Origin of the sequence: Gottfriedia acidiceleris (genome assembly GCF_004138285.1) — a bacterium.
Lineage (GTDB): Bacteria > Bacillota > Bacilli > Bacillales > Bacillaceae_G > Gottfriedia > Gottfriedia acidiceleris_A.
Window position 1 is genome coordinate 115,343 of record NZ_SCFN01000007.1, and the last position, 115,343, is coordinate 230,685.

Consider the following 115,343-nt stretch of genomic DNA (forward strand, 5'->3'; position numbering starts at 1 on the left):
AGTATTGGATGTTTTCCATTTGAAAGGATCAACTACAGTCCATTTTTTAGTGTGTAATAACTTAACTGGTATGAGTAATCTTTTATCTTATTTAAAGATTTGTTATTTTTATTTGCAGATTAGACTTTATCTGCACGATCAGTTTTTAAAAGATTAGTATTACAACATTATTTCCCCTATTAAAAAAGAGAGATTACCCAAAAGGGCTCTCTCCTCGATACCAAGATTATTGTCTAACTGAATCTTTCAATGCTCTTCTAAGTATTTTACCAGTTGCATTTTTTGGTAGCTCAGGTATGAACTCTATTGATCTTGGTACTTTATATTTTGCTAAGTGTGCCTTGCAATATTCTGCCAAGGTCTCCACGCTTAATGAAGGGTTTTTTGAAACTACATAAGCTTTTACACTTTCTCCAAAATTATCGTCTGGTAATCCGATCACCGCACATTCAACAACATCTGGATGATTATATATTACCTCTTCGACCTCACGAGGGTATACATTATAGCCGCCAACAAGAATCAATTCTTTTTTACGATCGACAATATAGAAATAACCATCTTCATCTTTTCTTGCTAGGTCACCTGTATATAACCAACCATCTCGAATCGTCATTGCTGTTTCTTCTGGCATATTATAATAGCCTTTCATAATATTAGGTCCGCGGGCGATTAATTCACCAACTTCACCTACTGGAACTTCTTCACCAAGTTCATTAACAACTTTATTTTCAACATTGCTAATATTTGTCCCAATTGATCCTGCTTTTCTCGGACGGTCTAATGGATTAAATGTTGTAACAGGTGAAGCTTCTGACAATCCATAACCTTCTGAAATAATTACATTAAATTTCTTCTCAAAATTCTCTAAAAGTGAAACAGGCAAAGATGATCCACCTGAAATGCATAGTCGAATTGACTCAAAGTCTTCAGTCTTTCCTTCAGGGAATTGATATAAGAAATTATACATTGTTGGAACACCTGCAAATACAGTTGCTTTGTATGTACGAATAATATCAAATATTTCTTTTGGACTAAATTTAGGCACTAAAATAACAGTAGCTCCATACATTAAAGGCGCGTTTAAAGCTACAGTTAAACAAAATACATGGAAAGCAGGTAAAGTTGCAATTACCTTTTCTGTATTTGAAAAGCTTAAGAAATGTCCAGCATCCATAGCATTCGAATAAAGGTTTTTATGCGTTAACATAGCTCCTTTTGGTTTTCCTGTTGTACCAGAAGTATATAAAATGACTGCTAAATCATCATCATGTAATTCAGGTCCTTTGAAATCTATATCTCCAAGTCCAACTACATTTGTAAACGATTTCAATTTATTGTTCTTAAATTCATAAGGATTTTCTTGCTTTGTTTCACAAATAATGAAGTGATCGATATTAGGAAGAATCGGTGAAGCTTTTTCTACTAGTGGAAGAAATAAGTCTAAGGTGATAACTGCTTTTGCGTCGCCGTTTGTTAATATGTATACTAATTCATCTGGTGCATAAAGAGGATTTACCGGTATTACAGCCGCTCCAACCTTTAACGCACCATATAGCGCTATAATAAAATGAGGAGAATTACCAACAACTAGAGCTACTTTATCTCCTTTTTCAATCCCTAATTTTGAGAGGCCACTCGCAAATTTCGTAATATAGGTCTCTAGTGTTGAGTATGAAAATGTCTGCCCTTCAAAAATAATAGCAGAATGTTCAGGATGCCTCAAAGCTGATTGTGACAGTGTTTCAACTAAATTCAAGAAAAACTACCCCCTTTAAATATAAAAATTTAAAATATTCTAAATATATTATATTGCTAGAAAACAATTCTGACAAGTGAGAAAACTAGCACTTTTTAGACTTCTAATTATTTAACAAACAAAAAAAGAGTAGTTTCCTACTCTTTTTTTAAAATAATAAACTCATAAATTCTTCTTTCGTTACATTACCAAAATAATGGGTAAAATTAACTTCATTTAGCTTATTTTCAATCTCTTGTTGATCAAATTTACTGCCAATCAGAAGCTGTTCTATATCAGATACATCCCCTACTCCAAAGAAGTCACCATAAATTTTAACATTCTCAATGATTCCTTTGTTTACATCTAAACGAAGATCAATCGAACCTGCTGTAAATCTTTTACTTTGTTGAATATTGCATTTAGGAGATTTTCCGAAATTCCAATCCCAATTACGGTACCTACTCTCAGCAAGCTCTTTAATATTTTTTATGTCCTCATCTGTCCATTCGTATCGTTCTATTTTCCCATGTTCTTTAAAAATAGATTGTAAAATTAAATCTTTAAATTCTAGGATTGTTAAATCGTCTTTTAAAAATTCCTTAATGTTTGCAACTCTACTTCGGACTGATTTAATTCCTTTAGATTGAATTTTTTCTAGCTTTACATTTAATGCATTTACAACTTCATCTATATCACTATCAAACAACAATGTACCGTGGCTAAACATTCTACCTTTAGTAGAAAATTGTGCATTTCCTGAGATTTTTCTACCTTCTGCTAATATATCATTTCTTCCACTAAGTTCAGCATTCACACCGAGTTCTTTTAATGCTTCGATCACTGGCTCAGTAAACTTTCTAAAATTATGAAAGCTGTCACCATCATCTTTTGTAATAAAACTAAAATTAAGATTCCCTAAATCATGATATACAGCTCCACCGCCAGATAATCTTCGGACTACATGGATATTATGATCATTTACATATGAAGCATTAATCTCCTCGGCAGTATTTTGATTTTTACCAATAATGATTGATGGTTCATTAATATAAAATAAAAAATATGTATTTTCAGGATCTAGATTTTTTAGCGCATATTCTTCCATCGCTAAATTTAATGTTGGATCCGTTATTCCCCTATTATCTAAAAATAGCATGTGTATCCTCCTATAATTTTGATTTCCATTCAAATCCTGTATAAGCTAAATGAACAAGTCCATTATAATACTTTTGGGCTTCACTTATTAAATCTTTTGTATCTCCACTATGAGGGAGATGTGATAATAATAATTCTTTTACATTTGCTTCACTTGCAATTGTTGCAGCATCTTTGCTGCTCATATGACCCACTTTAGCTCCATCTTGATTTTCATACATATTACAGTCACTTATAAGCAAATCCGCGTTGGAAGAAAACGGTATGAAGTCTTCAGAATAGCTTGAATCTGCTGTATAGACTACTGAGTGAGTTGCTGTTTCAATTCGCATGGCAAAGCAATCTACCGGATGAACTGTCTTAATAAAACGAATAGTAAATGGTCCTAGGTCGAGAGCTTCATTTGGATGATATTCATATCCCTTTGTTGCTTCTTTATATGTTAACGAATTAAATTTTACATTATCAAAATTATGTCCGTATATAGGTAAAGCAAACTTATCCTTTCCAGCGTTTACAAGTTTGAAGTATTGTAGTACTCCTATATCTGCAATATGATCATGATGATAATGTGACAGGATTACAGCATTTAAGCTATTAGGATCTATGTAATTTTGTAACGTAGCTAATGCACCTGAACCACAATCAACCAATAGATTAAAATTTTTTGATTTAAATAAATAACATGAAGTTGCCTCACCTTTGCCAGGATAGCCGCCCCAATAACCAATAACGGTTACTTTCATAAAACAAACACACTCCTTTGTACTTATTATTTCTATGAAAATTTAAATTTATAAGCTTGTACTTACTGTTTTAAATAAATAGGCGTTTAGATTATTTTTAAAAAATTGTACTAATACAGATTGACACAAAATAGGTTGTAGTAATACAATACTAATAAGTTAACTAAAGGAGTGGGTAACATGCTTGTAAAAATGTCCGAATTTTTAAAACTATTACCAAAGAAATTATGTAAACACTGTAATTCGACGATTGAAGAACAACATGATTGCTACAGTAACACTTGCTCAAATTGCTTAAAAGATAGTTTTTAAGTGAAGTCTTTTAGGATCTTCAATTTTCTTAACGAAATTATTAAACATATTATTAATTATTAGTACAGAGGCATAATAAAAAGAGCAACCTAAAAGTATCGAAATACTTTTTGGTTGCTCTATTTTTACTAGATAGTATAATAAATCCTTAATAATTTCGAACTGCTTGTTTTTCATGCGCGAACAAGTATGCAATTGTATCTGAAACTGCTTTTTCACCTTGATCTATGCAGTCTGGTAATCCGGACCCATAAAATGAGCAACCGATTACCGATACACCAGGCATTTCTTTTTGTAAATATTGTTCCATATCTTTCGTACGCTCTTTATGATTAATCGTATATTGAGGCATAGCATCTTTCCATCTTGAAACAATATAAAACTCTGGTTTTTCAGTTATATCCATCGTTTTTCTTAAATCTTCTAAAACAATTTCAACAAGTTCTTCATCCGTTTTATCGATTATTTCCTTATTGTAAGGTCGTCCAACGTAACAACGTAATAGAACTTTACCTTTTGGACATGCATGTGACCATTTTTTATGAGTCCATGTACACGCTGTTATATTATAATCATTGTTTCGAGAAACAACAAAGCCTGTACCATTTATATCCTTCTTAATTGCATGCTCTGGAAATGCAAGTGCAACATTCGCAACTGATGTAGAAGGAACTTTTTTGAATGGCTCAAATACAGGTTTATTGTTAAATAGTTGTGGAATAAAACGATGAGGTACAGTAACGATAATTGAATCTGATTCAATCTTTTCATTATTGCTAAGTACAATCTCATATTTTTTTCCAATTTTATTTATATTAACTACTTGTACACCTTTTAAAACTTCCTCTTGATCTAACTCTTCTTCAATTCGTTCAACGATTGTTTGAAGACCTGTACTTACAGTCTGGAAAATTCCTTTTCTCGGACCTTTTGATTTCTTCACAGGCATCTCTTTTTTCATACCTAAAACAATACTTTGATGTTTTTGTTCAATTTGGAAGAATTGAGGAAATGTCGCCATTAAACTCATTTGGTCAATGTCGCCTGAATAAATACCCGATAAAAGGGGCTCAATTAGATTCTCAACTACTTCATTACCAAGTCTTCTTCTAAAAAATTTACCTAATGACATATCCCCTTGGACATGTGTTTTTGGTAAAACAAAATCTAAACCTGCACGGATTTTTCCTGCTGGTGAAAATAGACCTGAAAAAATAAAGGGTTTAATTTGTGTAGGAATTCCCATATTTGAACCTTCTGGCATACCATGTAATTTATTATGGACTAATACATAGGATTTTCCAGCTGAGTTAAAAACGATTTGATCTTGGATACCTAAGTTTTCAGCTAATCGATATGCACTCTTTTTCCTTGCCAAAAATGAGTCAGGACCACGCTCAATAACAAATCCATCTTTTCTAATTGTTTGGATTTTTCCTCCAAGCCTTGATGAACCTTCAATTAATTGAATATCAATTGGAAGATTATTTTTTAATTTTTCTTGTTTTAAATAGTAGGCAGATGTCAATCCAGTAATACCGCCACCAATAATGACAACCTTCTTATTCACTTCTTTACCTCCTATTTCAAAACCATATTATTGTTCGTTTAATTTTCTTAATACAACTGTACTAAGCCCACTAATAAATAATGGATCCGTATTAGGCATCGGTGGACGAACATATGCTTTTTGAATTTCATCCGTTACTTGTTTACATTCTATATCATTATCATACAGTACTTCTAAATGCTCACTTACAAATCCTAATGGTAAATAGACGTATGTTTCAAAATCATAATTTTCATCCAACTCACGTGTTAAATCTTGTACATCAGGTCCTAGCCAAGGCTCTGGTGTATTACCTGCACTTTGCCAACCTAGAAAATAATGACGAATATCTGATTGCTGTACAACTAACTCGGCAGTTTGCTTAAGCTGCTCTGGGTATGGATCTCCAAAGTTAAGAATTTTTTCAGGTAGACTATGCGCTGAAAAAATGAATGCCGTTTTCACACGTTGCTCTTCATTCATTGGTTCAAGAATAGCTTCTACTTCACGAACCCAATATTGAATAAATCGTTCTTCTTTATACCAATCATCTACATGGATGATTTTTGGTCCGTCAATTTTTTCAGAATGATTTGTAGCACGTTCGTTATACGATTTAACACTAAACGTAGAATAATGTGGTGCAAGTACGATACTAACCGCTTTCGTTATACCATCTTTTTTCATTTCGTCTACTGCATCTTCAATGAATGGTTCAATATGCTTCAGTCCAATGTACATTTTGAATTCTACTTTGTCTTGGATCTTATTTAAATCTTCTTCTAATGCTTTAGCTTGTTCAATTGTTATTTTTGCTAAAGGAGAGATTCCTCCAATTGCACGATATCGTTCTGTCAGTTCTTCTAGTGCCTCTTGCGAAGGCTTTCTACCTCTACGAATATCTGTATAATAACGCTCAATATCTGTTTCTTTATATGGCGTGCCGTAAGCCATAACTAATAAACCGATTTTTTCTTTCATGTCATCACCATAGTCCTTTTATATTAAGCTTTAACCCTTGATGAATACTCATGTACAAAACTTGTTAATCGTTTAAGAGTATCAGGATTTACTTCAGGGAATACCCCATGACCTAAGTTGAAAATATGACCTGGATTTGCCATACCCTCATCTAATATTTCCTTCGCACGTTTTTCAATTTGTTCCCATGGTGCTAATAAAAATGCAGGATCTAAATTACCTTGAAGTGTTTTCGTAATCCCTAAAGAGCGAGCTTCAGTAATAGAAGTTCTCCAATCTAAACCAATTACATCTACAGGCAGTTCATTCCATTCATGAATTAAATGACTTGCTCCAATTCCAAACATAGTAGTAGGAATATGATCTGCTTTAAGTGCTGTAAAAATCTTTTCCATGCATGGTTTAATATAAATGCGATAATCATTAGCATTCAAAGCACCAACCCATGAATCAAATAATTGAATTGCACTTGCCCCTGCTTTAACTTGTGCTTTTACGTATTTGATTGTCATTTCTGCTAAATGATCCATTAAAGCAAACCATGCTTCTGGCTCTGCGTACATAAATGATTTTGTTTTATTATAGTTTCTAGACGGTCTACCTTCGATCATATAGCTAGCAACTGTAAAAGGTGCACCTGCAAATCCAATTAATGGAACAGAAAGAACCTCTGTTGTTAATAATTTAATCGTCTCATAGATATAAGGTAGTTGCTCCTCTGGATGAATATCAGTTAACTTTTTTACATCTGCTAATGAACGAATAGGATTGCTTATTACCGGTCCTACTCCTGATTGAATTTCTACGTCTACTCCAATTGCAGGAAGTGGAGACATAATATCTTTATATAAAATAGCTGCATCAACATTATATTGGTCCACTGGAAGCGCTGTTACGTAAGCGCATAATTCAGGTTGATGAGTAATTTCAAATAAAGAATATTTTTCTTTTATTTTTCGGTATTCTGGCTGAGAACGCCCTGCTTGTCTCATATACCAAACTGGTGTATGCGTTACTTCTTCTCCTCTAATCGCTTTAAGAAATGTATCGTTAAAATCTTTTTTCATCCTTCAAAGTCTCCCTTTCACTTTTCCAAACTCTACTATTAAATATACTGATTGAACCATTAATTGTATAGAAAACTCGAATTTTGACACATAATGTTCAAAGATTTTACAATTCTTCTCAATTAATAGGCCTATTTTACTACCAGACTTTTCCCATTAAAAATTATATCAAAATATGTCTAAAATATCGAATTAATAATCTTTATTTATTAATACTTTTCATAAAATAAATTAGTTTAATAATTCATTTTTTAATGTTCGATTAAGCGTTATCTCATAGTTCAATCTTCTTAATCTCTTTACTATTCTTTTGTTAGAGTTACAGTTTTTACAAACATAGTTTTAGTAGTAATAGCAAATAAAAAACTCCCCTTCAAATCATTTGATAAGAAGGAGAGCCTTAAAATGTCTATTCCTTATTTCTTATGTTGGGTTTGACAAGTTTAGACCTCTCACCTTCTTCTTTTGTTTGAGGATTGTACGGTACTACATAATAAGAAGGTACATTAAATACATTTACAAAGGAATCTTTGTACTCATCTAAACCAGTAACAGTATCTACTAATTTCTCTTTGCCATTCTTCACTCGATAGATTCGATATTGTTGTCTGTGGTCAGTTGGTGCATTCCAATTAATGACGACAGTGAATAATCCAAATGGAGAGAATGATACTTTTGATTGAACATCAGAAATAGGCTCTAAATTTATCGGTGATTCTAAATCGTCTATATTTTTTGGCTTTTTAAATGTTGTAGATGGTTCTCTACCTGCTTCACTTAAAATCTTTTTAAATAATATGGTTGGATATGTACTACCATTTCTTAAAAAATGTTTTGAATCTGTTTTATCATATCCCATCCAAATTGCGCCAACCACGTCTGGTGTATAGCCTACAAACCAAGCATCTTTGTTTCCATTTGTTTGGCCAGGTATATTTGTAGATCCCGTTTTACCAGCTAAATCGCCAGTAAAACTTCCTCTACTAGCTGTCCCTTCATTTACAACACCTTTTAGCATTTTTGTCATATACCAAGAGGTTTGTGATGAAAACACTTTATATTCCTTAATTTTCGCTTCGGCAACTAATTCATTGTTCCGATCATAAATTGCATTAATAACAAAAGGCTCTAATGCATCCCCATCATGATCAAAGGAACTATATGCTTTTACTAGCTCTAATGGTGTTAAACCAATTTTAAGTCCTCCAAGCGCCATACTTAAACCTGTATCGGGAATATTCAAATCCATTTTTTCTAGATACTCTTTTGCATTATCAATTCCAATATCATTTAATAACCAAACTGCTGGTATATTTGCTGACTGTATTAATGCGTTAAACATCGAAATCGTTTTCGTATAAACTCCATTATAATTCTTCGGTTTATAGTCTCCTAACGCACTCTGTTCATTTGGTAATAAAGAATATGGATTATAGTTTCCCGTTTCAAGAGCTGGGGAATAGACAAGTAAAGGCTTCATCGTTGAACCAGGCTGTCTTTTCACGTTAATACGATTTAAACCTTGAAAATAGTAATTTCTACCTCCAATTGCAGCCTCTACACCGCCTGTTTCTGAGTTTATTAATACGAAGGCTCCTTCAGCATTTTGATCAGTTCCCGGAAAATAGTTTCCATTTTTAAAATACTTATAGGCGGTTAATTGTGTTTTTTTATGGATTGGTACGACAACCTTGTATCCACCATTTAAAAGTTGGTCATAAGAAATTCCATATTTCTCTTTTGCTTCTTTTATAACCATATCAATATATGTAGCATATCCGTTTTCAAACTTTTGTTCCGTAATATATAATACTGTTGGTTTGCTTTTGGCTTTCTGATACTCAGATTCAGTTATATAATGCGTATCTAGCATTTTATAAAGAACAAGATTCCTACGTTCTAAAGATCGCCCTGGTTGTGTGACTGGATCATAATGTGATGGAGCCTTTAATAAGGCTGCTAAAGAAGCACTTTCCTCAATGGTTAAATTTTTAACATCTTTCCCGAAATAATATTTTGCAGCTCCGCCAATGCCATATACCCCGTGACCGAAATAAACCTGATTTAAATACATTTCTAGTATTTGATCTTTTGTATACTTTCTTTCTAGATTAATTGCTATAATTACTTCCTTTGTTTTTCTCATAAATGTTTTGTCGTTCGTCAAAAAAACATTCTTTGCAAGTTGTTGAGTAAGTGTACTCGCACCTTGTACTTTACTAAATGCTTTTATATCATTTACTATAGCCCGAAAGATTGACTGTGTATCAATTCCATGGTGCTTATAGAAACGTTCATCTTCAATTGAAACTACTGCTTGTTTAGTATAATCAGGTATATCACTAATTGAAACGATTTGATGATTTTCATTATATAGCTTTGATATAAAATTCCCCTCTAAATCTACCATTTCCGATGATGAATGGACGACTAACTTATCTTCATCTATAACATAATTACCTAAGAAAACGATTAGTAAAAATCCAACAAAGCTAATTAACAGGACACTTAACAGTCCTATTGCTAAAAATCCCCATTTTTTCAATTATTTCACCTTCATTTCTCTTACCATATAACAAATAGTATATCCATTTATTCCCACGAATAAGTCATTATTTCCTTTTTTTCGATGTATATTTCCTTGGAAATACATTTTTCGTCATTTCTTAATTGAAGATAATTTTGAAGGATATCAATTACATTTCTTGAATAGGTTATATAGATAGTGAGTAGGAGGGAGAAATAATGTCAGATTTATTTTCTATATTAGATTCATATTATCCGGAAATGGTATCTACACGTAGATACTTACATGAAAATCCTGAACTTTCATTTAAAGAATACGAGACAGCAAAATTCATTCAAAACTTTTATCAACAATTAAATATTCCATTCAAATCAAATGTCGGTGGTAATGGTGTTGTTGCTACAATTAGTGGTCGAAACCCTGGAAAAACAATCGCTTTACGAGCTGATTTTGACGCACTACCTATTCAAGATGAGAAAAATGTTCCTTATTCCTCAAAAGTGCCTGGCGTTATGCATGCATGTGGTCATGATGGTCACACTGCCACACTATTATATTTAGCAAAAGCACTTCATGATCAAAAAGATTCATGGGACGGTAAGGTTGTGTTTCTTCATCAACATGCAGAAGAATATGCACCAGGTGGAGCAATTTCTATGATTGCTGATGGCTGTTTAGATGGTGTTGATGAGGTTTATGGAACCCACTTGTGGGCAATTGAAGAATTAGGAACAATTGGTTATCGAAAAGGACCAATCATGGCAGCAGCTGATCGTTTTTCAATCACAATCCAGGGTCAAGGCGGTCATGGTGCGGAACCTCATCGAACAAAAGACAGTATTGTAATTGCTAGTCAACTTGTTATGGCACTTCAACAGGTTGTTAGTCGGGAAACAAATCCAATTGACACTGTAGTCTTATCGATTGGAAGTTTTGAAGCAAAAAATGCTTTTAATGTAATCGCCGATCGAGCAACCTTAATAGGAACGGTTCGTACATTCAAAAAGGAAACACAGGAAAAAGTAAAAAAACAAATAGCTAGAATCATTAAAGGAATTTGTCTAGCAAATGATGTTACATACGAATATAAGTACGATGATGGATATCCACCAGTAGTAAATCATGAAAAAGAAACTGACTTACTAGTTAAAGTAGCCGAATCAATTGATGAAGTTAGTCAATTAAAAGAAATGGACCCTAAAATGGGCGGAGAAGATTTCGCATACTACTTACAAAAAGTACCAGGAACTTTTTTCTTCACAGGAGCTAAACCTCCTCACGTTACAGAAGCATACCCTCATCACCATCCAAAATTTGATTTTGATGAAAAAGCTATGCTAATTGCAGCAAAAACACTTGGGTCTGTGACATTAGCTTCATTAAAACAATCACAAAAATTAGTTGAGCAAAAATAAGAAAAAGGAGAACTTTTTAGTTCTCCTTTTAGTATGTAACTCTTTAGATAAGATCTTCCTTCTTCTTCATATACCTTAATCTATAGGCATTTTTAGCAGTTTCACCTAATTGTTCAAGGAGTTGATAATTTACATACGCTCCAACCGGTGCTCCAATAATAGGTACTAATTGTAGAAGTTTTGCTAAATCGATATGATCCCGATATTCTAGTTGTAATTGCTCCCAATTGACTTGAGGATTTTCATCTACTTTATCTTCCCACTTTTCAATAACCTGAAATACTTTTTTCCGATGGCTATCACTTGAAAAAGCAAGTTGAAAAATATACAGCATGAATTGTCGTTCAAGTTCATCTTTAGGAGAGTAACCATATATTTTGGCCGCCTCAACTAAAAACCTAATTTTTATTCCTAATAATAACGGAAAATCGGCAAGACCGAGTAATATTCCACCCGCTCCTGTACCAGCACCTTCTACAGCTGAAATCTTTTTGTACTCGTTTAACTTTTTATCTAAGATTAAATCTCTTTCTCTAAGTGTTAATGTTTCATACTCTTCACCACTGCCATTAAATACAGTAGACCCTCCCATAAATAAAACCATCATATTTTTAACGGTTTTTGTAAGCAGATCTTGGATTTGTTCTGGCAATAATGATTGAAGCTTTAACTGGACTTTTTTTGCAGATGCTTGAAAAATATTTGAATCGGACATTACTTTTTGTTTCCATCTAGATAGTTCGTACTGAATACGAAGTTCATAAGAATCCATTTTGTCCACCCTTTACAATTTTTGTGGCTTACTTAACCTTTTATGCACATAGAATTTAATTAACCACATTGAAAATAGAGTATACACAACGATTGCAATAATAAAGTTTAAAATTGACAAGCCCTTTATTAAACCAATGATACTAAAAACTAGACTACATATTATCAGTAGTATATACAAAAGTGTCGAAATAGATTTTTTATTTTCATCATTTGTATAAGGATAAATTTTCCACAACAAATGATAGTTATACTGTTTTAAAATTGACATATTTTGTAAGGAAATTACGTAAAGAAATAAAATGCCTATCAATATTTTTCCAATCGTAGTAGGCACTAAGTAAACTACAAACCCACCTACGAAAAGTTGTCTTAAAAACATACTTAAATAGTTACCATTTCGGATAAATGTACGAACTAGTAAATAATTCGCAGCATTTTTCATTTTCATTTTATTAATGATTGGATCGGCCCATTTTCTTCGCTTAACTTGTTGTTGAATAGACGGCACATCAGTAAACATATTCGCAAATCGATAAAAAGTCGCTAATCTTGAAGTATCAAGTTTAACATTTCTTTCCCATTGTATTCTTTTATTTTTACTACCTATTTGAATAGATAATGCATAAACAGCTAAAATTACGATCATTATTACAAGGAAAAGACTGCTCCATTTACTTAATAAACCATAAATAAATAAAAAGGTACCTAGCAACCTTAAACAATAATCAAAAGCTCGGTTTAATACACCACTATTTGTAAGATGTAAGAATGAAACAAAGAGATTGTATCCTTTTAATAAGAAAATTATTACCATAAAGACGATAAAACTTGTTGTTTGTCCTAGTGAAAATTTCTTATAAATTGGATAAATCACACCTAACATCATTAACATTAAATAAACTTGAACGATGTACGTAATTAAAAAGGAGCGGACAAAGTAACTTTTCATCTTTTTTTCTAAAGGTAGTAAATAATGTAAATCAGGTCCTTTAAAAAAAGTAGATACTTGACCTGTTACAACAAGAAAACTAAAAAGAATAGAGATTAGTAAAATAACCGGAAAATCTGGAGAAATTGTTTTTAGCATTTGTTGATAATAATATGCTCCTCCTCCAAGCCCAAAAACAATTACAAATTTTATGTGATCATTAAAAATGTAACGACCATATTTACTCATTTCTTTAATGAAGCTCCTAAATCGTGCTAACCATAATTCTTTTATCGTACTCATATTTCTTTTTCCTTCGTTGCAAAAATATAAATTTCATCCAATGAAGCATTTGGCATATTATATTGAGTTTGTAATTCGTTTAAAGTACCTTTTGCAATAATTACTCCTTCATGCAAAATAATAAATGAATCACAATAAATTTGAGCAGTCGATAAAATATGAGTAGACATTAATATGCCTGCTCCTTTTTCCTTTTCATTGTTCAAAATCTCAAGTAAATCATTTATCGCGATTGGATCAAGTCCTAAAAAAGGTTCATCTATTATGTATAACTGTGGTTGGACAATAAGGGCACAAATGATCATTACTTTTTGTTTCATCCCTTTAGAGAATGTCGAAGGAAAATATTTTCTTTTATCATATAATCTAAATGTTTTTAATAGCTCTTCACTACGTTTTTTAAAATCCTTTTCAGGAATATTATATGCCAAGGCTGTAATTTCAAGATGTTCCTGTAAAGTTAATTCATCATAAATCATCGGTGTTTCAGGAACATATGATATGCTAGCACGATATGCAGTTGGATCTTTATCAAAAGATTCACCATTAATTAATATGTCACCTTTAGATGGTTTCAAAAGTCCTAATATATGTTTTATTGTCGTACTCTTACCGGCACCATTTAACCCGATTAACCCAACAAGCTCATTCCTATTAATCGTAAATGAGACATCTTTAATGACAGGCTGTCTAGTGTATCCACCTGTGACATCTTTTACATGCAATAAAGTCATTCTTTACAAATCCTTTCAAATGTACTTTTCCTATTCATTTTATTGTATCAAATAATAATCTTAACTTCCTTATTATCATATTTATGGAATACTAAAAAAAAATCCTTCTTTTTTTGAATACTATTTTAGGTTAAGGGTATTATAATTCTTGAAGGGAAAGCAACACACTTTCCAGTTCAAAAATTGAAATGAGGTGTGTGTTAAAGGAATTTTAATTTGCGTTCAAACCTAAGTCAGATAATTGTTTAAGTGAAATGAGGTATCTCCAAGGATAAAACATCGTTGTCAAATACAGCAATGCAAAAATCTAAGGAGATGGTGCGCTTGAACATGATCTATAAAAACAAAGGTCATTAGTATACCAATTTGTAAATGAGGTGTCTCGAGCAGAACATATAATTTATTTATAGGTGTACCAATTTATTGAACATTAAAGCAAATGAGGTGTCTGTTAAAGACAATTTAACTTATTAACCTAAAATCTTTTCTAAAATCTTTCCCCTTCATCAAGGAGCAACTATTAGTTGCTCCTTGTTCATGTTGTTGAAAAAAGAATTTGTCAATTAAATTGTTGGATTGAACATTGATAAGTAAGTTGTGTAATATTGATTTCCACTACAGGGTGCTCGCTTTCCATGGGGCGAGACCTGAGCCTCCTCGGCGCCGCCTGCGGGGTTTCAGCCTTCCCGCTTCTCCCATAGGAGTCGAGCACCCTTTCGTTCCAATCAAGTTTCTTTATAAAAAAAGAATAATCTTAAAAACAATAGAATAGTCATTTTAACAAATGAATTACCTTTTATTAATCAAATTGTAAACTTATGATGACGACTTACACATCTTTACAATATTGATCGTCAAAAAAGAAGATATTTTAATTTTTGCAAGTTAGTTAAAACATTTATCTATCAACCAAAATCACTTGTTTATCAATAAGTTGACAGATAAAACAATAATAAATAGACTTTTTTCATTGAAAATCATTTAACGTTTGTATTTTCAATATATGATGAATTCCAGTATATATCCTTGCTTGGTCCTCGATATGTTAGGCCGGTGACACGTGGTAATAACCTTCCCGTGTCTCTCATAGTTTAAATTCTTTTTTAACTATTTCCTTCTATTATTTATACTTGTTATGGTCCTGAATTTCCAATTCAACTTGTTCTCATTACTAAGCATCTTCTGCTTTCTTACTTTTTCTGACTTTAATATTGTCTTTATTGTCTTTCTGTCTTCAACTGCTTTTTAAAATTTTTTATTGTTTTTGCATACTTTCTTTACTACTGGGCATCATAATTCTTGAAGGGAAAGCAACACACTTTCCAGTTCAAAATTTGAAATGAGGTGTGTGTTAAAGGTAATTTAATTTGCGTTCAAACCTATGCAAGGGTAGCTGTTGAAGTGAAATGTCTCCAAAGATAAAACATCGTTGTAAATAACAGCAGTGAAAACATCAAAGGAGATGGTTAGCTTGAACATTATCACTTATAAACAAAGGTTTTAGTATACCAATTTGTAAATGAGGTGTCTCGACCAGAGCATATATACTTATTATAAGGTGTACCAATTTATTGAACATTTAAGCAAATGAGGTGTCTATTAAAGACAATTTATAATTACTCCAATAATCTTTCCCCTTCTTCAAGAAGCAACTTAGGTTGCTTCTTGTTTATTTTCCCTTGACCCTATTTCCCCTTTCAGCTATGCCTATGTTAAAATAAGGAAAAAAGTGAAAGGAAGTATAAAAAATGGCACATGACGCTAATTGTATTTTCTGCAAAATTGTTGAAGGAAGCATTCCAGCTTCAAAAGTATACGAGGATGATGATGTTTTAGCTTTTTTAGATCTAAGTCAAGTTACAAAAGGACACACATTAGTCATTCCAAAGGACCATGTTGAAAACATATTCGAAATGAGTGAAGAGACAGCTAGTACATACTTCCGAAAAGTACCTCAAATCGCTAATGCAATGAAAGAAGCTTTTAATGTCCAAGGTGTAAATATTTTAAATAATAGTGGTGAAGTTTCAGGTCAAACTGTATTTCATTATCATATGCATATTTTACCACGATACGGAAATAATGATGGCTTTGATGTAAAATGGCTTTCAAATCAAAATCAATACACAAATGAAACGCTTCAAGAGATTGCAAAATCTATCGAAAATAACATTATTAAAAAATAATAAAATAATCCCATTTTAATACAAAAACAGGAGAGTGAATATCTCCTGTTTTTGTTTTTTTTATGTAAATTCCATCTAAATTCTTCATTTTATACTATATTTTTATAGATTTATATTATATATTTACTATATTACCAATAATATTTTATCGACAATCACTCTATAGTTTCGTTAAAATTATTATATAAACATAATTTTTATGACCCATAACACTTAATTATAATATAAAAATGTAGAATTTTATCAACTACTTTGTGAAAATTTTTAAAAATTCTAACTAAAAGTTCTTTATTTCTTCACATATTATTGGCATAATAATAAATAGATAGTTAAATAGAAAAGAAGGTGAATTGATGAAAACTGAACAAAAATTATACACAATGAAAGAAGCTTTGATTTTTAGTCAAAGAATTGCCCAAATTTCTAAAGCATTATGGAAGTCAGTTGAAAAGGACTGGCAACAATGGATTAAGCCCTATGATTTAAATATCAATGAACATCATATTTTAATGATCGCCTTCCACTTAAAGGGTGCGTCTATTTCTGAAATTGCTAAATTTGGTGTAATGCACGTATCGACTGCTTTTAACTTCTCTAAAAAGCTAGAAGAGCGTGGTTTATTAGTGTTTTCTAAAAAAGTAGAAGATAAACGTAATACGTATATTGAATTAACAGAAAAAGGTAAAGATATGCTATTAGAGATTCTAGGAGAATTTGATCCAGAGACAAATTCAGTTTTTCAAGGTACTTTACCATTAAAAGAATTTTATGGTAAATTTCCAGAAAATATGGAAATTATGGCTATTTTACGTAATATTTATGGAAAAGATTTTATGGATATATTTGAAACAACGTTAGGTAACATAGATAAAGAATTTATTGAAGAAGATAATCGTTTAATTAAGAAACCTTAATATCTTCTTTAAAGTTACAATTTCAATTGATATGTCCTTGAAATTGTACAATCAAATAGAAGCGGGGCAAGATTAATTAAATCCTTCCGCTTTTTATTTCGGCCACTTTTGTTCAAAATTTCACATAAATACCTTCTTTGAAACCCTCAACTCATTTCCTTTTTATTTCAATTTCTAAATTTCTATAAACAAGAATATGTACATCATTAACTAATTTTATTTCTGGAATAAAAACTCAACCGGAGGTACAATACCTCCGGTCGAATATTTGTCTTATTTACAAATTAGATGCAAGCTGCTCCTACGATAATTAATAAGATGAACAATACAACGATTAACGCAAATCCTCCACCATGGAATCCTACGCCCATCATTCACACCTCCTTTTGCTACATATCTTATCTTATGCGTGTAGTAAAAAATGGTCTGGGCAAATGTATAAATAACCTTCATTTTTGAAGATTCATACTACTTATAAAAATGAACACCCAATAATGATTAACAAAATAAACAGGATCACGATTAATACAAATTCACGCGATGTTTTCCCCTCCATTTTTCCACCCTCCTAAAAGTAATACATAATAATATATAGACGAATGCCTTAATTGATTGGGCGAATGTCACGATTGACAAGTTTTTAATTTGTAGGATAAGCGTGTTTTTTAGGCAAGGTCTGGAGATAAAATATAAAATTAGAGCTATAAAAAAATAGAAATCCCCCTCCATTTATTACTCTCATAAATGCCTATATTTCATATAAAACTAGTTCAAGATTCCTTCAAATTGATTAATTTTTAATTAAAAAGTATACCAAATTATTCTTTTTTTGGATAAACTTTGTCACATTGAGGGAAAATATGTTATATTTAGTGAAGTAATTTCCAGCAAAAGGTATGTCTAAATAAAGGAAAAATTAAGATTTAAGCTCTATACTTTAATAAGCAAAAATTTTTTTTAGGAGATGTTTAAATGAAAAAGTTAATCGTATCTGCAGTTTTAGCTACCTCAGTATTCGGACTAGCAGCATGTGGATCTGCTGGTATTAGTAACGATGTAGTTGCTACATCTAATGCGGGAGATATCACATCAAAAGATTTATATGACAAGATGAAAGATACAGCAGGCTTAGCTATGCTTAAGCAAATGGCTATTGAAGATTATTTAAAGAAAAACTACAAAGTTAGTGATAAAGATGTTGACGCTAAGTTTAATGAGTATAAAACACAAAATGGTGACCAATTTAAAGCTTTCTTAGCTCAATACGGATTTAAAGATGAAGCAGCATTTAAAGATCGTGTTAAAATCGATTTATTAACTGAAAAAGCTGCTGAAGCTTCAGTAACAAAAGCTGACCTTGCAAAATATAAACCAGAAATTAGAGCTAGTCATATTTTAGTAAAAGATGAAGCTACAGCTAAAAAAGTCGAAGAAGAATTAGCTAAAGGTGCAGATTTTGCAGCAGAAGCAAAAAAATATTCTACTGACACTGGTTCAAAAGATAAAGGTGGAGATTTAGGCTATTTTGGAGAAGGTGCTATGGTGCCTGAGTTCGAAGCAGCTGCTTATAAATTAAAAGTTGGAGAAATTAGCCAACCAGTTAAATCACAATTTGGATACCATGTTATTAAATTAACTGGTAAAAAGACTGCTAACGAAAAAGATGCTCGTAAAAAAATTGCTGAGTCTAAGCTAAGCCAAGAAAACTTCTCAGCATTCTCTGATGAACTTCTTAAAAAAGCTAAATTTAAAGTAAAAGATAAAGACTTAGAAAGCCAAGCGAAAAAATCATAAAAAAAAAACCTGCCTAAATTGGCAGGTTTTTTAATTCGATGAAATCTCAGAATTAATAAGTAATTGCTCTCTTCGTTCTCTTTCTTCCTTAATTCTTTGTAAGTAAATTTCTCCCTCTTTTTCAATGAAAGCTTCATCTGCATCTCTTTCTTGTTTAGAGGTGTAAAGCACCATAAATCCACTTACAAAAATTCCTAAGATCACGATATACATCCAAAATGGTAGAATTGGCATTGATTTTCCTCCTTAGTAGACAAGCATTTGCTTCATTATATGGCTAATAAAGAGGAAGTATGATTAATTTAAAATTTTGGTTTGTAAAAACTACGATTTTCTAATGGGAAAATGCGCTCTGTATATTCTCCTGGTTCAACTCTTTCAAGTGCGCGGTCTAACATATTCATTTTTGCATCAATATTATCAATATAATGTAATATTTCAGCTTCTTTAATTAAAGGTAGTTTTGGACTACCGTACTCATACTTACCATGATGACTTAAAATAAGATGCTGTAGAACAGTAACCTCTTCTCCCTCAATACCTAGCTCGATAGAAGCATTTCCAATTTCAATTGCCATAAGTGAGATATGACCTAACAAATTACCTTCGACAGTATACTTTGTTGAAACTGGACCAGATAATTCTCTTACTTTTCCTAAATCATGTAGTATGATTCCTGCGTATAGTAAATCCTTATTGATCGAAGGATATAAATTTGCAATTGCTTCACCTAATTTCAACATACAAAAAACATGGTATGCTAAACCAGAAACAAATTCATGGTGATTCTTAGTTGCCGCTGGAAAATCAAGAAAATCTTCTTGATTTTTTAATACTAGATACTCAGTAAGCTTTTTTAGTTTTTCATTGGTCATATTATTGATGTATGAAGTTATTTTCTCATATAATTCTTCTTTAGAAACTGGTGCCCTTGCGAAAAAATCTTCTGGATTTACTTCGTCTGTATCTTTAGTTGGACGAATTTGGCGTAATTTAAGCTGAAGTTTTCCTCTATAATCGTGTAGTTCCCCTTCAACTTTTACAACAGTTCCTTCTACATACGATTCTTCTTGCTCCGAAGAAATATCCCAGAGCTTCGCCTCAATATCTCCACTTTGGTCTTGTAAAGTTAAAGATAAAAATGATTTTTGATTACTTGCTACACCTTTAGTAACAGCTTTAATAAATAAAAATGTTACAAAACGTTCGCCAACTTCATGATCATATACTTTTTTATCCATAAGTACCTCCATTTTGTATATGCTTCCTTAAGCTCTACTTAAGTAAGTAGCTTAAAATATTTTGGAAAATCAATTTCACAAAATAAAAAAAGGAAAATCAAATTATGTATTAGTCGTTTTACTTATCCTATTATACGTTAAAATAGATACTTAGCCCAACAATGTTCATACAAAAAATTAAGACATAATCTAACAATTCTTAAAATCTGTTAAAATCTACAAATGTCAAAATTTTAAATCAGCACTGAATTTTTTTACAATTCAAATTATTACTTTACACAGCTTTTCAATCTATGCCAAAATAGTAATATCGCAACTACTTTAGGGAGGTCTATGACATGGCAACATATCGAATTACTGCTTTTGAAAAAAGTGGCGAATCAATTGTCGATGAACAATTCGAAGCTAATTCTGACTTAGAAGCAAAAAATATTGCTACAGAAAAACTCACAACAATCGGTGCAATTGATAAAACCCACCGTTGCATTAGTCAAACTGGTAAACTGCTTTTATTCCATCCATAATAATAAAGAAGCTGCGAACACATATCGCAGCTTTTTTGTTTTTTTATTTTTAGTTTAAAGTACAGATCCACGCGCCAACACTTTCCAATTTCTGCTTGGCGTGGAAATTTCTTTTCAATGAGAATACGGTGAACCTAAAGAATATGTATTATGACATGCGTCAAATAGCACAGTGAGTGGAAAAGTCCTGATCTGCATCTTCCCTTAATGTAGACAGTACGACTCCGCTTGTCGCAATACAACAAACGTGAATCAATTAGTTATAACCGAAAGTTGACTTACTTTTTCTTAAGTAAAACTAATGATTTAAAAATAGGCTGTCGAGAATTTCTCGACAGCCTTAGGATTACCCTTAAGTGCATCCTATTTACATTTTATGAAGCAGGTTCAACTTTTGTAGCTTTATAGCTGGAGCCATCCCATATGAGATATACTCGGTATTTTTGCGAGCCTTTTGTCTTTGCTGATACAGTCCCGACTGAGCCACCTGGGTTGCTTTTGTCACTGCCTAAAAACCAAACAGTCATATTGCCTGAATCTATTCCAGCAGCAGAAGAGATTGTCTGTAGCATTGCCTGCCAGTCTTGAGAATTTCTATCATAGCTTGTAACATGTTTCGCACCAGTTTGTGCACCCGTTTGTTCCGGTGCCGAGCCATCTGAATCCTCATCATCAATTGTTTGAACTGTTGTTGATGTCTCTTTTACACCATTATCATCATTCTTTTCGCTGTTTTTGGCTGAAGCATAAGCACTTTTTTTAGATCCTGCCTTATTATCATTCGGCGAAAAAATGGAATACGAAACAAATGCTATTAGTATCAGTACGATTCCAATTGATCCAAATAAAATGAGTTTTGTTTTTTTTCTTTTCGCTCTTGACGTTGTACGTGAATTGCTTTGAATCTTTTTCAATCTAACCACTCTCCCAAAACTGAGAATGTCAACATTCTACCATGAGTGGAGAAAAACTTATAGTCTTGTATTTTAAAATTAACCATTTCGTAAAATAACTGTTAAGTTTATTTTTAATTGTCAGACACATTTTAACAAACATAGACTAGTGCATAATAGAAAATAGACAATCTAAATTTTAATGATTTATTCTTTTTAATATTAAAAACATAGGATTACAGAAAGAAAATAGTAATGTGATAGTAAATAGTCATTAAAATATTATATCAAATGTATTGTTAATTACTATTTCAGGTTATTTAATTGTACTTTTGTTAATTTTATTTGTACATCTTTTCTTTTCTTCTACATCAAAAAAATCGACTGAATCCAGTCGATTTCATTATCCTTATTTACCAGTAAAAACCGGCAATCTCTTTTGTAAAAACGCCTGTACACCTTCCTGATGATCTGCTGTTCTTCTCATTGCACTTTGTCCTTCTTTTTCAAATAAAAGTACATTTTTTAAAGACTCTAGGTTACCGTTACAGTAGATTTGTTTTGATTGGATCATCGCACTTACAGGTTTTTGAAGTATAGACTTCACGTGTTCGTTAATTTTTTGTTCAAAATCCCCACTTATTACTTCATCAATTAAACCGATTTCTAGCGCTTGCATTGCTTTTAGTTTTTTACCTTCCCAAATCAGTTGTTTAGCTTTTGTTTCACCTAGTCTTTTTTCTAAGAAATAATGTGCACCACCATCAGGAATTAAGCCAATTCCGATAAAGTTCATTGCCAATACACCTGATTCGTGAGCAAGAACAAAATCACTAGCAAGAGCAAAACTTAGTCCTATACCAGCAGCTGGTCCATGGATCGCACTAATAACGATTTTAGGTAAAGTATATAATTTAACTACTAAATCTGTAATTAAATCCATTACTGGACCAAAAGCAGACTCATCTGTATTACTTAGCATTGATTTTAAATCTCCACCTGAAGAGAAACCTTTGCCATTTCCACATAGAACGACTACATCAACGTCTGAACTAGCGATTTCATCCAGTACATCTCGAAATTGTCTGAATGTATCTTCATTCATTGCATTCAATACTTCAGGTCGATTAAATACAACAGTTGCAACTCGTCCCTCTTTTCTTAATAAAACATGTTCTGCCGTGTTCGAAATAGACATAAAAAAATCCCCCTTAATTTCATGATTAATTTAAACATTAAACATCACAAGGGGAATTTCCTTTATTTTTCATTAATTTGATTGATTACTTTTCGAAAATAATTCATCTAAAATCTTAATTTTTGCATTTGTATAATGCTCATAACCTTCATTATATGATTTAGGATCTTTCGCATTGGCAAATCGAGTTATTTGACGAGTTTCTGGATTTACAAACTTACTAGATGCGCCACAACCTAAACCAATAATTGTTTGCTCTTCTTCCATAATTAATATATTGTACAGACTTTCTTGACCGTCAACAGAGTATCCAATGTTCTCAAGATTACCTAATATATTTTTTTGACGATATAAATAGTATGGATGATAGTTATGATTTTTTGTCCATACCGTTGCTTCATTCATCATTTGCTGCACTTCATCTCGATCTGCAACTTTATATTTTTGTTTGTTTTGCGTCATTTCTGAAGCTCTTTTAAATGAAAGTGTATGAACCGTCAATGATTCAGGCATTAACTTTTCAGTTTCATCTAATGTATATTGGAATTCTTTTAAACCTTCTCCAGGTAAACCAATAATCAAATCCATATTAATATTATTCATCCCCATTTCACGGGCTAAATGGTACTTTGTTATTGTTTCATCTACAGTATGATGTCTTCCAATCGCTTTTAAAGTTTCTTGAATATAGGATTGTGGATTAATACTAATTCGATCAATATTCCATTTATTTAAAACATCTAATTTTTCGGGTGTAATTGTATCAGGTCTACCAGCCTCCACCGTAATTTCACGAACCTGCTTCATATTTGGAAATGATTCGTACATCTTAGCATACAGTAAGTCCATTTCTTCTGCTGTAATACTAGTAGGTGTCCCTCCGCCATAATAAATCGTAGTAATGTTAATTCCACGTTCCTTTAGAAATTCACCGATTTTTTCCATTTCATAATGTAATCCATATAAGAATGAATCGACTGCACCTTGTTTCCCTTGAATAGCATAAGCTGGGAATGTACAATAAGCACACTTAGTAGGACAATAAGGAATACCAATATAAAGACTAACTTCATTCTGCAAGTTATATAAATCTGGTATTACTTTTAATTGACGGTCGACGATTGATTGCATTAATTCAATTTTTTCTTCATGGATTAAATAGTCATTTCGTAGCTCTTCATGCGCCATTTCTTTTGATACACCAGCTTTAAGTTTTGAATGAAGGAGTTTCGTTGGTCGAATACCAGTTAAGATCCCCCACTTTTGCTGAATTCCAGTATGCTCTTGTAGTAATGATAAAAAGACAAAGTTAACTGCTTTCTTTTTAAATTTAAATGATTCTCGATCATCTTTACCATCTACATAGCTTGTATTTGCTTGGAAATTCGTACCTAACTTACCTGATACTTGTTTATTAACTTCATCTAGCACAAAACTTACTTCTATATCTGAATCTATTTCTTCTAACGATACATCGCAGTCTTCAAAAAACAGTTGGGCTAATAGCTCTAACGGTCTTTGAAAACGAATATCCTCTAAGCCTTTAATATATATTTTCATTTTTTATCACCTTTTTAAGTTATCACTTAAGTATAAAATTAAAGAGTAACGAGGTCAATTAATTAAAATACAATGAAAAAGCCTGGTTTTCGAAGAGGATTCTCTTGAAAGCCAGGCTTTTTTATTTATTTTTCGATTTTATGTGTTTTTAAGAATGGCAGTGGGAATTGTTTCCTGAAATGCTCCTTGATCATATATGGAACACCATTTTGATCATTTGATCTTGTAATCCAGTCTGCAACTTTTTTAATCTCTACAGGAGCATTTGACATAGCAACTCCTAAACCTGCATGCTCGATTAATGGTAAATCACTATAATTATCTCCGATTACAACCATTTCGTGATAAGAAATTCCTAGATGTTCACCTAATCGTTTTAATCCTGAATATTTTGAAATTCCTTTTCGAACGATTTCAATTTTGCGATCTTCATCAGATAAGCAATCAAGATGTGGATACTTTGCATTCAATTCTTTTTTCACTTTATTTTTCTCTACTTCATCAGAGAAATAACATTCGATTTTTAACGGTGATATTGAATTTTCCAGAATGCTATCTGAAAGTGATTCAACAAATTGGATTGGATAAAAGACAGGATCAGCATTTGATAATACTGCTTTTGCGACTAAGTTAGATTGTAATTTTTTTCGATTTCCAATTGAAAAATGTTCATGTGACAAACGAATATTACAATCATATTTTTCTAGTTTTTTAACGATGTCATAAGCTTCTTCCTCTTCAACTCTCTTTTCAAATAATGGTTCATCAAGCTTTGAAGAGATAAAGGCACCTGAGTGAGAGACCAAAAGGTTATTAACCTTAAGAGCTTTTGCGATTTTTTTTGTAGCTTGGAAATTTCTGCTCGTATATAAGGTTACATAAATCCCTTTGTCTTGAACGTATTCAACAGCTTCTTTCGATTCTTTTGAGAGTTTCCCATTGGATTGCAATAAAGTACCATCTATATTAATTGCAAGTAACTTATAAATCACTTAATCTCCCCCATTTCGCGAAGAAATACCTTACTAGAAATATATGACATGCTTCATTTAATTAGAACAATGTAGGCTGTTATTATATCCATTCTTATACTAAAAAAGACTCCAATTCAATGAAGTCTCTCTTATGTATAAAGAAGGGTTTTAAGAAAGGCAGGAAAAAGTAAAAGAATTAAAAGATCCTCTTCTTATCCTGCCTTTTAAATATTAAAGTTCAAGTAAAGATTTATAAAATTCTTCTAATGGACTCATGACAATTTTATTTACATCTTGGATGACTAAATTTAGTCTCTGTTCCACTTGCATTAAGTTTGCGATTAAAGGATTTTGAGACACTCTTGCAACAATTTCTTGTCCTTTTGCATTTTCTTCAGGTGTAACCGCTTCACCTTGATACATTTTTTGTTGCATCGCCTTTTGGAAATTTTGAAATTCCATAAATAATGGTTTTGCATTTGGATCAGCTAATACTTGTGAGTATAGTGATTGTAAATTTTTAAATTCCGTTTGCTCCTTAAAAGCGTTTTGTAGCGAGTATGCAATATCATAAATATTTACAGCCATGTTACTACCTCCTATAAACTTTTGTATCTCCACTATAGCAAACATTCTATTATATGTCAGTCTTTCTAAAACAAGTCAAACTTTCTTCCCTAAAAATTTCCTAAAGACATTCACCAACTAGGCGAATATCACATAGTATACAACGACAATTATTTTGGAAAGGAGGAGAATCATTGCAATCTTTTCCTAAAAATCAAGAACCCCAATCTTTTGTTGTAGTAACTGATTCGATCAATGAGGAGTCATTAAATCCGCTCGGTTCAATAACGACACTTTGTGAGGAACTATCAGAGTTATGCGGAGACTCTGATATTGATTTCTATGTAACTTCATTTAAAAAACTACTAACGAATGAATTAAAAGGATATAAACGTTCAGAAAATGGCTGGTCTTTAACGAATGTACCTGCCCCTTCAATCATTCATAATCGAATTCATTCGAGAAGACTTGAACGAACGAAAGAGTTTAAATTACTTAATTCTTCGCTAACAAGTCAACAAATACCTTTTTTTAATGCTCGCTTCTTAAATAAGCTTGAAGTTTTTAAAGCTCTAATTGATTCAGCTTATATAAAGCCATACGTTCCATACACTGAGGAATGCTGCTCAGTCGAACAATTAGAGAACTTTATCCAAAAATATGAAACGATTTTTATTAAACCAATTCACGGTAGCCAAGGGAGAAACATTTTTAAGGTTACAAAAGATAAAGATTTGTATCGCTTAAAAAATAGCCAAAATTCTGAAGTAGAAGTTGAATATAAATCAATTTCTCAACTATTTCACCCAATTAAACAGCAATTAAATAAGCGGACTTTTATCATCCAAGAAGGCTTATCTTTAATCAGTAAGGATGATCGACTTGTTGATTTTAGATTTTTATGTCATAAAAATAAATTTAATAAATGGGAAGTAACTTCAACAGTAGCAAGAATTGGTCACCCTACACAGTTTGTAAGCAATTTGGCACGTGGGGGAGACCTTCAAAAAATTGATGAATTTTTAGGTCAATATTTACCAAAGAAAGAGCGAATTCACTTTAAAAAGTTATTGATTGAGTTAGCCATCGAATGCTGTAAATGTATAGACTCCTCCTTTGATGGATTATTCGCTGAGTTTGGTGTGGATCTCGCTATAGACAATCAATTTAACCCTTGGGTTATCGAAATAAATTCAAAGCCATCTAAGGATTTACAAGTTTCAGACCCAATTCAAAAAATTAGACCTTCAACAAAAGCTATTTTTTCTCTTGTTCAATCATATTTATAAGTACAAGGAGTGAAAAGAATGAGAATAGGTTATTTATCTCTTAAAGAAAGACAAGAAGGTGAATACGTTCAGCATATGGCGAAAGAAGCAAGTAAACTTGGTTACGAATTCGTTCAATTTACACCTTTTAATATTCAACCAGCCACTGAAGAAATTATGGGCTGGAAGTATATAGCAGAAACAGAACAATGGGAGAAAACAACATTTGAAATACCGAATTATATTTATGATCGATGCTTCTATTCCCCAAGTATTAAAAGTAAGCAGGCAAAGCCTATTGTTGACTGGCTAAAAAAACGTAAAGACATCACTTTTTTAGGATATGGACTGCCAGGAAAATGGGAAACTTATCAAGCTCTAGCAACTGATGAAAGTTTAAATCCATATATCCCTAAAACAAAGAAACTATTACACTTAGCTGTATTTTTTGAAGAACTTAGAAAAACGCGCAAGCTCGTCATTAAACCCATCCATGGTTCAAGAGGAATCAATATTTATTTTATTACGTTAAGTGCATATTCAATTAGTGTTTCAACACAAAAACAAAAAGAAGTAATTGAAACTGTTTACGAAACAAGGGATGAATTTTTTGAGTGGCTACAACCGATTGTTGAGTCAAAAGGATATGTTTTTCAAAATTATTTAGACCTCCAAACAAAATCACATGAAGCATTTGATTTAAGAATCCTTTTACAAAAAAATGAAAATGGTGAGTGGCAAGCAGTTGGAAAAGGTGTTCGCATCGGTCAGCCTAATTCAATTGTTGCAAATTTAAGTGCAGGAAGTAGTGCAGTTCCATTTGAGGAATGGATTACTCAATTTAATCAAAGAACTGCTTTAATATTACAGCAAGATATTGAGACAATTTGTAAACAATTACCAGTCACCCTTGAAAAGAATTTTCTTCCTTTATTTGAAATTGGTTTAGATTTAGGCATCGATTCAAATCAAGCCATCTGGATTTTAGATGTTAATTCAAAGCCTGGTAGAAAAGTTCTACTTCAAACAGACCCTTCTATCCAACAAAAGCTTTACTCAGCGCCAATTCAGTATTGTTTACATTTGCAATCGAAATCTAAAAGTGAAAGAAGTGAAATTAAATAATGAATGAAGTTTATAAAATCGTTACTCATCGACAGAGTAAGAACCTAGTGTGTATACCCGAAGAGCTTACTACATCTAGAAATATTGAATATATTGCTTTTGGTCAAAAAAAATACCCTTGTCAACTAGTTACGATGAATACACTTCACAATATTATTTCGATATCAGAGCATTTAGTTGAAATGCTCTGTATACCTTTTGAAGGTTCTATTGAGCCCATTATTATCGGAAATACTTTACAGCTTGGACCACTAGTCGGAATTTTCACCGCCGGCTTTACTGAGTCACTGCTTCGCCCTATCGGTGATCGTAGCTTTATGTTTGCAAACTTAATAGCTGAAAATAATCAAAAAAATAGCTTTATATTTGTATTTGGTACTCACGGTATTGATTGGGAATCTGAAACAATTCAAGGTTATTTCTTTACGAATAAAAGATGGACCAAAGAGGTCGTTCCTTTTCCAACGGTTATTTATAATAGGTTACCAAATCGAAAAGTTGAGGTTCATAAATCCATTAAACGCGTACGTCATAAATTAGAAAAAGAATACAAAATCCCATGGTTTAATCCTGGATTCTTCAATAAATGGGACTTATATTTAAAATTAAAAAATGAGGAATCAGTTGCTCATTATCTCCCGAAAACAGTAAAGTTCCATAATTTTGACACGATTGAAGAATTATTATCGCAATACCAATTTGTATATGTTAAACCTGAAAATGGTAGCCTCGGTTCAAAAGTTATTTTAATACGTTACCACCGAGAAGAAGGAATTTATTATTGTAGATATCGTGATTTTGAAACAAATAAACTTCAAAAATTCTCATCACTCCAATCTTTAATTAATCATGTTTTTCGTAGCACGAAGTTACACGACTTCATTGTACAACAAGGTATTCCACTAATTCGTTACGAGCATCAGCCTGTCGATTTTCGAGTTCATACAAACAAGGATGCTTTAGGAAAGTGGCATGTAACGGTTATTGCCGCAAAAGTAGCAGGAAAAGGTAGCACAACTACTCACCTAAATAACGGTGGTCGAGTGAAAACTCTTGAAGAATTGTTTGATCAGGAAAAAGCGAAAAGAATACATGAAAAATTAGCTACAGCAGCATTAAAAATTAGCGAATCTTTAGATCGTCAAGTAGATGGTCATATCGGAGAAATTGGATTTGATATAGGTGTTGATAAAGATGAAAAAATTTGGCTTTTTGAAGCGAATTCTAAACCTGGAAGATCAATCTTTTCAAATCCTAGTTTCCAAGAAAATGACAAACAGATCAAAAAACTATTTTTGGAATATGCTACTCATCTTTCCAAAAAAGGTAATGAACTCGAGGTTTCAATGAAATGATCTCTGTTTTTTATCATCTTGATAAAAATACTTGGTCGCATGACCATAGTGAATCAAGATATTCCATAGGTCATAATCGGCTTCCTATATTACCATCCCAAGACGATCGTTCAAATTCCATTCAATTTCAGGTAAAAAAAATCGGAACACATTTAGGCCCTATTATCGGTATATTAACAAATGAAGATCGGCTACCTTTTAGTGGGAATATTAAGACCTTTAAAAGAATTTGTAAGAAGATATTAACAGATGGCGGTATACCTATAATATTAACCCCCACCGCCCTCTCTGGTAATTCGGTTAAATGTTTTACGTTTTGTTTTAAAACAAAAAAATGGCTTAAACTATTTTCCCCTTTACCAGACGTAATTTATAATCGCATTCCATCTGTACAGTACGAATCTAATGATGATTATAAAAATTTTCGAGAAAAAATCTCAGAACTAAACATTCCTTTTTTTAACGAATCATATCTCTCAAAAATACAAACAACGTCAATATTATCTTCAAACGACTTTTTAAAAAGATATATTCCAAAGACAATCGAATTAACTAGCGAAAAAGATTTATATTTCTATTTAAAAAAGTGGAAATTTCTATATATAAAGAAGCATAATTCTTCAAGAGGATTTGGCGTGTTTAAACTCTCCTTGAAAAGTGACAAAGAAGTCATAATCCGTAATGCATTTCATGTAGAATTGGTGAAATCAATTAGTGATTGTTGGAAATTTCTAAGTTCATTAAGCGAGGATTTTATTTGTCAACAAGGTATAGTGAGCGAATTACCAGATGGAAGAAAGTTTGATCTACGAATTCTTGCACATAAAAATGAAAATAATTATATTCTTTCCGGTGTCGGGGTAAGAGTAGGAACATTTAATGCTATTACAACTCATGTACCTAGAGGTGGTAGCATTATTGCTATTGAAGAACTACCGATTGAATTAAATTATTCTTTATTACAAGAAATAGTCCGACAAACAGGAAATGCATTAAATATGGACGATGCACATTTTTTTGAATTCTCAATGGATATCGGAATTCAAAACAATCATTACTATATTTTTGAAATTAACTCTAAACCAATGGTCTTTGATGAGATTGCGATAAAAGAACAAGGACTTGAAAACTTAATTCTTCTATTTTATGAACTTTCGAATTTTAAACAGTAGTTTAAAAGCTACTGTTCTTTTTTATTTTAAATAACAATGATAAACTAATATGAAATAATGCGTCGGAAGGTAATGAATATGATTGATAAAATTAAGACATTATTTGGGAGTGAGTCTGTTTCAGTCACGCCTGATGAGAGTACATATATGGATTATTCTTGGTTTTCTACTGAGAATCAAGAAATTTTCGGGATTAAAAAAATTTCAATATCAGAGGAACAAAATAACCTACTGGAATGTCTTTTTACTAAGTTAGAATCAGATGCAATTTTGATGCCATCTGCACAAAGCGAATGGTTTCAATATTTATTTTTCAGTAAAGGACATAATCCTTTCTCTTTCGAAACCGAAGCTTCTCACCCTACTTCAATTCGTTTTATTCATTTTTTTAGCAATCAGTTATTCTCTAGTAAAAATGAGTTTGAAGAAGCAATCAAAGCATTCTTTCATAAAGAAGTAATTGTGGTTTGGAATTCTGCTAAGGAAGGCGTCATTATTGAAAAAATAATCGATCAACCATTTAACAAAGAATTTTTAGAGCATATGCAAGAAATCATTGCAGCTGACTTGTACCATGATGTTACCTTTTTTGTAGGAAAACGCTATTCACCATTAGCAAATCTAAGCCTTTATTTCGATATTGAACATCAATGTTTTAAAAAAGCATTATCCGTAAAAAAGCAAAAAAATATACTTTGGTTTTCAAAAGAAATGCTTTATTACATCCTTTCCTTTTTACCAGATGATTTACAAAAGGAATTACCTAATTTATTTTTGAATGATATGAAAATTGATGATCCAATTCTTTCAACGGTAAAAATCTTTCTTCAACAAAATTTAAATGTAACGGCTACTTCAAAAAAAGCTTTTTTACATCGAAATACTGTTCAATATCGTCTTGATAAATTTTCGGAACAAACTGGTATCGATTTAAAGCATTTTGAGGATGGACTAGTTATATTTTTAGCAATTCATCTACTTGAGATCGTGAATGAAAATTATTAAAAGCCTTTTTGTGCACCTTGTACAAAGTAGGCTATTTTTTTTGTGAACCTTTGCCATTGTTTAAAAACGTTTAAATGTTTACAATTTAATCAATGAAACCGATTACAAATAGTTGGAGGTAATAATAATGGCAGAATTAAAATTAGAACACATTTATAAAATTTATGACAATAACGTAACGGCTGTAAAAGATTTTAATCTTCATATTGAAGACAAAGAATTTATCGTATTCGTTGGTCCTTCTGGATGCGGTAAATCAACAACTCTTCGAATGATCGCTGGTTTAGAAGATATTTCAAAAGGTGACTTCCTTATTGACGGCAAGCGTGTAAATGATGTTCAACCAAAAGATCGTGACATCGCAATGGTATTCCAAAACTACGCACTTTACCCACATATGACTGTATATGATAACATGGCTTTCGGATTAAAATTACGTAAGTTTGACAAAGCAGAAATTGATCGTCGTGTAAAAGATGCTGCACGTATTTTAGGTCTTGAGGAATATTTAAATCGTAAACCAAAGGCTTTGTCTGGTGGACAACGTCAACGTGTAGCGCTTGGACGTGCAATTGTACGTGATGCAAAAGTATTCTTAATGGATGAGCCATTATCAAACTTAGATGCTAAATTACGTGTTGCAATGCGTTCTGAGATTTCAAAATTACATCAACGTCTTCAAACGACAACTATTTATGTAACACATGATCAAACAGAAGCAATGACAATGGCTACACGTTTAGTAGTAATGAAAGATGGTATTATTCAACAAGTAGGTACACCAAAAGAAGTTTATGATCGCCCTGAAAACGTTTTCGTTGGTGGATTTATTGGTTCACCTGCAATGAACTTTGTTTCTGGTAAAGTTGAAGATGGTCACTTTAACTTAGGCAGCAAAAAAGTTGCTATACCTGAAGGAAAAATGAAAACATTACGCGATAATGGATATGTTGGAAAAGAAGTTATTTTAGGTGTACGTCCTGAAGATTTACATGACGAACCAGTATTTATCGAAGCATCTCAAGGTACAGTTCTTGATTTAAAAATTGAAGTAGCTGAGCTTTTAGGAGCAGAATCAATGCTTTACACTAACTTTGAAGGTAATACATTAGTAGCAAGATTAGATGCACGTTCAACATTTACACATGGTCAAGTAATTAAATTAGCAGTAGACATGAACAAGGTTCATTTCTTTGATAAAGAAACTGAATCTCGTATTCGATAATTCAATAATGTATTAAACATAAAATAACGCGGTACCATTTTAATTGGTACTGCGTTATTTTATTTTCTCAATAATCTTAAGAAAACCTTCATTACAATCTGGACAATTAAACATATGTGTACAATACTGATTTGAATTATGCTCTGTTAAACCATCAGCTTTTGCTGAAATGTCATAATCTAAATATGGACTATATTTATCTTCGTAATCAATAGCTCTGCCTTTATCTTCACAATGATTTTCACAAATAGGACATCTTAGTTTATAATGCTCAATTCCATTGCACAGTGGACAAATACCATCCATAAAAAGCTCACTCCAATTTTATTTTCTTCATTAAGAAAGGATGGAGATTAATCTCCATCCCTTATTAGCCATAGATATTATTTTGAATAACCACCTAAGCTTTGTTCAGCCATTTGAACTAAACGTTTAGTGATTTCACCACCTACAGAACCGTTAGCACGAGCTGTAGAATCAGGACCTAAAGTTACTCCAAACTCAGAAGCGATTTCATACTTCATAGAATCTAATGCTTGTTGTGCACCATTTACTACTAAGCTGTTGTTGTTTGCCATGTTGTCTCACCTCCTTAAGTAGTGTAATGATAGTATGACTCTAATCGATTAACATATGTATGTTTAGCTAATGTAAATTTTGGAAATAACAATTTAATATGTTTTTCGCATTTTTACATAAAAAAAAGCACTAGATCAACATCTAGTACTAGTTTTCTACACTACTTTGTAAAATATTTTATCTTAAAATTACTGTATTAATTGTAAAAATTGTTTTGTTCTTGCATGTTTAGGATGCTCTAAAACATCTCTTGGATGACCTTGTTCAACAATATAGCCACCATCCATAAAAATGACTTCATCCGCGACATCTCGAGCAAATTTCATTTCATGTGTAACAACAATCATTGTCATTCCCTCTTCTGCTAACTCCTTCATTACCTTTAGAACTTCTTGTACAAGCTCTGGATCTAACGCTGAAGTTGGTTCATCAAATAAAATGACAGTCGGTTCTAAGGCTAACGCTCTCGCAATGCCTACACGTTGTTGCTGACCACCTGAAAGTTGATGTGGTAATAAATTTATTTTCTCTTCTAATCCTACTTTAGTAAGTAAGTCAGTTGCTTTCTTCTTTGCAACATCTTTTTTTATTTTTTGTACAGTTACTAAACCTTCCATCACATTTTCTAACGCTGTTAAGTGAGGAAATAAATGATGTTGTTGAAAAACCATACCTGTTTTACTTCTTAAAGAGATAATTTCTTTCTTAGCTACTTTATTGGAAAAATCTAATGTCTGTTCATCAATTGTTATTTTTCCATCTGTCGGATGCTCTAAAACATTAATACATCTTAAAAATGTAGTTTTCCCGGAACCAGAAGGACCGATAATAGCAGTAACAGTACCTTTTTCCACATTTAAGCTAACATCTTTTAATACTTCTAATTCACCAAAACTTTTTTTAATATTTTCTAGTTTTATCATATGTTCTTCCTCCATTACTTAGCAACATAGCGTTCAACTCGAGCTTCTAATCGACCTTGAATGACTGAAAGGAAGAAGCAAATTATCCAATAGATGAATGCAGCTTCTATATAAACAACTAAAAATTTATAATTCGTTGCAGCTATTTCCTGGGCTGTTCTAAACATTTCAGTTACTAAAATTAATGAAGCCAAAGAAGTGTCTTTTACTAAACTAATAAAAGTATTTGATAACGGCGGTAATGAGACTCTCGCAGCTTGAGGAATAATAATTCGTTTTAATGTTTGATTGTATGTCATGCCAATCGAATAAGCAGCTTCCCATTGCCCCTTATCAATCGACTGGATTGATCCTCTAATGATTTCAGATGCGTAAGCACCAACACTTAATGAAAAACCAATAATAGCAGAAATATAAGGTGATATTGTAACATGTATTGAAGGTAAACCATAAAAAATAATAAATAATTGTACTAAAAGTGGTGTTCCTCTAATGATTGAAACATAAAATCTGGCTACACCATTTAAGAATTTATTACCTGACAGACGGAAAAGTGCGGTAATAAATGCTAATACAAGACCCACTACAAATGTAATAATTGTTAATGGAATAGTACCTATTAAAGCAGTTTTAACCATTGGAAGGAAAGAATCCTTCGCAATGGTTAAATTGTCAGCCCACTCTGGACTGAGTATGTTATTTAAGTCCATCTTTACCGAACCATTTTTGTACTATTTCATCGTATTTCCCGTCTTTTTTCATATCTGCAAGTGCTTTGTTCACTGCTTTTACTAATGAATCATCATCTTTACGGAACATAAATCCACTGTTAGATGCATCATTTTCTAATGCTGCAATTTTAACTTTATTGTCGCCAGTTTCATTTAAATAGTTTTGAATTGATAATTTATCGTTAATTGTAACATCAGCACGGCCAGTTTCAATTAATTGAATTGCTTGGCTAAAGCCTTCTACTCCAACTAATTTAGCTCCATATTTTTTAGCTAAATCACCATAATTACTTGTTAAAGATTGTGCAGCATTTAAACCTTTAATTCCATCAAACGAGTTAACTTTTGAATCTGATTTTACAACTAATGCACCTGATGAAGTAATATATGGGTCAGAGAAATAATATTTTTTCTCACGATCTGGTCTAATACCAACTTCATTTGCAATGATGTCAAAACGTTTTGCATCTAAACCTGCAAACATTGCATCCCATTGAGTTTCAAAATATTTTGGTTTTACTCCTAAACGTTTTGCAACTTCATTTGCTAAATCAACATCAAAACCTGTTAATTTACCAGATTTATCATGGAACGTGAAAGGTGCATATGTACCTTCAGTACCAATTTTTAACTCTCCGCTATCCTTCACTTGAGTTAATAAATCTTTTCCTTTTGCAGTTTCTTCTTTTTTATTTGTATTACAGCCTGCCATAACACCTGCTGCTAAAAATAACGAACCTAATGTTAAACCAATTTTCTTAATATTCATTCTTTAATCTCCCTTAACCTTATCGGAATTGTTTGTTTTGAATTGTGTGTCTTAAATATATTGCATGTATTAAAAAATTACAACAAAAAAATCTTATATTTTTATTATTTTTCTTTTTGTCTTTTTAATTCTATTTTTATGATTGAAAAAGAAAGTTAGAAAAACTGGACGTCTAATGAAAACAACAATTTATCATTAACCTAAAATTACCAAAATAAGCAACAAAGTAATTATTGTCATATTGATTTTTTAGGTCCAAACTGCAAGCAATTAAGTACACAAACATAAAAACTCGGCTCCTAAGAACCGAGTTTACTTTGCAAATTTTGGTGATTTATTTTTACGATTACACTTTGTATTCTTCTATTTTGAACTTCTTTAATGATGAAGGTTAAATTTTTATATTGAAGTAATTCTCCATTTTGTGGTATATGTTTAAAACTTTCAAATAACCATCCACCTAATGTTAAATATCTACTACTAGGCTTTTTTATGTTAAACCGATTAAAAAAACTCGATAAGTCAATTGAAGCTTGGAATTGGTATTCATTCTCATTTATTTGGAAAAAATCATCCTCTAGCTCGTCAAATTCATCTCTAATTTCGCCAACGAGTTCTTCTATTATGTCTTCAAGCGTAACGATTCCGGAAGTTCCTCCAAATTCATCCATTACAATAGCTAGATGTGCATTTTGTTTTTGAAGGATTTTTAGTACTGTAGAAATTTTCATCGTTTCTATAACAAAAATCGGCTCTCTAATCAGATCATGAATATTAACTGTTTGTTTTTGTATTAGTTGCGTTAAAAATTCCCTTTCGGAAATTACACCTACTATATGATCTATATCCTGCTCATAAACTGGGATTCTAGAAAACCGTTCCTGTAAAAATAAATTACATATAAAGTCCACAGATTCATTTATATCAATCGCCACAACATTTGTTCGGGGTGTCAAAATGTCATTTACTTTTTTTTCTTTAAAAGTGATTGTTCTTAAAAATAATTCATCCTCGTACAATTTAAATTGTTCTTCATCGTCAACATGAAATAGATAATTATGAATTAAGCGATGTTTTTCATTTGAATCTACATTTTTTCGATCCTTTGATTCCCTAAAAAAAAGTCGGTTAATAAAGTTTAAAAAATTTTTAATACCATTACCCGAGGGAGCATCTGACAAGCACTTCACACCCCTATAACAAATTTTTAAATTATTAACTATCGACAATCCTTTACAAATATTTAATTTATATGTATTCAATAAAGGAAAAATTATGCAAAAAAAAGCCTCTTACTTTAGAAAAGTAGAGGGGGGAAAAATGAGGTATTGTACGAAACGATTAAAAAATAAGCTGATTTAAATAGTTATAAATATAACTATTAGAAGAATATAGAACTTCTGCTCAAATCAACCTTACAACCTTATTTTATAATAAAAGGAATTTAATTGGAGTTGTCAGTTGTTAACTTTTTGTGAATTATTGTACAAAGTATACACTCTAACGTATTAGCAATAATTTGTTTAAGAAACAAAAAAAGAAGGTATAAATCCTTCTTTTTCATTTTATCTTTATGATTTTACTGCCTGAATAATCTCATTTTTTTTTATTTCAACTAATTTAACTTGGTGTGAATCTAATTCAACAACTTTGAATTCAAAGTCCTCAAATATGACAGATTCACCTTGTTTTATGTCGTGATTTTGGGTTAAAATCCACCCACCAATTGTGTCAACATCGTCTTCCTCAACATATAGACCAAATAAGTCATTAATTTCAGTAATTAATACTTTTCCGTCTACAATCTTATGTGATTCTGAAATATGTTGAACAGCTGGTTTTTCATCATCATCATATTCGTCACGTATTTCCCCAACAATCTCCTCAAGAATATCTTCCATTGTTAATAATCCCGCTGTTCCACCATATTCATCATATAGTATTGCAAGTGGTATACGTTTCTTTTGCATTAACAATAATAAATCATGGATTGCGATTGTCTCAATTACCTGAATAACTGGGCGAGTAAAGTTTGCGAAATCGTATGTTTTTTCAACTTTTCCATCAAGATAGCGAATAAAAAAGTCTTTCACATTTACCATACCTAAAATATCATCTTTATCTTCCCCAAAAACTGGGTAACGTGTATATTTTTCATTTTTAATTATTTCAATTTGTTCTTCAATTGGGTCTTCTGCATATAAACCGATAATTTCAGTACGAGGGACCATAATTTCTTTTGCAAGTCGGTTATCGAATTCAAAAATATTATTTAAATATTTATACTCAGCCTGATTAATCTCTCCGCTTTCAAAGCTTTCTGATAAAATAATTCTCAATTCTTCCTCAGTATGAACTTCATCTGATTCAGATGCTGGCTTAACTCCAAATAATCCTGTAAAAAATCTTGCAGAACTATTTAATGCCCAAATAAATGGATAAGCTATTTTATAGAAAACAATAAGTGGAGTAGAAAGTATTAGTGTGATCGATTCAGCTTTTTGAATAGCAACCGTTTTAGGTGCTAGCTCACCAATTACAACGTGAATAAATGTCATAACTGAGAAAGCTAAAATAAACGAAATAGTTGTAGCGATTGTTCCGTTTAATCCAAGAAATTCTACGACTGGGTGTATAAGATGCTCAAATGTTGGCTCACCTAAATAACCTAATCCTAAAGCTGTAACCGTAATACCTAATTGACAAGCTGATAAATATTCATCCAAACTCGTCGTAACCTTTTTAGCAGCTACTGCACCTCGCTTTTTTTCGGCTACTAGTTGATCAATTCTACTTGATCTAACTTTCACTATCGCAAATTCTGCTGCTACGAAAAAAGCTGTAAGTGCGATTAAAACTGCAATCATAAACAAGTTAACTATGTCCAATGACGAACTCGAGTATATTACTCGAGTATTCACCTCCTGAGAATTTCAATCTACAAAAATATAAAATTATTATTTTACTTACTTAATAGATTACCATAATTTAGTAAAACATACATATTTTATAGCTTTAATAAATTGTTAAGTTTTAAAATTAATTTAGTCATTATTTTACAAAATGTTTCAATGTTTCAAATAACGGAAATGTATGATGTGACAATGAATCTACTAAAGCATTTTTTTCACAGTCATTCATAGTCGATATTACTGGTACTAATTGAGCTAATTTAGCTTCAAGCTCAATAATTTGATTCGATATTTGTTGTATTTGTTCAAAAACACAATTTTTTTGATTATAATTAGTTTGCAGTAAATCTTTTATCTCTTCTAAGGATATTCTCATTTTTTTACAATGTTCAATAAATCTGAGAGTCTCAATTGCCTCTGTGGAATAATATCGATAGTTTGATTCTGATCGTTTTGCTTCTAGTAACCCTAATTTTGTATAATAATCAATTGTTCTTTTTGAAACTTGAGCTATTTCAGCTAACTCACCAATGCGATACTCGATCCCAAGTGACAACCCTCCCCATTTTAAATAATATTACTATTATATAATTTAGAAACTATACAGTCAAACGTTACAGTTCTACATAAATTTCATTATATGTAAGGTATAAAAATAAATATGAATATAAATTTTTGTGTAATTTTTGTTGTTTTTTTAGAAGTTGGTGGGAGTCGAGCACCTTACGCTCCAATCTTTTTCACTATTTTTTGTTGTTTGTACTAAACCAACGAAAAACGACATTTTAATAAAAAATGACTTAAAAATTCTTTTGCATTTAAATTTTTGTTAATACCTATAAAAGTCCTAGATTTACATAACTATCCTATAAATTAAGAAAATAATCTGGAGGAGTAATTTTGAAATTAAACGATAACGTAATTCAAAAAGTCCCATTTTTGCATTCAGCTAATTCAATTTCACAAGTAACAAAAGGATTTTCATTTGAAGAGAAATGGATAGTTAAAAGTAATTTGGACGAGGATTTGTTTATTAAAATTTATGATTTTGATCGTACTAATCATGCAAAACTAATTAATACTTATCTAGAACATTTTTATGAAATCGGATCACTTGTCCCTAAACCAATTCATTTAATTGAATTGCCCGAGGAAGCTCTCACTATACATGCTGTCGAGTCCATTGTTGGAATTGATGGTGAGGAATACTTGCAAACGATTTCTAAAGTACAACAATATCAATTAGGAATTCAAGCTGGAAATGAATTGTTTAAAATTCATTCTTTAACAAATCCAGACCAACATCAACCTTGGAAAGATATGAGACTTACTAAATACAATCGATACCTTGATTTACTAATGGAATCTTCTATTTCATTTCCAGAACTTGAATTTATTCTTAACTTTGTTGAGGAAAACAAACAAATATTATCAAATCGACCAATTACATTTTTACACGATGATTTTCATCCATCAAATTTACTTTTTAAAGATGTGCAACTAAAAGCTGTTATTGATTTTGATCGATTTGAATGGGGAGATCCGTACCATGATTTTCATAAAGTTGCTCTTTTTACGAAAGACATAAGTATTCCGTTTGCAATAGGGCAAATTGATGGCTATTTTTCCAACAATCCCCCTGATGATTTTTGGACTTTATATGCATTATACGCTGCGATGATTATTCCATCAGATATAATTTGGTCTTATAAAACTACACCTCATTTAGTTGATTTCATGTGGAAAAGGGTTCGAACGATATTAGATGACCATAAAAATTTTAATCAAACAGTACCAAACTGGTATAAAAAAAAGAGTAACCTATTTAAATAAGGCTACTCTTGGCGTTTTAAAATAAAATTGTGGGGAACCTTAATTAAAATTCAAAAAAGAGGTTCCCTAAAAATGTTACATTTTTGGGACACCCTCTATTTTTTAAAATAATTTCATTCTTTAAAATCAAATAAGCTAAGAAAAACATCAGTAATCTCAGGATCAAATTGGATTCCTTTATTATTTTCTATTTCCTTTAAGCAGTCTTCTAAAGACATCCCCTTACGATATAATCGATTTGATATCATCGCATCATAGCTATCGGCTATTGCTACAATTCTAGCGGTTAAAGGAATTTGATCACCCTTTAGACCTTCTGGATATCCTTTTCCATCGTATCGTTCATGGTGGTATAAAACTATATCAAAGATGCCATTTTCATTAAAAATAGCAATATGCTTAATTATGTCATATCCAATCACAGGATGTTTTTTAATTGTATTGTATTCATCCTCAGTCAATTTCTTATCCTTCAGTAAAATATGCTCCGGAATGCCAATTTTACCAATATCATGTAATAGCCCTCCTTGATGGATGACTGCACAAAGACTTTTAGATAATTTCATTTTCTTTGCAATTTTATAAGCAATATTGGCAACGCATTCTGAGTGATGTGTAGTGTAGTTGTCTCTGGAATCTAATGCCTTTGAAAGAGCTAATATTAGCTCGATCGATCCAGTTTTAACTTTCTGATATTGTTTCATTAAGCCTACTGATATGTACGTGGTTAAGTAATATGTAATTATGTAGCTAATAATATGCCCTGTCTGAGGAACTAAATAGTATCTAGAAAGCACTATTATTGTAGAAACTAAAATGATAAACCAATTAGGACGGTTGTAAAAACCAAGACCAAACAATACAGTATCAAGCATGTACAAAAAATAAAAACTATCACTTTTTTCAGAACAAATTAGATTAAGTAATACACTTACCGCAAAAGAAATGTAAAAAGCATAACGAAAGTAAACCGGACTGTTAAACCATTTAGAAAACATTTAAACTCCCTTAAATACAATATATCCATTAAATTTTCCATTATCTTCTAAAACTATGCATTTTTATTTATCAACCAAAGTATTAACCGACTTAATTTTTTGTTTGTATTCATATAAATTTACTATTTTTAATACTTCAATCAATAACATTTTCCCTTTTCATTAATTAGAATATTAAATTTTTTTGTGAAATTTTTATTATTTTATTTCATCTTTTATTGACCAACGTATATCGGTGGTTTAAAGTAAGAATATTAAAAAAATAACAAGTGAGGATGATTATTATGGAACGCGTCTTTAATTTCTCCGCTGGTCCATCTGTCTTGCCTGTTCCAGTATTGGAAAAAGTACAAAAAGAACTTGTTTCTTACGGTACTTCTGGTATGTCAGTTATGGAAATGAGTCATCGTTCGGCTGAGTTTGAAGGAATTATTAAGAAGTGTGAAAGCTTATTACGTGAACTTTTAGAAATTCCATCAAATTATAAAGTGTTATTTTTACAAGGTGGAGCATCAACTCAGTTTTCAATGATTCCATTAAACTTATTAAATAAGTATAAAAAAGCTGCTTATATTAATACAGGAACTTGGTCAAAGAAAGCAATCTCGGAGGCGAAAAAATATGGAGATGTTGATATTATCGCTTCGTCTGAGGATGAAAATTTTTCATATATTCCTAATTTAGAAGACTTAGCCCTTTTTGAACCATACGATTATTTACATATTACAACGAATAACACAATTGAGGGTACAAAATACTCTACTTACCCTAAAACAAATTCTCCATTAGTTGCAGACTTTTCTTCAAATATTCTTTCTGAACCAATTGATGTCTCAAAATTCGGTTTAATTTATGCTGGAGCTCAAAAAAACATCGGTCCGGCAGGGTTAACAATTGTCATTATTAGAGATGATCTTATTGGAAGGGTTGATAAAAATTGCCCAACAATGCTCGACTACAAAACACATGTAGAAGCTTCTTCACTTTATAATACACCTCCTACATTCAGCATTTATGTCGCGATGCTAGTTTTAGAATGGATTAAAGAATTAGGTGGTTTAAATAGTATTTATCAAACTAATCTTTTAAAAGCTCAATTATTATATGAATTTATCGATCAATCTGACTTGTTCTCTTCACCAGTTAAGAAAGAGAACAGATCACTTATGAATATTCCATTTACATCAACTTCTGATGAATTAAATAAGCAATTTCTTTCTCAGGCAAATTCAGCTGGCTTGGTGAATCTCGAGGGTCATCGATCAGTTGGCGGAATGCGAGCTAGTATTTATAATGCGATGCCTTTAGAAGGCGTTGAGAAATTAGTTCATTTTATGAGTCAATTTGAAAAGAAAATATTAGAGGAGATTGTAAGATGATAAAAATTCAAACTTTGAATAATATTTCTGAGCACGGAATGAAAGAATTTCCTTTGGAAAACTTTTGCGTTAACAATCAATTTAATGAACCGGATGGAATTCTCTTAAGAAGCCATAGTATGCATGAAATGAGCATACCAAGCAGTGTTAAAGCAATCGCAAGAGCTGGCGCTGGTGTAAATAATATTCCAATTGATGAATGTACTTCAAGAGGAATTGTTGTATTTAATACGCCTGGTGCGAATGCAAATGCAGTTAAAGAACTAGTTCTGACAAGTTTATTCCTTTCTTCACGACGAATTATTGAAGGAATTGAGTGGACTCGTTCTTTATTTGGTGAAGAAAATGTTTCCAAAATTGTAGAAGCTGGTAAAAAAGAATTTGCAGGAGCAGAGATCGCAGGAAAGAAATTAGGTATAATTGGTTTAGGAGCGATTGGTGCACTTGTAGCAAATGACGCTCTTGCGTTAGATATGGAAGTATATGGTTATGATCCTTATATTTCAGTCGAAACTGCATGGCGATTATCTAGGAATGTGCAACGAATCGATAATTTGGAACAGATTTTTTCAACATGCGATTATATAACAATCCATGTGCCTTTAACACCTGAAACAAAAGCATTTGTGAATGAAAAACTTTTATCAGGAATGAAAAAGGGATCAAGATTACTTAATTTTTCACGCTCTGAATTAGTAGATGATGTTGCGTTAGAATATGCGCTGAATAACGGGACTGTAGGAGTTTATGTGACAGATTTTCCAAATGAAAAAGTGATTGGAATGAAGAATGTCATTCCAATTCCCCATTTAGGAGCATCAACAACTGAATCAGAAGAAAACTGTGCCCGAATGGCTGCAAGACAATTAAAAAATTATTTGGAAACAGGTAATATAAAGAACTCCGTTAATTTTCCAAATGTAGAATTACCTTATACAGGGAAAAAACGAATAACGATTGCACATAAAAACATTCCAAATATGGTCGGTCAAATAACAGGATTACTAGCAAACTATCAAGTAAATATTGCTGATATGCTTAACCGAAGTAAAGGTGCTTTTGCTTATACAATGATAGATCTTGATGAAACGATTAATGGACCGGTTGAACAGTTGTTAAAAGATATTGAGGGTGTTATTTCAGTAAGAATTATCTAACCAAATTAAAGCGGTAGGTCTCATTATAAGAGTCCTACCGCCTTTTACTTATTATTTATTCAAAACAATTTTCAATAATTGTCGCAACGCCTTCTCCGCCACCAATACATAGTGTTGCAAGACCGTACTGTGTCTCTCTTCTCTTCATCTCATGAATCAATGTAACTAGTATTCTAGTTCCACTCGCACCAATTGGATGTCCGAGTGCAATCGAACCTCCATTTACATTGACAATATTTTCATCAAAACCGCATTCCTTCATGACAGAAAGCGATTGCACAGCAAATGCTTCGTTAGCTTCAATCAAGCCTATTTCACTTAATTCAATCGATGATTTTTCAAGTGCTTTTTTAGCTGCAAATGCTGCTCCAATTCCCATTATGCTCGGATCAACGCCTGCACTACTATTTGCATTAATTTTCACTAATGGTTTAATACCTAGTTCTCTTGCTTTACTTTCACTCATTAATACAACTGCTGCTGCTCCATCATTTATACCTGAGGCATTTGCTGCTGTAACTGTTCCATTTTTTTCGAAGGCTGGTCTTAGTGATGAAATTTTCTCTACTGTAGCTCCAAATTTTGGATACTCATCATCTTTAAAGATGATTGGATCCTTCTTTCGTTGTGGAATTTCAATCGCAACAATTTCGTCTTCAAATTTACCGGCCTTAATTGCACTCTCAGCTTTTTGTTGGCTATTTACCGCAAACTCATCTTGTTTTTCTCTAGAAACTTCATATCGAACTGCTAAGTTTTCGGCGGTGTTTCCCATATGATAATCATTAAACGCACACCATAGTCCGTCTGCAATCATACTATCAACAATCTTTTGATCGCCCATTCTAAATCCATCTCTTGCACCTTTAACTAAATAAGGTGCTTGACTCATATTTTCCATACCACCAGCAACTATAATTTCAGCATCTCCTGCTATAATTGCTTGAGTCGCCAAATGGACTGATTTTAACCCAGAACCACAAACCTTATTTATTGTCATTGCCGAGACAGTATTTGGGAGTCCTGCCTTTAATGCTGATTGTCTAGCTGGATTTTGACCTAAACCTGCCTGAAGTACATTCCCCATTATGACTTCATCAACCTGACTTTCTTGAATACCCGCTCTATTAATCGCTTCTTTAATAACTTTAGCGCCTAATTCTACTGCACTTACATCTTTCAATGTACCACTAAAACTTCCGATCGCAGTTCTAACAGCACTAACAATTACAACATTCTCACCCATTTTATTTCCCCCTTTTTATTACATCCTAATTAATCAAACTACATGGAATCTATTAACTTTTTATGTTATAAGCTTTACATTTTTCATAAAAAGTTGACTTGCTTATTTCTAATAATTTTGCAGCTTCAATCTTATTACCTTGAGATTCAATTAGAGCTCTCTTAATTGCTTCCTTTTCGGTCTCTTCAATCATTTCTTTTAACGATTTTAAGGAATTTTGATTGTTTAATTGAGATACACTTTTTTCGAATTCGACTGTATTTTTTTGATTGGTTGGATTTTCATATAAATAAAGAGGTAATTGCTTTGGTGTAATCACTTTACCATTTAGGACATTTATGCATCTCTCAAGTACGTTTTCAAGTTCTCGAATATTTCCTGGCCAATGATGTGACTTAAGAATTTGAAAAACTTCATTTGAAATTTGTATTCCGTTTCGATGAAATTTCCTTTCGAGTTTTTTTATTAATGAATTTGCTATGAGAGGTAAATCATTTATCCGTGATCTAAGTGGAGGAATGTCTATTTTAATTACATTTAAGCGGTAATACAAATCCTGGCGGAATTCTTTTAATACTACCATCTTTTCAAGATTTCGATGCGTAGCGGCAATGACTCTTACATCAATGGAAATAGGAGAACTTCCACCAACTCTTTCAATCTCTCTTTCTTGAAGTACTCGCAGTAATTTACTTTGCATATGCAAAGACATATCACCAATCTCGTCTAGGAAAATCGTTCCTCGGTTCGCAATCTCAAATTTTCCTTTTTTCCCGCCTCTTTTTGCACCAGTAAAAGCACCTTCTTCATAACCAAAAAGCTCTGATTCTAGTAAATGTTCTGGAATCGAAGCACAATTTACTCGTACAAATGGAAAGTTTCTTCTTGGACTAGCATCGTGAATTGCATGTGCAAACAATTCCTTACCTGTACCTGATTCCCCAAAAAGTAAGATTGCAGATGAACTTGCAGATACTTGCTCTGCTAAATTTTTTGCAGCGTTAAAGATTGGAGTATCACCAATTATTTGATTGAAGCTATATTTGCTACTTAATTCTTTCTCAAATTTTCTTTTATAATAGTTTAATTCTTCTACTAAAGGTTCTACTTTTTTAGAATACTCAATCCAATCTTGCGCATTTCGGAACATTACCGTTCCGACAGCACCTACTAATTCATCACCTACATAAAGTGGATAACGATTTGCTACCATTTCTGTATTTTTTATTGGATGGATCTCCGCCACCTCTGCCTGACCAGTTTTAGCGACTATATGCATTCTAGAGTTTTCAATAACATCTTCTACAGGCATACCAATCACTTCATCAGCAGAACGCCCAACAAACTCACAATACGATTCATTCATATACAAAACTTTTCCTTCTCGGTTAACGACAACAATCCACTCAGTTGCAAGATTAATAATCTCCTGAATCCAATCAAAAGGAAGACTCTCTAACATACTATTCATACCATACCTCACTTAAAGTAGTAGGGAACTAGAAAGGATAAGAGCAGGAATCTCCCCCTGCTCAAACAACCTTTCACTCTTATCCTACTGAACTGTATATCCTGCATCTATTACATTCGCTTGACCTGTAACCCCGCCAGTATATTCACTAGCAAGAAATACTGTATAATTTGCAATTTCTTTTACTGTAAGTAATCTTTTTTGAGGTACTAACGGATAAATTACTTCTTCAATTACACTTTCAATTGGTACATTTCTTGATTTTGCTAAGTCAGCCAACTGGTTTTGAACTAAAGGTGTATCAACATAGCCCGGACAGATCGCATTGACTGTAATACCATCTGTTGCTCCTTCTAATGCAGCAACCTTTGTTAAACCAATAACGCCATGCTTCGCAGAATTATAAGCCGCTTTACCAGCGAATCCTATTAATCCATTGATAGAAGCCATATTAATAATGCGGCCATACTTTTGCTTTTTCATAATAGGAAATACATGTTTGATACTAATAAAAGGTGCAGTTAACATGACCTTAATAAGTAATTCAAATTTTTCAGTAGGGAAATCTTCAATTGATGAAACGTATTGTAAACCAGCATTGTTTATTAAAATATGTAATTCACCAAATTGATCGATTACTTTATGAAACGCGTCAACTACTTGTTCTTCATTTGTTACATCACATGCATAACCAATCGCATTAAACCCTAACTCTTGTAATGAATTAGCTGAATTTTGAACATTTTCCTCATTTAAGTCGGTTAAGACAACTGTTGCTCCTTGCTCTGCAAAGGTTTTAGCAATTTCAAAACCAATTCCACTACCAGCACCAGTTATCAGTGCAACCTTCTCAGAAAGCATTTGCTGCATTTGTTTGCCTCCTTTAAAAGATTAGTTCACGTTATTTAATAACTTCGGACTAATTGTAAATGTAGCCTCTGTCTTTTCAGTAATTTCTTGAATCGTTGCTTCTCCAACGCATTCTACTAAAACCATACCTTTTTCTGTAAAATCAAATACCGCTAATTCAGTAATCAGTCTATGGACTACGCTTTTTCCAGTTAAAGGTAAAGTACATGCTTTTTTAACTTTACTTTCACCATATTTATTTACATGTTCCATCACAACGACGATTTTCTTAGCACCATTTACTAAGTCCATCGCACCGCCCATACCTTTTACCATTTTTCCTGGGATCATCCAGTTAGCAAGATCACCATTTTCAGAGACTTCCATACCTCCTAAAATAGCTAAATCGATATGGCCTCCTCTAATCATTGCAAAAGATTCAGCACTATCAAAATACGAAGCTCCTTTAGCCGCAGTTACTGTTTCTTTACCTGCGTTGATTAAGTCAGCATCTATTGCAGCTTCTGATGGGTATGGTCCAATACCTAGTAAACCATTTTCAGATTGTAGCATTACTTCAATACCTTCTGGAAGATAGTTTGCTAATAAAGTAGGTAGTCCAATTCCAAGGTTTACATACATACCATCTTGAATTTCTTTAACCGCAGTTTGAATAATTAATTGACGAATATCTTTCATGTTATTAGCCTCCTATACTCCTGTAGTCATTCTACGTTCAATTCGTTTTTCGTATGTTTCACCGTGGAATACGTGTTGTACATAAATGCTTGGCGTATGAATCGCATCTGCATCAAGCTCTCCAACTTCGACAAGCTCTTCAACCTCTGCAATTGTAATTTTTCCAGCCATTGCCGCAAGCGGGTTAAAATTACGAGCAGTTTTTCTAAAAATAAGATTTCCTTGCTTATCAGCTTTCCACGCTTTAACAAATGCGAAGTCTCCTACGATACCTTCTTCTAATAAATAAGTTCTTCCATTAAATACTTTATGTTCTTTTCCTTCTGCGATTGGTGTACCTACACCTGTTGCTGTGTAGAATCCTGGGATTCCAGCGCCGCCTGCACGAATACGCTCAGCTAAAGTCCCTTGAGGAACTAACTCTACTTCAAGTTCTCCACTTAAGAACTGCTTTTCAAAAATTTTATTTTCTCCAACATATGAAGAAACCATTTTTTTAATTTGTTTATTTGCTAATAAAAGACCAAGACCCCAATCGTCTACTCCACAGTTATTACTTACGATTGTTAAATCCTTTGTCCCTTTATCTCGTAATGCTAAAATCATTTTTTCAGGAATACCGCAAAGACCAAAGCCGCCGACAATAATCGTAGCTCCATCATGAATTTGTGAAACAACCTCTTCAACTGAAGTAATTACCTTATTCTTGCCCATTATTTTGCTCCCTTCAAAAGTAAGATTAGTAGTTTAACATTCTTAAACAAGTCCTGTAAGTTTAAATACTGCAATGATTAAGAATACTGCAACTGTTTTAATGATTGTGATTGCAAAAATATCTTTATATGACTGGCGATGTGTTAAACCAGTTACAGCTAATAATGTAATGACTGCACCATTATGAGGCAAAGTATCCATACCACCTGATGCCATCGAAATAACACGATGCATTACTTCCGGCGGGATATTATATTTATTAATAGCCTCGATATATTTATCAGACATTGCACTGAGTGCAATACCCATACCACCTGATGCAGAACCTGTAATACCTGCTAAAGTTGTAGTCGTCACAGCACCATTTACTAATGGATCCGTAAATGTATGAGAAATACCTTTACTTACCATTCCAAATCCAGGTAATGCAGAGATTACTCCACCAAAACCATACTCCGCACCAGTATTCATAGAAGCAAGTAGTGCTCCACCAATGCTTGCATTAATTCCTGTCTTTAGATTTGTACGTATATTCTTATAGCCATAAATCATCGCTGAAAGAATCCCAATAACTAGAGCACATTCAACTGACCATATACCAACTACTGCAGTTATATCAACAACCCCAAAAGCTTCCAGTCCAATCGATTTAAAATCAAAGCCATTTGGATACCATTTTGGGAATGAAACAACAAAAAATTTATTTGAAAATCCAACTAATAATAGTGGAACAAATGCTAAAATCTGTTTCAAAACTGGTGTAGAAGTATTTGTCGTTAATGAAGGAACTTCTGTTTGAGTTTCCTGTGCAGCAGCTAGTTCTCCATTAAATCCTAAATAACCTTCACCCGCTTTTTCTGCTTTTTTACGTCTTGATTCTAAGTACCAAAGACCAACTGCAAGTACAAAAACAGCAGCTAAAATGCCTAGAAATGGTGCCGCATAAATATCCGTTTTGAAAAATGAAGTTGGAATAACATTTTGAATTTGCGGTGTACCTGGCAATGCATCCATCGTAAATGTAAACGCACCAAGTGCGATTGTTCCAGGAATTAATCGTTTAGGAATATTACCTTCACGGAATAAGTTTGCAGCAAATGGATAAATTGCAAATACAGCAACAAACAAGCTTACTCCACTATATGTTAAAATTGCTCCCATTAATACAATCGCTAAAATAGCTCTTTTTGCTCCAACTAATTTAATAATTGTTTTTGCAATCGATTCAGCAATTCCAGACATTTCAACGACTTTACCAAAAATTGCTCCAAGTAAAAATACAGGAAAATATAGCTTAATGAAACCAACCATTTTTTCCATAAAAATATTACTAAAGAATGGAAGAATATAACTTGGCTCAGTTAAAAGTACTGCAAATAAAGCACAAATTGGTGCAAATAAAATAACAGAAAACCCACGATAAGCAACAAACATTAAAAGTCCTAATGCTAATAAAATAATTAAGATCTCCATAATAACCTCCTTGTTATCTTTACGTATTGGCACTTTTTGACAACGCTTTCATTCAAACTATGTATTAGTTTAAATTCCACTATTTATTGTATTTTGCTCCTTTCAACAGAATGTTCTTCTGCCTTTAATACAAGCAAATAGTGTGCCAAGTTATTAATGGATTTTGTTCATACAATTGGAAAACTCTTTGGACTTTCATCTGTACTATGAATATTTTATTTTATAATTCTAATAATATTAAGTCAATTTATAATTTTCAATATTTTTAAAGTAAGTTTTTCCGAAATTTCGGAATTTCACTTCAATAAAATTCCGAAAACCTGGAAATTCCAGAAATTCGGAATTTTATTTTTTGAACATTTTATGAACTTTTTATAGTGAACAATAATGATGAATTAAATTTTTCATCCAATCATTTACTTCAAAAAATTGAAACCCTTCTTTTGTAGCTTTCTCATTACTCAATGATTGATCACTATAAGCATCAAATGGTGATTGATGTTCGACTGCACCATGCGAGTTAATACTAGCCTTTTTTCCAGTTTCCTTTTCACAAATGTTAATTATTTCTTTAAATGTTATTTCACCATTAGAACACGCATTAAAAGGACCACTTTTAATCGATTCATTTTCACCTAACCAAAGTAAAAACTCAGCGGTTTCATCAGAATCGATAAAGGTCATCTCTTTGTTTAAATCAGATATAATGATTTCTTCATTTCTTGAAATTTTATCAACATGGAAGAGTAATCTCTTCGTATAATCATCTGGTCCTAATACAATTGGGAATCTAGCCGCATACACTGGAAAATTTGCTTCTTGAAATAAAACAGCTTCACAAAGGCGCTTCCCTTCCGCGTATGAATATTCGTTATCTTTATTATACTCAATAGGATAATTGAAAGGATCAAAGTCACTTTCCTTATGGTTTAATCCCGTATCATAAACCGCTAAAGATGAAGTAAAAATATATTTTTTAACGTGATTAGTTAATAGTTTAATAATTTCTTTCGCTTCATTTGGAGTATAGCAAATATTATCATAGACAAGGTCCCAATTATGATTACTTAATTTGGTCAAGGTCTCCGGATTTCGTCGGTCAATTATTACGCGACTAACTCGATCTCCGAAGTTATCTTCTGTAAGTCCCCTTGTCGCGATTGTAACATCATAACCTTTTTCGATTAATCTATGAACAAGTCGTTTTCCGAAAAATCTCGTACCACCTAACACTAAAACCTTTTTCATCTTTTACCCTCCAAAGAAAAATACACGTATTAATTATTCGCCATAAAGCAACAAAATACCTTTTTATATAGGAAACAAAATTATTAAAATTATTCTAATCATATTGAATTTAGTATTCTGGCAAGTAAAAATAAGCTAACTTAAGGATCACTTTCGACTTTTATATTATTCGCCGATTGTTCTTATTTCTCACAAGAAACTTACCCTAATCCAAAAGACCTTTTAAAATAGAAAAGGGTGTCTCAAAAAGTACATTGACTTTTAAGACACCCCTTTTTCTCGTTTAGTAGATTTCAATAACCCTCCAAGCAGTACTTATGCCCATTTCGAAAGCTATAAATCTACTAAAATTGATTACTTAATTGTTACAGTACGTTTTACTTCAACGCTTTTGTTAGAAGCACGATCAATTGCATAAAGTGTAATCGTATTGTTACCTTTAGCCAATTTTGTTAAATTTACTGTAAATGTTCCACCAGTTGAAACTGTAATTTTTGTTACTACTTTGCTTCCAACTTTAACGTAAAGAGTTGAATAAGCTTCAGCAGTACCTTTAATAGAAACTTGATTTCTATTTTTAATTGTTAAACTTGAAATCTTTGGAGCATTTGGAGCTGTTTTGTCTAAAACTTTAATTGTTGTAGCTGTACTTTGGTTTCCAGCTTTATCTGTTGCAGTAACTGATAAGCTTGTACCAGCTTTTTGTTTAGTAATAGTGATACTAAATTTTCCTGTTGAATCAGCTGTACCTGTTACAATTACTTTGTTATTACTTTTCACTACAATCTTTGCATTTGCTTCTGTTAATCCTGAAATTTTTGAATCATTGTCATCAATTGGATTAACTTTTGGAGCATTTGGTGCTGTACGATCTAATACTGTAATTGAAGCTGTTTCGCTAGTGTTACCAGCTGCATCAGTAGCGATTACTGTTAATACAGATCCAGCTTTTTGTGAGTTGATTACAATATTAAATTTTCCTTCTTCATTTGCTTTTCCTGTTGCGATTGAATTGTTATTGTTTTTCACAACAACTGTTGCATTTGCCTCTGTGATGCCAGAGATTGATTTATCATTGTCATCAATTGCATTGATTGTTGGTACAATCGGTGCAGTACGATCTAATACGGTAACCGATACTTCTTTTTGACGACCAAGATCATCACTCGCAATTACATCTAAAACAGTTCCTGCTTTTTGTGACTTGATATCAATGCTATAGTTTCCATCCGTATCAGTTTGACCTGCTGCAACCATCAGATTTTGGTTATAAACCTCAATAGTGACACCTGGATCAGCTTTCCCAGTAATCGTCGTGTCATTGTCATCAACCGTATCCACTGTAGGCGTCATAAACGCTGTTGTTAGTTGAACAACGTTTGATTTACCTCCATTAAGCGTTCCGTTCAATCCACCCGTTACGATCAATCTGAATCGATAGAATGTATTATCTTTTAACCCTTTCACGACCGCACTTGTTGATTCGCCTGTGATTGGTGACGCGAGCTCCGCATTCGTCCAAGTAAAATCATCTGGCCATGTGATGCCATCTACGCTTGATTGCTGTTGAATTCGCAATCCGCCCCATACAGGAACAGGATCAACAGCTAGCCAGTTTAGTGTAACTGACTGACTCGTTTTTGATGCGACTTTAAACGTGTTCACATTGCTGTAAGTCTTTGTCAAATTAAAGTAATTTGTCGCGTACATGTCCTTGCCGTCAACTTTGATCACTTCTTTTGGTTTTGCTGTGACATCTGGATTTTTTTTGTAGATATTTGATGCAACAGACTGCATATCTTTTTTATCGACAATGCCGTCTTTGTTGAAATCTTCGATCAGGTAATTCTCAGTATTTCCTTGTCCCATTTTATCAAATACTTGTTTTGCATCTAACACATCAATGATGCCATCACCATTTACATCTCCAGCGAGCGCCGGTAGTTGCGTACCTGCAACGAATTTAAGCTCTCCGATGTCTTCGCCCCAAGACGTTTTTGTTCCTAGCTGCACTTTTTGAATGCTCTTTAAAAACCCTGGTGCTTCAAACACAATATCATATGGTTCAGTTGAAAGTGGAATGCCATGAATATCGATAAAGTTATCATCTGCAACGGTTCCTGGGTATTTTTTCCCATCCGCGCTTTGAGCGTATGCACTTGTGACAAATTTTGAAATGCCATTGTCTGCAAGTGGTGCAGTTACACCTTGAAGACGTGCAAACGACGTCACATACGAATGCTTAGGTATAATACGGAAGCTATTAACTTGATTAAATGCTGGTATTTCCGACGCCTTTGTTTCACCTTGCTTCGTGTAACTAAATGTTGTCGTATTTACGTCTGCATTTATTGTATTCCAAAGAACGTTCCACTCATCATTTTTTACTTTAAATGTTACATCAAGAAATGGAATATCTCCACTAAATCCTTCATCTCCAGTTAAATGAGCTCCTACTTTAACGATGTCTTGGCTGTTCATAACTGGGTTTGGATTTATGACTGGATCGTCAACTTTTACTGTAATGCCGTGTGCATCTGCGTATTCTTGGAATTTCTTATTGACCTTTACATCTGCAAATTGTAGATAGTCTTTATAGAAGCTAGCGTCATAAGAACCAGACATTAATTTTTCAACATTATTCAAATCCAATGTCATCGTCAATGTATCATTCAACGATACTCTTTGTTTATCGTATGTCGGCACGACATACGGTGAACCTTCCTTAATGAAAGCATAATGATAAAATTCATTCAATAGATGAGCGTTACCTGCTTTATCCATTGGGAATAAGATCATTGTTGCTGGGCCTTTTTCAATATCCTGTTTTTCAATCCCGAATTTTGCATTTCCTTTGTCATCAATAGGGAAATCTCCGTCTGGGAAAAACTTTTGGTTATAGTAATACCAAAGTATGTTTGATGATTGGGTCATGCCAAGTGGTGCTAATTTACTTGTTCCTTCATCGTATACATTGGTATGAACCCAAAATGCGTTATACGGATTCCCATTCATCATTTCAGTTGTAAAATCTGAGTCTTTTAACTCGTATACCTTACCTGGTGCATGATCTTTGAATTTCAGTTTTGGTAACGTGTTATCAATGACAAATAGTTGTAACGGTGAAAGGTATTTCGTTGTACCATCTAAATCAACCGCTCGAATTTGCGCATAATATTGACCGTCTGTTAATTTTCCATGTGGCGTTGTACTAGGTAATGATTTCACTTCATTCGGATCGCCCACATACTGATAATAATCTCCAGTATCAAACCCTGCAAAGATATCTCGATCAAGTAGTTTGGTTGCAGCGTTTGTTGCTTCTTCTCTTGGAGTAGTCGTGCCAAGCATTTGACCATCTTTGTCATAGATAAATATACGAACCGATTTCATTGGGCTATTTAATCTGTATTGCAAATAGGCCAGACCTGGTACAGGCATAAACGGGTGTGCTGGTTTCCAAAGCACTTGGCTAATCGCTGGGTTAGCCATTATGCTATTTCCAATCCCTTTATCAACGACACGAACAGCGAATGGTAAACGATAAGTCTCGCTAGGATTATCATGGTTTACAATATTCACATACCCTTCATATCTACCCGTTTTAGCAGTTGATGGAATACGAATCGTCGCTGTCAAATCAGCAGATGCGCCACCAGCAACCGTAACAGCTTGCGAAGAGGTTGTGATCGCTACCTGATTTGTTTGAGCATCAAGGACACCCGTTTTTGGTTTCGAGTATTCATACGTGATATCGAATGATTTCGATTCAGAACCTTTATTCTTAATCGTAATCGTTTTATTGCCTTCATTTATATCGTTTGTTTTTTTATAGATCGTCCCATAAGGTAGTGATCCTGTTTTATCGTCAATCAGAACATTCTGTGCACTTCCTGCATCGTAATTTAGCGTCTTATTTTGCACTTCAATCGCTACGCCTGAATGAACAGCGTCTTTTACATCGACTAATCCAGCCCCTACTTCGTAGACAGAATAGTCGCCTGATAATGGATCTGCTGTATTTTGTAACGCCTCTTTCACATCAGCAGGCGTGTAATCCGGGTGCGCTTGTAAAATAAGCGCTGCAATACCAGCGACATGTGGCGATGCCATTGATGTACCAGAAATACGAGCATACGCTGTTGAATAATCAATGCCAGGTTCTGGGCTATGAATGTCTTCTGGATACGTTGAATAAACAGACACACCAGGTGCAACAACATCAGGTTTGATATCATAACTTCCTTCAACTGGTCCTCTTGAGCTAAATCCTGCCAGATGCGTTCCCTCTGTCAACATCGAACCGACACTAGTAAAGGTAATTGAAGCAGAAGCTGCAGCAGTCTTTAAGCGCTCTCCATCCGCTTTTGTCAGGCGGAATGACGGGATTAACCCTGAATCTTCCGCTAAGTACGAATCAATTTCCCCATCCACATTGTTGTAAAGAAGGACAGCTACTGCGCCAGCATTTTTTGCATTCTTCACTTTGTCTGCTAAAGCATACGTTCCACGCTGAATTAACGCCACTTTTCCTGTTAAATTGATCGGTTGACCATTTTCATCTTTAAAATCATTAGCCCCACCTAAACCAACAGAAACAACAGGGTATGTTTTGTTTACAAGTGCGTTTAAATCATCATGAAAGCCTTTTCCTAACAGCTTCAAATTATTGAACGTTTCAGACCCAACCGTCGCTGATCCTGTCGGAATGTTCATCGGAAAGTCGCTTGCTCCAACTGTAATAGCAAGTGCCGCTGTTCCTGGGAATCGAACCGTACCTTCTCCTGGACCTGCGTTTCCTGCCGAAATCACACACGTTACACCAGCTATTGTCGCGTTATTAATCGCGATTGATTCTGGTGTTAACGGATCGTTCACTTGTCCACCTAGTGACAAGTTGATCACGTCCATTCCATCCGTTACCGATTTTTCAATCCCTGCAACAATCGCACTCTCTGTTCCGCTACCATAAGGACCTAACACACGATAGTCATATAATTCTACATTAGGAGCAACACCATTCGCCGGAAAAGTAACATTGTTTTTCCCTTGTGCAGCAATCGTTCCTGATACGTGTGTACCGTGATACGTTACATACTCATGACCTTCTACAGTTGGTTCGCCAGCTTTTTTCCAATCGTCAACCGTCGTTTCCATTGGATCCGCATCATTGTCAACAAAGTCCCACCCTTTTACAGTTGTAGGATCAATACTTGCCGGATCGACATTATCAACTTTTCGATACCCTTTATAGGCATCTGTTAAATCAGGGTGATTGTAATCAACTCCTGTATCAATGACACCAACTTTAATGCCTTTTCCATTAATGCCTTCTTTGTGCAAATCTTCAATCCCTGGAAGAGGAATTGAATTCTCTTCAATGGTGTCTGGATAATTATTCTGGTTTACTGAATTTTGTGAAGTTGCGTTTTGTTCGCTAGGGTCAAGCTTGACCACTTTATCTTCATAAATTTGACTAACTAGTCCAGAATCAAGTAATTTCCCGACTAACGTTCCTGGAAGTGTCATCGCCACCCCATTAAACGCGCGCTTATATTCTTGTGTAATCACAATGTCAGGATGGTTCTCAGGTTGAGACGAAACGTCGGTATTAGCTGTATAAGCAAATGTGCTAGTCTCGTTCGACCTTGTCTGTTGGGAACCGATTTGTTGAAGAAACTCTTTAAATAATTTATGACTATCAGACACATCTTGTTTAGCTTCTTTTAACGAAAGCTCATTTCCCTCTACTTGTTGTTGAAGGACAGCAATTTGTGCCGGAGCTTGTTTAAATTCAACAATTACACGAACTGGCGCTGCGTTGTTCACGTTAATGTCTGGATCGATTTTGACCTCATCACTTGTACTGAAATGAGTAAGTGCCTTTGTTTGCTCAGGTGTTACATGCAATCCGCTTGATGGCGTGCTGGTAGCGGTCCCTTGGATTGTATTTTGAATATTGCTTGCAGCCAAAACATTATAAGGCACCAGTGTAGAAAGTAATACTCCACTCATTGTTGCACTTGCAAGTACTTTTCTAACTCTATATTTCCCCAATTCTTTTTCCTCCTTTATGATAAAACTTGGTTCACTTTAAATGTTCAAATCTTATAAATTTTCTTAAGATTTATAAGTCAATTCTACTAAACTCGACATTTTTCTTGTATTGGGGGAATTTCTTACTTATGAACTAAATTTCATAAAAAAAATCCTTAAAATTGTTGAAATTTTGGGAATAATTTCAGTGATTTGAAAGAAAAAACAAAGAATAAATTCTATTTAGTCCTTCAATCAAAGCATTTAATCAGATTTGGGGGAATATGACTAATTTATTACAAATTATTTTATAGTTTTTTATTAAACCAAATATTAACATCATTTTTAATCATTATTTAATAAACCAATAGTTTAAAGTTTTACCTTTAATACCTTTTATTTGATTAGATTCTCGTTTTCTGTGTGGCAGACGATGAACTATTTTCATATCAAAATAAAAAACATGAAATACTTATGTATCTCATGTTCTATCTCACTTTTCTATAATCTTATATATTCTTAATAACAATATAATGAGTTTCCGGCCGTGCACTTAATCTAAGTGGTATAGTCGTAGTACCATATCCATTACTTATTAATTGTGTAATACCATTATACTTATGTGTTTTTCCTTTTTCATAAGGTCCGTATCCGAAAATCCTTATTTGGCCTCCATGAGTATGACCACTTAAAACAAGTGATACTCCATGTTCCCTCTCTAGTAACTTCAAAATTCTTGGATTATGACTAACTAAAAGCTTAAATGCGTTTGGTTTAACATCTTGAAAGGCAAGTTCAAGATCAACCTCTCCAGTTTTCAAATCATCTACCCCAATTAATGTCCATTCTCTTTGCAAATGATTGATCGTAACAGAAGAATTTTTCAAAACAGTTACATTCCATCTATTAAAAATATTCAGTAAATCCTTCTTTTCAATTTCGATATCATTATTTCCCCAAACAAAGTAGACTTTCCCAAGACTACATAGTTTTTGAATATTTTGTTCGACCCTTATAAGAGGCACTCCTTTTTCTAGTAAATCCCCGCCAATTATGACAAGATCAACTTGATTAGACATTCTATTTATAATAGAAGAATTTATTTTTCGTCTATGAATATCTGAAATAAACAATATTCTAATTGGCTTTTCAAGAGGAGCATTTGAAAAAGAAAATTCATGTTTTCTTACTATATTTAAATGAGCCTCTATAAACATATAAACTAACAACAGAAAACCTAGTAATATACAAATGAAAAAATAAATCATATAGCCCTCCATTTCCAGCATTAAAAGAAATACCTACTCGCCTAGCTTTTCTTAAAAAGGACTTTTGCTTCTATTATTTAATGTCCTTAATAATTCTCGCTGGATTACCTCGCACACATTAACCTCACCTTTAAAATCATTTTCCACCTATGTTTTCCGGCTTTCCCTGTCTTTTTCATGTTAAATTATTATAAAAATAAACAAAAAATTGATAGGAGGTACTTCATTGGATTTAACGATTTACTTGTCATTTATTGGTGTGTCTTTATTATTAATTATAGCACCTGGACCAGATAATATTTTTGTTATGGCACAAAGCATTTCATACGGAAAAAAAGAGGGAATTGCAACGGCATGTGGACTTTGCTCAGGAGTTACAATCCATACACTTGCTGCTTCGATTGGATTATCTGCCATCTTATATAAATCAGATGTTGCTTTTTCCATTTTAAAATACTTAGGTGCTTTTTATTTACTGTACTTAGCTTACCAGGCCTTTCGTTCGAGTAATGAAGTAGGCTCATTCACGAAACCAAAAAAACAAACTTTACCAGATTTATATCGTCGAGGATTTTTAATGAATGTACTAAATCCAAAGGTATCTTTATTCTTCCTAGCGTTTTTGCCTCAATTTATAGACAAAAGCGGTATAGCAGTTCCCCTACAGATGATCGTTTTAGGTTTAACTTTTATGGTATTAACTCTCATTGTATTTTCAATTATAGCGATTTTTGCAGGTAGCTTGGGTGAAAAACTGTTACAAAATGAGAAATCATCTAAAATTATCAATCTAGCACAAGGCATTATTTTTACAGGAATTGGATTAAAACTATTCTTTATGGATCGATAAAATTGTGATTTTATAAGTAGTCGTGAACAGAAAAATGAGTACTGTGACTAGTACTCATTTTCTTTTTTGGGGAAGTAACTATTTCAAGGTTTTTATTGTATTTCGTTTTGTTTTAGTCGATTCACTATCTATTGTATCGTTATCTTTCGAAATTAGTAGGTTTCACTCTAATTATTCATGATAAGTGAGCCCTTATTTGCAGTTTTCGTATCTTTATTTGCAGCTCATCAACATATAGCACTCAATATTTTTATAATATTTTCAACTCTCCAGCTTTAATCATATTTGCTTGTTTTAAGAATAAGTACACGATATACGAAACGATTCCAGGTACTAATACGTATGTAACAATCATTGGAATCATAACTGTACTTCCGTAAGTAGCTAATAAATTCATTGGGGCAACTAATGCGCATAACCCTAAGCCTGCGATTTCTTTTGGTGCTTCAATATGAAATAAGAAAGCTGATACTGGTCCTGCCACAGCACTTGCAACTATGGTTGGTATAAGTATCCTAATATTCCTAGTTACATTTGGTAGCTGTAATTTTGGCGTGATAATTAATAAACCAAGAATACTTCCTGGATCATTCTCTCGTGCAGAGATCACAGCTAAACCTACAAATTGCGCTGCACATCCCGCTAATGCAGCTCCGCCAGCTATTCCATCTAAATTCAATGCGATCGCTAATGCAGCTGAGGAAGCAGGTGAAACAATTAATATTCCCCACACCACTGCTAATACAATCGAAGCAATAATTGGCGAACCTTCTGTTGAACCTTTAATAAAATTCCCAACCGCTATTAAGATCGGAGAAATCCATTTTGATAAATATAATCCAACTAAACCTGAAATTAAGATTGCAAATAAAGGCACAACCATTAAATCTAGTTTCGTTTTACCTTGAACTGCTTTTCCAATCAGAATTGCAACTAATGCTGATAATAATGCTCCTACTGGTTCACCCATTTTAATGGTCATTGCCGTATCTACCATCAATAATGCCCCGGAACCGATTAATGCAGCTGCCATTGCAGAAAAAATGATTAACGTACTTGATTCTAATAAAACGGCTATACCTGCGCCAATAGCTGGTGCCATTAATAACTTAGTTGAAAATCCAATCGTCATTAAAGATTCAAAATGAAAAATTTTTCCAATACTCTCAAGTAAAGAACCGATACCGATCATTACAAAAACAGCATGTGCTATACCTTCTGATGCTCTAAATACCCTACTTTTTTCTTGCTTACTCATATAATACCTACCTTTTTTTAGTAACTACTTCTAGTATTTGCATAATGAATAGAAAATTATTATAAATAGAAGCACAAAAAAGCGTCCAAAGAAATTGGACGCTTTCAATTAGAAAATTATACCATATTAGTTGTGATGCTTAAACACTCTTCCGCTTTCATTATTTGTTTCCAAACTTCATTAGTAGAAGTTCCACCTTCACTAATTCTTGCTTCCATAACCGTTTTTGGATTTAATGTATGATAAATATCTTCTTCAAACACTTCATTAATCATCTTAAATTCCTCAAGATTTAATTCCCCAAGAAATTTATGTTTCTCTATAGCATATAGAACCGTTTTTCCAACGATTTCATGAGCTTGGCGGAATGGAATATTTTTTCGAACTAAGTAATCAGCAAGGTCAGTAGCGTTTGAATAATCATTTTTAACAGCTTCATACATGCGAGTTTCGTTTACTTTCATTGTATCGATAATTCCCGAAAGTAATTGCAGTGCTCCTACAACAGTATAAACAGTATCAAACATACCTTCTTTATCTTCTTGCATGTCCTTGTTATATGCTAAAGGTAGTCCTTTTAAAACTGTTAATAACCCGATTAAGCTACCATAAACTCTCCCTGTTTTACCACGAAGTAATTCTGGAACATCTGGATTTTTTTTCTGTGGCATAATACTAGAGCCGGTACAAAAAGCATCGTCTAATTCAATAAACTGAAATTCTTGGCTAGACCAAATGACAAATTCCTCTGATAGTCTAGAAATATGTGTCATAAGTAATGACGAATCAGAAAGGAACTCTACGATAAAATCACGATCGCTTACTGCATCTAAACTATTATGATAAATGTCACTAAAACCAAGTAATTCAGCAGTTCGATGACGGTTAATTGGAAATGTAGTTCCAGCTAATGCACCTGCACCTAATGGTGAAATATCTACTCGTTTTATACTATCTTTGAAACGGCTCTTGTCACGCTCAAGCATCCAAAAATACGCAAGTAAATGATGTGCAAATGAAACAGGCTGTGCTCTTTGTAAGTGCGTATACCCAGGCATAATTGTATTTACATGCTTTTTTGCTTGCGTAACGATTTTATTTTGAACTTCTTCAATTAAATGAATAATGGAGGACGTATTATTTTTTAAAAAAAGGTGCATATCCGTTGCTACTTGATCATTTCGACTGCGCCCTGTATGTAGTTTTCCACCTACAGGACCGATTTCTTCAATTAACAAGCTTTCGATATTCATATGAATATCTTCATTTTCAATACTAAATTGAACTTCATTTTTCTCAACTTTTTTTAATATATTATTTAAACCTTCTATTATTAGTTCAGCTTCATTGATTTCAATTATGCCACATTCTCCAAGCATGGTTGCATGTGCGATACTACCAGCTATATCTTCTTTAGCCATTATTTGATCAAATTCAATTGATGCCGTAAATTCTTCTACTAATTGGTTTGTCTCCTTCGTAAAACGTCCGCCCCAAAGTTTTGACATAACTGCCTCCTTAATCCACCCTATATTTTATTTACTTAAAACTGTATTTTTCTGTGTAACTTCGCTATATACCTTTGTTGGTAATCCCCATAGTTTAATAAAGCCTACCGCTGCATTATGATCAAATAAATCACCCTTTGAATAGGTTGCAAGCTCTTCATTATATAGACTAGTTTCCGATTTTCTACCTACTACTGTATGAGTGCCTTTAAATAATTTCACACGAACAATACCACTCACTGTTTCTTGTGTTGTATTGACAAACGCATCTAAAGCACCCATTAAAGGTGAATACCACAATCCATCGTAAAGCATTTTTGAAAATTGTTGTTCAATACTTACTTTAAAATTTGTCACCTCACGAGGTAATGTAAGGAACTCTAATTCTTTATGAGCATTGATTAAGATTAGCGCTGCTGGATTTTCATATACTTCACGCGACTTTATGCCTACTAATCTATTTTCAATATGGTCGATTCTTCCAACACCGTGCTTTCCACCAAGAACATTTAATTGTTCAATTAGTTGAACTAGGTCAATAGGTTGACCGTTTAAGCTAACAGGTACACCTTTTGAAAATTCAATTTCAATATATTCAGGAACATCCGGAGTATTTTCAATGGCATTCGTCCAATCAAAAGCTTCTTCCGGTGCTTCATTCCATGGATTCTCTAATACACCTGCTTCACAAGCTCTTCCCCAAATATTTGCATCAATTGAAAATGGATTATCTAGATCGACCGGAATTGGAACACCATTTTCATGAGCGTACTGTATTTCCTCATCACGAGTCATACCCCATTCACGAACAGGCGCCACTACTTTAAGATTCGGATTCAAGGCCATTACTGAAACTTCGAAACGAACTTGATCATTTCCTTTTCCAGTACAACCATGTGCTACTGCAACTGCACCTTCTTGCTTTGCTACATCGACTAATAGTTTTGCGATTAAAGGTCTTGATAGAGCAGATGATAGTGGATACTTTCCTTCATATAATGCATTCGCTTTTAGAGCCGGGACAATATATTCATTTGCAAATAAGTCCTTTACATTGATCATATATGACTTAATTGCTCCTAAATTTAACGCCTTTTGACGAACAGCTTCAACATCTTTCCCTTCACCTAGATCAAGACAAAGTGCAATCACATCGTAGTTATATTTCTCCTGTAACCATTTAATACAAACTGATGTATCTAAACCACCTGAATATGCTAAAACAATTTTTTCATTTCCCATGTTATTACCCCCGATTAGATTATTAAAAAATATAATAGATTTTTAGAATTATAGATTACCCATTAATGCAACTAAGATTGCTTTTTGAGCGTGAAGTCGATTTTCAGCTTCATCAAATACCACCGAATGCTTACCATCAATTACTGAAGCTGTTACTTCTTCCCCTCTATGTGCAGGTAAGCAGTGCATAAATAAATAATCTTCTTTTGCGTTTTCTAATAAGTGATCATTTACTTGATACGGGCTAAAATCTTTTAAGCGAATATCAGTCTCTTCCTCTTGCCCCATACTGGTCCAAACATCCGTTATCACAACATCAGCTCTACTTACACCATCTACAGGATTATTAACTACTTCAATAACACTTCCAGTTGTTTTTGCAACATGCTTCATCGATTGAAGTACAACTTTATTAGGTTCATACCCAACGGGACATGCAATCGTTAAATAAACACCCAGCTTAGCTGCACCTTCAATTAAAGAATGACAGATGTTATTATTTCCATCTCCAACATAAGCAATCTTCAAACCTTTTAATCTACCTTTATGCTCAAGAATTGTTAAGAAATCAGCCATAATTTGAGCAGGATGGTGCAGATTTGTTAAACCATTAATAACTGGAATTGACGAGTGCTCAGCAAACTCGGTCAACATCTCATGAGTATTTGCTCGAATCATGACTCCATCTACATAACGAGAAAATACTTTCGATGTATCATGAACAGTTTCTCCTCGACCAAGTTGTAAATCTTTACTGCTCATAAAGATTGCATGGCCACCTAATTGCATCATGGCAATTTCAAATGAAAGTCTCGTTCTAGTAGAATTCTTTTCAAAAATCATCCCTAGTACTTTGCCCTTTAAATAAGGATGTGCCTCTCCTGCCTTTTGCATATTTTTCATCTCTAATGATTTTTCAAGTAAGAATAATAATTCACTTGATGAAAACTCACTTATAGAAAGAAAATTTTTCCCTTTAAAATCCGACCATTTTACAGAGCTAAAATTTCCTTTTGTAACATTCCCTTTTGTCTTTTGAATATAACCATTTTTCTTTACATGGTTTTCTTTCAATACTTTACTCATAAATCCATCCCCTTTTTTTAGAAGCTCAGATTCTTATATAATGAATGATTATACACAAATATAAATAATTATACAATCGGTTTTTTAGTTTTTTTTGGTAATTTTTTATAAATAATTTTAACGTGTCATTAAAACCCTTACAAACACTTACTTCACAAAAGAAAACAAGAAAATAAATACGGATAAAATAAAAAAAGATGAATTAACCAATCATATTTAATGATTGATTAATCCACCTTTTTTAATATTTATTCATTTACCAAGAAATGACTTTAACATCCAAAGCATCTTTTCAATTTCAGCAATCTTACCTAGAAATAAGTCAGCTGTTTCTTGATCATTACTTTCTTCTGCAATTGAGATTACATCACGCGATTCTTGTACAACTTTTTCATAATCTTTAATCAGATCAGATACCATTTCTTCTGCAGAAAACGTATGATTACCTTCTTTAATCGTAGCCGTTTCTAAGTATTCACGAAGTGTTGCAATTGGTTTTGCACCAATTGTTAAAATTCGTTCTCCTAAATCGTCTACCATTAATTTTGCATCATCATAATACAATTCAAATTTTTCATGTAGAGTAAAGAAATTCGGTCCTTTTACATACCAATGATAGTTATGTAATTTTACATATAATACATTCCAATTCGCAAGTTGTTGATTTAATAGACTTTCTAAATTTGCCAACTTCATTCACACTCCAATTTCTTTGTTAACATACAAAGAAATTTTTCCCAAAAAGTGTGCAGTCTATTCTATTTTTCCCATGAATGTTCAATTGTAGTTCGAAATAGTTCGTTTAAGTTCCGGGTATTCACCTTGTTTGACTCAGTAATCCCCTTAACATACTCTTCAAAAAACTGAATTTTATTTTCAATAAAATCATTTAATACTTTTTTTCTAGGCTCTAGATCTAATTCTTCACCTTGTTTTTTTCGGATTAATAACTTGTCTACTTTTTCTAAAAATTCCTGTTCTAACCCTTCCATCTCTAAAAGTTCATCAAACAAAATTGGAGGAATTTCATTATATTTTTGGATCCATATACAAGCTAAAATTGGTCTTAATACATAAAAATACTTTTTAATTTTAACTACTTCCCCTTGCAAATAATCACGGTAATTACCTTTTGCCATATGGAGATAATGGTATATACACGCCTTTTTAGAAAGAATTTCATTACCAATTTTTCTTAATTCTACTGAAATCGTTAAATCATCATGATAAACAATTGGAGATCTTAACCATTCTAATAAGGCCGGGTTTGATTTTGCAAAAAGATTAAGTGCCTTTTTTAAGTCCCACCCACTAAAGTCGAGTAAATCATTGATTGGATATTCAATTACGTCACGTTTTTGGTCAATGCTTAAATACCAATCTTTGCGATGAACATAGACAAAACGTACATCATAATCACTGTCTTTAGATGGAAATCCCCACGCTCTACTACCGGACTCAACTGCAAATAGTATTTTTACGTCATGTTCGGATTCTATTTGTTTTAGTTTTTCTATAATGATTTCCTGCATATTTATCTCCCTTACAATTAGTGATTACGTGCTATAGTATAATTATTATAATCGATTGGATGTGGCTTAAGTGGAAAACTTTATTTATGTTTTAAAACCAGTTCGATCAACTTTTTTACATGATTCAACGGAAGATGAACGAAATATAGTATCAGAGCATTTTCATTATCTACAGAACTTAAATAAAGAAAAGACGGTATCTTTAGCAGGAAGAACCGAACAAGCTGAATTTGGTATTGTCATCTTAAAAACAGAAAGCCTACATGATGCAAAAGAAATCATGCAAAATGACCCGGCTGTTAAAAAGAATGTAATGTCTGCTGAATTATATCCTTTTTTAATTGCATTAAATTAAATACTAAAAGTGCATCGAAATTGACTAATCCAAGCCACTCTCGATGCACTTTTTATCATTAATTACTTAAAATTAAAAAATATATTTTCTAATTCTTTTAACGTAATAGCTTTCTTAGCTACTTCAGACTTTTCTTGATAGAAACTTATATTACTAAAACGATGTAGTAATAAATAGGTCATTAATTCTTTTTGTAAGCCCTCGTTTAATTCGTTATTCGTATAGCCATAGCTCTCTAGAAAAATTTTATTTAGTCCTTCAAATGGATAAAAAATAAACGCTATTGGCCCAAGTAAATCATATTTTGAGTTTCCTACAAAGCAATCAGCAAAATCAATTAAACCAGTAAACCTCCACATGTCATCAACTTTATTCATGATTAAATTAAATGGTGTGTATTCTCCGGTTAATAACACGATCTGTTCTTTTCCTTGCAATGTTTTATCTTCTACATAGCTTGTTAATTGGTTAAATAATTTCTCATTCATTCCGTTGTTTTTATGATGGTTTTCTACTTGCTCTAATTGATTCGTAATAAATTGCTTCCAATGATCAATATCATCTTGTTTTGTTGAGATCGTTGCGTCATGGATTTCTCTTATTATTTTTCCCAAATCAAACGCAATTTGCTTTTTCTCCTCAAACGACAGTTCATCAAAAACATCAATTAAAAGAGTCCCTTTTAGTTCACTCATTATTAAATAGCTCCAACCTTCAAATTGACCAGTTGAAATTAATTTAGGAACATCTACAGATAGAGTTCGACCGTTTAAAAACTCAAGAACCTGCTTCTCCTTTATGAACTCGTCATTCACATAAGAAGGATATAATTTAATTACAATTTCACCATCTATACTAAAAACAATATTTCCACCATACGAAAATCGAGTAAGCTTTTCATAATCGACCTTTTCAAACTCACAAATTTTACGAATCTTTCCTTCCCAAAAACAATTTTTCTCCCGCATTATTTTATATTTATCTTTTGTTATTTTATAAAGATAGGTCATTCATTCTACCTCAATTATTAAATTATTTTTAAAAAATTTCCTTCTACGCAGAAAGATTTTGATTTAATACCGCTCTTCTTTTAATATTAAGTACAAATAAAGTTGCAACTAAACAAAAAATTCCTGCTGCAATAAAGATTGATTGGTAGGCATTTAACCAAGAATAAACTAAACCTCCACCATATGCTGCAGCTCCAGCACCTAATTGATGGGCAGTATAAATCCATCCATAGATTACCCCTACCTTCTCTTTACCAAAATGATCCGTCGCTAGTTTAATAGTTGGAGGAACTGTAGCAATCCAATCCATCCCATAGAAAATGGCAAAAGCACTTAAATAAATGATTGAATTAGTAGATAAAGCAAAAGGAAGAATAAGTAATGATAATCCTCTTAAACCATAATACCAAAATAATAACCAGCGATTATCAAAGCGATCGGAAATATATCCGGATAAAGTCGTTCCAATAATATTAAATATTCCCATGAACGCTAAAATACTAGCAGCCGTGACCTCTTTATATCCATAATCGATACAAAGTGAGATAAAATGAGTACCGATCAAACCACTAGTTGAAAAGCCACAAACGAAGAAACTTCCCGCTAATAACCAAAAAACTTTCGATTTAGCACCTAATTTTAACCCATCAAAAGCTGCCTTCACTGGATTAACATTGTTCGCTTGCTTCTTATTACTTTTTTCAGCCCCTAAAGGTAAAACCCCAACATCTGCTGGATCATTCTTCATAAAAATCCAAAGTAAAACATAAATCAAAACACCAAAAGAAAATATGGTTAAAACAGCATTTCTCCATGAATAATTTTCAACAATATATGCCATAAGCGGCAGGAAAACAAGTTGACCGGCTGCTGAACTAGAGGTTAAAAGACCTAACGCTAAACCACGCTTTTTTTCAAACCAGGTAGTTGCAACATACGCATTTAACACCGTCAAAAATGCCCCTGCACTTAATCCAATAATGATTCCCCAAATGATAAATAAATGCCAAATTTGCGACATAATTGTTGTTAGTAAAATAGCCATTAATAAGGTTCCCATACCTACTAGCAATACTTTTCTAACACTAAACTTTTGATATAAGCCAGCAATAAATGGACCAGAGAATCCAACAAGAGTTATACAAATCGCAAACGCACCAGAAATTGATGCTCTACTCCAACCGAATTCCTTTTCGAAAGGAATCATCATCACTCCAGACATCGTATTTGTTACAGCAGCAATAATGACGGCTAAGAAAGTAACGATTAAAATAATCCAAGCATAATGTATTTTTCCACTCTTCAATCAAACTCCTCCTTCATTATTAGACCATTATCTTTCTCTCATTTAATAAAATTTTTTTCAGTTGATCTACACTATTAATAATTGCATTCGCCCCTGCATCAGTTAATTCTAATTCACTTCCATAACCGTAAGTTACTCCAATCGAGTCAATATTAGCGATTTTTGCACCAATTATATCGTGAAATCGATCCCCAACCATTACCGAGTCTTCCTTAGAAAGATCATTATTCTTTTCAAAAATATACTCAATTATCTCGCCTTTATCGATTCTTGTGCCGTCTAGTTCACTTCCAACAATTTGAATAAAGAACTCATCGAGTTGGAAATGGCTCAATATTTTCCTTGCGAAACTAGTTGGTTTCGAAGTTGCTACATATAATCTTTTTTTCTCTTTTTGCAAATCGCTTAGAAGTTCACGTATCCCATCATATACATTATTTTCAATAATACCATTCATTGAAAAGTATTCGCGAAAAAAACGAACTGCATTTAATAATTCTTTTTCATTAAATTGACAAATTTCAGAAAAAGATCGCTGAATAGGAGGTCCTATAAATTTTAAGAGCTCTGATTCTAATGGAATAGGTTGATTCATTTTCTGCAATGCATACTTTACCGAGTTCAAAATCCCTACCTTTGGATCGGTCAGTGTACCATCTAAATCAAACAAGATTGTATTATAAGTCATTATTTTCTTCCTCCATCATTAATACTCCACAAAAAAGCGTTAGCATTTATAGCTAACGCAAATTGATTCATTTAAATTTTCCATTCCTTTTTCAACATACTGTAAACAGCTATATCATAATACTTTTCTCTAATTTGCTGTGCTTCTCTTTGGACACCTTCTTGTTTAAAATTTAAACGTTCAGGAATTGCCCTACTCTTCCCATTTTCAACAGCTGCTCTAATCACAACTCGATTAAGATTAAGCTCATCATAACAATACGAAACTAAACCTTTTACAGCACGGGTCATTATTCCTTTACCTTGCATATGTTCACTTAACCAATAACCTAATTCAGTTGTTTGATTCGACCAGTCTATATAATGTAATCCCAACATACCTACTAGTTCATTTTTATAAAAAATTCCCGCTTCAAAGCCATTATTATCTGCAAATTTTTGTAGCCACATAGGTATAATCGATTTTTGATAGTCCTCGATCAATGGAATATTTTCAGCCCATACTAACCATTCTTTTAAGGAGTTTTGATTTTCCTTTAGCGCCTCTACTAATGTTGCTGCATATTTTTGTGTTAATAAATTGATTGATAAATCCTCACTTATTTGAACCTTAAACATGTCCATCCTCCTTTTTTACAAAGACATTATTCCTAAATAGCTAATTACATTTCTTCAGATTTAGGAGAAGTATTGTAACAAAATCTAATTTCTGCTTTTATATTAATCTACTATATTTCTCTATAAACGGATCTAAATCCTCTGACTTTCAAAAAGAAATTTAGCTTCAATAAAGTTTTGATCCCTACAATACTATTCCATTGTTCACCAGACGTAAAATCTACATTTTATTAGGTGTTTTGTTTATTATATTTATGTAACAACTTTCACAATCACTTGCATAAATCACTAGTTACATAGTATATTTTTTCACAAGGAATATTAAAAATCTCTAATTATTTCTTAAAAAAATAAAAATCAAACCTGAGGTAAGTTCATGCAAAACTGGATTATTGAAACGATGGATACATTTGGCTATTTAGGTATTTTTTTATTAATCGCATTAGAAAACATATTTCCCCCAATTCCTTCCGAAGTAATTTTAACGTTTGGTGGGTTCATGACTACAGAATCTTCACTATCTAAAATAGGTGTTATTTTCTTTTCAACTTTAGGATCAGTAATGGGAGCAATCATACTTTTTTGGATTGGTACTTTACTAGATATAAAAACGTTAGAAAAAATCGTAGACCGTTGGGGGCATTTTTTACGTTTAACTAAAAAGGATGTCCATAAAGCAGACGAATGGTTTTCAAAATACGGTGTTTGGACAGTCTTTTTCTGTAGACTAATTCCATTAATACGTAGTTTAATTTCTATACCAGCTGGAATGGCTCGAATGAATTTTTGGATCTTTTTGTTATTTACAACTTTAGGCTCATTAATATGGAATACAATTTTAGTTTTAGTTGGTGCATCAGTCGGTGCATCCTGGGAAAAGATTGTTGAGTATATGGATGTGTATTCAAGTATTATTTATGGAATTTTAGCGATTGGATTGGTCGTTATTATCTGCCTTTTTATCAAAAAAAGAAAACGCTCTGCTTAAATAAGAAGAAAAAACTCAGACTAATTTCGTTTAGTCTGAGTTTTTAGCTTTATTTATGTCTTAGTACTCTCATCGAATTCAATACAGCTAATACAGTAACTCCAACATCTGAAATGACTGCTTCCCACATTGTAGCTATTCCGATCACACCTAGTAATAGGAAAAATCCTTTTACTGCTAAAGCAAAAAAGATGTTTTGCCATACAATTTGTCTTGTACGTTTAGCTATTTTAATTGCATCTACGATTTTTGAAGGTTCATCCGACATTAATACAACATCAGCAGCCTCGATCGCTGCATCGGAACCAATGCCGCCCATTGCAATTCCTATATCTGCTCGAGCTAAAACTGGTGCATCATTAATACCGTCCCCAACAAATGCAATTTTTTCTTTCGATGATTTTATTTTTTCTATCAATTCAAGCTTTTCTACTTTCTGATCTGGAAGAAGCTCTGAATAAATATAATCTATTGCCAATTCTTTACCTATACTTTTCGCAACTGAGTTAGAATCACCAGTTAACATGACGGTCTTTTTAATTCCAACTTTTTTAAGCTCAATTATTGCTTTTTTCGCGTCATCTTTAAGTTGATCAGCAATGACAATTGATCCTATAAAATGCTTATTTTTTGCTAAATAAACTGTTGTGCCTACTTCTCTCGTTGGTTCATATAATATTGAATGACTTTCCATTAGTCTTGAATTCCCTACTAATAGTGCGTCTCCATTAATCGTAACGCTAATTCCATGTCCCGCAATTTCAAAATAGTTAGATAGCTTTGCTTCAACAATATCTTTACCATACTTTTGACGAATTGATAATGCGATTGGATGAGTAGAATAAAACTCACCATAAGCAGCTAATTCCAGTAACTCCTCTTTCGAATGACCACGTGTAGGTATAATTGAGCTTACTTGGAATTGCCCTTTCGTTAACGTTCCAGTTTTATCAAACACAATATATTTCAAATCATTTAATGCTTCTAAATAATTACTTCCTTTTACTAATACTCCCGATTTTGAAGCTGCTCCGATTCCTCCAAAAAATCCTAAAGGAATTGAAACAACTAGAGCACATGGACATGAAATAACTAGGAAAATTAATGCTCGATATACCCAATCATATAATGTTTCACCAGGAATAATAATTGGTGGGATGATTGCAATAATAGCTGCTGTAATAACAATGATCGGTGTATAAATCTTCGCAAATTTAGTGATAAAATTTTCAGTAGGTGCCTTTTTATTTGTTGCATTTTGAACAAGTTCTAATATTTTTGATACTGTCGATTCATTAAATTCCTTCGTGACTTCAATTTCAAGTAAACCTTGAACATTTATAAATCCACTTAATACTTCATCACCTTCAAATATTTCTCTTGGTAATGACTCACCAGTTAATGCAGATGTATCAACACTTGAAAATCCACTTTTTACAATACCATCTAACGGAACCCTTTCCCCAGGTTTAACGATGATCATATCACCAATTTGAATCTTTTCAGGAGATACTTGTTCAGTTTTGTCACCATTTTTTAAATTAGCATAATCAGGACGTATATCCATTAATTTCGAAATCGAATTCCGTGATCGATTTACTGCAATACTTTGGAACAATTCACCTAGCTGATAAAATAGCATTACCGCAACAGCTTCGGGGTACTCTCCAATAATAAATGCACCAATTGTAGCTACTCCCATTAAAAAATTCTCATCAAATACTTGCCCTCTAAAAATATTTCGAATAGCTTTTAAAACAACGTCAGCACCTGCTATTAAATAGGCAGCTATAAAAATAATCAATTGATAGAGCATTGGTACATTAAGTAATTGAGCTAAAATTAATAAAGCAGTACCGACCCCTAATTTAACAATAAGTTTTTTTGTTTCAACATTCATTTTCTGTTGCTTCTCTTGCCCAAGTTTTGAATCCATTTTTGGAACAGGATTAATATGCGGTTCTAATACACGAATCTTATCTTTAGCGCTCTCAATAACTGATTCTTTTTGTTCCTCACTCGTCGTAATTGTCATCGTTAATGTTGCAAAATTAACTGAACATGCATCAACGCCTTCAAGTGTGGAAACTCCTTTTTCAATCTTCATTGCACAATTAGCGCAATCAAGCCCTTCTAATTTTAATTCACTATTTACTTGTCTTTGCCCCCTACTCAACAAACTCAACTCCTCTCTCAAAAAACACCTATATTAATCCTCTAAAATATGCTCTAGTGCTTGATTGAAAATTTGCGTAACATGATCATCTTCTAACGAATAATAAACTACTTTACCTTCTTTACGATTTTTTACTAAATGCGCTTGTTTTAATACACGTAACTGATGAGATATAGATGATTGAGTCATTTCTAATAAATAAGCTAGGTCACATACACACATCTCAGATTGACTCAATGCATGTAATATTCTCGTTCTCGTCTTATCTCCAAGAACTTTAAAAAGTTCTGCTACTCCTGTCAGTGTTTCAATATTTAACATACTTTCTTTTACTGAAAGAATTATATCCTCATGCATAACCGTTTGTTGACAAGCTTCTTCACAAACTTCGTCAACTTTCTTCTTTTCTTCAATCATAAACTGTCCTCCTATGAATACATGAACAATCATTCATATGTTTTCTATACTTATATTATATGAGTGATTGTTCATATGTGTCAAAATATTATTTGTAAAATTTAAAGGAATATTACATATGATAAAGAAATGATTAGTAATGCATACAAAAGGAGAAAATTTAATGACTCTAATCGGATATCTTTTTTGGGGAATTTGCTTAGTAGCCGTAATATTTACCTTCTTAATCGAAAAAAAATTAGGAACAACTCCTCCTTATAAAACAGAGCATCAAGCATTATTTGAAGAAATTACAAAGATTGATCGAGCTTTAGTGCAGGAATAAACATTAGAAATAAAAAAGTCAGACAGTTACAAGAATTCCTTAGTAACTGTCTGACTTTTATTTCCTATACCACATATTTAACCCTGTTCAGAGGGAATTGGTGTATTTGTAGGCTTGGCATAACCATCTTTGTATTTATTATCAATGTATTTTCGAATTTCTAGAGGCGTTTTTCCCTCTTGCTGTAATTTCGCTGATTCAACTGCAATCTCCATACAGTTCACGCATGAAGTTGCATGGCTATCCCACACGATTGAACCATCTTCTTTTACTTCATGAATAAAGCAATCTAAATTACTTTTATGACCTACACTTTCACCGCAACCACAATAACATGGAATATTTTTAAGTAAGTTAGCATGTTGTGCGGCCACCATATAAATTTGTTGAATCTGTTGTTCTTTATCGCCTAAAAACTTAGGCAAAGTTTCTTTATTGATTGTTTGCTCTCTTATATCACTTGTTTGAATATGTTCAGCATGATTTTCGTGGTTCTTTGTTGTCTTCGTTTCAGCTTGTTGATTACTGCATCCTGTTAACAAAATGGAAATCGTTAAAGCTGAAAGTACATTATGAATTATTTTTCGTTTCATCCTTTTCCTCCAATAAAAGTACGTTAATCATATTTTAATAATTATTGGAGTGGAAAACAAATGCTTTAGCATCAACTATGAATAAATAACTGAATTGATCAATATTTGCAATAAACTTGTAAATAAAAAGAAAAATCTTATCAAAAAACCAGTCCATGCAAAACGTCTATATTTTTCCCATCGTTCCTGATTATCATTACGTTTACAGATCCACATTAAAATCCAAAATCCAAGTGGTAAAATTGGTATTTCAATTCGGTATTGATCAAAATTCAAATTAATACTAAAGACAAATAAACCGATAAGCATTGCAATAATAGCCTTCCATACTTCTGGCTTGAAATCATTTGTTCGATAGATCCAAAATAGTAAAAAGCCAAGAGTAATATAATTTACTAGCGTAATAATGATGGTAGAAACTAAGTGATATTCATCAAAATGGATATTAACGTCCATTAGATTCTCCTTTTAGTTAATTTGATGATTTCTAATAATTATGACGGTCTTTACGATAATATTTAGTTAATTCACCATTTTCATCATCATTTGCTTCTAAAATTAAATTAAATCCTTTTTTCTCAAGGATTTTTACTGAATAAATATTTTTTGCTTCAACAGTAGCTACTATAAAATTTAACTTTCTAATTCCAAAACAATAATCTTCTATTAAACTAGCAATTTCAGAGCCGTAACCATTTCCCCATTCTTCTTCAGCTAATCGATAGCCTATTTCAAACTCATCTGCTTCATTTTTTATGACCGCGCATGTTCCAACCAATTGACTAGTCTCATTTTTACAAAATGCCATCACTTCAAAATCAGTATTTTTCTCCATATACATTTGAAGAATCTTAATTAATTCATTTTTAGTTTCTTCTATTGTTTTGGGACGATTCGTTATGTATCTCATTACATTCGAATTAGATTGTAGTTTGTGTAAATGATCTAGGTCATCCATTTTAAGCTTTCTTAAATATAGTCTATTTGATTTTATAATCATGGTTATCTCCTGTTACTTTCAAATAAAAAAGTCACCAAAAAATAGGTGACCTATCAAATTAACAAATACATGTTTTTTTCTTAATTCCAAGCTTTCCTTTCGCTTCAACCTTTTCAATATAATCAGTCGCTAGAGGTACCTTACAAGCCGTATCTCCTACGTCCACATGGACTTTTCCAATCTTTTGACCAACCATCATTGCTTCAACTGTAAGACTTGGTACAAAACTTCCAACTGCAATTACAAACCCATTCATCGTATAACGAACTCTATTTTTTGAAGTATGTATATTATTTTCAATATAATTAAGTAATTTACGAACTTCTTCTTTATCAATCTCTTCATCTGGTGCAATTGATAAATAATGACTATAAGTACTCCATCCACAATTTTCAATTAATTCATTATCTGACTTCAACCATTCTCTAGCTAATTCGATTGCATACTGGCTTTCTGCTGCAACAGCACCTACAATACTTTCAGCAATCATATACCAATGAGCTTCTTTCGCCCAATTTTGAAGCTGTTCTTTTGTCATTAATTTTGGATTAATTGATAAACCCGCTAAATACATCGCATCTGAATTTCCTGTATGGAAAAGTGATAATGCTAATTCCTGATCCTTTTTAACGTATTTAACAAGCTTTTTCATATCGCCAATTTTAACTCCAAAGAATGGTTCCTTGGCACCATGTCGCAAAAAAGTTTTTTTCGTTTGCTCAGTGCCCATTTCCTCTAATGATTTCATAACTTCTTCTAATGTCATCATCTTCTCCCCCTTAATAAATGTTTGTTCCGTAACATCGTTGTCTAAAATGTATCCTATCATACATATCAAGGAAGGAAAGTATACAATGAACTATTTTTTTCTATTCATCATACTATTCAGTTTTACACTCTCAGCCTGTTCAAATAGTAAGATCGTGCATGAGATTCATCTAAATAAATCAGCAGTTGCAACTGCAAGAAATGAAGACTGGTCTTACACAGGAAAAACCGGACCTAATTATTGGAGTTCAATCAATAAAGAATATGCACTATGTTCCAATGGTAAACAACAATCTCCAGTTAATATAGATCAAACTATTAAAAAATCACTACCTTTAGGAATAAACTATCATAATGATCTTTTTAAAATAGAAAGGTCGCAGTACACCGTAGAATTCGTTCCGGTTCATCACTCCAACTCAATTAATTTAAATGGAACAAACTATACATTACAACAATTTCATTTCCATACTCCAAGTGAGCATACAATAAATGGGAAACAAAGTGATTTAGAAATTCATTTTATAAATGAAAATAAAAATAAATCTATTATTACCATCGGGGTACTTGTTGATCGTGGTAGATTGAATAAAGAATTCCAAAAAATAATTAATACAAATTCATTGGAAGAAGACCAGGAGGGAAAAGTTGTAAAAATAAATTTACAATCGTTTATTCCGTATACAAGTAAAAAAGTTTCGTACAATGGCTCTTTTTCAACTCCTCCTTGTACTGAAGGAATTAAATGGATAGTCTTTAACAAACCTATACAATTTTCCGAAGAACAAATCCATTCTTATCAAAATTATTTCGATCCAAATAGCCGTCCCGTTCAGCCATTAAATGGTAGAGATTTATTTGAATCTTGGTAAACATAACCGGTTCATAATATCTATAATTGCTGGATGTTGAAAATAATTATTTATAACATCCTGTAGTGGAATTCAACATGACAATTCTTATTTAGTTACCATCTTCTTTTTCAACAACAAAAAAAAGTTATCCTACTTAAAGGATAACTTTTTTCAGAGTGTTGAAATATATTGTAGTCAATATTGAAAAATACAATATTAAATGAATTTATATGAAAAAATAGTCTATTTATTATTGTTTAATCTGTGATCTTGGTTGATAGATAAATGTTTTAACTAACTTGCAAAAATTAAAATATCTTCTTTTTTTGACAATCAATATTTTGTAAAGATGTGTAAGCCGTCATCATAAGTTATAGTTTGAATAAAAAAGGGTAATTAATTCTTCGATTGACTAGTCTTGATTAATTTATTATTTTTGGATGATTTTTTTAATGTTCGATATTAAATAACCTACAGACTGTTTAATAAAGATCAAGATACTTTACTCTAAGTAAAGGCTATTTGATTAGGTAATTATTATATACTTTTTTTGATGAATAAGTTGATTGGAACGGAAGGATGCTCGACTCCTATGGGAGTAGCGGGAAGGCTGAGACCCCGCAGGCGGCGCCGAGGAGGCTCAGGTCTCGCCCCATGGAAAGCGAGCATACTGTAGTGGAAATCAACCACATCCTTCTCCTTTACGAAAATTTGGTAATTAATTGACAAGATTGTTTTTCAACAGCATGAAAAAAGTTATCCTACTTAAAGGATAACTTTTTTGTTTAAATCGTTATTCAGCAGTTTTTTCATCTCGATGAACTACTTCTAATTTTCCTGTATGTGGGTCAATTACTAAACCATGAATTTCAACCTCTTTTGGAACAAGTGGATGGTTTTTAATAATTGAAACACTGTGGTTAACACTGTCGTATACATTCGTAAAACCAGTTAACCATTTATCTAAATCTAGACCTGAAAAACCTAAAATCTCCAAGTTTTCTTCTTTAATTCCTCGTTCAACCATTTTTTCTTTCATTCGTGCTGGATTCGTATTACCCATTCCACACTCATGATGACCGATTACTAATACTTCTTTCGCACCTAGCTCATAGATTGAAACTAGAATACTTCTCATAACTGAACCAAACGGATGCGCAATAACTGCACCAGCTGTTTTAATCATTTTCACGTCACCGTTTCTAATATCAAGAGCCTTTGGTAAAAGCTCAACTAAACGTGTATCCATACATGTAACAACTACAACCTCTTTATTCGGAAACTTTGAAGCTATGTATTGCTCATATTCCTTATTCTCAACAAACTTCTTATTAAAATCTAAAATCTGATCTAACATAAAAAAATTCCCTCCAAACAAATATTAAGAGCTTTTTTCTATACCTATATTGAAGGAAAAGCTCAAAATATACAACCAATTTGCATTCATTTATAGTATTATTCTAAAATTATGTTTTCATTTATCCCGATAAATTTATTTTTTTCAGTGATTCATGATCATTATTGATATTTAATCAATAGAGTAGAGGTATTTTTAAATTACCATTAATTTCTATCAAAATTTTTTTATTTTTAAAGTTTATAATGTACACTAGATTTAGTCTTTAATAAGGAGGGAATTAAAATGAAGTTTGAACATTCTATTGCATTACATAATGGAGTTAAAATGCCTCAATTAGGTTTAGGTGTGTGGCGTGTGTCACCAGAAGATGGTGTAGATGCAGTCCGAACAGCTATCGAAGTAGGTTATCGTCATATTGATACTGCAGCTGTCTATCAAAACGAAGAGCAAGTAGGTGAAGCAATTCGCCAATCTGGCGTTTCCCGTGATGAACTTTTTATTACAACAAAAGTTTGGAATGCTGATCAAGGTTATGATACAACTTTAAAAGCTCATGAAGAAAGTCTTAAAAAATTAGGCTTGGACTACGTTGATCTTTATTTAATTCACTGGCCAGTAAAAGAAAAATATTTAGATACATATAAAGCATTAGAAAGACTTTACGATGAAAAGCTTGTGCCAGCAATTGGTGTTTCAAATTTTCATGTCCATCACTTGGATGATATTGCAGCTCATCGCAATATTAAACCAATGGTCGATCAAGTCGAATTGCACCCAATGTTCCAACAAAACGAATTACATGAATATTGTCTTAAAAACGGTATTGCATTAGAAGCATGGAGCCCATTAATGCAAGGTGGCGAAGCTTTAACAAATCCTGTTATAAAAGAGATTGCGGATCAATATGGTAAAACAACTGCCCAAGTCATCATCCGTTGGCACTTACAACGCAATGTAATTGTTATTCCTAAATCAATAACACCTTCACGAATTCAAGAAAACTTTGAAGTATTCAACTTCGAGCTTTCATCAAATGATATGGAACTAATTGCTACACTTGATGCAAATAAACGTGTAGGTCCAGACCCTGATAATTTTGATTTCTAAGAGGCAGGTTTGGGCGTAGAGGAAATTTATAATAAAGAATTAGAAACGGCTACCAGTCTTTTGAAAGGTAGCCATTTTTTCTTATCCCTGAGATTCTTATGGCACGAACTTAAAATTCATTTTTACTGAATTAATTAATTTATATAATCAAATTAAATAAATTTCGATCCGTTCTTTCCCTCCCCCTATATTGTTTCGTTTTAGCTTTATTTCTTTAATTTCTCCTGTTCTCTTAATATGTGTCCCACCGCACGAAACTTTACCAAAGCCTTTGATTTCCCAATATCTTCTTTGATTTTTTAGGTCATCAAACTCACTATTTATTTCCAAATTTGCTTTAATGAGCTCCTTAGCTTTCTTCTCTAAAAGTGGGAATGTTTCCGAGATTTTTCCATCCCAATAAAAATCAATTCTAGCTTTATCACAAGTAATATTTGCACCAATTTTTTCAGGCTCATTATAGTTTTGATACATTAGCTCCAAGATGATTTCCGCGGCAAAATGTAACTTCATAATTCGATATCGTTTCTCCCAGTCGATCTCTATCACTACCTCCTGTCCTTTTTGAAGATCATGATTTTCTGGTAAGGTGTATCTAATTTCTGATCCTTCCTTCTTAGCTTCAATCACCTCATAATCTCCAATTCTCCCAGAATCTGATTGTTGCCCACCCGAAAAAGCATAAATAATAGTTTGGTTTAAAGTAACCTCCCTACCATCTACTTCCGTAACAATTGCAGAGGCTTTTGTAAGATAAGGATCTTCCCAAAAAAGTTTTTTTACTCCCATCGTTTTACTCCTTATTAATTTTTGATTTTGAATTCTATTCACTATTGTTTACCTTTATTAAGATGATTTCCATTTTTATTTTTGTAAACTACGTATTATACTAAATAAGCTCTAACTTAATTTATTTAATATGAAAGGAGTCTAAATGTTTCTTTCAATTGATTATTTAAAAAATGGTAGTCTTAAACAACAGCATGCATATGTAACTTTATCCCGATTAAATATTCTGAATGAACTTAAGGATTTTAATCCTATACTGTGTGGAACGATTCCAATTGGGATTGACATAGAAGGTTCTGATTTAGATATTATTACAGAGGTACATGACTTCAACTCATTTGAAAAACTATTAAAAAATAGTTATGAAAAGCAAAAACAATTCCGAATTTCACAATCACTTGTAAGAGGCGTCCCAACTATTACTGCAAATTTTAATTATGAGGGATTTGAAATTGAAATTTTTGGACAACCAGTCCCATCTAATAAACAAAATGCTTATCTTCATTTAATAATTGAGCAGTTTATTTTGAAACAAAATCCAACTATCAAAGATAAGATTATTAAACTAAAAAAAGAAGGCTATAAAACAGAACCAGCGTTTTGTAAAATTTTAGGTTTAGAAGGTGAACCATATGATGAATTAATTAAATATGGAATTAGACTAGGAGCAGTATTAGTGTAAGTATATGATGTAATAATTGAGTAAAGAAAAAGGAACAATTTCTATAAATTGTCCCTCTTCTAATTAATCCCTATAACTTACTTTGTTACAATTTCACTACTTTTGACTAATTCAATACGTATTTTTTTAAGCCCATCTTTTTCATCTACATATGTACTTAACTTCCAATTTGCTGCAAGAGTATGTTTAATTAGATTGATTGCTTCTTCAGATAAATAAATTCCTTTAATTGCAGTTCCCATATCTTCATAATCTTTTTCAACTTCAATGCCAAATTTATATCTTAATAAAGTCATTAATGAGCCTTTTGTTAGAAATTTGATTTGATAGCCCTCATTAACAATTTTATTAAAATTCTCTTCATTGTTTTTGTACAGATTTATTAATGTTTCCCAGTCAGGAAAACCATTACCATATTGGTTTAAAAACTCGATATTCTCTTCCTTCACAGCGTTTATTAACTGAATGTTTTCTACACCAGCACTACGTAGACTTTCAATCATAATTGCATTATTTATAGCAATACTAACAAAGCTCATCTTTGTTCTCCCTCCGAATTACAAGAATTTTCTTTTTATTCAACTTTATCATAAAATAAGGCAGTAAACTATTAAATTGGCGAGATTTACACCTAAAACAGGTTAGTATACGAATAAATTTAGTCTAAATTATTGATGATTAAATAGCTTCAAAAATATTATTAAATACTAAAAAACCACAAGATCTGTTACATATCTTGTGGTTTTACTTCTTTTTGGAGATTTTAGATACTCCATCTTATCTAAATTGTGTTTAAAGTGATGAGGGCAGTTGTTCCTTCGCCATTTTCACTAGTAATTTGTAGATTTCCACCGTAATTTTCAATTAGGTCTTTTGCTATTGATAAGCCTAAACCATTACCACCGTTAGCTCGACTTCTTGCTTTATCAGCTCGATAAAATCGGTCAAATATATGATTGATATCTTCTTCTTTAATACCGATACCGTTGTCTTTCACTTTGATTTCGATCTTGTTTGCAACTTGAGCTGTAGTAATGTCAATTATGGTATGTTCTTTACTGTATTTAACAGCATTATCAAACAAAATAATTAATATTTGCATTAAATGTTCTCTTGCAATATTTGCTTTATCAATAATTTGATTAGGAGTATGGAAGTGAATTTCCAAATCTTCATGTAACAACTGATAATTGTTCATGATTTCATTTAAAACTTCATTAATATTTGTTGGAGCATACTGTTCAATTTTTTCACTATTTTTCTCTAGCTTCGTCAACTGAAGAAGCTCATTCGTTAAAATAATCATTCTGTTTGTTTCATTAATACAGGTATTTATTGAGTTTTCTAAAACAGTTTCGTCTTTTTTCCCCCAGCGATTAACTAGTGATAAGTGACCATGAATGATTGCTAAAGGTGTTCTTAATTCATGAGAAGCATCTTCAACAAATCGCTTTTGTCTTGTAATTGATGCCTCTAACTCATCCATCATTTTGTTAAAAAGTAGACCGAGTTCAGATAACTCATCTTTTGTTTCCCCTACAAAAACCCGCTCTTTTAATTGATTATTTTTTATTTTAATCATTGTTTGATTTAAATTTTTAATAGGATTTAATATTTTTTTAGATAAGAAATAACCGCTTAAAATACTTAAAATTAATGAAATGGTTGTTCCTAGAATGAGAATCATGAAAGATTCTTTAATTAATTTCGAAAAGATTTCTACATTCATTGCAACTTCTAATACGCCGTCAAAATTCTTATAATGTAATGCCTTACTCTTAATTATAATTTCTTGATTGTGTAATCTATATTTTTGAATTTCCCCGAAGGCATTTTTATTAATATGAATTTTAGGCATTTTTCTAGAAACTGTAAAAATTACTTTTCCATCTTTATCTAATAATCGAATCATTTCATTATTTTGTATAATTTTTTCAAAATACACTTTATTTTCTACTAAAGAGCTAGCATTCGGTTTCTTCGTTTTATATTCTTCATCTAAATAAGCTGACGTTTCATTTAATCTTTTTTCAATTCGATGTTGCTGCTGATTCATTACAGACATTTGAATTAAAGCAGATTGAATAAGATTACATAATGTAAATATGAAAAACATAAGCACAGCGATTGTAATTGTTATTTTCCATCTAATCGAAAGCTTATTTAACAAGGTAAGATTCACCTCTACATCCTCATTACATACCCAGTACCCCTTACAGTGTGAATATAGGTATTGTTTTTATCATCTAGTTTTGTTCTTAAGTAGCTAATATAAACATCCACTACGTTTGTTTCAATTGTAGAGCCATAGCCCCATACAGTTTCTAATAAAATTTCTCTAGTTAATACACGATTTACATTGCTCATTAATAAATACAATAAATCGAATTCTTTTTTAGTTAAATCTATAATCGCTTCATCTTTTTTAACAACACGAGCTGCAGAATCTAATGACAAATCTTTAAACTTTAAGCAGTGTAAATTTGTTGAACGATCGATTCGTCTAAAGATTGCTCGCATATGAGCTAAAAGTTCTTCAATAACAAATGGTTTTGAAATATAATCATCTGCACCACTATCTAAACCAGAAATTCGATCAAAAACACTGTCTCTTGCTGTAATCATAATAATTGGAGTGTCTTTATGCGCTCTAATTCTTCTACAAACTTCAATTCCACTTAAATTAGGTAGCATTAAATCAAGCAAGATTAAGTCAAATTCTTGGTCGATCGCTAGGTTTAAACCGTCTCTACCATCATTTGAAATATGAACTTCATTTCCTTCATACTCTAATTCTAATCGTATAAAATTTGCTAATTCTTTCTCATCTTCTATAATTAATATTTTTTTCATTTATTTTATCCCTCATTTTTTTTATAATAACATCTATAAAATTATTATTTGTATTGTATAAGGATATCTGTTTAAGATGAAAATGGCTTTACGAATATTTTAAAATTCAATTAGAGTTTTATTAGAAATTTTTAATATTTAAACTTAATAATCTTGATATTACTACCTATTGTGTACATTTTCTAATAATTACACTTAAAAACGATTAAAATTTATTTAAGAATATATTTAAAGCTTTTCAAAAGATAAGGTAAAAGCTATTTTATTTCCGCTTAATTTATGTAATTTTTAAAGTTAATTTCTTAAGATTTTCAAAAAAAAATGGCTTTAGCATTTGCTAAAGTCATTTTCATGCTGAAAAAAGAATTTGAAAAATGAATCGACCAATTTATCATTGTAAAAGAAGTTGTGTGAGGTTGATTTCCACTACAGGATGCTCGCTTTCCATGGGGCGAGACCTGAGCCTCCTCGGCGCGCCTGCGGGGTCTCAGCCTTCCCGCATTTCCCATAGGAGTCGAGCATCCTTTCGTTCCAATCAACATATTCATCAAAAAAAGTTTATATTTAAAACATATAGAATAAGTATTCAAGTTATAAAGAAAGATATTAAAAGAGTCAAAAAAGAAGAGATTACCCTAAAAATCAAAAAACAAAAATATATCTTCTCAATTTGTGCTCACAGAATGTCCAAACAATTTTAATAAAATATTTTACGGTAATATTATTATCTAAAATCAATTCTAAATCAACATAGTTCATAAATTTATCAATAAATTTCACTTATTGTTCAATTATACGTTATATTTCCTAAAGTCATTTTTTACTAAGTGTGTAATTTTTTAATGAATTAGTTAACATAGGAGACTATTGATTTCCTGCTTTTCCTAACTTATTTATAATTAGGAAACTGAATTGGAATATTTAGTATATGTTCTGGTTGGCCATCTTTTGCACTTGCTACATATAGTGTAAGTACCCCATTTGGACTAGTTGGCTGATTATAATTAATTACTAATTTAAAGTTCCCCCATTCTGGAGCACCCATATCAGTCATTGTGTGACCTTCCGCTAATACATTATGACCATCTTCTATTCGATAAAGAAATGTTGCTTCAAAAACACTAGCTTTCCCTTCAACAATTAACACATTTTTACCTGTTGAGTCATTTACGACTGAAGTGACTTTAAATGCATCGTTTTCAACTGGTGTAAATACTTTAACTGGTGGCTTAGTTTTATCTTTTTTTGGCGGATTATTATTTCCCTTATCTGGTGTATTTCCTTTATCTGTATTTTTGTCTTTATCTGGTGTATTACCCTTATCAGTATTTTTGTCCGTATCCGGTGTATTGCCCTTATCAACTTGTGATGACTGATCATCTTTTTTGCCATTACCGTAGTCACTTGACTGACAGCTTGTTAAACAGAATATGCTTAAAATTATAAGTCCAATAAATAAAAATCTTTTCATTCTATTAATCACCCCTAAATTAATTTATTGCTGCAGATCAAATATTGTTCTGAATCAAAATATTTATTTTTAATAAAAGATGAAATGCTTTTTGACCGAGGTGGACTTCTAGGAATAGGAATGAATTTTTAAAACATTAAAAAAACGTACTAGCAAGTTGTATTACAATCGGTAAAGTTAGACTACTTAATATAGTTGAGGTAATAACAGTTTGTGCTGCAAAACTTGCATGCGGACCTTTGAATGATAGTAATGCACTGTTTCTTGAACTTGGAAAGGCACTACCTATAAAGAGGGCTTTTGCAACCACGCCTTCAAAACCGAAAATTTTTATAAGAGCAAATGCAATAATCGGACCACCAATTAATCTTAAGAAGTTACTAATCGCTAAATTGTTCCAGCTAATTTCTTTCCCCGATTCAGCTAATTGAGCTCCAAGTGTAATTAACGCAAATGGGGCGAATGATTCAGTAATAGGATTTAAAATGGTGACCAATTCATGATTTAATTTCACATGAGATATTTGAAGGATAAAGCCAAGTGCTACACTATATATGATTGGTAGCTTAAGCATTTTCAAAATTGCTTCTTTCATTTGGACTGAAGCCTCTGCATTATATACCCCAACAGTAAACGTCATTATATTTTGAAACAAAACGATTAAAACTCCAATACTCAATGCAAAAGGATCATTTTTAAAAACTAACGCATTTACTGGTAATCCAAGATTTCCTGAATTATTTAATGCGATGCTATTAGCAAATGTACCTTGCATAGATTTTTCAATTCCTCTCCATCTACATATTAATGTTGAAATTAGAGACATGAAGACAAATTGAATAACCAAGTAAAATAAAACACCACCTGCAACTTTACCAGATAACGGACTATCAAATATTTTCATAAATACTGCTACTGGAAGAAATAAATAAACTAAGAGGGTTGTTAAAGTACGTAAGTGAAGTTTAAAAAGACGATTAAATAAATAGCCTAATATAACATAAAAAAATAGAGGTAGCATAACTTCTAGTAGTAATTTTATTACCATTTCTTTTCCTTCTTTCAGATGATAAAACGCTTTTTATTTTTTCTACATTTCTCGATTAAAAATTTTTTCCTTTTGTTTCTGAAATTCACTTTCTGTGATTACCCCGTCATTTTTTAATTTATTTAATTTACGAAGTTTCACTTCAAAGTCCTCTTTCTCTCTTGTAATATACTCTTCAACATTTACTTCATAATTTGATATACCACGATCACTAAAAACGTTATATCCATTGATAATCGTAATCATTAGTGCAATTCCGGTCCAAAGCAATCCGACCAAACCAGCTTTTGGTATTATAATTGTAAAACCGAGGACAATAAAAATAATGCCAATCATTAAGCCTAAAAATGACTGCCCTTTACTTGGTTTAACTCGAATCTTTCTCAAATTTCCACCTCTTTTCATTTTAAAATTAATTTCTGAATGAAATAGAAGTTTTGTCGGTTAAATTTGATAATATATTATTTTGCTTTCGAAATACTATATTCGACAAATTATGTTTAAATACCTATTGCAAAAATAAAAAACCACCTAATTAGGTGATTTTTTAAATTTTTTATTACCTTATTTACACTATTTTATATTCAATGACAGTTTTGAGATAATATGATTTCACACCATTTTTTAAAACTAAAATCAAAAGAATTATTTTGAATATTTTTCTTTCCATTCACTTAAATAAAGAACTTCATTTGTTTTTACAGATTCTCCATCAAGAAGTGAAATAAATTCTAAACTATTTCCATCAGGATCTCGGAAATAAACACTTGCTGCTGGCATCCAAGTATGTACAACTGGTTCAATTGGATTTAATCCAAAAAAGTTTTCAGTCGGTTGAATCCCTCTCTCTTTTAGCCATTCAATACTATTCTCTAGTTCATGTAGACTTACCCCAAAAGCGAAGTGACCTGTGTGAAAGTCCTTGCCTTTCTCTACTTCCCATATACCGAGCATTTGTTTGTTCTCACCAATAAAAAAGAAAGCTACTCTTCTTTCTTCAATTTTATGAGCAAGCTTAATACCTAGTTTTTCGTAAAACATAATGGATTCCTCTAAATTCCTCACTTCTAAATGAGTTTCATATATACTTTTAATCATCGCTTTTTCCCCTCTCATTAAATAAATTTGATTTTATAAATATTTATATTTTAGCATTAAGCTCTTTATTTTTAAAAAATTCCAAATTTAATACTCCTCGAGAATATCCCAAGATGATATGATTTCATTAACTTTATATTCCAAATGTAAGGAGGTTTGTACTTGATTTTCCAAAAAAATAAGCTTACTATTCGTCAATTAAAAGAAAGTGATGTTCCCCTTCTTGCAAAATGGCTTTCGAATCCTAAAGTTCTTCAATATTATGAAGGTCGTGATAATCCGTTCAACGCTGAAAAAGTTAAAAGTATTTTTTTTACTAAAGATCCCTCTATTCAAATGTGTATTGTAGTTTATGAAAATATTGAGATTGGCTATATACAATTTTATAAATTAGACGATGAATCAAAAATTGAATATGGATATGAAAATACAAGTGAAGTTATTTACGGAATGGATCAATTTATTGGCGAAATTGATTTTTGGAATCGTGGGATTGGAAGTTTACTTGTCTCATCAATGTTGAATTTCTTAGTTAATAATCAAAACGCAAAAAAAGTAGTAGTAGATCCACAAACATGGAATGTACGCGCGATTAAATGCTACGAAAAAAGTGGATTTAAAAAAATTCGATTACTTCCGAAACATAAGTTACATGAAGGCCAATATAGAGATTGTTATGTGATGGAATATGAACAAATTAAATAAAAGACTGCCTAATTATCATTAGACAGCCTTAATTTTATTTATTTAAAAGATGCATCCCCTTCGTCTGCCATTACTACACTACCGTTAATAGATTTAAAAAATAATATGTTGCTTCACGCTCAAATATAACGTTTACCAAGGACTACTCGGTATTTTTACAAAAAAAAGGATGTCGCAACATTCCTATTGAGACATCCTCTATATTATCTTATAAAGCCACCTTCAGAATGGATTATTTGACCTGTTATCCAATCAGCATCTTCACTTACAAGGAATTTAATTAGCTTAGCGACATCACTTGGCTCTCCTATTCTTCCGAAAGGAAAAAGAGGCGTTAATTCTTTTTTGATTTCATCTGTCATCCATCCAGTATTTGTTGGACCTGGGTTAACAGCATTAACTGTTATACCTAATTTAGCAACTTCAGCTGATAATGTTATTGTTAATGCATCTATTGCTCCTTTTGTTGTAGCATAAGCAAGTTCCCCTGGCATTGCTCCTTTAAATTGTCCAGATGTCAGATTTATAATTCTTCCACCACTTTTAAACTTAATTTTTTGTGTGAATAGTGTACTTAGAATGGTTGCCGCTCGAATATTCACTTTATAATGCTTATCTAGTTCTTGAAAAGTTAAATTCGAATAATCATTATTTGTTGAATAAGCTGCATTGTTAATTAGTACTCTTGGAAAACCGAGTTCTTTTATCACATACTCAAATAATAGGTTAGGTGAATCTTCTTTTGTTAAATCAAGCTCTAGACTAAATACTCGTACACCTTTTGCAAGTAAGTCATTTTTCAATTTAAGTGGCTCATTTAACTCAATTCCCCAAGGCATTTCAGTATCGTATTTAGTCCAATACGTAAAAAAGATATCAAACCCATTATCAGCTAATAAATGACAGATTGACGCTCCGATTCCATTTAACCGACTTGCACCTGTAATAATTGCTATTTTATTTTCCCGCATAGTTTCTCCTCATTAATTTTTCTATTTTTATGTTATTGAACAAAAACTTGTTTTAAAGGTTGATCGGCTGGGCCTTCTAATACGTCACCATAAATTGAAAATCTTGAGCCATGGCAAGGACAATCCCATGATTTTTCACCATTATTCCATTCGACCTCACAACCTAAATGAGTACAAGTTGTGTCTACACAATGAACTTTACCATTTACATCTTTATATGCTCCAACTCTTTTCCCATCTAGTGTTACTACTGAGCCCTCATCATTGTATAACTCTTCTATTTTTCTAGAAACAGGTTCTAATTTTCCTTCAATTAAATGTTTAGCTACATCTAGGTTTTGCATTAAGAAATGCTTGATACTAGGGTCTGCTTGAAATCTCGAAGGAGAGAACACATCAGCATCAACTGCTTCTTTTTCTAAAATTAAATTACTAATTAACTGGGCAGAGACTGTTCCACTTGTCATACCCCATTTACGGAAACCTGTGGCAACGTAAATGTTTTGATGTTTTGATGATAGTCTCCCAATATAAGGCATTTTATCTAAAGTGATTAAATCTTGGGTAGACCATCTGAATTTTACATCTTCAATTCCAAAGGTTTCTTCACCAAAGAGCTTTAAATTTTCATAAAAACTCATTGTACGAGTTTCTACACCAGTTTTATGACTTTCTCCACCTATTAGTACTAATTCTTCATTATTATATTTAAATGATCTTAGAGACCTTTTTGGATTTTCCGCACTTATGTACATGCCACCTGGATATGCTGTTTTTACTTTTGCAGCTAGGGCATATGAACGATCAGCATGTAATTTCGTAAAAAACATTTGATTACCATCGTAAAAAGGAAAATGTGATGCACTAACAACATGCTTACATTTAATTTTTCTTCCACTTTGAGTAACTACGACTGGACAGTTACCTGTTTCAACGTCAATGACTACAGTTTCTTCATAAACCTTTAATCCGTTTTCAATTGAAGCTTTTAATAAATGAATCAAGTATTTTAGTGGATGAAACTGAGCTTGATCCCTCATTGTAATCGAATATTTTGTATCAAAAGGTAATAATGTTTTTACTGCTCCAAATGAGTCAATTCCTAACTTTTCATATGCTTTCAATTCATTTTCTAGATTTCTTACATAATCATCTGAAGTCGTATAAATCGTTGCATCTTGGATTTCATAATTACAATCTATTTGGTTATCATTCGAATACTTTCTAATAAAATCCATTGCATTTTTAGTAGAATGATAAAAGATTTTTGTCTTTTCTAATCCAAAGTGTTGAATTAACTCATCATATATTAAATCATGCTGAGCCGTTACTTTTGCTGTCGTATGGCCGGTTGTTCCATTAATAATTTTATTCGCTTCAAGTAGAGCAACCTTCATTCCCGCTTGTGTTAAAAAATATGCAGTTGAAATTCCCGTTATTCCGGCACCAACGATTACGGTATCAAACTCTTCATCATCGTTATACGGTTCAAAAGTAGGAATATTTAACCCACTTCTCCATATTGGCTTTGAATGCTTCGGCAAGCCATTATAATCAATCTTTTCATTCATCTTTGAATACCTCCATTTTTGTTATGTGGTTATTATTACCAAATTGGTGGATGTTCATTAAACTAACTTTAAATACTACAAATTAGTAAATATTGTTAAAATGGAGATAATGATGAATGCTCATCTAACAAAGTAAAATAGTAGTTAATAATTAGTAAAGAGGGTAATTTACATGGCTTATAGAATTAAAGATACTTTAATTTCTGAAACTGATTTAAAAAATAGAGTAAAAGCACTTGCTGAACAAATTGAACATGACTTTAATAACGAACCCCTAATCCTTGTAGTTGTTTTAAAAGGATCATTTGTATTTGCAGCTGATTTAGTTCGTGAAATGAAAAGTAATATTAATGTAGACTTTATTTCTGTTTCCAGTTATAGTAACCAAACTGAATCAACTGGAAAAGTCAGACTGCTAAAAGATTTAGATGAGAATATCACAGATAAAAACGTCGTGGTAATAGAAGATATCATTGATAGTGGTCTAACATTGCACTTTTTACGTGACCATCTTCAAATGCATAAGCCAAAATCGATTAAGATTTGTACTTTATTAGATAAACCTGAAAGAAGAAAAATTGATCTACCAGTTGATTATGTAGGTTTTGTCATTCCAGATGAGTTTATCGTTGGTTATGGAATTGATTATGCACAGCAGTATCGAAATCTACCGTATATCGCAACTGTAGAAGAATATTAATTTAAACAAAAACATGCCGTTTGATTTTTTATCAAACGGCTTTTTAATTTATTCCTTGTTAACTTTTTTATTGATCAAATCGATTAATAAGTTTCGATCCTCCGGAAAACTAAGCTCTAATTCAAGAATTTCATCTACTGATTTCCAAGCAATTTCATATATTAATTGATCAGGGTCTTGGATTTTAGCATAACCACCAATAATTCTAACCTCAAAAAAATATATTTCTACTTGAAAACCATATGAGATACCTTCTTTTATATACAATTGCTTAATTACTTCAACATCATATCCTGTTTCTTCGAGTACCTCTCTTTTACAACACTCATCAATCGATTCATTTTTTTCTAAACCGCCTGATGGAACAGCCCAAAGCTTTTGTTCATCAGCCTTCCCTTGAAGAACCATCAAAATCTGCCCTTTACGATTGATACAAATACCAGCTGCCCCAATCCATTTCTCCATGAAAAGCACCTCTTTTAGTTACTTTATATAACTTATCTATTCGTTCATTTAATGTTTTATCCTGTAGAAAATGATTGACTTAACAATATTGTTCTTTTGATATTTATATAATTTCTTGGGAAAAATAAATCAAAATTAGTAAACGGGGTGAATTTATGAATCGCAAATTACTACTCATTTTCTTTATAGTTGTTTGTTTAATTTTTCCGAACTTTAGTTACGCCGAAACTACTGCTAACCCATTAAAAATTGCCTTTATTCGCGATGGATTCGTATGGATAAAATTAAATAATAAAGAGGAAAAAATAACAAAAGCAAAAGGGGTTTATTCGAATCAGCCCGAGTGGTCATTTGATGGAAATTATTTAATGTACCAAAAAGAAATACCTACTGGTCCTACAGCATCTTATCCTACTCGCTCAGAAATATGGATTTATAATATGAAAACAAAAAAAGAACAAAGGATGATTTCTGACGGTGAGAATCCAAAATGGTCCCCTACTAAAAATATTTTTGCTTTTCTAGATAGTGGTGTGTTGAATGTTTCTGATTTTAAGAATTTTTACAATATTGCACTAGGTGTGGATGATTATAATTGGATTCCAAACGGTAAGGGCTTTATAGCTTCATCAGCCGCAGCGCTAAATCCGGACGGTTGGACAAATCCGGTTTTATATAAAATCACCTTACCAAATGATTTAAAAAATATTACTAGCGTAACAAACACTGTAAAACAATTTTTTGTTGTTCCTAAAACCTTAACAAAAGGCAATACTTCCATTCCGTCCATAAATGCGTCAACATTTCAATTTTCGCCTGATCAAAAATGGATCTCTTTTATTGTTAATCCAACAGCTTCTTGGTCTATGGATAGCGACATGCTTTGTATCATTTCTTCAGATGGAAAGGTTTTTGAAGTTCAAGATGAAATTATTTTACATTTAGATAATCCAAAATGGGCTCAAACTAAAAATATATTAGGGTACATTGCAGGTGGAGGCAGATTAGTTTTCGGATACAAGAATAAAAAGATGAATATTACTGAAATGCCAGCATTTACATCTACAAATTTAACCCCACCACATTATGCTGAATTAGGATTTACATGGTGTGATGATACATCAATTGTTGTTTCAAGAGTAAAAGAAAGTGAGTGGTCAAATGATGAAAAGAAACGACCAAAACCATCATTAAATGTAATTAATCTTTCTACTCATAAACAATTAAAAATAACTAATCCACCAACTGGAAAGGGAGACTATAACCCAGTCTACTCTAAGTCTTCCAATAAAATAACATGGACCAGAAAAGGCGAATTAGATGTTGTCGGTAATGTATGGATCGCCAATTTGGATGGTAGTAAACCTAAAATATTATTAAAAAATGTTAGTTCATATTCTATTTTTGAGCGTTAAAAAAGGATGAATTTTATTTCATCCTTTTTCCTTTTCTAGACCATCTATGAAATAATCATTTTGTAAAACTGGTACTACTTTATAATGGTTTAATTGACTACAGTGCGTAACATCATCTTCAAAGCCCTTCATTCTTAGCTCTCTTCCACTTCCACATTCCCAAATCAATTCTTTAATTTTATGTTTCGAGTGAAGAAACGCACCAATACAAACTTCCGCTTCAGGTGATTTTGTTCCTTCTAACTCTGCTAAAATTGCTCCTGCTCCTAAATAATCTTCAATAGAAGGTCGTAGTGCATCCTCATTTTCATGTAAATCATTCCAAACCTCACCGCACGGAATGACTGTTATATTAACATTTTTTTCGTTTTTTAGGCGATTAGCCAAATTTGCAACCGAAGACGCATTAAGTAAAGAACCAATCAATAACGCGGGCACCTTTGAAGCGATCCATGAACAAAATGCCCCATTTAGTGAACATAAAACAAATTTATTATTGGCATGACCTTCATTAAATGAGACTGGCGAAAGTGTTGCCTTCCCTAAAACTGCCGCTTCATTTCTTCCTAAAATATACTCCGCTCCAATCTTTTTAGCATAAGCTTTTCCATCTAAATTTGGTGGATATGGATAAACGATTGCGTTTTGAAATACTGCTGAAACAACAGTCGATGAAAAACTAAGAACATCAACAATAATTGTAATATCCCCTCGTTCCGCTGCTTCCCTAGCTCCCCTTTTTCCCCACTCTACACGGCATTCATAATTAGATTGATCGAACATTTTTCCATCCCCTTTATTAATCTTTTAGAATCGTCATACATAGAAAAAGCAATACTCTTTAAAAGTATTGCATCAGTGTGTAGACAAAGTATAAGGTTTTCAGACTGATTGCAAGTGTTTGGCGGGCAGTCTAAAAACGTTTAACGATATGTAACTTCAGTAAACCCTAAACTATTTTTAGTTGTCTTCATCTGCTTATTAGGATAATAGAACGCTAAATTATTATAATTCATCTTATAATTACTTGTTGTAAAGTACTTGTTCAGATACACCGTTCTCATTTTTTCACCATCTACATATATTGCTTTTCCTTTAGGTCGATCCTTATCAAATCCAAAAATTAGTTGATCATTTAGAAAATGCATTCCCTTTCCATCTCCTGCATACAAGTGCTCTGCACCTGAAATTGAAGCAAAATTAATATTTAAAAAAGATGATGTTTTAAATATATAAATACTATGCGGTATATCAGTAATACAAAGAATGTATGGACTATTTGGAATCTTAACCAATTTGTAGTCCACTTTTTTTAATTCTGGTAAATCCTTATGAATAGCGAAACTAACTGCTTTTTCTTTTGAATTAAAATTTAATGATATGTAAGTAAATATGCTCACTAATGCTACAAAAATCAACACATGTGTAATAACGCTTTTACTCATTTTATATCTTCCTTATTTAGAAATTTATTTTATTCAGGAAAAGAGCATACACCTAAACGATTTCCTTCTAAATCTTTAAATTCAAACCATTTAAACGTTCCATCTTCATTCAATTGCTCTACTTCTACATCGTGTTCTTTTAAATGATTAAAAGCTTGTTCGATATTTGGAGTATAAAAATTAAAACTCATATGCGTATTTGGATTTTCTACTCGATTTGTTTTTCTCACTAACGTTAATGGTGTTTCCCCAATATTTAATGCTGCATACCCATTCATCGTATCGTTCCATCTAACCGAAAAACCTAATACCGAGCAATACCAATCTACCGCTTTCTCAAAATCAGTTACTTGCAGAAAAACTGTATCAATTCTTTTAAAATGCTCTGACATAGCTAAGTCCTCCTTTTTTACTACTTACTAGTTATTCAACATTTGTAAACTATTTCCTTTTATATTTCATGCTAAAAATAAAGGGATTTTACTATAATTAGTCAATTATTTATAAATATTGAAACGAGAAATTGGAGGAGAAAATTTTGATTAAAATCGTTAAAGTAAAAAAAGAAGAGGAATCAAAATTACACAATTTAATGCAATTTTATATTTATGAATTTACTAAATTTCTTCCTGGAATTAAACTCGGGGAAAACGGATCTTTTCATAAGTTTAATTTGGAAAAATACTGGCAGGAACTAGATTATCACGCTTTTTTTGTGTTGTATGAAGAAGAATTGATTGGATTCGCTTTAATTGAGGCTTCAACAGAACTTAAGAAAAATTGGATAGAAGAATTCTTTATTATTGAAAAATATAAAGGAAAAGGTATTGGCAAAAAAGTAGCAATAGAACTTTTCAATCTGTTTCCAGGAAAATGGAGTATCTCACAAATTGAAAAAAATGAACCTGCCCAGGCTTTTTGGAGAAATGTAATTCATTATTATACAAAGGGCCACTTTACTGAAAGAGTTGATAAGAATAAAAAGACAATTCAAGAGTTTGATACGTTCGAAATTATGGAAAATTAATTTAATAAATATTGTCTTGTGCTCGCTTTAAGTAATTAAGAAAGCAAGAAAATGAAATTATAATGCTTATAAAAGGCTTATGAGTTAGTAAATAAGCTAAAAGTTGTAAACCACTAACTCATAACAGGTTCATGAGTTAGTAGATAAGCTTAAAGGTGATAATACCTTGCTCATAAATGGTTCATTAGTAAACAGTCTTAAAGTCACCATATAGATGGCTTTCAGACCGTTGAAATATATTGTCGTCAATATTGAAAATACAAACATTAAATGAATATCTATAAAAAAATAGTCTATTTATAATTGTTTTATCTGTCATCTTATTGATAAACAAGTGATTTTGGTTGATTTATAAATGTTTTAACTAACTTGCAAAAATTAAAATATCTTCTTTTTTGACGATCAATATTTGTAAAGATGTGTATGTCTTCATCATAAGTTACAATTTGATTAATAAAGGGTAATTCATTCGTTCAATTGACTAGTCTATTGTTTTTAAGATTATTATTTTTTTATAAAGAACTTGATTGGAACGAAAGGGTGCCAGGCTTCTATGGGAGAAGCGGGAAGGCTAAAGACCCCACAGGCGCCGCCGAGGAGGCTCAGGTCTCGCCCCATGGAAAGCGAGCACCCTGTAGTGGAAATCAATAGGACCCAACTTACTTATCAATGATCAATTCAACTATTAAATTGACAAATTCTTTTTTCAAAAGCATGAAAGCCACCATATAGGTGGCTTTATTTTGTAATATAGAAATATTTAATTTGCTTTGAAATTATAAAGTGGTTTAATGACTTTAATGACTTCTATAGCATCCTTGGTATTTTCAATGATTTCTTTCATTTCCTTATAAGCCATTGGACTTTCATCTAGTGTACTCTCTAAAACTGAAGTACTCCAAACATCCTTCATTGTTTCTTTAAATTCATCAAGTGAAAGTGTAGCCTTAGCTTTGGAGCGACTGAGAATTCGACCTGCACCATGAGGGGCAGAATAATTCCAATCCGGGTTACCTTTTCCGATTGCAATCAAACTACCATCTCGCATGTTGATCGGAATTAATACTTTCTCACCTTTTTGAGCAGAAATTGCCCCTTTACGAAGAATCATATTTTCGATATCAATATAATTATGAACAGTCGTAAATTGTTCAACAACTGTTAAATCCATATTCTTAACGATCTCATCCATCATTGCCTTCCGGTTCCATAAAGCATATTCTTGGGCAATTGCCATATCATGCATATATCGATCAAACCAAACTCCTTCTAAATACGCTAAATCCTTTGGAATATATTGCGACGGAAGATTTTTCAAGGTAGCTTCAATTTCTTTTTCACGACCTTCATCCCTTAATTGTTGAATGACTTTTGAACGATTTTCTGACTGGCTCTTTAATAATTCATACGCTTTTTTCTGATAAAATTCCGCTACAACTTTACCTAAATTTCGGCTTCCAGAGTGAATGACAAAATAAATATTCCCGTCTTCGTCAGCATTACATTCTATAAAATGATTTCCACCACCAAGCGATCCTAAGCTTAGTTTTGTTCTTGTTTCATTTAATTCTTTAAAGCAGTACAGCTTTGAAAAATCAATTTTCTTCACAAATTCATGCTTATTATTTCGAATTGAAAACCCTGATGGAACATGTTTACGAATGACAACATCCAGTTTTTGAAAATCGATTTCTTTTTGTGAAACTCTTATTGTTTCCATTCCACAACCTATATCGTACTTTAACCTCTAATTTCTTAGAGAGTGGACTATACCTTCTCTACAATCATTGGAGTATGCAGCTCCTTATGTAGGCTCGCCGTGTTAATATTCCATAAATATAAAGTGTCCTTCTCAGTGATGGATTCTTTTTTAATCCAACATTAGGCAAAGGATGTGAAATATTCTGCACAATCGTCTGCTAACAACGTGTAAGTCTCTGAACCATTTGACTATGTCACCATAACCTCTGGCTGCTGATTGCCCTCGACTATATTTTACGTTAGGGTTTCCAGCAATTGAGCGAGTTTTTTAAAGTTGGAGCCGTTTTAGTTAACCCCAACGAGATTTGGAACGATTTTATCCTGTATCGTCATTGTCGTTCCAATTGTACATCCCTTACCTGCATGAGTATCAGGCATAATTCTAATTTTAGAACTTTTCACGAATTCTTGATTACATAGTTCAATAATTTGCCCAATTGCTCCTTGCTCCACATTATCTGTAAATATTTTAGCTTCATTAAAAGAGCCTTTAACTGTAAGCATCATGTTCTCCTTCAGGTAGTTTTATTTTATGGCCTAACTTTATTAAACTATTTCAAAGCATTTAATAATAGTTCTAGATTTTCACCAATTTTATTAGCTTAGATTTTCTAAATTTAAAGAATACGAAAGGAATTCTTTTTCAACTTGATAGCCATTTTTTTCATATAAAGCTTGTGCCGATTTATTATCAATCGCAGTTTGTAAATCTAATGCTTTTGCTTTCGATTCGATTGCAAATTTCTTTGCTGCATTTAACAGCAATTGAGCTACTCCCTTTTTCCTTGCCGTTTCGGTCACATATAAGTCATTTAAAATCCATAACTTTTTCATTGATACCGAAGAAAATGAAGGATATAACTGAGTAAATCCTATAGATTGATCTTCTTCTTTTACAAGAAAAATAACAGAATCTTTGTTATTGATTCGTTCCGTTATAAAATCAATCGCTCCATTTAAATTACTTTCTTGTTTATAAAACATTCTGTACTGATCAAATAAATTTGCTACTTCTGAAATATGCTCTGATTTTGCACGAACTACTTCCATCATGTCACCTCTTCTAACTATTAATTAATCTATTAGTTAGTTCGGTACATTTCATTAATCTCCTCTAATAGCTACAAAGGCTACAAAACTTACGAAAAATAGTAATTTTTAATCGTAAAGTTAATAATATAAAAATGATCTATTAATTTTCCAAAATTTAGGTTTCCATATGAATTAACTTATAATAATATTGAAGATGAAAAACTAATTTATTTTTTTCTATTATGTGAAAAAATTAACATTCTTATTACTGAGGTGACTAATAAATGGATAAAAAAGCGCTCATTATTATTGATTATACGAATGACTTTGTAGCAGATGCTGGTTCATTAACTTGTGGTAAACCTGCACAAGAAATTGAGCAAAGTATTCTTCAACTAACTAAAAGTTTCATTAAGAATCAAGATTATGTTGTATTTGCAGTAGACGTCCATGATGAAAATGATCCGTTTCATCCCGAAACAAAATTATTTCCACCTCATAATATTAGACATACTAAAGGAAGAGATTTATATGGCGGATTAATGGACTTATACAATTCATCGAAAGGCAAATCAACTATTCAATGGCTCGATAAAACTCGTTACTCCGCTTTTGCAGGAACAGACCTTGAGATAAAACTAAATGAAAGAGGCATTAACGAACTTCATTTAATAGGAGTTTGCACTGATATTTGTGTATTACATACCGCGGTCGATGCTTATAATAAGGGTTATAAAATAGTCGTTCACGAGCAGGCTGTTGCAAGCTTTAATGCAACTGGGCATGAATGGGCATTAAGTCATTTCAAAAATACTTTAGGGGCGGAAATAAGATGAATTACAACTTTCAAGATGATAGCCTTGCACTACATACAGACCTTTATCAAATTAATATGGCCGAAACTTATTGGGGAGACAATATTCACAATAAAAATGCTATTTTTGAACTTTATTTTCGTAAACTCCCATTTGGAAATGGATATGCAATCTTTGCAGGTTTAGAAAAAATAATCAGTTATTTGCAGAACTTTAAATTTAGTAGTTCAGATCTTGACTATTTAAAAGAGGAACTAGGATATAAAGATGAATTTATTCAATTTCTGTCTAATGTAAAATTCACAGGATCAATTAGATCAATTCAGGAAGGTGAATTAGTATTTGGCAATGAGCCAATTTTAAGGATTGAGGCCCCGCTATTAGAAGCACAATTAATTGAAACTGCCTTATTAAACATTGTCAATTATCAAACATTAATTGCTACTAAAGCTTCCCGGATTAAACATATCGTTGGTAATGATACGTTAATGGAATTTGGAACAAGACGTGCTCAAGAATTTGATGCTGCCATTTGGGGAGCAAGAGCCGCTTATATTGGTGGATTTCATGCGACTAGTAATGTTCGTGCTGGTAAATTATTTAATATTCCTGTTTCAGGTACACATGCTCATGCGCTTGTACAAGCATATCGAGATGAATACATAGCTTTCAAAAAATATGCTGATCGTCATTACAACTGTACATTCCTAGTTGATACATACGATACACTAAAAAGTGGAGTGCCTAATGCTATTAAAGTCGCAAAAGAACTAGGTGATAAAATTAACTTTGCAGCAATCCGACTAGATAGTGGTGACTTAGCTTATTTATCGAAAGAAGCAAGAAAAATGCTCGATGAAGCTGGTTTCGTAAATACAAAAATTGTTGCTTCAAATGATTTAGATGAATATACAATTTTAAATTTAAAATCCCAAGGGGCAAAAATTGATTCTTGGGGAATCGGAACAAAGCTTATTACAGCATATGATCAACCGGCCCTTGGAGCTGTTTATAAATTAGTAAGTATTGAAGATGAAAATGGGAAAATGATTGATACTATAAAAATTTCTCAAAACCCTGAAAAAGTAACAACTCCTGGTCTCAAGAAATTGTATCGAATTATTAATACAGTTAACCATCACGCTGAGGCTGATTATATTGCCCTTGAAGATGAAGATCCAGCGTCTGAGGAAAAAATAAAATTATTCCATCCGATTCATCCATATATCAGTAAGTTTGTTACTAATTTTGAGGCTAGAGAACTTCATCACCAAATCTTTACAAAAGGTGAATTAGTCTACAAAGTGCCTGCAATTAAAGACATTCAGGATTTTGCTGAAAACAACTTAAGTGTACTTTGGGAAGAATACAAGCGTGCATTAAACCCTGAAGAATATCCTGTGGACTTAAGTCAAAAATGTTGGGATAACAAAATGGAAAAAATAGCAGAAGCTAGAAAGAAAACAGAGGAAATGAAAAATGGCTAAAATTGGGATTTATGGCAGTTCGTTTGATCCGATTACAAACGTTCATTTATGGACTGCAAGTACGATTGCTCATCGTTGTCAATTAGACAAAGTTATCTTTTTACCATGCTCTTCAAAAAGAAGAGATAAACAATTACATAATACTGATGAACATCGTTGGAATATGTTAAAATTGGCAATTCAAAACAACTCAAAGTTTATTGCAGACGATTATGAAATGAGTAAAGAGGCTTGGGAAGTATTCACTTACTATACAATGAACCATTTTAAAGCTAAATATAGTGAAGATGAAGTTTATTTCATAATGGGAGCTGATCTCCTAGAAGATATTGCAGAAGGAAAATGGAAATACGGGGATCAATTAGTTTCCGAAAATAAATTCATTGTAATGGCCCGTGATGGAATTGATATGTTAAAGACCATCTCTCGTTCTCCCTTATTAAGAAACAATGATAACGGTTCAAGATTTCATCTAATTGATAAAGGATTAGCGATGGAAATTAGTTCAACATATATCCGAGAAGAGTTTGCTAAAGGCGGCGAGCCAAGATATTTATTACCTGAGGATTGCTACGCTTATATTAAAAAATACAATCTGTATCAAAAGGAGAATGAAGATTGAATAGTTTACAAAAAGAAATCGTCAAAGAAATGAAAGTAAAGCCAGTTATCGATCCTAAAGAGGAAGTAATAATCAGTGTTGATTTCCTAAAAAGCTATCTTAAAAAACATCCTTTTTTAAATGGTTTTGTATTAGGTATTTCAGGTGGTCAAGATTCAACTTTAACTGGTAAACTTGCACAAATGGCAATAGATGAATTAAATAGTGAGCAATCAGAAAAAAATTATCTATTTATCGCAATTCGATTACCATATGGCGTTCAAATGGACGAAGATGACTGCCAGGAAGCATTAAAGTTTATCCAACCAACAAAGACCTACACAGTGAATATTAAAGCTGCTGTAGATGCTAGTGTTAAAACATTAAAAGATATTGGCATTGAGCTTACTGATTTTGCAAAAGGTAATGAAAAGGCTCGTGAAAGAATGAAAGCTCAATATAGCATTGCTGCTATGAATGGGTGTGTTGTCTTAGGTACTGACCATTCCGCTGAGGCTGTTACTGGTTTTTACACTAAATATGGCGATGGTGGTTCAGACCTTTGTCCGATTTTCCGTCTAAATAAACGTCAAGGAAAGATGCTACTAAAAGAATTAAATTGCCCACCGAAGCTATATGAAAAAGTTCCGACTGCTGACCTTGAAGAAGATCGCCCACAATTAGCAGATGAAGTCGCTCTTGGTGTTACATACGATGACATCGATGATTATTTAGAAGGTAAAGAAATTAATGGTGACTCTCAAGCAAAAATCGAATCATGGTTTAATAAATCTAGACATAAGAGACAAATGCCTTACACTGTTTTTGATAAATTTTAATACAATTCAGACTGCCCGCCAAAAGCTCACTTTCAATCAGTCTGAATTCAGGTTTTTAAACTTTGTTAACACACTAAAAAGCTACCTATTTTGGTAGCTTTTTCACTTTTGTGCTTAATAAATGGATATGAAAGTTAAAATTGGACAAGGTAATAATACAGTCATTAAGAAAGGAATGTTCATATTATGTGGATTTTATTTTTTATTCTTTTAATCTTATGGGTATTAGGTTATTTTACTTTCCATATCGCAGGTGGACTAATTCATATTCTATTAATTATCGCAATTATTGTATTTATCGTTAATCTATTTAGACGTAAAAAGTAGCAAATCTTTAGAGACTCTTTCTACAAACTCAAGAGCTTGATTTTTCAAGTTCTTTTTCTTATGCCATTTTTACCTAATCCTGCTTTTAAACTCTTCTATATTCCTCTATTTTTGAATATACTTCTATGTATGTCATAAATAATAGAGGAGCGAAATTATGACAGTTAGTATGGAGCCTCCTATATCAATGGAACAAATGCTTCAAACAATTCGTACAGGATTACCAAAAACACTTGAACCTAAAAATATAATTATTGTTGGTGCTGGGATTTCAGGCTTAGTAGCTGCTTCACTTTTAAAAGGAGCAGGACATGAAGTAACAATTCTCGAAGGAAATGATCGAATTGGTGGTCGTATTTTTACTAATCGTAATTTTTATGCAGGACAGTATATGGAAAATGGTGCTATGAGATTACCTTCTATTCACTTGCTTGTTTTAGAATATATTAAGAAATTTAACCTTCCTTTAGAAGAATTCATTAATAGCACCCCAAACGATATTATATACGTAAACAATGTAAGGACTATTCAAAAGCTTTATGAAGAAAATCCTGACATTCTTAACTTCCCTACTTCACCATCTGAAAAAGGTAAAACAGCTGAATATTTGGCTCAATACGCCATGCAACCCGTAACTGACTTCATTAAAAAGAATCCAAAAAAGAATTGGGAAATCGTTATTAAGTTACTTGATCGTTATTCGATGGAATATTATTTGAAATACAATCCATATGGTAGAACATTATCGGTTGGAGAAAAATGAAAAAAATTGAACAACACGACTCTTCTGTAACGATTCATACAGAGGATACACAAACCTCGCAGGCATATACGGTAACTGGAGACCTAGCCATTATTACCATACCTTTTTCATTACTAAACTTCGTTGAAATCATTCCACGCGATTTATTTTCATATAACAAATATAAAGCAATTCGACAATTACATTATGTTCCTTCGACTAAAATTGCTTTACAATTTAAAACTAGATTTTGGGAGAAAGCGGGTTTTATTGGAGGAAAAATGATTTCTGATCTACCTGTTCGTTATTCCTATTTTCCTAGCCAATCCGTTGGCTCAGAAGGTCCAGGTGTCATATTAGCAAGCTACACCTGGGAAGATAACGCATCAATTTGGGATAGCTTAACTGAAAAAGAACAAATAGAGAATGCTCTAGAAGATTTATCTAAAATTTATGGTAATGAAATATACAATGAGTTTATTACTGGTAATACATTTAGTTGGTCAGAAAATCCTTTTTCAGGTGGAGCTTTTGCTATTTTCAAACCTGACCAGCAAACTGAGATTGCCCCATATATTTCAACGCCAGAAGGACTAATTCATTTTGCTGGAGATCACACTTCTACAGCCCCAGGTTGGATTCAAGGTGCTATCGAATCAGGAATAAGGGTAGCTTATGAGGTTAATGATTTACCTAAATCAACGGCAAATGAGAATATTGAGACGCATGATCAAGGGTTAGCATGAGAATTTCGAAATTCTAACCTTATATAATGGGCAATATGAATTTCAAGTCAAAATTATTGATTAAGTTGTGAACTTTGTTCTTAGAGTAGTGAGCATTGTGCACTAAATGTTTTACCAATCGCAATTCAAGAAAAACACAAAACCCACAAGTACATAACCTTGTGGGTTTTGTGTTTTTATCCAATTTTCAAATAACCTACTGAAGGAACGAAAGAGTATCCCTGATTTATAACCATATCTGTTATTTCTGTCGTTTCAGTGTTTTTGACTTGATTAAACAATTTATATTTTATTGATTTTACTTTTTTTCCTCTTAATACATTATTTAAATAAATTAACTCAATTTCTAAAAAAGGTATTCTGTACTTTAAATTATTCGTGATTCTATTTGTGATTAGTTCATTAAACTCAATATCGGCATTATTAACTGAATTTTTTTTCATATCATCTACCATTTTATTCTGTCTATCAGTAAACTCACTAATAATATATTCGATTTCCACTTTTGATAGGGAACGAGTTTCTTTTAATGGCAATGTAACTTGATTTGTTTTTTCTTTACTAAATAGTCGTTTAAAAAATTTAATCATAGTCCCGTCCTCTTCAATTTTTCTTATTTATATTTTGTCATGATTAAACAAGATTGTAAAAATAATTTTTTAGGCACTAATACTATTCTATTATTAAACCGAAATTCCTTTGTAGAATTGCTTCTCTTTTAAAATTTTTAGAACAAAACTTAATAATTCCAAGAGTCAGTGATTGAATTCGAAAATAAAAGACCTAATCAGATAAAAAACACACCTAGTGATAGGTGTTTTTACTCCGTTTCACAAGCGTAATTATCATGATCACGATCCATTTGTGCTTGGTAGGCTTTATTCCCTTTTGGTACTCCATTTGGATAGACTTTTCTTAAATCCGTGCAATTTTTAAAATACTGTTTATTATTGTTAGACGAATTATTCGTTGTTGTTTGATTGGTTTTATTTTTGCTCCATAAACCAACACCCTGCTGCTGGGCAGTTGCTTGTAAGCTTCTTAGCTCTGATTCATAGGAATAATTACCATAATCATAAAATTTTTCTACATAGCCTTTTTTTATGATTTCTTTTTGAATTAGTCTGCCATCAATCCAAACCCACGCAAGTGTTCGATTATATTTATCCTTTTTTGGACCATCATATTCAAGCTGAATTGTTTTTGCGTTTTTTAATAGATTACATGTATATGCTGAAGCTTCTTTTCCATATGGCTCAATCGTCATTGTACTTTCTGGCGTATCGATATATAAGAATCTTGTTGTACCAACTTCTGTAAATTTGGCAGTATCTCCATCAATACATTTTATAAGCTCAACTGTAAATTTTGAATCAGTTTTCGTATTAACTGATGCTGTTGACTGTGAACACCCACTAAGTCCAAGAATAGCCATAACAGTTAATAAAATAAGTCTTTTCATGTTGTTCCCCCAATTATTCTTGTAACTACACAATATTTTAACAATAAAAACCAATTATGTATCGAAATATAGAGGGATTTTTCAATTTTAATGGACTTTGCTTTGTATTACTTATTTAGGAATATAATGATCTCCATAAATAAAACGTTACGTAAGCTTCCCAGCCCTTCCATTTTGTAGCCATTTTCTTTATTTCTTCAATTGAAGGTTTTTTCTCTAATGATAGTTGATTTTTTAATGCATTATGTATTCCTACATCGGCAATTGGAAATGCAGATTTCTCTTGTAAACATTTCATCAAAACATAATCAGCAGTCCAGTTCCCAACTCCCCGAATTTCTAATAGCTTATTTAACTTTTTCTCGTATGAATCTAAACGATTTAGAGATTCCTTTGAAATGAGTCCATCTGTCATTAATTTTGCGATCCCAATTACGTATTCAGCTTTTCGAGTGGTAAATTTTAGACTAGTTAAATCGGAAACTTCAAGTTTAGATATTACATCTGGAGTTGGAAATAGCCAAAAAATTTCATCTTTCCATTTAAAGCTTTCTCCATATTTTTCAACAAAGCTTCTTTTTAAAGAAAACGCAAAGGACAGATTGATTTGTTGACCCATAATTGCCCATGTAAATGCTTCAAATAAATCTGGTATTCCAATGACGCGAAGTCCAAAATGCTGTTCTATTAGCAACTGTAGCATTTGATTATTTTTACTTAATTGATAGAACTCGGTTAGGTCTCTGCCTAAATCAAATAAATCCCATATAAATGCTGCTGAAGCTACTTTTGTTTCCTCACTTGGATTTTGGTCTGGAAATTCAATTAATAATTGGTTATGATCACTACTTACTTTTAGTAAACTTGATATATTTTCTATTTTAATAAGTTTTAAAAAATATTCCCCATCAACTTGATGGAGTACCTCATTCTTAGATCGTGCTAAAAATACTAAGCATTCTTTAAAACTAAAATCTTTCGGCGTTAAGATGGATATCGAATTCTTATATTTATCTTTTACTAGCGATTCATTTAATTCTTTATTCAAATTAATCACCTCACCATTTAACCTTTTATAAATTAACAGTTTCCTTTTCTTGCTGTACGGGCTTTCCTATCTGAGATAGATAGCTATGTAAGATCATACCAATCATTATTATAATCATACCAATCCAAGAAATAATTGACGGAGTTGCTGATGATAAGATAATCATTTCACCTATTACTGTGAATAATACTTCCATGGATTGGGTCGCTTCTACAGCACCTAATTTTTGCATATTTCCTCTTACCAAATCAGTAGCTTGAAAAAATAATACAGTTGCAATTACTCCTGATGAGATCGCTACAATTAATGATTGTGTAATTTGGTTTTGACTTGGTAGTCCTTCAGTATATAAACCATAGATTGATAGGATGATCCAAAATGGTAAGCTTGCTAATGTCATTCCTAAAACACGTTGATATACATCCAATTTTCCATCACATATTTCCATCATTTTTCGATTACCAAGTGGGTATGCAAATGAAGCAATAATAACTGGTAAAATACCTGTTAGAACTGTTGAAATAGCTATTTTTGTGGCTAATTCAATTTGCATTAATAAAATCCCAAATATGATTAATAACGACATTCCTAATCCTTTAAATGGTATTTTCCCACGCACCTTCCTGGTTCCATTTGCTGTTTGAACTGATACGAAGAACAATGGAGCTAATAGCGATCCAGATAAAATTGTTATCTGCCACGAACTAGCTATTAGCCATCCTGGAGAATAAACTGCTGCGAGACATATTGGTGCATAAAATAAACCGAATCCAATTGTTGACCATATAATCCAACTTTTTAATTTCCTTTTCATTTCTTTCAATAGATCATACAAATTTCTTCTAGAGATTACGATGATCAATAAAAAAGGTACCATAAAAAAGTATCTTAAAGATGCGCTCCAAATCCAACTTCCACCGGATAACTCCATCGAGCGGTTTAATATAAATGTGATTGAAAAGAAAAATGCCGCTAATACTCCTAATATTATCGGGCGCATATTACCACCTCTATAACGATTTCAATTATCTTTTACGATAAAATGATTTTCGGTTGAAACTTCTTTTAATTTTTTTCGTAAAAATTCAGGGTATAATTCAATTTCTTCAAGATTCTCTAAACTTACCCATTTAAAAATTAATCGATTATCTTCCTTACCGTAAAATAATTCATTCATTGAATTAGAAAGCTTGTTCTCTGATTTTATTTTATAGTAAAGACCTACTTCGTGAATATCATTTCCTTTATAAGAAAAGAAATTTTCTACTGTCCACATCATCTGATTAATTTCAACTTCTATTCCTAATTCTTCATTGAACTCCCTTTTTAAGCTTAAATGTGACTCTTCATTGATTTTTATTCTACCACCAGGTAAGGACCAAATTGTGTCACTTGCTAGTCTATGAATTAAGACATGTCCATTTTCAATCCAAATACCTGCAACCCTTAAATTAAATACTTTGTTATTTGATTTAAATACAACATCCATTATTAATACCTGACCTTACATATTACTATTAGAAGCTTTTTCAACTAAATGAACCCCTCCAACCCACCAGTCGGTTCCAATTAAATTCATTCGATTTGCTTTTCCCGTTAGTACGTCTAATCCCCATTTAGTTAATTCAATTTTTGCTCTTGGGTTATATTGTTGATAACTTGGCAATTCACTGTCACTACTTATTAAAGGGTAATCACCTTTCATTAATTCATTTAACATTGCTGCGAAATATAAATCGCTTAATCCATCATTTGTTCTTTGTCTTACGAGTTTATTAAATAATTCTGCAAAAGAGTTAATTCCCTCATTGATCATTGATAATGCTAAGAATTCTACTTCATTTAACCCATTCTGTAGAGAAGGAAAATATGTCATATGACTTAATAAAGCATGTTTTAAAAACGGAAGCGTATGACATTTTTGAATAAATTCATTAAGTTCATCTAGATTATCTGAACAATAAGCTTTCCATCCAGCACATGCTTCTTCTATTTGTTCGTTTGTAATTTTCTGTTTAGTTGGAAGTAATTCAATTAATTGTTCTGAAGATAATTGACCTAATCCGTGAAATGGTTCAATTCCTTCATATTCATTTATACTAACCATCGAAATTTTTTGAAATCCAAGTGCCGATAATTCCGATAATAAATAGAGTATCGTCACCTGATCGTATCGATCATGTTCGAACCAAAGAACAACTTCCTCAGAACGAGATAGTTCATTTAATAATTGATATTGGCTTTGGCAATTTTCAATAAAAAAACTCGAAGGAATTTGTAGCTTTTGTTCAAAAAATTCTGCTCTTCTTTTATATGTTTCTTCTAAAGTCCAATCTAGACTAAGTGGCCCAAAATCATACATTTCTCTCCATACGATCAAATTACCATTTAAGGACTTTATTTTTCCTCCAACCACATCACCATTTACAATATGATTCATCTATTTCATCTACTTTCTCCATTAGTTTATTTAAAAAGAAAATACATTACTTCATAATTGATGTAATGTATTATAACTACATTATTTAATTAAGTTCTTAATTCTGCTTAACGATCGTAGATACCTCTTACATATATTATTATTTTTTATCAAAATAAAAACCACCTATATAAATAGGTGGCGAGACATGTTCTTAATAAAATAGGCTTCTAGTTAATCTCTTTTTTGTTTTTTTCTACTAGAAGACATCTCAACACCAGTTTCAGATGTTGTAGTCCCTTGACCTTGTACATTTGGTGATCCTAAGCCAACTCTAGATGGATCTTTTTTAGTTTTTCCCATATTAAACACCTCCATCTTTACTTTTTCTAAACTTAAACTTCTTTATTCAAAGAATATTTTTCCTGTAAATTGCAAATCTTATATTTCTGAGGAGGTGTTTTTTATGGCTAGAATCGGAGTAGAACAATCTTTAACAAATGTCCAAGAAGCATTACGTTCAGCGGGACACGATGTTGTTGAATTAAAACAGGAATCGGATGCAAATGGTTGCGATTGCTGCGTAGTAACAGGACTTGATTCAAATGTAATGGGAATGCAAAATGTAGCTTCACAAGGATCAGTAATCGAGGCAAGTGGCTTAACAGCTGATCAAGTTTGTCAACAAGTTGAAAGTAAATTACAATAACAAATAACAAACAAAAGTTATATTAAACATTCTAAAGAATACTCGCCGATTGGCGAACTTTAAAGCGAAGACTGAGGCGTAGTAACACTTTTACCTAATTCCAAAATTATCCGACTACTACGTCGAGTCCACTTTGTCGTTGCAAATTTATACTTTCTAATGTGCAAAAAAGGGTAAGCAAAATTTAATAAAATTTGCTTACCCTTTTTTCAAATTATAAATTTAATCCACCGTACAATAAAGCTCCCATTACAATAAAAGCCGGATGTAGCTTTACTTTCTCCATTAATATGTAACTGATTACTCCTAAAAATAAAAACTGTCCAAATCCAATTTGAAAATATGAATCATGAAATGAATTATAAGCCATAACGCCAAGTAAAACTGCGATTGTTGGCTTGACGTAAAGAGTCATTCGCTTAACTTGAATCGAATGACGATATTTATACAAAATTCCCATTAAAGTCAGCATGAGGATTAGTGACGGTGCAACTGTAGCGAATACAGCCAAAAATGAACCTAGTATACCACCTTCATGGAATCCGATATACCCTGCCATTTTCGTAGCAATCGGTCCTGGAAGGGAGTTCCCCATAGCAAGAGCCTCATTAAATTCTTGATGTGTAAGCCAACCTCTTGTGACGACTTCTTTTTGAATAAGAGGAATGGTCGCAGGGCCTCCTCCATACCCTAAAATATTAGCAACAAAAAACGCCCAGAAAATGTTCCAATATACCATTATGCAGACAGTCCTTTTGATTTTTTACCTTCAACTGATTTGGTTGGCTTAACGACAGCAAATAACAGTAGCCCTCCAATAATAAATCCTGGATGTATATGAAAATATTGCATTAAAACAATCCCTACCAAAATATGTCCGATTGTAAAGGGCCATTTTAGCCCCTTAACGGAAGCTTCTACAAATTGCCAAGTTAGCACACCAAGCATGACTCCAACTACTGGAACAATTGCTCTAGTCATTCCTTGCACCCATTTTAAATCTTTAAATGTCACTAGAGTGGTCAATAAAACAACCATTAAAATAATCGTCGGCAGGATCGTTGCAACTATTGCATTGATCATCCCTATTTTACCGCCTACTTTGAACCCAATGTATCCAGCCATTTTTGTATTAATCGGTCCTGGCAGTGTGTTTCCAATAGCGAGCACATCTCCGAATTCTTCATCAGTCATCCATTTAAAGCGTTCAACCACTTCTTTATGTACTAAAGGAATGGTCGATGGTCCACCTCCGTATCCAAGTATGCTGCTCCTAAAAAAGGCGATAAAGATGTTTAACTGTTTCATAAAATCCATCCCTTTAGTTTATCTTTCTTTTAGTTTGCAATAAGACACGTGCACTTCACACATTTACCGCATGGTTTTTTCTTAACTGGATTAGGTTGATTGACCATGTTCATTAAAAGCGAGGTCTCCACATTACAAAACGAGCATGTCTCACCAGTTAGAGCTTTTTGAATTTGAGGCATTTCTACTAACTTTAAGGCTTCTTTCATATGTTTGTCGCATACTAACAACATATCATTCACTCCTGCTCTTAAAATTGGATTTTATGGTGTAGATGTCACTTTCTTTTTCGGATGATCTAATTTTCGTTTTTTTACTTCATCTGTTACTTCTTCGTTCCATGAAATCGTTACATCTTCGTCAGTGATGAAAGCTTGGCAACCTAAACGAAATCCTTTGCTTAACCATTCTTCACCAAGTTTTCGACGCTCCTGCACTTTTATATGATCAACAGTACCCTTTTCAATTTTACAAACGCACGATCCACAAACGCCTCCACCACATCGATTTGGCAATTCTCCATCAAATCGAAGAGACATACGTAAAATATTGGAGTTTTCCGGTACTTCTAATACTTTTCCACTAGTAGCAAAATTCAGTTTCGGCATAATTCAAATCCTCCTCTTCATCTCTTTGGTATACAATATACCATATTTATAATTTTCTGACAATATAAAAATTACATATATTAAGCTATTTTTCTTAATTTATATTACTCTATTTGTTTTTATATACCGGTCTGATATAATATTTTGTATACCAAATACGTCTTAATTTTCAAAAAACGAGGTGATGAATGTGCTTAATATTGGATTAATTGGATATGGAGCGATTGGACAAGATATCGTCAAATATATAAACGAAGGCAAGGCTGGAGATGTATTATTAAAGGCGGTTCTCGTACGGAGAAAGAATCAATACGAATCGCATATAAGCGATTTATTTTACGACAATGAAGAGGCTTTTTTCGGATTGGGATTGGATATTATTATTGAAGCTGCAGGTCATGAAGCTGTCTATAAGTATGGGAAAAGGACGTTGTCTACTAGTAGTGATTTTATCATCGCTTCTGTAGGTGCATTAGCAGATGATGCATTATTAGCAGAACTTGAAACTGCTGCAAACCTTACTAACAGCAAGATCATCATCCCTTCTGCTGCAATTGCTGGATTAGATCGTGTAGCTGCATCTATGCTACAGGGGGTTGATGAAGTAAAACTTGTAACGAGAAAACCACCGAGTGCTTGGCGAGGTACAATTGCAGAAGAAAAGGTAGATTTAGACACAGTTAAAGAGCCTTTTTGCATTTATAGTGGCGTTGCTAGAGAATCTTCTAAGCTTTTTCCGGAAAGCACAAATGTTTCAGCAACCTTGAGCCTTGCTGGAATCGGATTTGATAAAACAAAAGTGCAAGTTTATGTAGATCCAAGCATAACCAGTAATACACACCAAATTTTCGTAAAAGGATTTTTTGGTGAAATGGAAGTAAAGGTGCAAAATGTTCCTTCTTCTACCAATCCAAAGACGGGGTATATTGTAGCAATGAGTATTTGTAATACTTTAAAAAATAGAACGTCCTCTATCGTTATTGGGATCTAGTATATTCTCTTTTACTATTTGTGAAATACGAAACTAAAATAAAAAGCCCCCTTAGTCTAGACATCTAACAGTCTAACTAATAGGGGCTTTTATTATTTTTAGAAAAATGATTTTTCTATACGAGAAAAGCGACGAAAACATCTCAAACTATTTTTATGTCGTTTTTTCTTTTCTTTTTTCTATGTAGTTCATGTACGCACGTCTAGAATTTTCAATATGAATTTTCGTTAAATACTCCGACATTTCTATTTCTTTATTTCGTACTGCTTTCATGATTTCAATATGTTCCCTCAATGATTCCTTACGTCTTCCAGGCGTTTCGTACCCCATATTAGCAGACATATGGATATAATCTGTTAAGCCTGATAAAATTTCAAATAGCTTCGGACTTCTCGCTGCCTTATATAGTAGGAGATTCATTTCAATATGCTCGTTCTCAAAGGTTTCGTCTGAGTGTTCCTCAATATAAAGAAGCTCCTCTATTTTTTGATCAAACTCTTTTTGAATTTCGTCTGTCATTTTTTTAGCAGCCAATTTTGCTGCTAACACTTCTAGTGAAGATAAAATCGTAAACACTTCCATAATGTCTTCATCAGAAATATTTGAAACGATGACACCTTTACGCGGAACCGTTTTTACAAACCCTTGTGATTCTAAGCGGAATAAAGCTTCTCTAATAGGTGTACGACTAATGTTTAGCTTAACAGCAAGCTCCCGTTCAATTAAGCGATCACCTGGCTTATAATGCCCCTCTAAAATCAATTCTTTTAAATATCTATACGCATGTTCCCGGATTGAAAGAAAATTAGTTTCCATCTCCATTCCATTCACCTGCCTCCCATTTCTTGCCTATTTTAAAATAGTGTATCATCATTTTGTTAAAAGTAAATCGATATTTCTATTATAGTATCTTTTAAATGAGTAATCGAGTACATAGGTGGAAATTCATTCCATTCATCCTCATACACGAACCTTTTTCTTTGTGGTCCTTTTATCTCTCAAACCTACTTTTTGATAAGTAAATCTTCTTATAGTTAACTACTTTTATTGCCTACAAATACGAACTTTAATCCCAGTTATTTTCTATGGAAATGTTTGTACACCAAAAAAGGCGATGTAGGAACAATACCTAACCGCCTCCAAAGTATTATTTTTTAATGTCTGCATCAGTAACAACTTCATAACCGTCATTTGAAAGGAACTCTTGCAATGCTTGCAGGGCAGCTGTTCCTACCGCTGTATCCTGCTCTCCATTTCCACCGCTGATCCCCACGCCACCAATAACTTCTCCATTTACTACAATTGGAAAACCGCCGACAAAGATTGCAAATTTTCCATTTAACATATGTTGTATTCCAAATGCTTCATTTCCCGGTAGGGCTGGTCCGTTTGGTTCAGTATTAAATAAATGAGTCGAGCGTTTATGCCCTGCTGCCGTATATGCTTTAGCAATAGCAATTTCAGGACCCGTAATACGAGCACCATTCATTCGTTCAAGTGCAATGACATATCCTCCGTCATCTACAATGGCAATCGTCTCTGGAACGTTGATATCCTCTGATTTTTTCTTAGCAGCTTCAATCATTACCTTTGCTTCATCTAGTTCTAATTTTAATATTTTTTTCATTTAAAATCCTCCTTTAGTAACCG

The 115,343-nt window shown here is 32.4% G+C and carries 118 protein-coding genes and 3 pseudogenes (1 of these 121 cut by a window edge); 35 read left to right on the plus strand and 86 right to left on the minus strand.

The features are described from left to right. Positions 1-226: 226 nt before the first annotated feature. The 3 genes from EP747_RS12495 to EP747_RS12505 form a co-directional block, all read right to left on the minus strand. Positions 227-1,759 (minus strand): fatty acid--CoA ligase family protein, encoded by a 1,533-nt coding sequence (locus EP747_RS12495; protein WP_129690406.1) that lies wholly within the window; start codon positions 1,757-1,759, stop codon positions 227-229. A 148-nt stretch (positions 1,760-1,907) separates the two neighbouring features. Then, positions 1,908-2,897 (minus strand): lipoate--protein ligase, encoded by a 990-nt coding sequence (locus tag EP747_RS12500; protein ID WP_129690408.1) that lies wholly within the window; start codon positions 2,895-2,897, stop codon positions 1,908-1,910. Positions 2,898-2,907: 10 nt separating this feature from the next. Then, a complete protein-coding gene (locus EP747_RS12505) occupies positions 2,908-3,642 on the minus strand; it encodes an MBL fold metallo-hydrolase (RefSeq protein ID WP_129690410.1) in 735 nt (244 codons plus the stop codon). A 192-nt stretch (positions 3,643-3,834) separates the two neighbouring features. On the opposite strand from EP747_RS12505, the gene yhfH reads away from it, so the two are divergent. Beyond that, complete coding sequence (yhfH, locus tag EP747_RS12510; RefSeq protein ID WP_407920504.1) at positions 3,835-3,954, plus strand: protein YhfH; 120 nt, start codon at positions 3,835-3,837, stop codon at positions 3,952-3,954. Between the two features lie 148 nt (positions 3,955-4,102). On the opposite strand, the gene hemY is transcribed toward yhfH, so the two are convergent. The 4 genes from hemY to EP747_RS12530 all read right to left on the minus strand — a co-directional run bounded on the left by hemY (position 4,103) and on the right by EP747_RS12530 (position 10,096). After that, complete coding sequence (gene hemY / locus EP747_RS12515; RefSeq protein WP_129690412.1) at positions 4,103-5,524, minus strand: protoporphyrinogen oxidase; 1,422 nt, start codon at positions 5,522-5,524, stop codon at positions 4,103-4,105. A gap of 27 nt (positions 5,525-5,551) precedes the next feature. Then, positions 5,552-6,484, minus strand: coding sequence for a ferrochelatase (gene hemH / locus EP747_RS12520; protein WP_129690414.1), 933 nt, complete (start codon positions 6,482-6,484; stop codon positions 5,552-5,554). Between the two features lie 23 nt (positions 6,485-6,507). Further along, complete coding sequence (gene hemE, locus EP747_RS12525; RefSeq protein ID WP_129690416.1) at positions 6,508-7,551, minus strand: uroporphyrinogen decarboxylase; 1,044 nt, start codon at positions 7,549-7,551, stop codon at positions 6,508-6,510. A 409-nt stretch (positions 7,552-7,960) separates the two neighbouring features. Next, complete coding sequence (locus EP747_RS12530; RefSeq protein WP_129690418.1) at positions 7,961-10,096, minus strand: transglycosylase domain-containing protein; 2,136 nt, start codon at positions 10,094-10,096, stop codon at positions 7,961-7,963. Positions 10,097-10,293: 197 nt separating this feature from the next. On the opposite strand from EP747_RS12530, the gene EP747_RS12535 reads away from it, so the two are divergent. Beyond that, the gene (locus tag EP747_RS12535) at positions 10,294-11,493 is read left to right on the plus strand and encodes a M20 family metallopeptidase (RefSeq protein WP_328590729.1); all 1,200 of its coding nucleotides are present in this window, start codon (positions 10,294-10,296) and stop codon (positions 11,491-11,493) included. 43 nt (positions 11,494-11,536) lie between these two features. On the opposite strand, the gene EP747_RS12540 is transcribed toward EP747_RS12535, so the two are convergent. From EP747_RS12540 to EP747_RS12550, 3 genes are read right to left on the minus strand one after another with little or no spacing between them, the layout of a single operon-like run. After that, positions 11,537-12,265, minus strand: a complete 729-nt coding sequence (locus EP747_RS12540) for an EcsC family protein (RefSeq protein ID WP_129690422.1) — start codon at positions 12,263-12,265, stop codon at positions 11,537-11,539. Between the two features lie 12 nt (positions 12,266-12,277). Continuing rightward, the gene (locus tag EP747_RS12545) at positions 12,278-13,498 is read right to left on the minus strand and encodes an ABC transporter permease (protein WP_129690424.1); all 1,221 of its coding nucleotides are present in this window, start codon (positions 13,496-13,498) and stop codon (positions 12,278-12,280) included. Further along, positions 13,495-14,232: an ABC transporter ATP-binding protein gene (locus EP747_RS12550; protein WP_098233652.1), complete on the minus strand. Its 738-nt coding sequence runs from the start codon at positions 14,230-14,232 to the stop codon at positions 13,495-13,497. The genes EP747_RS12545 and EP747_RS12550 overlap by 4 nt, the downstream gene beginning before the upstream one ends. 1,748 nt (positions 14,233-15,980) lie before the next feature. On the opposite strand from EP747_RS12550, the gene EP747_RS12560 reads away from it, so the two are divergent. Both EP747_RS12560 and EP747_RS12565 read left to right on the plus strand, forming a co-directional pair. Then, positions 15,981-16,418, plus strand: coding sequence for an HIT family protein (locus EP747_RS12560; protein ID WP_129690426.1), 438 nt, complete (start codon positions 15,981-15,983; stop codon positions 16,416-16,418). A gap of 353 nt (positions 16,419-16,771) precedes the next feature. Then, positions 16,772-17,332, plus strand: coding sequence for an HTH-type transcriptional regulator Hpr (locus tag EP747_RS12565; RefSeq protein ID WP_097973757.1), 561 nt, complete (start codon positions 16,772-16,774; stop codon positions 17,330-17,332). 284 nt (positions 17,333-17,616) lie between these two features. On the opposite strand, the gene EP747_RS12570 is transcribed toward EP747_RS12565, so the two are convergent. Together EP747_RS12570 and EP747_RS12575 are read right to left on the minus strand one after the other, a co-directional pair. Next, positions 17,617-17,706 carry a YjcZ family sporulation protein gene (locus EP747_RS12570; RefSeq protein ID WP_097973758.1) on the minus strand — a complete coding sequence of 30 codons (90 nt, stop codon included), beginning with the start codon at positions 17,704-17,706 and terminating at the stop codon, positions 17,617-17,619. Between the two features lie 98 nt (positions 17,707-17,804). Further along, positions 17,805-17,888 carry a YjcZ family sporulation protein gene (locus EP747_RS12575; protein ID WP_129690679.1) on the minus strand — a complete coding sequence of 28 codons (84 nt, stop codon included), beginning with the start codon at positions 17,886-17,888 and terminating at the stop codon, positions 17,805-17,807. A gap of 416 nt (positions 17,889-18,304) precedes the next feature. Between EP747_RS12575 and EP747_RS12580 the strand changes: the two genes are divergently transcribed. Further along, the gene (locus EP747_RS12580; protein ID WP_129690428.1) at positions 18,305-19,126 is read left to right on the plus strand and encodes a peptidylprolyl isomerase; all 822 of its coding nucleotides are present in this window, start codon (positions 18,305-18,307) and stop codon (positions 19,124-19,126) included. Between the two features lie 30 nt (positions 19,127-19,156). On the opposite strand, the gene EP747_RS12585 is transcribed toward EP747_RS12580, so the two are convergent. Next, on the minus strand, positions 19,157-19,360 hold the full coding sequence (locus EP747_RS12585) for a sporulation YhaL family protein (RefSeq protein WP_056472082.1): 204 nt from the start codon (positions 19,358-19,360) through the stop codon (positions 19,157-19,159). A 68-nt stretch (positions 19,361-19,428) separates the two neighbouring features. Beyond that, entirely contained in the window at positions 19,429-20,367 is a 939-nt protein-coding gene (gene yhaM, locus EP747_RS12590) for a 3'-5' exoribonuclease YhaM (RefSeq protein ID WP_129690430.1), read from the minus strand. Positions 20,368-20,705: 338 nt separating this feature from the next. On the opposite strand from yhaM, the gene EP747_RS12595 reads away from it, so the two are divergent. Next, positions 20,706-20,891, plus strand: coding sequence for a YhzD family protein (locus tag EP747_RS12595; protein WP_129690432.1), 186 nt, complete (start codon positions 20,706-20,708; stop codon positions 20,889-20,891). A gap of 374 nt (positions 20,892-21,265) precedes the next feature. Here EP747_RS12595 and EP747_RS12605 read toward each other — a convergent pair whose 3' ends face one another. The 5 genes from EP747_RS12605 to EP747_RS12625 form a co-directional block, all read right to left on the minus strand. Beyond that, on the minus strand, positions 21,266-21,805 hold the full coding sequence (locus EP747_RS12605; RefSeq protein WP_235832869.1) for a DUF1510 family protein: 540 nt from the start codon (positions 21,803-21,805) through the stop codon (positions 21,266-21,268). A gap of 388 nt (positions 21,806-22,193) precedes the next feature. Then, positions 22,194-22,982, minus strand: coding sequence for an enoyl-CoA hydratase (locus EP747_RS12610; RefSeq protein WP_129690436.1), 789 nt, complete (start codon positions 22,980-22,982; stop codon positions 22,194-22,196). A gap of 72 nt (positions 22,983-23,054) precedes the next feature. After that, a complete protein-coding gene (locus tag EP747_RS12615; protein WP_129690438.1) occupies positions 23,055-24,542 on the minus strand; it encodes a coproporphyrinogen III oxidase in 1,488 nt (495 codons plus the stop codon). A gap of 125 nt (positions 24,543-24,667) precedes the next feature. Beyond that, positions 24,668-25,534, minus strand: a complete 867-nt coding sequence (locus tag EP747_RS12620) for a Cof-type HAD-IIB family hydrolase (protein ID WP_129690440.1) — start codon at positions 25,532-25,534, stop codon at positions 24,668-24,670. A 213-nt stretch (positions 25,535-25,747) separates the two neighbouring features. Then, positions 25,748-26,104 (minus strand): YlbF family regulator, encoded by a 357-nt coding sequence (locus EP747_RS12625; protein ID WP_129690442.1) that lies wholly within the window; start codon positions 26,102-26,104, stop codon positions 25,748-25,750. 173 nt (positions 26,105-26,277) lie between these two features. Between EP747_RS12625 and EP747_RS12630 the strand changes: the two genes are divergently transcribed. The 6 genes from EP747_RS12630 to EP747_RS12655 all read left to right on the plus strand — a co-directional run bounded on the left by EP747_RS12630 (position 26,278) and on the right by EP747_RS12655 (position 33,233). Next, a complete protein-coding gene (locus EP747_RS12630) occupies positions 26,278-27,372 on the plus strand; it encodes a YheC/YheD family protein (RefSeq protein WP_165347027.1) in 1,095 nt (364 codons plus the stop codon). A gap of 18 nt (positions 27,373-27,390) precedes the next feature. Further along, positions 27,391-28,476 carry a YheC/YheD family protein gene (locus EP747_RS12635; RefSeq protein ID WP_129690446.1) on the plus strand — a complete coding sequence of 362 codons (1,086 nt, stop codon included), beginning with the start codon at positions 27,391-27,393 and terminating at the stop codon, positions 28,474-28,476. Then, a complete protein-coding gene (locus EP747_RS12640; protein WP_235832870.1) occupies positions 28,476-29,831 on the plus strand; it encodes a YheC/YheD family protein in 1,356 nt (451 codons plus the stop codon). Before EP747_RS12635 ends, EP747_RS12640 begins: the two co-directional genes overlap by 1 nt. Beyond that, entirely contained in the window at positions 29,828-31,003 is a 1,176-nt protein-coding gene (locus tag EP747_RS12645) for a YheC/YheD family protein (RefSeq protein WP_129690448.1), read from the plus strand. Before EP747_RS12640 ends, EP747_RS12645 begins: the two co-directional genes overlap by 4 nt. A 78-nt stretch (positions 31,004-31,081) precedes the next feature. Next, positions 31,082-32,008, plus strand: a complete 927-nt coding sequence (locus EP747_RS12650; protein ID WP_165347029.1) for a PucR family transcriptional regulator — start codon at positions 31,082-31,084, stop codon at positions 32,006-32,008. Positions 32,009-32,135: 127 nt separating this feature from the next. Next, positions 32,136-33,233, plus strand: coding sequence for an ABC transporter ATP-binding protein (locus tag EP747_RS12655; RefSeq protein ID WP_129690452.1), 1,098 nt, complete (start codon positions 32,136-32,138; stop codon positions 33,231-33,233). 54 nt (positions 33,234-33,287) lie between these two features. On the opposite strand, the gene EP747_RS12660 is transcribed toward EP747_RS12655, so the two are convergent. The 8 genes from EP747_RS12660 to EP747_RS12695 all read right to left on the minus strand — a co-directional run bounded on the left by EP747_RS12660 (position 33,288) and on the right by EP747_RS12695 (position 39,703). After that, positions 33,288-33,539 (minus strand): hypothetical protein, encoded by a 252-nt coding sequence (locus tag EP747_RS12660; RefSeq protein ID WP_129690454.1) that lies wholly within the window; start codon positions 33,537-33,539, stop codon positions 33,288-33,290. A gap of 77 nt (positions 33,540-33,616) precedes the next feature. Next, positions 33,617-33,811 (minus strand): alpha/beta-type small acid-soluble spore protein, encoded by a 195-nt coding sequence (locus EP747_RS12665; protein ID WP_056472044.1) that lies wholly within the window; start codon positions 33,809-33,811, stop codon positions 33,617-33,619. Between the two features lie 189 nt (positions 33,812-34,000). Then, positions 34,001-34,735 carry an amino acid ABC transporter ATP-binding protein gene (locus EP747_RS12670; protein WP_129690456.1) on the minus strand — a complete coding sequence of 245 codons (735 nt, stop codon included), beginning with the start codon at positions 34,733-34,735 and terminating at the stop codon, positions 34,001-34,003. Positions 34,736-34,749: 14 nt separating this feature from the next. Further along, complete coding sequence (locus EP747_RS12675; protein WP_129690458.1) at positions 34,750-35,445, minus strand: amino acid ABC transporter permease; 696 nt, start codon at positions 35,443-35,445, stop codon at positions 34,750-34,752. Beyond that, on the minus strand, positions 35,432-36,229 hold the full coding sequence (locus EP747_RS12680) for an amino acid ABC transporter substrate-binding protein (RefSeq protein ID WP_419179311.1): 798 nt from the start codon (positions 36,227-36,229) through the stop codon (positions 35,432-35,434). Before EP747_RS12680 ends, EP747_RS12675 begins: the two co-directional genes overlap by 14 nt. A gap of 305 nt (positions 36,230-36,534) precedes the next feature. After that, a complete protein-coding gene (locus EP747_RS12685; protein WP_129690462.1) occupies positions 36,535-37,416 on the minus strand; it encodes a hemolysin family protein in 882 nt (293 codons plus the stop codon). A gap of 390 nt (positions 37,417-37,806) precedes the next feature. Beyond that, positions 37,807-39,123 carry a hemolysin family protein gene (locus EP747_RS12690; RefSeq protein WP_129690464.1) on the minus strand — a complete coding sequence of 439 codons (1,317 nt, stop codon included), beginning with the start codon at positions 39,121-39,123 and terminating at the stop codon, positions 37,807-37,809. A gap of 163 nt (positions 39,124-39,286) precedes the next feature. After that, positions 39,287-39,703, minus strand: a complete 417-nt coding sequence (locus EP747_RS12695) for a MerR family transcriptional regulator (protein ID WP_235832872.1) — start codon at positions 39,701-39,703, stop codon at positions 39,287-39,289. A gap of 344 nt (positions 39,704-40,047) precedes the next feature. Between EP747_RS12695 and EP747_RS12700 the strand changes: the two genes are divergently transcribed. Next, positions 40,048-40,980, plus strand: a complete 933-nt coding sequence (locus tag EP747_RS12700; RefSeq protein WP_165347031.1) for an aminoglycoside phosphotransferase family protein — start codon at positions 40,048-40,050, stop codon at positions 40,978-40,980. 113 nt (positions 40,981-41,093) lie between these two features. Here the strand turns inward: EP747_RS12700 and EP747_RS12705 are convergent, their stop codons facing one another. Further along, positions 41,094-41,978, minus strand: coding sequence for an HD-GYP domain-containing protein (locus EP747_RS12705; protein ID WP_129690468.1), 885 nt, complete (start codon positions 41,976-41,978; stop codon positions 41,094-41,096). Positions 41,979-42,262: 284 nt separating this feature from the next. Between EP747_RS12705 and serC the strand changes: the two genes are divergently transcribed. Together serC and EP747_RS12715 are read left to right on the plus strand one after the other, a co-directional pair. Beyond that, complete coding sequence (serC, locus tag EP747_RS12710; protein ID WP_129690470.1) at positions 42,263-43,357, plus strand: 3-phosphoserine/phosphohydroxythreonine transaminase; 1,095 nt, start codon at positions 42,263-42,265, stop codon at positions 43,355-43,357. After that, a complete protein-coding gene (locus tag EP747_RS12715; protein ID WP_129690472.1) occupies positions 43,354-44,514 on the plus strand; it encodes a phosphoglycerate dehydrogenase in 1,161 nt (386 codons plus the stop codon). The genes serC and EP747_RS12715 overlap by 4 nt, the downstream gene beginning before the upstream one ends. A gap of 55 nt (positions 44,515-44,569) precedes the next feature. Here the strand turns inward: EP747_RS12715 and EP747_RS12720 are convergent, their stop codons facing one another. The 10 genes and pseudogenes from EP747_RS12720 to EP747_RS12760 all read right to left on the minus strand — a co-directional run bounded on the left by EP747_RS12720 (position 44,570) and on the right by EP747_RS12760 (position 59,518). Further along, on the minus strand, positions 44,570-45,760 hold the full coding sequence (locus EP747_RS12720; protein WP_129690473.1) for an acetyl-CoA C-acetyltransferase: 1,191 nt from the start codon (positions 45,758-45,760) through the stop codon (positions 44,570-44,572). A 52-nt stretch (positions 45,761-45,812) separates the two neighbouring features. Then, positions 45,813-47,231 carry a sigma-54 interaction domain-containing protein gene (locus EP747_RS12725; RefSeq protein ID WP_129690475.1) on the minus strand — a complete coding sequence of 473 codons (1,419 nt, stop codon included), beginning with the start codon at positions 47,229-47,231 and terminating at the stop codon, positions 45,813-45,815. A gap of 84 nt (positions 47,232-47,315) precedes the next feature. Further along, entirely contained in the window at positions 47,316-48,092 is a 777-nt protein-coding gene (locus tag EP747_RS12730) for a 3-hydroxybutyrate dehydrogenase (protein ID WP_129690682.1), read from the minus strand. Positions 48,093-48,122: 30 nt separating this feature from the next. Further along, positions 48,123-48,779 (minus strand): 3-oxoacid CoA-transferase subunit B, encoded by a 657-nt coding sequence (locus EP747_RS12735; RefSeq protein ID WP_129690477.1) that lies wholly within the window; start codon positions 48,777-48,779, stop codon positions 48,123-48,125. Between the two features lie 12 nt (positions 48,780-48,791). Further along, complete coding sequence (locus tag EP747_RS12740; RefSeq protein WP_129690479.1) at positions 48,792-49,493, minus strand: CoA transferase subunit A; 702 nt, start codon at positions 49,491-49,493, stop codon at positions 48,792-48,794. Positions 49,494-49,535: 42 nt separating this feature from the next. Beyond that, positions 49,536-50,966 carry a GntP family permease gene (locus EP747_RS12745; protein ID WP_129690481.1) on the minus strand — a complete coding sequence of 477 codons (1,431 nt, stop codon included), beginning with the start codon at positions 50,964-50,966 and terminating at the stop codon, positions 49,536-49,538. Positions 50,967-51,338: 372 nt separating this feature from the next. Continuing rightward, positions 51,339-52,214: an NAD-dependent epimerase/dehydratase family protein gene (locus tag EP747_RS12750; RefSeq protein WP_129690483.1), complete on the minus strand. Its 876-nt coding sequence runs from the start codon at positions 52,212-52,214 to the stop codon at positions 51,339-51,341. A 354-nt stretch (positions 52,215-52,568) separates the two neighbouring features. Then, complete coding sequence (locus tag EP747_RS25370; protein ID WP_419179312.1) at positions 52,569-56,051, minus strand: Ig-like domain-containing protein; 3,483 nt, start codon at positions 56,049-56,051, stop codon at positions 52,569-52,571. Then, positions 56,040-57,587: pseudogene (locus EP747_RS25375) on the minus strand (S8 family serine peptidase); the annotation flags it as partial. The gene EP747_RS25370 and the pseudogene EP747_RS25375, both read right to left, overlap by 12 nt. A gap of 1,172 nt (positions 57,588-58,759) precedes the next feature. Continuing rightward, positions 58,760-59,518 carry a metallophosphoesterase gene (locus tag EP747_RS12760; RefSeq protein WP_129690487.1) on the minus strand — a complete coding sequence of 253 codons (759 nt, stop codon included), beginning with the start codon at positions 59,516-59,518 and terminating at the stop codon, positions 58,760-58,762. Between the two features lie 226 nt (positions 59,519-59,744). On the opposite strand from EP747_RS12760, the gene EP747_RS12765 reads away from it, so the two are divergent. Further along, positions 59,745-60,368, plus strand: a complete 624-nt coding sequence (locus EP747_RS12765; protein WP_129690489.1) for a LysE family translocator — start codon at positions 59,745-59,747, stop codon at positions 60,366-60,368. Between the two features lie 250 nt (positions 60,369-60,618). Here EP747_RS12765 and EP747_RS12770 read toward each other — a convergent pair whose 3' ends face one another. From EP747_RS12770 to EP747_RS12795, 6 genes are all read right to left on the minus strand, one after another. After that, entirely contained in the window at positions 60,619-61,626 is a 1,008-nt protein-coding gene (locus tag EP747_RS12770; RefSeq protein ID WP_129690491.1) for a PTS transporter subunit IIC, read from the minus strand. Positions 61,627-61,742: 116 nt separating this feature from the next. Continuing rightward, positions 61,743-63,134 carry an argininosuccinate lyase gene (gene argH, locus EP747_RS12775; protein WP_129690493.1) on the minus strand — a complete coding sequence of 464 codons (1,392 nt, stop codon included), beginning with the start codon at positions 63,132-63,134 and terminating at the stop codon, positions 61,743-61,745. Between the two features lie 27 nt (positions 63,135-63,161). Further along, positions 63,162-64,376: an argininosuccinate synthase gene (locus EP747_RS12780; protein ID WP_069033874.1), complete on the minus strand. Its 1,215-nt coding sequence runs from the start codon at positions 64,374-64,376 to the stop codon at positions 63,162-63,164. A gap of 48 nt (positions 64,377-64,424) precedes the next feature. Further along, a complete protein-coding gene (gene argF / locus EP747_RS12785; protein ID WP_129690495.1) occupies positions 64,425-65,462 on the minus strand; it encodes an ornithine carbamoyltransferase in 1,038 nt (345 codons plus the stop codon). A 252-nt stretch (positions 65,463-65,714) separates the two neighbouring features. Further along, positions 65,715-66,158, minus strand: coding sequence for a Dps family protein (locus EP747_RS12790; RefSeq protein WP_129690497.1), 444 nt, complete (start codon positions 66,156-66,158; stop codon positions 65,715-65,717). Between the two features lie 62 nt (positions 66,159-66,220). Continuing rightward, the gene (locus EP747_RS12795) at positions 66,221-66,994 is read right to left on the minus strand and encodes a nucleotidyltransferase domain-containing protein (protein WP_129690499.1); all 774 of its coding nucleotides are present in this window, start codon (positions 66,992-66,994) and stop codon (positions 66,221-66,223) included. A gap of 70 nt (positions 66,995-67,064) precedes the next feature. Between EP747_RS12795 and EP747_RS12800 the strand changes: the two genes are divergently transcribed. Next, the gene (locus EP747_RS12800) at positions 67,065-67,349 is read left to right on the plus strand and encodes a YciI family protein (RefSeq protein WP_129690501.1); all 285 of its coding nucleotides are present in this window, start codon (positions 67,065-67,067) and stop codon (positions 67,347-67,349) included. Between the two features lie 62 nt (positions 67,350-67,411). Here the strand turns inward: EP747_RS12800 and EP747_RS12805 are convergent, their stop codons facing one another. The 4 genes from EP747_RS12805 to EP747_RS12820 all read right to left on the minus strand — a co-directional run bounded on the left by EP747_RS12805 (position 67,412) and on the right by EP747_RS12820 (position 70,970). Next, positions 67,412-68,359, minus strand: coding sequence for an aminoglycoside phosphotransferase family protein (locus tag EP747_RS12805; RefSeq protein WP_129690504.1), 948 nt, complete (start codon positions 68,357-68,359; stop codon positions 67,412-67,414). Positions 68,360-68,402: 43 nt separating this feature from the next. Continuing rightward, a complete protein-coding gene (locus EP747_RS12810) occupies positions 68,403-69,665 on the minus strand; it encodes an MFS transporter (protein ID WP_235832874.1) in 1,263 nt (420 codons plus the stop codon). 19 nt (positions 69,666-69,684) lie between these two features. Beyond that, the gene (locus EP747_RS12815) at positions 69,685-70,353 is read right to left on the minus strand and encodes an HAD family hydrolase (RefSeq protein ID WP_129690506.1); all 669 of its coding nucleotides are present in this window, start codon (positions 70,351-70,353) and stop codon (positions 69,685-69,687) included. A gap of 71 nt (positions 70,354-70,424) precedes the next feature. Beyond that, positions 70,425-70,970: a GNAT family N-acetyltransferase gene (locus EP747_RS12820; RefSeq protein WP_129690508.1), complete on the minus strand. Its 546-nt coding sequence runs from the start codon at positions 70,968-70,970 to the stop codon at positions 70,425-70,427. Between the two features lie 376 nt (positions 70,971-71,346). Here EP747_RS12820 and EP747_RS12825 point away from each other — a divergent pair, with 376 nt between their 5' ends. Next, positions 71,347-71,958, plus strand: a complete 612-nt coding sequence (locus EP747_RS12825; protein ID WP_129690510.1) for a DedA family protein — start codon at positions 71,347-71,349, stop codon at positions 71,956-71,958. 49 nt (positions 71,959-72,007) lie between these two features. Here the strand turns inward: EP747_RS12825 and EP747_RS12830 are convergent. Beyond that, positions 72,008-74,095 (minus strand): annotated as a pseudogene (locus EP747_RS12830) (heavy metal translocating P-type ATPase); the annotation flags it as partial. A gap of 72 nt (positions 74,096-74,167) precedes the next feature. Further along, positions 74,168-74,551: an ArsR/SmtB family transcription factor gene (locus EP747_RS12835; RefSeq protein ID WP_129690514.1), complete on the minus strand. Its 384-nt coding sequence runs from the start codon at positions 74,549-74,551 to the stop codon at positions 74,168-74,170. Positions 74,552-74,714: 163 nt separating this feature from the next. On the opposite strand from EP747_RS12835, the gene EP747_RS24240 reads away from it, so the two are divergent. After that, positions 74,715-74,876: a hypothetical protein gene (locus EP747_RS24240; protein WP_165347033.1), complete on the plus strand. Its 162-nt coding sequence runs from the start codon at positions 74,715-74,717 to the stop codon at positions 74,874-74,876. Positions 74,877-74,953: 77 nt separating this feature from the next. Here EP747_RS24240 and EP747_RS12840 read toward each other — a convergent pair whose 3' ends face one another. From EP747_RS12840 to EP747_RS12855, 4 genes are all read right to left on the minus strand, one after another. Beyond that, the gene (locus EP747_RS12840) at positions 74,954-75,469 is read right to left on the minus strand and encodes a PCYCGC motif-containing (lipo)protein (protein WP_129690516.1); all 516 of its coding nucleotides are present in this window, start codon (positions 75,467-75,469) and stop codon (positions 74,954-74,956) included. Positions 75,470-75,544: 75 nt separating this feature from the next. Next, positions 75,545-75,925, minus strand: coding sequence for a hypothetical protein (locus tag EP747_RS12845; RefSeq protein ID WP_129690518.1), 381 nt, complete (start codon positions 75,923-75,925; stop codon positions 75,545-75,547). A gap of 31 nt (positions 75,926-75,956) precedes the next feature. Continuing rightward, complete coding sequence (locus tag EP747_RS12850; RefSeq protein WP_129690520.1) at positions 75,957-76,469, minus strand: GNAT family N-acetyltransferase; 513 nt, start codon at positions 76,467-76,469, stop codon at positions 75,957-75,959. Positions 76,470-76,527: 58 nt separating this feature from the next. Then, positions 76,528-77,235: a DNA alkylation repair protein gene (locus EP747_RS12855; protein WP_129690684.1), complete on the minus strand. Its 708-nt coding sequence runs from the start codon at positions 77,233-77,235 to the stop codon at positions 76,528-76,530. A gap of 88 nt (positions 77,236-77,323) precedes the next feature. On the opposite strand from EP747_RS12855, the gene EP747_RS12860 reads away from it, so the two are divergent. Beyond that, positions 77,324-78,109, plus strand: coding sequence for a carbonic anhydrase (locus EP747_RS12860; RefSeq protein ID WP_165347035.1), 786 nt, complete (start codon positions 77,324-77,326; stop codon positions 78,107-78,109). Positions 78,110-78,884: 775 nt separating this feature from the next. Here EP747_RS12860 and EP747_RS12865 read toward each other — a convergent pair. After that, entirely contained in the window at positions 78,885-79,448 is a 564-nt protein-coding gene (locus EP747_RS12865) for a beta-class carbonic anhydrase (RefSeq protein ID WP_129690524.1), read from the minus strand. Positions 79,449-79,733: 285 nt separating this feature from the next. Between EP747_RS12865 and EP747_RS12870 the strand changes: the two genes are divergently transcribed. Next, positions 79,734-80,558: an aldo/keto reductase gene (locus tag EP747_RS12870; protein ID WP_129690526.1), complete on the plus strand. Its 825-nt coding sequence runs from the start codon at positions 79,734-79,736 to the stop codon at positions 80,556-80,558. Positions 80,559-80,705: 147 nt separating this feature from the next. Here EP747_RS12870 and EP747_RS12875 read toward each other — a convergent pair whose 3' ends face one another. Beyond that, positions 80,706-81,347 carry an alanyl-tRNA editing protein gene (locus tag EP747_RS12875; protein ID WP_129690528.1) on the minus strand — a complete coding sequence of 214 codons (642 nt, stop codon included), beginning with the start codon at positions 81,345-81,347 and terminating at the stop codon, positions 80,706-80,708. Positions 81,348-81,492: 145 nt separating this feature from the next. Between EP747_RS12875 and EP747_RS12880 the strand changes: the two genes are divergently transcribed. Further along, positions 81,493-82,029, plus strand: coding sequence for a DUF4269 domain-containing protein (locus EP747_RS12880; RefSeq protein ID WP_129690530.1), 537 nt, complete (start codon positions 81,493-81,495; stop codon positions 82,027-82,029). Positions 82,030-82,106: 77 nt separating this feature from the next. On the opposite strand, the gene EP747_RS12885 is transcribed toward EP747_RS12880, so the two are convergent. The 7 genes from EP747_RS12885 to EP747_RS12915 all read right to left on the minus strand — a co-directional run bounded on the left by EP747_RS12885 (position 82,107) and on the right by EP747_RS12915 (position 88,499). Next, positions 82,107-82,568 (minus strand): hypothetical protein, encoded by a 462-nt coding sequence (locus tag EP747_RS12885; RefSeq protein WP_129690532.1) that lies wholly within the window; start codon positions 82,566-82,568, stop codon positions 82,107-82,109. A gap of 242 nt (positions 82,569-82,810) precedes the next feature. Continuing rightward, positions 82,811-84,199, minus strand: a complete 1,389-nt coding sequence (locus EP747_RS12890; RefSeq protein ID WP_129690534.1) for a HAMP domain-containing sensor histidine kinase — start codon at positions 84,197-84,199, stop codon at positions 82,811-82,813. Positions 84,200-84,213: 14 nt separating this feature from the next. Then, complete coding sequence (locus EP747_RS12895; protein ID WP_056471929.1) at positions 84,214-84,882, minus strand: response regulator transcription factor; 669 nt, start codon at positions 84,880-84,882, stop codon at positions 84,214-84,216. An 889-nt stretch (positions 84,883-85,771) separates the two neighbouring features. Next, entirely contained in the window at positions 85,772-86,353 is a 582-nt protein-coding gene (locus tag EP747_RS12900; RefSeq protein ID WP_129690536.1) for a Gmad2 immunoglobulin-like domain-containing protein, read from the minus strand. Positions 86,354-86,489: 136 nt separating this feature from the next. After that, on the minus strand, positions 86,490-87,401 hold the full coding sequence (locus EP747_RS12905) for an AEC family transporter (protein ID WP_129690538.1): 912 nt from the start codon (positions 87,399-87,401) through the stop codon (positions 86,490-86,492). A 42-nt stretch (positions 87,402-87,443) separates the two neighbouring features. Beyond that, positions 87,444-87,788 carry an SHOCT domain-containing protein gene (locus tag EP747_RS12910; RefSeq protein WP_129690540.1) on the minus strand — a complete coding sequence of 115 codons (345 nt, stop codon included), beginning with the start codon at positions 87,786-87,788 and terminating at the stop codon, positions 87,444-87,446. A 258-nt stretch (positions 87,789-88,046) separates the two neighbouring features. Then, on the minus strand, positions 88,047-88,499 hold the full coding sequence (locus EP747_RS12915) for a VOC family protein (RefSeq protein WP_129690541.1): 453 nt from the start codon (positions 88,497-88,499) through the stop codon (positions 88,047-88,049). Between the two features lie 162 nt (positions 88,500-88,661). Here EP747_RS12915 and EP747_RS12920 point away from each other — a divergent pair, with 162 nt between their 5' ends. Further along, positions 88,662-89,204: a GNAT family N-acetyltransferase gene (locus EP747_RS12920; protein ID WP_129690542.1), complete on the plus strand. Its 543-nt coding sequence runs from the start codon at positions 88,662-88,664 to the stop codon at positions 89,202-89,204. A 203-nt stretch (positions 89,205-89,407) separates the two neighbouring features. Here EP747_RS12920 and EP747_RS12925 read toward each other — a convergent pair whose 3' ends face one another. Both EP747_RS12925 and EP747_RS12930 read right to left on the minus strand, forming a co-directional pair. Further along, positions 89,408-90,175: an SDR family oxidoreductase gene (locus tag EP747_RS12925; protein ID WP_129690544.1), complete on the minus strand. Its 768-nt coding sequence runs from the start codon at positions 90,173-90,175 to the stop codon at positions 89,408-89,410. A 32-nt stretch (positions 90,176-90,207) separates the two neighbouring features. Continuing rightward, a complete protein-coding gene (locus tag EP747_RS12930) occupies positions 90,208-91,746 on the minus strand; it encodes an FAD-dependent oxidoreductase (protein ID WP_129690546.1) in 1,539 nt (512 codons plus the stop codon). Between the two features lie 172 nt (positions 91,747-91,918). Between EP747_RS12930 and hpt the strand changes: the two genes are divergently transcribed. Continuing rightward, the gene (gene hpt / locus EP747_RS12935) at positions 91,919-92,446 is read left to right on the plus strand and encodes a hypoxanthine phosphoribosyltransferase (protein WP_069033270.1); all 528 of its coding nucleotides are present in this window, start codon (positions 91,919-91,921) and stop codon (positions 92,444-92,446) included. Between the two features lie 48 nt (positions 92,447-92,494). Here hpt and EP747_RS12940 read toward each other — a convergent pair whose 3' ends face one another. Further along, entirely contained in the window at positions 92,495-92,911 is a 417-nt protein-coding gene (locus tag EP747_RS12940; protein WP_129690548.1) for an NUDIX hydrolase, read from the minus strand. A 155-nt stretch (positions 92,912-93,066) separates the two neighbouring features. Between EP747_RS12940 and EP747_RS12945 the strand changes: the two genes are divergently transcribed. Beyond that, positions 93,067-94,326 carry a TolB domain-containing protein gene (locus tag EP747_RS12945; protein WP_129690550.1) on the plus strand — a complete coding sequence of 420 codons (1,260 nt, stop codon included), beginning with the start codon at positions 93,067-93,069 and terminating at the stop codon, positions 94,324-94,326. A gap of 18 nt (positions 94,327-94,344) precedes the next feature. On the opposite strand, the gene EP747_RS12950 is transcribed toward EP747_RS12945, so the two are convergent. The 3 genes from EP747_RS12950 to EP747_RS12960 all read right to left on the minus strand — a co-directional run bounded on the left by EP747_RS12950 (position 94,345) and on the right by EP747_RS12960 (position 96,163). Further along, positions 94,345-95,109 carry a 2-phosphosulfolactate phosphatase gene (locus EP747_RS12950; RefSeq protein ID WP_129690552.1) on the minus strand — a complete coding sequence of 255 codons (765 nt, stop codon included), beginning with the start codon at positions 95,107-95,109 and terminating at the stop codon, positions 94,345-94,347. Positions 95,110-95,249: 140 nt separating this feature from the next. Then, a complete protein-coding gene (locus EP747_RS12955) occupies positions 95,250-95,771 on the minus strand; it encodes a hypothetical protein (RefSeq protein WP_129690554.1) in 522 nt (173 codons plus the stop codon). Between the two features lie 29 nt (positions 95,772-95,800). Beyond that, positions 95,801-96,163 carry a VOC family protein gene (locus EP747_RS12960; protein ID WP_129690556.1) on the minus strand — a complete coding sequence of 121 codons (363 nt, stop codon included), beginning with the start codon at positions 96,161-96,163 and terminating at the stop codon, positions 95,801-95,803. A 146-nt stretch (positions 96,164-96,309) separates the two neighbouring features. Between EP747_RS12960 and EP747_RS12965 the strand changes: the two genes are divergently transcribed. Beyond that, on the plus strand, positions 96,310-96,798 hold the full coding sequence (locus EP747_RS12965) for a GNAT family N-acetyltransferase (RefSeq protein ID WP_129690558.1): 489 nt from the start codon (positions 96,310-96,312) through the stop codon (positions 96,796-96,798). Between the two features lie 760 nt (positions 96,799-97,558). On the opposite strand, the gene EP747_RS12970 is transcribed toward EP747_RS12965, so the two are convergent. From EP747_RS12970 to EP747_RS12980, 3 genes and pseudogenes are all read right to left on the minus strand, one after another. Then, on the minus strand, positions 97,559-98,518 hold the full coding sequence (locus EP747_RS12970) for an RtcB family protein (protein WP_129690560.1): 960 nt from the start codon (positions 98,516-98,518) through the stop codon (positions 97,559-97,561). Between the two features lie 329 nt (positions 98,519-98,847). Next, positions 98,848-99,063, minus strand: a pseudogene (locus tag EP747_RS12975) (RtcB family protein); the annotation flags it as partial. A gap of 93 nt (positions 99,064-99,156) precedes the next feature. After that, positions 99,157-99,609 carry a GNAT family N-acetyltransferase gene (locus tag EP747_RS12980; protein WP_129690561.1) on the minus strand — a complete coding sequence of 151 codons (453 nt, stop codon included), beginning with the start codon at positions 99,607-99,609 and terminating at the stop codon, positions 99,157-99,159. A gap of 266 nt (positions 99,610-99,875) precedes the next feature. Between EP747_RS12980 and EP747_RS12985 the strand changes: the two genes are divergently transcribed. The 7 genes from EP747_RS12985 to EP747_RS13015 all read left to right on the plus strand — a co-directional run bounded on the left by EP747_RS12985 (position 99,876) and on the right by EP747_RS13015 (position 105,148). Further along, positions 99,876-100,427 carry a cysteine hydrolase family protein gene (locus tag EP747_RS12985; RefSeq protein ID WP_129690562.1) on the plus strand — a complete coding sequence of 184 codons (552 nt, stop codon included), beginning with the start codon at positions 99,876-99,878 and terminating at the stop codon, positions 100,425-100,427. After that, complete coding sequence (locus tag EP747_RS12990) at positions 100,424-101,893, plus strand: nicotinate phosphoribosyltransferase (RefSeq protein WP_129690563.1); 1,470 nt, start codon at positions 100,424-100,426, stop codon at positions 101,891-101,893. Before EP747_RS12985 ends, EP747_RS12990 begins: the two co-directional genes overlap by 4 nt. Beyond that, positions 101,886-102,515, plus strand: a complete 630-nt coding sequence (gene nadD / locus EP747_RS12995; protein ID WP_056471873.1) for a nicotinate (nicotinamide) nucleotide adenylyltransferase — start codon at positions 101,886-101,888, stop codon at positions 102,513-102,515. Before EP747_RS12990 ends, nadD begins: the two co-directional genes overlap by 8 nt. After that, positions 102,512-103,333 carry an ammonia-dependent NAD(+) synthetase gene (gene nadE / locus EP747_RS13000; RefSeq protein WP_129690564.1) on the plus strand — a complete coding sequence of 274 codons (822 nt, stop codon included), beginning with the start codon at positions 102,512-102,514 and terminating at the stop codon, positions 103,331-103,333. Before nadD ends, nadE begins: the two co-directional genes overlap by 4 nt. A 186-nt stretch (positions 103,334-103,519) precedes the next feature. Then, positions 103,520-103,660, plus strand: a complete 141-nt coding sequence (locus tag EP747_RS13005) for a lmo0937 family membrane protein (RefSeq protein ID WP_170927396.1) — start codon at positions 103,520-103,522, stop codon at positions 103,658-103,660. A gap of 157 nt (positions 103,661-103,817) precedes the next feature. Beyond that, on the plus strand, positions 103,818-104,423 hold the full coding sequence (locus EP747_RS13010) for a flavin monoamine oxidase family protein (RefSeq protein WP_129690565.1): 606 nt from the start codon (positions 103,818-103,820) through the stop codon (positions 104,421-104,423). Then, positions 104,420-105,148, plus strand: a complete 729-nt coding sequence (locus EP747_RS13015) for a flavin monoamine oxidase family protein (RefSeq protein WP_129690566.1) — start codon at positions 104,420-104,422, stop codon at positions 105,146-105,148. The genes EP747_RS13010 and EP747_RS13015 overlap by 4 nt, the downstream gene beginning before the upstream one ends. Before the next feature lie 176 nt (positions 105,149-105,324). Here EP747_RS13015 and EP747_RS13020 read toward each other — a convergent pair whose 3' ends face one another. The 7 genes from EP747_RS13020 to EP747_RS13050 all read right to left on the minus strand — a co-directional run bounded on the left by EP747_RS13020 (position 105,325) and on the right by EP747_RS13050 (position 110,440). Beyond that, positions 105,325-105,738 carry a hypothetical protein gene (locus tag EP747_RS13020; RefSeq protein WP_129690567.1) on the minus strand — a complete coding sequence of 138 codons (414 nt, stop codon included), beginning with the start codon at positions 105,736-105,738 and terminating at the stop codon, positions 105,325-105,327. Between the two features lie 230 nt (positions 105,739-105,968). After that, on the minus strand, positions 105,969-106,610 hold the full coding sequence (locus EP747_RS13025) for a thermonuclease family protein (protein WP_129690685.1): 642 nt from the start codon (positions 106,608-106,610) through the stop codon (positions 105,969-105,971). Positions 106,611-106,725: 115 nt separating this feature from the next. Then, positions 106,726-107,658 carry a DNA-3-methyladenine glycosylase family protein gene (locus tag EP747_RS13030; protein WP_235832876.1) on the minus strand — a complete coding sequence of 311 codons (933 nt, stop codon included), beginning with the start codon at positions 107,656-107,658 and terminating at the stop codon, positions 106,726-106,728. Between the two features lie 25 nt (positions 107,659-107,683). Further along, on the minus strand, positions 107,684-108,658 hold the full coding sequence (locus EP747_RS13035; RefSeq protein ID WP_129690568.1) for a multidrug resistance efflux transporter family protein: 975 nt from the start codon (positions 108,656-108,658) through the stop codon (positions 107,684-107,686). A gap of 21 nt (positions 108,659-108,679) precedes the next feature. Next, positions 108,680-109,147: an NUDIX hydrolase gene (locus tag EP747_RS13040; protein ID WP_129690569.1), complete on the minus strand. Its 468-nt coding sequence runs from the start codon at positions 109,145-109,147 to the stop codon at positions 108,680-108,682. A 15-nt stretch (positions 109,148-109,162) separates the two neighbouring features. After that, a complete protein-coding gene (locus EP747_RS13045; protein ID WP_129690570.1) occupies positions 109,163-110,098 on the minus strand; it encodes a DUF1835 domain-containing protein in 936 nt (311 codons plus the stop codon). 213 nt (positions 110,099-110,311) lie between these two features. Then, positions 110,312-110,440 (minus strand): YuzL family protein, encoded by a 129-nt coding sequence (locus tag EP747_RS13050; RefSeq protein WP_088012208.1) that lies wholly within the window; start codon positions 110,438-110,440, stop codon positions 110,312-110,314. Positions 110,441-110,543: 103 nt separating this feature from the next. Between EP747_RS13050 and EP747_RS13055 the strand changes: the two genes are divergently transcribed. Beyond that, the gene (locus tag EP747_RS13055; protein ID WP_129690571.1) at positions 110,544-110,786 is read left to right on the plus strand and encodes a YkuS family protein; all 243 of its coding nucleotides are present in this window, start codon (positions 110,544-110,546) and stop codon (positions 110,784-110,786) included. A 214-nt stretch (positions 110,787-111,000) separates the two neighbouring features. Here EP747_RS13055 and EP747_RS13060 read toward each other — a convergent pair whose 3' ends face one another. From EP747_RS13060 to EP747_RS13075, 4 genes are read right to left on the minus strand one after another with little or no spacing between them, the layout of a single operon-like run. After that, positions 111,001-111,525 (minus strand): chromate transporter, encoded by a 525-nt coding sequence (locus tag EP747_RS13060; protein WP_129690572.1) that lies wholly within the window; start codon positions 111,523-111,525, stop codon positions 111,001-111,003. Continuing rightward, a complete protein-coding gene (locus EP747_RS13065; protein WP_129690573.1) occupies positions 111,525-112,094 on the minus strand; it encodes a chromate transporter in 570 nt (189 codons plus the stop codon). The genes EP747_RS13060 and EP747_RS13065 overlap by 1 nt, the downstream gene beginning before the upstream one ends. Positions 112,095-112,123: 29 nt before the next feature. Next, entirely contained in the window at positions 112,124-112,327 is a 204-nt protein-coding gene (locus tag EP747_RS13070) for a hypothetical protein (protein ID WP_129690574.1), read from the minus strand. Positions 112,328-112,357: 30 nt separating this feature from the next. Next, positions 112,358-112,702, minus strand: a complete 345-nt coding sequence (locus EP747_RS13075) for a 2Fe-2S iron-sulfur cluster-binding protein (RefSeq protein ID WP_098844020.1) — start codon at positions 112,700-112,702, stop codon at positions 112,358-112,360. Positions 112,703-112,886: 184 nt separating this feature from the next. On the opposite strand from EP747_RS13075, the gene EP747_RS13080 reads away from it, so the two are divergent. After that, positions 112,887-113,693, plus strand: coding sequence for an aspartate dehydrogenase (locus EP747_RS13080; protein ID WP_235832877.1), 807 nt, complete (start codon positions 112,887-112,889; stop codon positions 113,691-113,693). 153 nt (positions 113,694-113,846) lie between these two features. Here the strand turns inward: EP747_RS13080 and EP747_RS13085 are convergent, their stop codons facing one another. The 3 genes from EP747_RS13085 to EP747_RS13095 all read right to left on the minus strand — a co-directional run. Further along, on the minus strand, positions 113,847-114,515 hold the full coding sequence (locus EP747_RS13085) for a GntR family transcriptional regulator (protein WP_098232970.1): 669 nt from the start codon (positions 114,513-114,515) through the stop codon (positions 113,847-113,849). Positions 114,516-114,840: 325 nt separating this feature from the next. After that, positions 114,841-115,320, minus strand: a complete 480-nt coding sequence (locus EP747_RS13090; protein WP_088012216.1) for a GlcG/HbpS family heme-binding protein — start codon at positions 115,318-115,320, stop codon at positions 114,841-114,843. A 13-nt stretch (positions 115,321-115,333) separates the two neighbouring features. Next, positions 115,334-115,343, minus strand: the 3' end of a protein-coding gene (locus tag EP747_RS13095) for an aldehyde dehydrogenase family protein (protein ID WP_129690576.1). It continues 1,463 nt past the right edge of the window; only the last 10 of its 1,473 coding nucleotides appear in the window; the start codon falls outside the window, past its right edge; the stop codon is at positions 115,334-115,336.

Bases quoted from the DNA above. Each gene is read 5' to 3' on its own strand.
- EP747_RS12640 (WP_235832870.1), top strand. From the start codon at position 28,476: ATGAATGAAGTTTATAAAATCGTTACTCATCGACAGAGTAAGAACCTA.
- EP747_RS12770 (WP_129690491.1), bottom strand. From the start codon at position 61,626: ATGAGTAAGCAAGAAAAAAGTAGGGTATTTAGAGCATCAGAAGGTATA.
- EP747_RS12595 (WP_129690432.1), top strand. From the start codon at position 20,706: ATGGCAACATATCGAATTACTGCTTTTGAAAAAAGTGGCGAATCAATT.
- nadD (WP_056471873.1), top strand. From the start codon at position 101,886: ATGGCTAAAATTGGGATTTATGGCAGTTCGTTTGATCCGATTACAAAC.
- EP747_RS12625 (WP_129690442.1), bottom strand. From the start codon at position 26,104: ATGGCTGTAAATATTTATGATATTGCATACTCGCTACAAAACGCTTTT.
- EP747_RS12905 (WP_129690538.1), bottom strand. From the start codon at position 87,401: ATGGTAATAAAATTACTACTAGAAGTTATGCTACCTCTATTTTTTTAT.
- yhaM (WP_129690430.1), bottom strand. From the start codon at position 20,367: ATGGATAAAAAAGTATATGATCATGAAGTTGGCGAACGTTTTGTAACA.
- EP747_RS12675 (WP_129690458.1), bottom strand. From the start codon at position 35,445: ATGGACTTAAATAACATACTCAGTCCAGAGTGGGCTGACAATTTAACC.
- EP747_RS13005 (WP_170927396.1), top strand. From the start codon at position 103,520: ATGTGGATTTTATTTTTTATTCTTTTAATCTTATGGGTATTAGGTTAT.
- hpt (WP_069033270.1), top strand. From the start codon at position 91,919: ATGGCTTATAGAATTAAAGATACTTTAATTTCTGAAACTGATTTAAAA.
- EP747_RS12985 (WP_129690562.1), top strand. From the start codon at position 99,876: ATGGATAAAAAAGCGCTCATTATTATTGATTATACGAATGACTTTGTA.
- EP747_RS13010 (WP_129690565.1), top strand. From the start codon at position 103,818: ATGACAGTTAGTATGGAGCCTCCTATATCAATGGAACAAATGCTTCAA.
- EP747_RS12500 (WP_129690408.1), bottom strand. From the start codon at position 2,897: ATGCTATTTTTAGATAATAGGGGAATAACGGATCCAACATTAAATTTA.
- EP747_RS12925 (WP_129690544.1), bottom strand. From the start codon at position 90,175: ATGCGGGAAAATAAAATAGCAATTATTACAGGTGCAAGTCGGTTAAAT.
- EP747_RS12745 (WP_129690481.1), bottom strand. From the start codon at position 50,966: ATGGAGATCTTAATTATTTTATTAGCATTAGGACTTTTAATGTTTGTT.
- EP747_RS12715 (WP_129690472.1), top strand. From the start codon at position 43,354: ATGATAAAAATTCAAACTTTGAATAATATTTCTGAGCACGGAATGAAA.
- EP747_RS12585 (WP_056472082.1), bottom strand. From the start codon at position 19,360: ATGCCAATTCTACCATTTTGGATGTATATCGTGATCTTAGGAATTTTT.
- EP747_RS12825 (WP_129690510.1), top strand. From the start codon at position 71,347: ATGCAAAACTGGATTATTGAAACGATGGATACATTTGGCTATTTAGGT.
- EP747_RS12815 (WP_129690506.1), bottom strand. From the start codon at position 70,353: ATGACTTATAATACAATCTTGTTTGATTTAGATGGTACACTGACCGAT.
- EP747_RS13025 (WP_129690685.1), bottom strand. From the start codon at position 106,610: ATGAAAAGACTTATTTTATTAACTGTTATGGCTATTCTTGGACTTAGT.
- EP747_RS12665 (WP_056472044.1), bottom strand. From the start codon at position 33,811: ATGGCAAACAACAACAGCTTAGTAGTAAATGGTGCACAACAAGCATTA.
- EP747_RS12545 (WP_129690424.1), bottom strand. From the start codon at position 13,498: ATGAGTACGATAAAAGAATTATGGTTAGCACGATTTAGGAGCTTCATT.
- EP747_RS12780 (WP_069033874.1), bottom strand. From the start codon at position 64,376: ATGGGAAATGAAAAAATTGTTTTAGCATATTCAGGTGGTTTAGATACA.
- EP747_RS13020 (WP_129690567.1), bottom strand. From the start codon at position 105,738: ATGATTAAATTTTTTAAACGACTATTTAGTAAAGAAAAAACAAATCAA.
- EP747_RS12705 (WP_129690468.1), bottom strand. From the start codon at position 41,978: ATGTTTTCTAAATGGTTTAACAGTCCGGTTTACTTTCGTTATGCTTTT.
- hemE (WP_129690416.1), bottom strand. From the start codon at position 7,551: ATGAAAAAAGATTTTAACGATACATTTCTTAAAGCGATTAGAGGAGAA.
- EP747_RS12720 (WP_129690473.1), bottom strand. From the start codon at position 45,760: ATGGGTGAGAATGTTGTAATTGTTAGTGCTGTTAGAACTGCGATCGGA.
- EP747_RS12900 (WP_129690536.1), bottom strand. From the start codon at position 86,353: ATGAAAAGATTTTTATTTATTGGACTTATAATTTTAAGCATATTCTGT.
- EP747_RS12870 (WP_129690526.1), top strand. From the start codon at position 79,734: ATGAAGTTTGAACATTCTATTGCATTACATAATGGAGTTAAAATGCCT.
- EP747_RS12990 (WP_129690563.1), top strand. From the start codon at position 100,424: ATGAATTACAACTTTCAAGATGATAGCCTTGCACTACATACAGACCTT.
- EP747_RS12855 (WP_129690684.1), bottom strand. From the start codon at position 77,235: ATGACATTAGAAGAAGTTATGAAATCATTAGAGGAAATGGGCACTGAG.
- EP747_RS12505 (WP_129690410.1), bottom strand. From the start codon at position 3,642: ATGAAAGTAACCGTTATTGGTTATTGGGGCGGCTATCCTGGCAAAGGT.
- EP747_RS12750 (WP_129690483.1), bottom strand. From the start codon at position 52,214: ATGAAAAAGGTTTTAGTGTTAGGTGGTACGAGATTTTTCGGAAAACGA.
- EP747_RS12795 (WP_129690499.1), bottom strand. From the start codon at position 66,994: ATGCAGGAAATCATTATAGAAAAACTAAAACAAATAGAATCCGAACAT.
- EP747_RS12950 (WP_129690552.1), bottom strand. From the start codon at position 95,109: ATGTTCGATCAATCTAATTATGAATGCCGTGTAGAGTGGGGAAAAAGG.
- EP747_RS12670 (WP_129690456.1), bottom strand. From the start codon at position 34,735: ATGATAAAACTAGAAAATATTAAAAAAAGTTTTGGTGAATTAGAAGTA.
- EP747_RS12930 (WP_129690546.1), bottom strand. From the start codon at position 91,746: ATGAATGAAAAGATTGATTATAATGGCTTGCCGAAGCATTCAAAGCCA.
- EP747_RS13055 (WP_129690571.1), top strand. From the start codon at position 110,544: ATGGCTAGAATCGGAGTAGAACAATCTTTAACAAATGTCCAAGAAGCA.
- EP747_RS12560 (WP_129690426.1), top strand. From the start codon at position 15,981: ATGGCACATGACGCTAATTGTATTTTCTGCAAAATTGTTGAAGGAAGC.
- EP747_RS12740 (WP_129690479.1), bottom strand. From the start codon at position 49,493: ATGGGCAAGAATAAGGTAATTACTTCAGTTGAAGAGGTTGTTTCACAA.
- EP747_RS12875 (WP_129690528.1), bottom strand. From the start codon at position 81,347: ATGGGAGTAAAAAAACTTTTTTGGGAAGATCCTTATCTTACAAAAGCC.
- EP747_RS12835 (WP_129690514.1), bottom strand. From the start codon at position 74,551: ATGATTGAAGAAAAGAAGAAAGTTGACGAAGTTTGTGAAGAAGCTTGT.
- EP747_RS12980 (WP_129690561.1), bottom strand. From the start codon at position 99,609: ATGGAAGTAGTTCGTGCAAAATCAGAGCATATTTCAGAAGTAGCAAAT.
- EP747_RS12820 (WP_129690508.1), bottom strand. From the start codon at position 70,970: ATGTTTAAGGTTCAAATAAGTGAGGATTTATCAATCAATTTATTAACA.
- EP747_RS12550 (WP_098233652.1), bottom strand. From the start codon at position 14,232: ATGACTTTATTGCATGTAAAAGATGTCACAGGTGGATACACTAGACAG.
- EP747_RS13085 (WP_098232970.1), bottom strand. From the start codon at position 114,515: ATGGAGATGGAAACTAATTTTCTTTCAATCCGGGAACATGCGTATAGA.
- EP747_RS13050 (WP_088012208.1), bottom strand. From the start codon at position 110,440: ATGGGAAAAACTAAAAAAGATCCATCTAGAGTTGGCTTAGGATCACCA.
- EP747_RS12725 (WP_129690475.1), bottom strand. From the start codon at position 47,231: ATGAATAGTATGTTAGAGAGTCTTCCTTTTGATTGGATTCAGGAGATT.
- EP747_RS12845 (WP_129690518.1), bottom strand. From the start codon at position 75,925: ATGGACGTTAATATCCATTTTGATGAATATCACTTAGTTTCTACCATC.
- EP747_RS12650 (WP_165347029.1), top strand. From the start codon at position 31,082: ATGATTGATAAAATTAAGACATTATTTGGGAGTGAGTCTGTTTCAGTC.
- EP747_RS12790 (WP_129690497.1), bottom strand. From the start codon at position 66,158: ATGAAGTTGGCAAATTTAGAAAGTCTATTAAATCAACAACTTGCGAAT.
- EP747_RS12615 (WP_129690438.1), bottom strand. From the start codon at position 24,542: ATGAAAATATATATTAAAGGCTTAGAGGATATTCGTTTTCAAAGACCG.
- EP747_RS12945 (WP_129690550.1), top strand. From the start codon at position 93,067: ATGAATCGCAAATTACTACTCATTTTCTTTATAGTTGTTTGTTTAATT.
- EP747_RS12960 (WP_129690556.1), bottom strand. From the start codon at position 96,163: ATGTCAGAGCATTTTAAAAGAATTGATACAGTTTTTCTGCAAGTAACT.
- EP747_RS12895 (WP_056471929.1), bottom strand. From the start codon at position 84,882: ATGAAAAAAATATTAATTATAGAAGATGAGAAAGAATTAGCAAATTTT.
- EP747_RS12565 (WP_097973757.1), top strand. From the start codon at position 16,772: ATGAAAACTGAACAAAAATTATACACAATGAAAGAAGCTTTGATTTTT.
- argF (WP_129690495.1), bottom strand. From the start codon at position 65,462: ATGAGTAAAGTATTGAAAGAAAACCATGTAAAGAAAAATGGTTATATT.
- EP747_RS12760 (WP_129690487.1), bottom strand. From the start codon at position 59,518: ATGATTTATTTTTTCATTTGTATATTACTAGGTTTTCTGTTGTTAGTT.
- EP747_RS13065 (WP_129690573.1), bottom strand. From the start codon at position 112,094: ATGAAACAGTTAAACATCTTTATCGCCTTTTTTAGGAGCAGCATACTT.
- EP747_RS12610 (WP_129690436.1), bottom strand. From the start codon at position 22,982: ATGTCTATTTCGAACACGGCAGAACATGTTTTATTAAGAAAAGAGGGA.
- EP747_RS12850 (WP_129690520.1), bottom strand. From the start codon at position 76,469: ATGATTATAAAATCAAATAGACTATATTTAAGAAAGCTTAAAATGGAT.
- EP747_RS12730 (WP_129690682.1), bottom strand. From the start codon at position 48,092: ATGCTTTCTGAGAAGGTTGCACTGATAACTGGTGCTGGTAGTGGAATT.
- EP747_RS12575 (WP_129690679.1), bottom strand. From the start codon at position 17,888: ATGGAGGGGAAAACATCGCGTGAATTTGTATTAATCGTGATCCTGTTT.
- EP747_RS13060 (WP_129690572.1), bottom strand. From the start codon at position 111,525: ATGGTATATTGGAACATTTTCTGGGCGTTTTTTGTTGCTAATATTTTA.
- EP747_RS13075 (WP_098844020.1), bottom strand. From the start codon at position 112,702: ATGCCGAAACTGAATTTTGCTACTAGTGGAAAAGTATTAGAAGTACCG.
- EP747_RS12735 (WP_129690477.1), bottom strand. From the start codon at position 48,779: ATGAAAGATATTCGTCAATTAATTATTCAAACTGCGGTTAAAGAAATT.
- EP747_RS13035 (WP_129690568.1), bottom strand. From the start codon at position 108,658: ATGCGCCCGATAATATTAGGAGTATTAGCGGCATTTTTCTTTTCAATC.
- yhfH (WP_407920504.1), top strand. From the start codon at position 3,835: ATGTCCGAATTTTTAAAACTATTACCAAAGAAATTATGTAAACACTGT.
- EP747_RS24240 (WP_165347033.1), top strand. From the start codon at position 74,715: ATGACTCTAATCGGATATCTTTTTTGGGGAATTTGCTTAGTAGCCGTA.
- EP747_RS12860 (WP_165347035.1), top strand. From the start codon at position 77,324: ATGAACTATTTTTTTCTATTCATCATACTATTCAGTTTTACACTCTCA.
- EP747_RS13090 (WP_088012216.1), bottom strand. From the start codon at position 115,320: ATGAAAAAAATATTAAAATTAGAACTAGATGAAGCAAAGGTAATGATT.
- EP747_RS12865 (WP_129690524.1), bottom strand. From the start codon at position 79,448: ATGTTAGATCAGATTTTAGATTTTAATAAGAAGTTTGTTGAGAATAAG.
- EP747_RS12540 (WP_129690422.1), bottom strand. From the start codon at position 12,265: ATGGATTCTTATGAACTTCGTATTCAGTACGAACTATCTAGATGGAAA.
- EP747_RS12880 (WP_129690530.1), top strand. From the start codon at position 81,493: ATGTTTCTTTCAATTGATTATTTAAAAAATGGTAGTCTTAAACAACAG.
- argH (WP_129690493.1), bottom strand. From the start codon at position 63,134: ATGTCAAAACTTTGGGGCGGACGTTTTACGAAGGAGACAAACCAATTA.
- EP747_RS13045 (WP_129690570.1), bottom strand. From the start codon at position 110,098: ATGAATCATATTGTAAATGGTGATGTGGTTGGAGGAAAAATAAAGTCC.
- EP747_RS12885 (WP_129690532.1), bottom strand. From the start codon at position 82,568: ATGAGCTTTGTTAGTATTGCTATAAATAATGCAATTATGATTGAAAGT.
- EP747_RS12645 (WP_129690448.1), top strand. From the start codon at position 29,828: ATGATCTCTGTTTTTTATCATCTTGATAAAAATACTTGGTCGCATGAC.
- EP747_RS12915 (WP_129690541.1), bottom strand. From the start codon at position 88,499: ATGATTAAAAGTATATATGAAACTCATTTAGAAGTGAGGAATTTAGAG.
- EP747_RS13015 (WP_129690566.1), top strand. From the start codon at position 104,420: ATGAAAAAAATTGAACAACACGACTCTTCTGTAACGATTCATACAGAG.
- EP747_RS12570 (WP_097973758.1), bottom strand. From the start codon at position 17,706: ATGATGGGCGTAGGATTCCATGGTGGAGGATTTGCGTTAATCGTTGTA.
- EP747_RS12940 (WP_129690548.1), bottom strand. From the start codon at position 92,911: ATGGAGAAATGGATTGGGGCAGCTGGTATTTGTATCAATCGTAAAGGG.
- EP747_RS12580 (WP_129690428.1), top strand. From the start codon at position 18,305: ATGAAAAAGTTAATCGTATCTGCAGTTTTAGCTACCTCAGTATTCGGA.
- EP747_RS13070 (WP_129690574.1), bottom strand. From the start codon at position 112,327: ATGTTGTTAGTATGCGACAAACATATGAAAGAAGCCTTAAAGTTAGTA.
- serC (WP_129690470.1), top strand. From the start codon at position 42,263: ATGGAACGCGTCTTTAATTTCTCCGCTGGTCCATCTGTCTTGCCTGTT.
- EP747_RS12805 (WP_129690504.1), bottom strand. From the start codon at position 68,359: ATGACCTATCTTTATAAAATAACAAAAGATAAATATAAAATAATGCGG.
- EP747_RS12970 (WP_129690560.1), bottom strand. From the start codon at position 98,518: ATGGAAACAATAAGAGTTTCACAAAAAGAAATCGATTTTCAAAAACTG.
- EP747_RS13040 (WP_129690569.1), bottom strand. From the start codon at position 109,147: ATGGATGTTGTATTTAAATCAAATAACAAAGTATTTAATTTAAGGGTT.
- hemH (WP_129690414.1), bottom strand. From the start codon at position 6,484: ATGAAAGAAAAAATCGGTTTATTAGTTATGGCTTACGGCACGCCATAT.
- EP747_RS13080 (WP_235832877.1), top strand. From the start codon at position 112,887: ATGAATGTGCTTAATATTGGATTAATTGGATATGGAGCGATTGGACAA.
- EP747_RS12955 (WP_129690554.1), bottom strand. From the start codon at position 95,771: ATGAGTAAAAGCGTTATTACACATGTGTTGATTTTTGTAGCATTAGTG.
- EP747_RS12660 (WP_129690454.1), bottom strand. From the start codon at position 33,539: ATGGATGGTATTTGTCCACTGTGCAATGGAATTGAGCATTATAAACTA.
- EP747_RS12655 (WP_129690452.1), top strand. From the start codon at position 32,136: ATGGCAGAATTAAAATTAGAACACATTTATAAAATTTATGACAATAAC.
- EP747_RS12635 (WP_129690446.1), top strand. From the start codon at position 27,391: ATGAGAATAGGTTATTTATCTCTTAAAGAAAGACAAGAAGGTGAATAC.
- EP747_RS12840 (WP_129690516.1), bottom strand. From the start codon at position 75,469: ATGAAACGAAAAATAATTCATAATGTACTTTCAGCTTTAACGATTTCC.